Here is a 112,582-nt window from a genome sequence, read left to right as displayed (position 1 = left end):
ATGCTATCTTTCCCTGCGGTTACCTGGGTTAGCTCATGATACTTCTTTACGTCGCCGGCTGATTTCATTAGGGTATGATTTGTGACGCCAAAGCCTGGTGCTGCTCCTGGTGATAAGGAATATAAAATTGTCCCCTTTTTTAATACCATATTGGTATAAGTATCTACAAAAGCGTAAGGATTGTTTGGGTATGTTGCTGTTCCTTGAGTTGCCCTTGCTTCGGATGCAGGATCCTTCCCAGCGCAAGGGTCGCAAGGTGTATTTTTTTGGCATCCAGCAGACAAACCCAGTGGATCGATCCATTGGGTTGGTGATTGAACATAAGTATATCCGTTCAGCCCTCCTAATAATCCTATCGGATCCTGCGTCAAGTACCTTGCAATTCCAGCGTCATAGTAGCGATATCGGTTATAAAACAGTCCAGTCTCTTGATCCTCATACTGCCCCTGAAACCGCAGCGGCTGCTCGATTTCCCCTTCCACATGCAGCAAGCGCCCCCAGGCTTTGTAGCGCCCGCTCCAGACTACCTTCCCTTGCGCATCCGTCAGCTCGCGTGGCGTGCCCAGGTGGTCGCAGTGGTAGTGGGTGATGCGGTCGTGTGCTGCCGCGTCGTCAGCTGCTGCCTGGATACCTTGCCATGTCGATACATGATGCGCTTCAATGTCCTCCTGTTCTTGCGCAATGGCTGCCTGCAGTTCGGCGTCGTGCAGGGTGGCGGGTAAATCCCACTGTGCGATGCGCGGCAGGTAGACCGCACTTGCCTGGCGGCAGGTTGGCGAACTGATCCTGGCCAGCGGAACGAAGCTGTGCGGCTCGTACAAATATGTGACAGTCTCGTCGTGCCCAAGTTCCTGCGCCAGCGTGTCACCGTCCCAGACGAAGAATGTGGTGGCGGCGCTAGTGCGTGCGGGCTGGTCTTTGGTGATGTCCTGCCGATTGCTCCAGCGTGCTTCTTCTACCTGCTTGGCGATGCGGCGGCTGAAAGCGTCATAAAAATAGCGGGCGCGGTGGCGCGACTGGCGTTCCGTCCTAGTGGCGTGGCGGAGGCGGTTTTCGGCGTCGTATTCAAGCGCCAGGTCGCTCCACGTCGATTCCCTGCCCGGTGGATGGAAGCGCTTGCCGGTGGCATTGCCTTGCTCGTCGTAGTCGTATTCCGTATCGCCGTAGCGTTGCAGGACGTTGCCGGTAGCGGCCGCAGTGTCGACCAGATTGCCGGCCGGGTCGAAGGCGAAGTGTTCGGCCAGGCTCGCTTGCACGGCGGACAGCAACTGTCCGACGGGGTCATAGGCGTAGCTGAGTTTGCCGAGCGGGCCGGCAGCCGTGGAACCCGTTTGGAAAATAGTGGTCAGGTTGCCTTGCGCATCGTAGTCGAAGCGGCGTTCGCGCACAGGGGCGGGCGCATCGGCGCCGCGTGCCAGGGTCAGCTGGGTGAGCCGCGATTGCGGGTCGTACTGGCGCGTGGCCAGCAAGCCGCTGCTGCCCAGCTGCCGCTGCTTTTCCCGGTGCAGCTTGTCGCGCTCCACGTCAACCACGGCCTTGCCTTGCCACAGTACGCCATGCCAGTGGCCGGAACCGTAGCGCAAGGTATCGATGCGGCGACCGTTCGGCAAGACCGTCTGGATGCGGTTGCCCAGTTCGTCATAGGCATGCGTCATGACAAAGCTGGCGTCCGGTACGCGCGGGGCGTTCGGCAACCGTGCCGTCTCTGGCAAGTCTTGCAGGAAACAGGCGCTGCGCTCCTCGATCAGCTGGCCCAGCGCGTCGTGGACAAAGCGCTGTTCGGCTTGCAGGGCGGACACGGCCGTCAGGCGGCCCAGCGCATCGTAGGCGTAGCGCACCACGCCATCCGCCGTGGCCTTGACTTGCAACAAACCAAGCGCGTCGCGCAGCAACTGCGTGCGCAGGCTGCCGCACTCGGTGGCCGTCAGGTTGCCGGCCTGGTCGTAACTGTATTCGGTGCGCTTGCCGTCGAAGCCTGTTTCCGACGTCAGCCAGCCTTCCGCGTGATACGCGAGCCGGTAGCTTTCGCCCTTGGCATTGATCAATTCCGTCAGTTGCAGCGCGCCATCGTAGCGATACTGCAAAGTCTGGCCGATGGCGTCCGTGCGTTCGACGGGCAAGCCCTGGCCGTTGTAGCGGTAGCGCGTTTGCTGACCGGCCGCATCCACGTGCAGGAGCAGATTGCCGTCCTCATCGTAGGCGTATTGCTCCCGGGTTTGATCGGGCGCCGTGAGTCGGATCAGCCGGCCCAGCGCGTCATATTCATAGCGGGTGGCATGGCCCAGCGCATCGCGGGCCGCTACCAGCCGTCCCAGCGCATCGTAGCGGTATTCGCTGGTATGGCCGGAGCAATCCGTGTAGCTGGTCAGCGAACCCTGGCGGTTGTACTGAAAATGCTTGCTGCCGCCCCTGGCGTCGATCAGTTCCACCAGTTGGCCGCGCTCGTCGTAGCGGTAGCGCGTGACGTGGCCCAGTGCATCCGTGATGCTGACGGGACGGCCTGCCGCGTCGTATGCGCGCAAGGTGGTGTTGCCCAGCGCATCCGTGAAGGCGATAGGTTGATTTCCGGCATCGTAGTCGATGCTGCTGCCGTGTCCCTTGGCATCGGTGCTGCGGGTCAGGTTGCCGGCTGCATCGTAGGCATAGCGCATGGCGGCGCCGTTGGCGTCGATATCGGCCAGCAGCATGCCATCGCGGTCCCATTCGCGCCGGCCCAGCGAGGCAGCCTTGCCATCGATGACGCGGCGCACTTCGGTGACCAGCCAGTTGGCGTCGAATGTGTATTCGAGGACGCCGCCGTTTTCCGTGACGCGGCTGGTGTCGTTGTCCACGTAATCGATGCGCGTGTGCTCGCTGCCGTCCTGGGCGCGCGTGGCGATGGCGCGCGCCTGGTAGCTGTTGGCCAAGGAGACGGGGAAACGTTCGGCCAGCTCCGGTTCGCTCAATGGAGGACCGCTCCAGCGGGCGCGCAGCGCGTCCAGGCTGATCCAATCGAGTTCGTAGGCAAAGCCTGTGTAGCTGCTGCACGACGTGAGCAAATGGTGACGGTAGGCATAGCTGCGCGTGTCGCCCAGCGCATTCGACTGGCTGACCAGGTTGTGGCGTGGCGGGACGGGCGGCAGCGCATCGTTCGTCTCGATGGCATAGGCGTAGCGGACGTGGCAGAGGCGGCTGCCGTCTGGCAACACCTCGTCGACTCTTCCGATGTGGATGGCCTTTTCCGACTCCCCGCGCATGGCTTCGAGCACGCCGCCATCGTCGCTGCGCAGGCGCAGCAGCACTGCGCCCGGTTTTGCATCCATGAAGCGGTCGATGCTGATGCCGCGTCCATCGCGCCCTTCGCTACGCACGAGTGCAAAGCGTTGCGTGGCGACGGGAGCGGTCGGGGCCAGCATGGCGTTGACGCCGTCGTAGCCGTGTGGCAGCCAGCCGCCTTCAGCGCGCGCATAACGGTCGATGCTGCCGTCGCGCCACAGCACGGTAAAGGTGTCGGCGCCGTCGTGCGTGAGCGTAAATCCTTCCTTGCGGCTGTCGTGCCGCTGGCCCGGTTCCAAACCAGGCAGGCGCAGGGCGCGGCCGCTGTCGTCGTGGTAGACGATGCCTGCCTCGCACAGCGACAGGCTGGTGCTGTAGGGCGTGGACCAGCGCGCACCCAGCAAGCCCCCGTCTTCGCATTCGGCGCCGGAACGGTAGCAGCGCGTCCAGGCGATGGGGATGCTGCGTTCGAGCGTGAAATCCGTCTGGTACAGGATTTCCTGGCCCGTGCCGAAATGCACGGGCTTGCGGCCCTTGACGGGTTTTTTCGCGGGGCCGCTATCCTTGGGGCAGCAGTCGGACGGCGGCTCCGATTTCGGTTCTTTCTTGCCACGGCTCTTGCCGTCGTCGCCGCCGTTTTTCGGGGGAGGTTTGTCGAGTTTTGGCGGTGGCTTGTCCGGCTTTTTGCCGACCAGCTTGTCCTTCACCTTGTTGATGGTCGGCGCCGCTTTTTTACCGAGGAACTTGCTCAGTATTTTTCCACCGGGAATCTTGCTGAAGAGCGCCGTTTGCAGTAATGTGCCTGCCGCATTCGTGACGATGTCCGAGGCCGTATTGAGTAAATCAGGGGTCTTGCCTGTCAATATGTAATCGGCCGCCTGGTCGAGCACCGTGGCCGACGCTTCCATGGCCGTGCCTGTCACAACGGTCGCCGTGCCGGTAACCGCGCCAGTTGCTGCCGCTGTTTCCATCGCGGCAGCTGCCGGCAGGCCAACGCCGGTTGCCGCAGCGCCCAGTCCGGCGACACCCAGCACGGCACTGCCTGTCAGCACGGTGCCGCCCACGTCTACCAGATCTTCGGCGGCGCCATGCATTTTCTTGGAGCCATGATCCTTGTAGTCTTGTGCCGCTTCCCGTATCGCCGCTCCCAGTTCCTTGAGCACGGGCTTGGCCGCCTCCCCACCCCGTTCATAAATCTTGCCCACGGTATTGCGCGAATTCATCCACACTTCGCGCCCCATCTGCACCAGGCTGGCGCCGTTGGCGCGGTGGATGGGACTGGCGACCTTGGTGTCGACCTGCTTGCCGACGGTGCCGCTCTTGACGCCGCCCGCCTTGCCGGCCGCGTCGCCTTTGACGGTGGGAATGGTGCTGCGCTGGTGCAGGATGACGGGCTCGCTGTGCGACTTGACGTTGGGCGAGGCGTTCTGTGCTTCCGAGAATTCACCGATGATGTTGTAGGGAATAGGGGGCGTGCTGGAGCCGACGGGCGTCTTGCAAATGTCGGGGCTGAGGCTGACACAATAGAAGCGCGAGGCCTTGGTGACGGTTTCATTCGTCATGGTTTCTTGCCTTGCCCGGCGGCTTCGCCTAGCGCTTCCTGCGCTTGCTCCAGCAGTTCGATGCGGGCGATTTGCGCCGGCTCCATCACGTGCAGCAGGCGCGACGCGACCTGGCCCGCGTCGGCCGGTACGATGGCGCGCCACACCAGTTCCACGGTGGCCGCCTCGGGATCGACCAGCACCGTATCGATGGCCAGGCGCCGGACGAGCAACTGGTCGTTCTTGTCCGCCAGCAGCAAACACAGCACCTGCCGAGGCAGGGAAAAGCGCAGCACCGTGTTGCCGCGCGGGTCGATGTGGGCCGAGCGATGGTCGTGACGGCACAGATTGGTCAAGGTGAATTGTTCCAGTCCCGCCAGATGCGGGCATTGCTGGTCGGGCGGCGTGCTGTTCCAGTAGGCGAAATCGAAGTCTTCCGGCAGGGCGGGGATGTCGTCGGCATCCCATTGATCCTTGACGACGATGTTGCCGGCCAGCGCGCGGCGCGGCAGCCAGCCACGGCCGATAACGGCCAGCCCCGCCGGTGGCGGCAGTTCCTTGCCGCCGGCGCCTTGCCAGAACTGGGCGGCCGTGCACGGCAGCGACGGCTGCGTGATACGGGGCGCGGGCACCTCATCGATATGTTTTCCATCCAGGTACCAGTGCCGCGCGAAACCGCGTCCCAGGGGATTGGCCTGGCAGGAGTCGTGCGCCGCCGCGTTGCAGTCATCGGCCTCGATGCGGCATTGCCCGCCGTACGCGTAGCTGTAGTGCAGCGGCAATTGCAGGAACGCTAACGGTGCAGATAGCTGCCACGGATTGGGCTGCAGCAAGCCCACGGTGGCGATGCGGGCGCAGCCTTGCACCAGGCGCGTGAGGACGGCTTTCTTGCGGAAGGCGCGTTCGCCGCACACTTGCAGGGTCTTGTCGATCAGGGTCTTCTTTTCCGACTGCACCTTCAGGTTGACGAGAAATTGCGGCATCGCCTGGCCGCGCGGCGCGTGCGCCACGCCATTGACGATCACGTCGCAGCGCGGTTTATAGGGCGCGAAGTCGCTTTCCTGCACGGTGCCCGCCTGCGTGTCGTCGTCCAGGTGCAGGTCTTGCGTGGCCAGCGGCGACTGGCGCACCATGGGCAGCAGGCTGGCCAGGCCGTCCGCGCCGCAGGGGCCAAGCGTGTAGCCTATGCGCGCCACCACCACATGGAAGGCCTCGCCAAACTGGTCGAGCATGTCGAACTGGCTGGCCGCGTGCGGCGTGCGGTTGTCGAACAGCAGGTTGGGAATATCGAAATGGGCTGTGCCGGCGTCGTTCATCGTCAGCCCGGATTGTTGTCGATGTCATCGCCATGGATCTGTACCTTCGATCTGCCGCGGATGATGATTTCATCGGCAACAAGTTCGATGCGACCCGGCGTGATGGTGATGCTGGATGTGCCCACCGTCATCGTGTGCGAGTCGGCGGCCGTGAGTGTGCTGTCGGCGCCGACGATGACACTTTTCGCCAGGCCGATCTGCTCGGCCTGCGCCAGCACCACGGTGGTGTTCATGGCGCCGATGACGGTGGTCTGGTAGGCGGCGCCGATGGTCAGCACCTTGGCCAGGCCGATGGTTTCGTCCTTGGCCAGGGTCACCCGTTCCGAGCGGTGGCCGTCGATCTGCACCTGCTCGTTGCCGCCCACGTGTTCGCGGCGGTTGTCGCCAATGTCGATGTGTTCGTCATGGCCGACGCGCTCACGGCGGTTGTTGTGCACGGTGATGTCTTCATCGTGGTCCACCGTTTCCGTGCGGTCGCGTTTCACGTGCACGGTTTCATCGCGGTCGACGGTTTTGCGCCGGTCATTGCCCACCCAGTGCGATTCGTCATGCTCGACTTCGATGCGCTGGTCTTTTTCCGCATGCAGCCACAGCTCTTCCGCATCCTTGCGGTCTTCGAAGCGCAAGGCGTTGGCGTGCGCGGTCGAACCTTTCTTTGAGGAACGGCTCAGCATGCCGCTCTGCGTCTTGTTTGCCGGCAGCTCCCACGGCGGCATGTTGCGCGCGTTGTAGACGCAGCCGATGATGAGGGGCATGGCGACGTTACCGTCGAGAAATTGCACGGCCACTTCCATGCCCACCCTGGGCAGGCTGATGTGGCCGAAATTCGGGCCGGCCCAGTTCGATATCACCCGTATCCACGGCGAACTCTTGTCGTCGAAGGTACCCAGGCGGTCCCAGTGGAATTGCACCTTCACGCGCCCGTAACCGTCCGTGTGGATTTCCTCGCCGGGCGGCCCGACGACGGTGGCCGTCTGCACGCCATAGATCTTCGGTTCGCGGCTGTGGAAATTGCGGCCGGGGCGCCAGGGGATGGTGCGGGCGATGCAGGTAAAGGTGTTGCTGTAGTGCGAAGTGGCGCCGTGTCCTTGCTGATAATTGTTGCTGGCGTAGTGGTGCACGGACAGGATCAGGTATTCGCTGGCTGCGTTGTCGAAATGCCCGCCCAGGGTGAACCAGCGCCCTGGTTGCGCCGTGCGATCGTTGCCTTGCGCCTCGAACAGCTGTCCCTGGGCGTCGCGCTCTTCCATGCGGCGCCGGGCCAGCTGTTCTCCATCGTCGATGTTTTTAAAACCGTAGCTGCCCGTGTTTTCATACACTTCCAGCGATGGCACGGCGCCCTGCCGATTCAGCGAGTCGCGGCTGGCGCGGGCGCTGCGCGGATTCTTGAAATTGAAGCTGGCTACCGTCATCTGGCTTGGCGCCATGCGCCGCACGGTGCTCCATTGATGTACGCCATCGTCTTCCAGGGAGCCGGCCTGGTGCTGGAAGGGGATTTCACTCAGCTCACCATCGATGGGCTTGCCGGATGTGCTGTCGTCCGACAGCCACAAGGTGTGGCCGTCAAGGCGGTGTTCGTAGCGGTAGTGCCAGCCCAGTTGTTCCCAGTGGCGGTGCAGCAGGTTGTGGTCGCTCTCGTTGTGCTGGCACGTGTAGGTGATGGCGGGATCCGGGCCGCCGGCGGCCAGCTTGTAGTCGCGCATCAGGTAATCATCGAAGACCTTGTCCGTCAGCGCCGCCACCGTCAAGCCGTGAAAGGCGACATTGTTTTGGCGCAAGTGCAGGTGCGACAGCCACGGTTCCAGCACCATTTCGTAAAACGCGAAACCGCCGTCCGTGCGCAGGAAGCGAAATTCAAATACGTAGCCATTGAAGTAGCGCAAGGTGCCGTCTTCGCGCACCAGGTCGACGGTCACCATCTTGCCCATCACTTTGTCGAGCGCGATGCTGGCATTTTCGGACAGCACTTCCACCACATAGGAAAAGTCGCGCGACAGGCTTTCGCTCGCGGCCAGGCTGTTGGCCAGGAACTGGATACCGGCGGGCCCATCGCCCTGCGGAAAGTGCAGGCGCAGCAGGCGCTGGCCCTGCATGTCGCCCGTTATTGCCGTCCATGCCGCCGTCGTATCGGGGAACTGGCTCATCGTGCATCGCTTCACGGTAGGGATCGTTGGCCGACTGTAGCAATAGCGAACACAAGCGTTTTTGCGCGGCCGCAACGATCAATCGTTAAATGAGGGCATCAATTGCATTTCGTAATGCATGTCATCGCGGTGGCGCGGCGCTGTTGTATCGCCGAGGAAACTGTTGCAACCGAGGCCGTCCTGAACGCCGGGACTCAGGGACAGGCCATGCACCTCGCTGGCGCGCAGCACCAGCACGATGTCGTAGCGCACGAGCGGCTGGCCGAACAGCATCAGCATGCGGCGCAGCGCCTGGCTGGCCGGGGCACGGGGCAGGAAACTGGCGTGCTGCTGCGCCGTGAGCGGGCCGAGACGCAGGCGCACGGCCAGGTCGGGACGGCGGCAGCGCGCGCCGACGAGAGCGCGCTGGCCCAGCACGGCGTTTTCCCTGCCCAGCGCCGTTTGTTCGCGCGGCGCCAGTACATCCATGGCGCCCGTCGCCTCGTCGATGTGGCAGGGCACGCCGAAATGGTCGCTGAGGATGCGCGCCATGACGATGGACGAGACGTCGTGCTGCTGGAGCAAGCCGCTGTACAGGCCGGCCGCCGCCTCGTCCTGGCCCGGGCGGCAAGCGGCCAGGGCCAGCAGGCGCGACAGGAAGTCCTTGGCATGGCCGGCTTGTTCGATGCGGTATTTTTGCCAGGCCTGGTAAAACAGGGCGACGGCGCGGCTGGAAAACAGGTCGAGAAAAGCGCGCGGGCCATTCTCGCGTTCGCTATGCTGGTGCGCGGCGATACGCTCCGAATAGTGGCTGGGCAAGCTGCCCTGGCAACCCAGCAGGCCCATGAAGGCGGGTGTGAGGTGGATGGGCTGGCCGTGACCGGACAGCAACGCTTGCAGCAGGGTATCGGCATCGGCTATGCCGCTGGTCGTGAGCGCCTCGACCTGGCTGGCGGGAAAGCGCAGCGAGACGCTATTGTCGAAGCGCACGAACTTTGCCAGCGCCGTGTGCTCGTCGACGCCGTGTGCGGCCAGCCACGCCAGCAGCAGGCGCAGCGCCTGGAAGCACTCGAAGCGCTGCGGCGCGTCGAGCAATTGCTGGATCACGCTGGCGTGGCGTCGGCGCTGCGTTCCGGGCATCGCAGGATTTCCTCGCCGCTGCGTTGGGACCGCAGCGTCAGTTGGCTAAAGCAGTTGAGCTGGCTGTTCAGGGCGAAATAGCGCTGCAGCACCTGGGCAAAAATATAGATGCTGCAGCCGACGAAAGCTTGCTCGTCGATGCCCAGGCGGATGGCGATGCCGGGCATCAGCGTGGGAAACGGTACGGTGGGCATCCACGCGCGCGTGGTGCCGTGCTCAAGCGTGAGGATGCCCTGGATCAAGCGCTGCGTGGCGGGCGAGCGGGGCAGGTCGTACAGACTGAGCATTTTCTGGAATTCGCCCAGGCCCGCTTGCGTCAGGCTCGAGTAATTGAGCGACAGGTGCGCAATCAGGCGCCAGTGCGTGTCTGCCAGGAAACGCACGCTGGGCGTGGGCTTGCGCAAGAAGCGCGCGGGGATGCCGTCGGGCACGTCTTCGGCCAGCAGGTCGCCGCCGGGCAAGCCGTAATGCAACTGCGTGGGCAAGTCGCGGTTGCTGCACAGCAGCTGCGTCGAGACGGTGGCGCTGGCCGGGCTGTCCGGGGAGAATTGCGGGTCGATCAGGCTCAGGCGCATTTCATGGCCGGGGCTGATGGCGGCCACGGCTTCGTCGCGGCGCGCCAGCCAGTATTGACCATATTCCTGGCCACGTTCCTGGTCATATTCGCCCTGGGCGCCTTGCAGTGAGGCATACAGGGGCAGGAAGGCGCTCAGGCGATCGCCGGCCTGATCCTTGCGCACCACGGTGACGGCTTCGATGCTGTGGATGTCGTAGGCAAACGCATGCGTGGCATCGGCCACCAGGGCGTAGTCGGGCTCGGTATGCGTGAGGCGGATCGGCACACCGGACTTGGCAAACAGGTTGACGACGGGCGTGCAGCCGAGCAGCAGGTTGTCGCGGCTGGCGCCGGACAAGAGCCGCGCTTCGTGGCTGTCGCTGCGCACGCCCTTGAGCGGCAGGTGCAAGGTAAACTGGCGGCACTGTTTCGGCAGCAGGGGTGCCAGCAGCGACCATCCGATATCGATGAAGTGAAATTTTTCCGGAAAGGCAAAGTATTCGGTCAGCAGGCGCAGGGCCGGGTGTGAACGGGCGGAAATGGGAATCAGCGCGTCGTCGTCCGCATAGCCGGCCGGCGCCAGCAAGGTGCCATTGACGGCTTGCCACGGCCCGTGTTCGTCCAGCGCCACGTAGGCACCCGCGCCGTGCAGGAACAGGGCGTCGAGCAGGGCCGCGCGCACGGACGGTTCGCCATCGGCAAACAGGCGCAGGCTGGAAAAGCCGGCCTGGTCCAGGTGGTACTGCTCGCTGCTGCTGGTGAACTGAATGCTCAGCAAGGCGCTGGCGCCGGCGGGCAGGCGCAGGCCGGGCGGCGCGTCGAGGAGCGGTGAAAAATGCAGGCGAGAAATGGTCAGCGGCGCCAGGGTCACGTCATACGCGCTGGTGAACTTGCAAGCCACGCCCTGCACCGGCTGCGAGCGCAGCACCGTGCCGCGCGCCACATGCGCAAGCTGGGCCAGCTGGCCGCCGCCCGGCGCTTCGTCGGCGGCGATGCGCACGATGGAGCACGAGGGAAACGGCCGCAGGTAGTGCGGATACAGGGTTTCGAGCAGGGAATGGGTAAATTGCGGATAGGCGTCGTCGAGGCGCTTGGCGACCCTGGCCGTGAGCAGGGCGACGGACTGGATCAGGCGCTCGATGTGCGGGTCTTCGCACGTCTCGCCAGCGATCAGCAGGCGCCCGGCCGCCTTCGGATAGCGGCTGGAAAACTCGCGCGTGTACTGGCGGAACAGACCCAGCTCACGCTCGTAATACGGCAATAGTTGTTCCACGGTCGCGCTCTCCGCCAGCAGGAAAGCTCCATGCTGGCATCAGGCGCGACCGTGTGTGTTGATGCGTAACAATGAATTTTAGAAATGGTACTCCGCGCGTATCATCGGCGTCTTCGCCGTCTGGCCCACGTTGCCCGTGGTGGCGGGCGAGTTGCCGAACTTGTTCTTCCAGTACTGATATTCCAGGCCCACGCGGAAGGTGTTCTTGGCGCTGCCCAGGGCCGCGCCCACGTCGAACATCACTTGCATGTCGATATTCGTTTCCACCGCCGTCTTACGCCCCACTTCATCGTTGCCTTTTGAATCGATGAGATTGAAGAAACCTTCGAACGAGAACAGCGGCGACAGGGGAATGCCCCAGGCGCCCGTCAGCATGGCGTGCGTTTTATACGTGTAGCGGCCCGTCACTTGCGAGATGGGCGGGAAGGCGCCGCTGGGGGCGTTGCTTTCGCGCAGCAACAGCAGGCTGGTGTTGAAGAAGCCGGGCACGTCCCACATCAGGGTGGGGCCGGCCACCAGCATGCGCTTGCGCGAGTTGTAGCCGACGTCATTTTTCGTGTTGACGTCGAAGCCCAGAGTGACGCCGACGCCGCGCACAGGGCCGAACTTGATGTCGCTGCCGCGCACCTTGCCGATGTCGATGGTGTTGCGGTAGACCAGGTACGCCTCTTGCGCGCCGGAGGTTTTACCGAGCGCGCCAGGGTCCTTGCTGTCGGACAGCAGGAAATCGAGGTTGACGAAGTTGCTGCCGTATTTGTAGCCGCTGGCGTGCGTGATGGCAAAGATGTTTTTCTTGATGTCGTCCGGATTGAACGGCTCGCGGTAGTCATTGCCGGCGCGCCAGCTCAGCGCGGTATCGCTCCATTCGGCAGCCTGGGCAGTCGCGCCCATGCCCAGGGTGGTAGTGAGGCAGAGCAACAGACACGGTATGGTTTTTGGCACTTTCGGCTCCTGATGGCGGTGTTGGAAAACGGGAAATGAAATAGCAGGGGGCGTAGCCCGCATGAAGCGCTGCGATGGGGCATATTGCGCGCCGTTCAATCCATGATGCGAGAAGCGCCGCGTCGGGCGATATGTCTTGGCTGCATACTTACTATCAGTTCTTGCATATAATCATCGCACCTTCTCGCCCTTGCGGGGCAAGGCGGCCGCTGTAAAGCTGATAATTTTTTTCAAAATTGTATACAGGTGTTGTTTTTTTGTGGAAATAGAAATGCGCGCCGCCGCGCCATCCCCCAAGCGCCGCGGATGCCGATACGATAGAGACAAGAGCTTGAATTTCTCCACCGGCGACGATGCCGGCGACCTTGCAGCGAGGCACGAAAAAAACAATGACGGCACGCCTGGAATTACTCGATATCAGCAAGCGCTATCCGGCCGTGGTGGCCAATGACGGCATCTGCCTCACCGTCGCGCCCGGACAGATCCACGCCGTGCTCGGCGAAAACGGCGCCGGCAAATCGACCTTGATGAAAATTATCTACGGCGCCGTGCAACCGGACGGCGGCCGCATCCTGTGGAATGGCCGTGAAGTGGAAATCGCCAACCCGTCGGCCGCGCGCGCGCTCGGTATCGCCATGGTGTTCCAGCACTTTTCCCTGTTCGACACTTTGACGGTGGCGGAAAACATCGCCCTCGGCTTGCCGGCCGGTACCAACATGGCGGAGCTGGCGCAGCGCATCGAAGCGACGGCGCGCCAGTACGGCCTGGACCTGGAACCGCAGCGCCACGTGCACACGCTTTCCGTGGGCGAATGCCAGCGCGTGGAAATCGTGCGCGCCCTGCTGGCCAAGCCGCAACTGCTGATCCTCGATGAACCGACGTCCGTGCTGACGCCGGGCGCCGTGGAAAAACTGTTTACCACCTTGCGCCAGCTGGCGGCCGAAGGCTGCAGCATCCTGTACATCAGCCACAAGCTCGACGAGATCCGCGCCCTGTGCCACACGTGTACGGTGGTGCGCGCCGGCAAGAACGCGGGCGTGTGCGACCCCTCGCAAGAGTCGGCGGCCAGCCTGTCGCGCATGATGATCGGCGCCGAGCCGCCCGCCGTCACGCGCGTGGCGCGCACGCCGGGCGCCGCCATGCTGAGCGTGCGGCATCTGGATTTGCCGAAGAGCCATCCGTTCGCCACGCAATTGACGGATATCAATTTCGACGTGCGCGCGGGAGAAATTGTCGGCATCGCGGGCGTGTCCGGCAATGGCCAGCAGGAATTGCTGGCCGCCCTGTCGGGCGAGGACATGCGCGCGGCCGCCGGCAGCATCGTGCTGAACGGCACGCCGGCGGGACGATTACCGCCGGGACGCCGGCGCGCCCTGGGCTTCGGCTTCGTGCCGGAGGAAAGGCTGGGACGGGGCGCCGTGCCCGACATGGGGCTGGCCGACAATGTGTTGTTGAGCTTGCAGACACCCGCCACCATCCGCCACGGCTTCCTGCGCCGTGACGCGATCGCGCAGCGGGCAGCCGCCATCATCGCCCGCTTCCAGGTGAAGGCGGGCGGGCCGCAGGCGCTGGCCCGCAGCTTGTCGGGCGGCAACTTGCAGAAATACATAGTCGGACGCGAAGTCATGCGCGAGCCCACCGTGCTGGTGGTGGCGCAGCCGACCTGGGGCGTGGACGTGGGCGCGGCCGCGCAAATCCGCGCCGAATTGCTGGCGCTGCGCGACGCGGGTTGCGCGCTGCTGGTCGTGTCGGAGGAACTCGATGAATTGTTCGACATCAGCGACCGCTTGCTGGTGATGGCAAAGGGAAAGATCTCGCCGTCGCTGGACGTGGGCGAAGCCAGCGTGGCGCAGGTGGGGCAATGGATGAGTGGGCTGTGGCCACAGGAGGCCATCCATGGCTAAGTTCGCCTTGCGGCTGGAAGCCCGTCCCACACCGTCGCGCCTGATGTCGTGGCTGTCGCCCGTGCTGGCCGTGCTGCTCACGGTGCTGTGCGGCGCGCTGTTGTTTCTTGCGCTGGGACACGATCCGCTGGCCGGTCTTGCCGTCTTCTTCGTCGAACCCTTGCGCGACGCGCACGGTTGGTCCGAGTTGGGCATCAAGGTGGCGCCCCTGCTCTTGATCGCCGTGGGCCTGGCCATCTGCTTTCGCGCCAACATCTACAACATCGGCGCGGAAGGGCAGCTGACCCTGGGCGCCATCTGCGGCGGCGCGGCCGCCCTGTACCTCGATGATGGCGTGGGCGGCGCGGCCATCATCGGCGTGTCCTTGCTGGCCGGCATGGCCGGCGGCATGGTGTGGGCTGGCCTGGTGGCCTGGCTGCGCGACCGCTACAACGCCAGCGAAATCCTCGTCTCGCTGATGCTGGTCTACATCGCCCAATTGCTGCTCAGCTATCTCGTGTATGGCGTGCTGCGCGACCCGGAAGGGTTTAATTTCCCCCAGTCGAAACTGCTGTCCGATGGCTTGCTGTTGCCGATGGTGATCAGCGATACGCGCTTGCACATCGGCATCGTGTTCGCCTTGCTGGCCTCCTTGGGCGGCTGGCTGTATCTGTCGCGCAGCATTTCGGGTTTCCGCCTGCGCGTGGGCGGCATGGCGCCGGCCGCCGCCCGCTATGCGGGTTTTTCCTCGCGCAAGACCTTGTGGTCATCGCTGCTGATCTGCGGCGCCCTGTCCGGCCTGGCGGGCGCCTGCGAAGTGCTGGGGCCGATGGGGCAGTTGACGCCCACGGTGTCGCCCGGCTACGGCTTTGCCGCCATCATCGTCGCCTTCGTGGGACGGCTGCATCCCGTGGGCGTGATTTTTTCCGGCTTCGTCATGGCCCTGTTTTATATCGGCGGCGAACTGGCGCAATCGCGCCTCGGCTTGCCCAGCGCGATCACGGGCGTGTTCCAGGGCATCTTGCTGTTCGCCTTGCTCGCATGCGACGTGCTGATCCAATACAAATTGCGCTGGAGGAAACATGGATAACCTGGCTTTCACCATCGCGCCCCTGATCGCCGCCAGCATCAATGCGGGCACGCCGCTGATGCTGGCCGCCCTCGGTTTATTGGTGAATGAAAAGGCGGGCGTGGTGAACCTGGGCGCGGAAGGCATGATGCTGGTCTCGGCCATCACGGGCTTTGCCGTGGCCGTCAATACAGGCAGTCCCACCCTGGGCTTTCTGGCCGGGGCAGGCGCCAGCATGGTGCTGTCGGGCTTCTTTGCCTGGCTGACCGTATGGCTGGGCACGAACCAGTATGCGACGGGCCTGGCTTTATCTTTGTTCGGCGCGGGCGCGTCCACGTACATCGGCTTGAAATATGTGGGCAACAGCTTGCAGAACGGTCGCTTCGGCATCCCTTACCTGGAAGACATTCCCGTGCTGGGACCGGCCCTGTTCCGCCAGCATGCCATGGTGTATCTGTCCTTGCTGTTGTGCGTGGCCATCGCCTGGTTCCTGTACCGCACGCGGGCGGGCCTCGTGCTGCGCGCCGTGGGCGAGTCGCCCGCTTCCGCGCATGCGCTCGGCTACCCCGTGCGGCGCATCCGCCTGGCGGCCGTGCTGTTCGGCGGCGCCTGCTGCGGCCTGGCCGGTGCTTTTTTGTCGCTCGTCTACACGCCCCTGTGGGTCGAGGGCATGGTGGCGGGGCGGGGCTGGATCGCGCTGGCGCTGACCACCTTTGCCACCTGGCGACCGGCGCGCGTGGTGGGCGGTGCCTACCTGTTCGGCGGCATCACGATATTGACCTTCCACGCGCAGGCGCTGGGCGTGCCCATCGCGTCGCAACTGCTGTCGATGCTGCCCTACCTGGCGGCCATCGTCGTGCTCGTGCTCATTTCCAGCAATGCCAATTACATCAAGCTCAACATGCCCGCTTCGTTGGGGAAAAATTTCAATCCCGGAAATTAATCACTCACCACAAGGAAAACCATGTCCAAGAAACTAGTATGCGCCGCCGTTTGCAGTGCTGTTTTGATGCCCGTCATGGCCGCCGCTCCCGCGACGGCGCCGCTGAATGTCGGCTTCGTGTATATCAGCCCCATCGGCGACGCGGGCTGGACCACCCAGCATGACCTGGCCCGCAAGGAAATGGAAAAGGCGCTGGGCAGCAAGATCACCACCAAGTATGTGGAAAACGTGCCGGAGAGCGCCGATGCGGAACGGGTGATCCGCGACCTGGCGCAAACGGGCAGCAAGCTCGTCATCACGACTTCGTTCGGCTACATGAATCCCACCTTGAAAGTGGCGAAGCAATTTCCTAATGTGAAGTTCATCCACCTGACTGGCTACAAGACCGCCGTCAACGTGGCCAACACGAATGCGCGTTTTTATGAAGGCCGCTACCTGGCAGGCGTGTTGGCGGGCAAGATGAGCAAGACCCATGTGGCCGGTTATGTGGCGGCGTTCCCGATTCCCGAAGTGTTGCAGGGAGTTAACGCTTTCACGCGCGGCATGCGCAGCGTCGACCCGAAGGCGGAAGTGAAAGTGGTGTGGGTGAATAGCTGGTTCGACCCGGGCAAGGAGCGCGACGCGGCCATCACCCTGATCGGCCAGGGTGCCGACGTGGTCACCCACCACACGGACTCGACCGCCGTGGTGCAGGCGGCGGAAGAGAAGGGCAAGTATGCGATCGCCTACCATTCGGACATGAAAAAGTACGGTCCGAAGGCGCAGCTGGCCGCCGTCACCCACCATTGGGGCGACTACTATACGAAGCAGGCGCAAGCCGTGCTGGACGGCACGTGGAAGTCCAGCAGCACCTGGGGCGGCATCAAGGATGGCATGGTCAAGCTGGAAGGCATCAACGCCGCCGTGCCCGCCGACGTGAAACAGTTTGTATTGGCGCGCGAGAAAGACTTGGTAGCTGGCAAGCTCAATCCTTTCAGCGCGCCGATCAAGGATAACGATGGCAAAGTGCGCCTGGACAAAGGCGTGCTGGACGATGCAGCGCTGACGAAGATGGATTATTTTGTCGAAGGCGTGGCAGGGAAAGTTTCCGGAAAGTAATAGGTTTGAGTATAAACTTGCTGTAATATTGCCGGAAACGGGAGCAGGGCCGGGGATACATGCGCGTTCCCGGCCCACCCACAGAGCAGAGCTTGAACAAGCCCGTACCGGAGATTGACCCATGGATAGACTGGAAGTATTCAAGATTATCGCGCTGCAAGCGAGCAAGGGCGAGCTGACGTTCCCCGCCAACGTCAAGGCCACCTTGAAGCTGCAGGAAGCGCTGGACGACCCCGATTGCCATATCGAAGCGGCCGCCCGCATGGTCATGGCCGAGCCGCTGTTGTCGGCCAGGGTCGTGGCCTTGGCCAACTCGGCTGCCTACAACCGTTCCGGCAATGAAATCGCCAACGTGCGCGCGGCTGTCTCGCGCCTGGGCTTTGCCACGTTAAAGTCGATGGTGGCGTCCGTCATCGTGCGCCAGCTGGGCAGCCAGATCACGGACCCGCAATTGCGCGCCAAGGCGGCCAAGCTGTGGGAACACACGGCCCACGTGGCCGCGCTGAGCCAGGTGATCGCGCGGAAAGTCACGCATGTCGATGTGGAAACGGCTATGTTCGCCGCCATCGTGCATGAAGTGGGCGGCTTTTATCTGCTGTCGCGCGCCGAGGAATATCCGGGTTTGCTGGACGACAATACCGAAGACTGGATCGAATACGGCGAAAAGCTGATCGGCCGCGGCGTGCTGCGCCAGCTGCAGGTGCCCGACATGGTCTTGCAGGCCGTGGAAGGCATGTGGCACGGCGGCAGCCCGTTCCCGCCCCGCACCCTGGGCGCGACCCTGGTGCTGGCCAACGATCTGTCGCCTGTCGGCTCGCCCCTGCATCCGCCGGAAAGCGCCGCGCGGCGCCAGGCGGCCGCGAAGATCGACTTCGGCATCGGTGGCAGCACCTTGCACACCATCCTCGACGAATCGGCGGAAGAGATCGAATCGCTGGCGGCCGCCTTGTTGGTCTGACGCAGCTTCCATCGCCCATCCCCGCCCTTGCCGCGGGGATTTTTTTCGTCCGCATTTTGATCCATCTTTCCCCATGGCATACAATCGCCGGCTCGGCCATCCGCCGGACCGCTTTCCTCCTCTTACCCAAAGGATATTATGCAGAAGCTGTTTTCTTCCCTCGCCTTGACTGCGCTGGCGTTTTCCGCCCAAGCCGCTACCGGTTTGCCCATCGTGCAGGAAGCGCCCCTGCGCGCCCACCTGGCCTTCCTGTCCAACGATTTATTGGAAGGCCGGGGCACGGGCCAGCGCGGCGCCGACCTGACGGTGGCTTACCTGGAAACCCAGGCGCAGATGGCCGGGTTGAAACCCGTGCGCGGCAACAGCTACCGCCAGAGCGTGCAAATTGCCGGCGTGAAATCCTTGCCGCAAGAGAGCAGCCTGCAAGCCGTGGCGGGCGGCAAGGCCGTGCCGCTGGCGTTCGGCCCGGACTGGGTCTGGGCCACGGGCGACTCCGTTGCCGCGCATACCTTCGATGCGCCGCTCGTGTTCGTCGGCTACGGCATCACGGCGCCGGAAGAAGGCTGGAACGATTTCAAGGGGGCCGATGTCAAAAACAAGATCGTCGTCATGATGGTCAACGACCCGCAGCCGACGCAAGCCGAGCCGAACCGTTTCGCCGGCAAGGCGCTGACCTATTACGGCCGCTGGACGTATAAATTCGAGGAAGCCAGGCGCCAGGGCGCCGCGGGCGTATTGCTGATCCACACGAAACCGTCGGCCTCGTATGACTGGAGCGTGGTGCAGAACAGCTGGAGCGGCAGCGAGCGCTTCCAATTGGCGGACCGCACTGCCGGCACGCCGCTGCAGGGCTGGATCGCGGAGGAAGCGGCGCGCCGTCTGTTTGCGGCAAGCGGGCAGGACCTGGACGCCTTGCGCGCGCAGGCGGAAAACAAGGACTTCAAGGCCGTCGCGCTGAACGCCAAACTGTCGGGCGAAATGAAATCGGCCGTGCGCAAGGTGGAGCAATTCAATATCGCCGGCATGGTGCCGGGCACGGACCCGAAACTGAAGGATGAAGCCGTCATCTACAGCGGCCACTGGGACCACCTGGGCAAGCAGGGCAAGGATGACGAAAAAGCGGGCGACACGATCTACAACGGCGCCGTCGACAATGCCTCCGGCACGGCCGGCTTGCTGGCCATGGCGCAGGAAGCCGTGAAACAGCCGGCGAAGCGCACGCAGATCTTCCTGTGGGTGGCGGCCGAGGAGCAAGGGTTATTGGGCAGCGCCGCCTACGCGGCCGACCCGCTGTGGCCTTTGAGCAAGACGGCGGCCGCGCTGAACCTGGACAGCTTGAATTTCGTGGGCGCCACGCGCGACATCGGTGCGCAGGGCAGCGAGCGCACGGAATTGGGCGCGATCGCCGCCACGGTGGCCAAAGCCATGGGCATGCACATCGCGCCAGCCCGTCCCGACCTGGCTGGCGGTTATTTCCGTAGCGACCATTTCAGTTTTGCCAAGGCGGGCGTGCCCGCGTTTTCCATCAATGGCGGACGCGAGTACATCAAGGATGTCGAGGCATCGAAAGCCAAGGCGGCCGCCTACGGTCCCCGCTACCATCAGGTCACCGATGAGTACGACGCCAGCTGGGATTTGTCCGGCATGACGCAGCAGGCGCAATTTACGCTGAACCTGGGGCAAGCCGTGGCAAATGGCGCGAAGATGCCGGCCTGGAAGGCGGGCGATGCGTTCGGCAAGGCGCGCGCGCCGGCGAAATAGGGACGTAAAAAAACCGCTCGGCCGAGCGGTTTTTTTTCGCGCTGGTTCAGGTGGCGCTTGCCCGTTCCAGCCTGCGCTGCGTGTGGCGATACTTGCTCCACACCAGCAGCATCAGCAGCGGCATGGCGCCGCCCACCATGCACAGGGCGGGCCAGCCGCCGGCGGCAAAGCTGGCGCTGGCCAGGGCCGAACCGGCCGAGGCGCCGATGAAGCCGCCCGCGATGAAGACGGTGGTGACCCTTGCCCGCGCGTGCGGCGCCAGTTTATAGATGATGGATTGGTGCGTTACCTGCAGGCCCATCACGCCCATGTCCAGCAGGACGATGCCGATCAACAACAGCACCAGCGAATGGGCGCCAAAGCCGATCAAGGCCCAGCCTGCGATCGATGCGACGGCCAGCAGCCAGGTGGCCTGGCGCGCATAGCCGCGGTCGGCCATGCGGCCCGCCGTGTTGGCCGCAAAGGCGCCCGTGGCGCCGGCCAGGCCGAACAGGCCGATCTGCATTTCCGAGTAGTGATACGGCGCGCCGCTGAGCAAGAAGGTCAGCCCTGTCCAGAACACGCTGAAGGTGCCCAGGCCCAGGCCCGAGAACAGGGCGCGCTGGCGCAGCAGCGGTTCCTGGCGGATGATGTCGGCCAGCGAGGCCATCAATTTTCCGTATTGCAGCTTGCCCCGTGGCGCCTCGTTTGGCAGGATGCGGCGCAGCATGACGAGCAGGGCGGCCACGACGATGGCGGCCAGCACGTAGACGGTGCGCCAGCCGCCGCTGATCTGCGACACCGTGCCGGACACGGTACGCGCCAGCAAGATGCCCAGCAACAAGCCCGTCATGACGGTGCCCACCATGCGGCCCCGGCTGTGATCCGGCGCATACGACGCCACCATGGCCGTGACGACCATCAATGCGCTGGACGTGATCCCCATCAAGACGCTGGCGATGGCAAAGACGATAATATTCTGGCTGGTAGCGGCCAACAGCAGGGCGCCGATCTTGGCGATCAGCATCCACGTCAGCAACTGGCGGCGGTTCAGCACGTCGCTGAGGGGTACGAGGAACACGATGCCCAGCACGTAGCCGATCTGCGTGGCCGTGACCAGGTAACCGGCTTGCGGCACACTGACGCCGAACGAAGCGGCCAGCATGGACGTGAGCGGCTGCACGTAATACAGGCTGGCGACGAGCACGCCGGCGGACAGGGCGAACAACAGGATGCGGGTGGAGCTCAGCAGGGTGCTGGCATCGACGGAGGAGCTTGCAGATTTCATGCGGTACAGCTTTCTTGGAATAATGCTTTTGGATGAGCATGATAGCGGGGCTGCACGTTTCCTGCCGGGCCGGGCCGATTTTGCGGCAGGGGGGCGACAAGACGGCAGGCAAAACGGCAGGGAAACACGCCAGGCAAAAAAATCCCGGCGATCGTTGCCGACGGCCGGGAAAAGGGTATAGGGGGATATACCGGAGGAGAGTTAGAACTTAACGAGCGCCCGCCAGCTCCGCATGCACCTGCGCCGTGATTTCATACGAGCGCAGCCGGTGCTGGTGGTCGAAGATCTGCGAAGTGATCATCAGCTCGTCGGCGCCCGTTTCGGCGATGAAGGCGGCCATCTTCGCCTTGACGGTGTCCGGCGCGCCGATGGCCGTGCACGACAGGACGGAATCGAGCATGGCGCGTTCCTGCGGACCCAATTGCTCCAGGTAACCGGGCACGGGCGGCTGCAGGCGCGACGGGCGGCCCGTGCGCAGGTTGACGAACGCTTGCTGCATCGACGTGGCGCGCAAGTGCGCTTGCTCATCCGTGTCGGCGGCAAACACGTTAAAGCCCAGCATCACGTATGGTTTCGCCAATTGTTTTGACGGCTTGAAGTGTTCGCGGTAATACGCCACGGCTTGCATCATCATCTGCGGCGCGAAGTGCGAGGCGAACGCATACGGCAAGCCCAGGTGGGCGGCCAGCTGGGCGCCGAACAGGCTGGACCCGAGTATCCACACGGGCACTTTCGCGCCCTTGCCGGGTACGGCCAGCACGCGCTGGCGCGGCTCGTCGGACATGTAGTCGATCAATTCCAGCACGTCTTGCGGGAACTGTTCCGCATCGGACTGCAGGTCGCGGCGCAGGGCGCGCGCCGTCGTCTGGTCGGAGCCGGGCGCGCGGCCCAGGCCCAGGTCGATGCGGCCCGGATGCAGCGCTTCCAGGGTGCCGAACTGTTCCGCGATGACCAGCGGCGAGTGGTTCGGCAGCATGACGCCGCCCGCGCCCACGCGGATAGTCTTCGTACCGGCCGCCACATGGGCGATCACGACGGCCGTGGCGGCGCTGGCGATGCCGGGCATGCCGTGGTGTTCGGCCAGCCAGTAGCGGTTGTAGCCCCAGCGTTCGCCGTGCTGCGCCAGGTCGAGCGTGTTCTTGAACGACTGGCTGGCGTCGCTGCCTTCGGCGATGGGGGCCAGGTCGAGTATGGAAAATGGAATCATGGTAGCGATATCGGGACGTGGTGGAAAATCACAATGGACGATTTGTCTATCCCCTGACCCCAGTAGGGTCGGCCTTGGAAGCGGCAGGGATGACAGGCTGTGCACATGATAATGCGAATCGGGAATTTGCGTACTGATCGGTAAAAAACTCGTATCGATTGGAAATCGGTGCGGGCGATGCTAGAGTTGGCCTCCCTACTTTATGCGCCCCGCCATGTTCAAGAAACCCATCCTGCTGACTTTGATGAGTCTGCTGCTGCAGCCCTCCGTTCACGCCGCGCCCGTCAGCCAGCAGGCGCAGGACACGGCCCGCTACGCGCTGGCCGCCTATCCGGAACCGCTGATCGCCAGCCTGGCGAAGATGATCAGCTACAACACGGTGGCCGACCCGGCCGTGCCCTTTGCCGACAATCCACAGCACACGGGCTTCAAGCGCTACCTGGCGGCCGAGGCGCAGCGCCTGGGATTCGATTTCCAGGATCACGGCCACGTGCTCATCATCGGCATGGGCAGCGGCAGCGAACGGGTGGGCGTGATCACGCATGGCGACGTGCAGCCTGTGAACCCCGCGAAATGGGCCCGTTCGCCGTTCGAGCTGGACCGCAGCAGCGAACCTGGCAAGCTGCTGGGACGGGGCACGGAAGACGACAAGGGGCCCATCGCGACGGCCCTGTATGCGATGAAAGCCATCCAGGACAAGCAGGTGCCGCTGAGCAAGCGCATCGAGCTGTACGTGTACATGGCCGAGGAATCGGACTGGGAACCGCTGAAACAATTCCTGAAAACCCATACGCCGCCGCAGGTCAACATCACCATCGATGCGGAATACCCGGTGGTGACGGCCGAGAAGGGCTACGGTTCCATCAAGCTGACCCTGCCGCCGCGCACGGCCTTGCCGGCCAAGGGCGGCCCCGTGCTGGCGAAGCTGGCGGGCGGCTTTTTCGGCAGCCAGATCCCGGAAGACGCACAAGCCGTGATCGACCACGCGCCAGCAGCGCTGGAAGCGGCCATCCGCGCCCGCGCGCAGGGCCAGCAGGGCGTGCGCTACAGCTACGCGCGCACTGGCGATACCTTGACGGTAACGGCGCTGGGCGTGTCGGCCCACTCGTCGAAGCCGGAAGACGGCGTCAACGCCATCAGCATGCTGGCCGACGCGCTGGCCGTGCAGCCGTGGCAGGGCACGCAGGCGGCCGACATGCTGTCGTTCCTGAATGAACTGGTGGGCACCGGCATCTACGGCGAGCGCTTCGGCCAGATCGCTTACCGCGACGGCTTCATGGGGCCGATGACGGTAGCGCCTACCGTGCTCAAGCAAGATGGCGGCGCGCTGGAACTGAACATCAACCTGCGCCGTCCGCAAGGCAAGACGGCGGCCGTGCTGCAGCAACAGGTGACGGCCGCCTTCGATGGCTGGAAGGCGCGGCGCCAGGTGCCCGCTACCCTGCAGGTGCAGATCGGCGAACCGTGGCTGCAGACGGACGCGCCGCAAATTCCCACCCTGCTGTCCGTGTTCGAGCACTACACGGGCATCGCGCATCCGCAACCGGTCGCCATCGGCGGCGGCACCAATTCGCGCCTGTTCCCGAACGCCGTCAGCTTCGGTCCGGCCATGCCGCACACCGTGTACACGGGGCATTCCGAACACGAGTTCATCACGGAAAAACAGCTGCTGCTGAATCTGCAGATGTACACGGCTGTCCTGATCGAGCTGGCGAAATAGCGGCTTGCAAAAACAGAGGGAAGTCATAGACTGCAAGCCTGAGACGCATCCGGGCACTGAACTTTTGATGGGGGCGCCGGTCTTACGTTTCCATGTAGGAAGGGAGCAGCTATGCATGCACAACAGGAGGCCCGGCTGGCGCCAGGCAGGGCAGGTGGCGTGGCGCCGCGCCGGCGCCCGCACGAGGGGCGGTCATGAACTGGCCGCTGGAACTGGAAGTGGCGCACAAGCTGGCGCAGATGCGGGGCTGGCTGGAAGACCAGCGTGCCGGCGCCGTGCGCCTGCGCGGCGGGGACTGGTTTGCGTGGGCCACGGCGGGCGCGTCGAACAGCCACTACCATACGGCCGAGTGCGGCTGCGCAGAAGTGCTGGTGACGCGCGACGCCGCCTATATCTTGACGGACGAAGCGGAAGCCATGCGCATGCGCGAGGAAGAAGTGCGCGGGCCATGGACGTGGCAAGTGTCGCCTTGGATGCAGCCGCAGCTGTATGAATTGCGCGAGCATTTCGTGCAGCATGCGGCCGGTGGCGCGCCGGTCCTGTCCGACCGGCCGGGCTTGCACGAACGCAGCCTGCCCGTGGCCTTGCGCGAAGAGCGTCTGGTGCTGCTGGAATCGGAACAGCTACGTTACCGGCAGGTGGGGCAGCTGGCTGCCCGCGCGGCCGCGGATGCGTTGCGCCAGGCCCGCCCCGACTGGAGCGAGCTGGAACTGGCTGCCGCCTGCGCGCGCGCGCTGTGGCTGCGGGGCTTGCAGGCCGTGCACGTGCTGGTCAGCGGGGCGGAGCGTCAACAGCGTTACCGGCGCGCACCGCCAGCCCAGGTGGAGCTGGGCCCGCAAGCCGTGCTGGCCCTGTGCGCGCGGCGTTTCGGCCTGTGCGCTAGCCTCAGCCGTCAACGGCGCTTCGGCCCGGCGCAGCATCGCGCCGATGGCGCGGCGGTGGTCATGGACGATGCCGATGCGGCCATGCTGGCGCTGGAAGCGGTGGCGCTCGACGCTTGCGAAACGGGTCATGCGCTGAGCATGGTGTATCACGCGCTCGACAGCGCCTACGCGTATGCAGGCCAGCCCGACACGGTGCGCACCAGCCGGCAGGGCGGCATCCACGGCTACCTGGCCCCCGAAGTGGCGGCCGGCGCGCACACGGAAATCATCCTCAAGCGGGGCATGGCGCTGGCCTTCCACCCCAGCCTGCCCGGCAGTACGGTGGAAGACACGTTTTTGCTCGACGGCAGCCAATTGCACAACCTGACGCATGACCCGGCCTGGCCTTCGGCCCTGGTGCAGGGGCGCAGCCGGCCGCTGACCCTGGCCTTGGCTTGAAAATGATAACTGCGTGGCAACTGCGTGCCAAATGCGTATCAAGTGCGCGCCAAGTACGTGCCAAATACGTGCCAAGTGGCGGCCAGGCGTGGAGGAAATCGGCCAGCGCCGGCCAGCGTTGATACCGATCAATATACCGATCAATAGCGCTGCATCACGCCTTTTTGCACGCTGACCCGGTCGCCGATCTGGAAGGCGGGCTGGGTGTTTTGCACAAAGGTGCGCGTCGTGCCGTCGTCCAGGCGCAAGGTGACGCGGTACAGCATGTTGCCCGCCGCCCCCGAAGTGCTGCCGGCCGTGCCCGACGTACCCGCCTGCATGTCGCCACTGCCCTGGTCCATGCTGCGCGGCACGGTTTCTATCGACTGCACCGTGGCCGAGCTGATGTTCATCGTGGACTGGTTCGCGTCGTTGCGCATGTCGTTGCTCATGCTGCTCTGGGCGTTGCTCGTATCGGCGGCCGTGCTGCTGGCGGTGCTGGCCGTGCTGCTTTGCGGCGTCGTGCCGGCCGGCGCGGCATAGGTTTCGCCGCTATTGCTGCGCGCCAGACTGGTTTTGTCCGTGGAATGGCAGGCTGCCAGCAAGGCGCATGTCAGGCCGGTCAGCAGCAGGGTGGTTTTTGATCTCATCTTGGTCTCCTCATGGTCGCACACTCAGGATCGGCACCCGCGGTGATGCGGATGGCGGCGATTGCTGCATGTAAGAGCATGGCGGAACAGGGATGTTCGGCGGCCGTCATTGTCGATTGAGCTAGATCAAGTGTCTAATTGCCGTGCTTGGTATAAACGATGCTGGCAATTACCACTTCGTGCGGCTGCACGTTTCCTCACTGTTCAATCGGGAGAAAAAATGTCATCTGGCCCTACAGCAAAACTGATCGATGAATTGGTGCTGGCCATCGGCGGCACTGCGCACGATGTCCGTGCGCGCCATGTGCTGGCCCAGGCCTTACATGGCCTGGTGCGGCTGGCGCGCTCGGAACAGTTGCTGGAGATGCAGCGCGATACGGCACGCGCCATGGGGGCCGGCAGCCGGCGCGAGACGCGAGCCCTGATGCGGCGCCTGGGCAAGCGGGGCCAGGGACAGTTACGGCTGGCATTGCAGGATAGCGAAGCGGACCGCGCCTGACAGGCGCGAGCCATCCCCCGTTCAGGCTTCGGGCAGCGGCGCGTCCTTGCCAAGGGCAGCGGCGACCATTTTCGGCCACAGGAAATACAGCGGCAGGCAGACCGCCGCCGCGGCCGTGACATCGACCACCCAGTCGCTGACGGCGCCATGGCGGTAGGGCAGGAAACTCTGGATGAATTCGTCCAGCGCGCCCATGGCCGCCACCATCAGCACCGACAGCAGCGCCCGGCGCGCCATGCCGCCGCCCGTGCCGCTGAACAGGATCAGGGCCAGCACGCCATAGCCGAAGGAATGCAGCACGCCGCCCGACGCATACTGGCCCACGTCCGCGCGCACGCCGGGAATATCGCCGATCAGGATCACCAGCACATATAGCACCAGCGCGGTGCGGTAGCGCAGGCGTTCGTAGCGGTCGGCAAAACACAGTTCGGGCAAGGGTGCAGGCATGAGGCGTCAGGACAGGTGGAAAGGACGCCACAATATCATGGGCAGGGCGGGCCACCGTGTTTTTGCGCAAGAGCTTGCTGGACAGGCAAAAAAAAGGCCCGCGGGGGCGCGGGCCAAAAACCCAAATGAAATGGGTCAAGAGTTGAGAGTTGCTCGGTACTTACCATGTCGCGCGCCTTGCGGGCGCCCGCCACGGTCATGAAAGGGGAGTGGTGTGCCATCGCGGCACACCTGTCTGTAGTCAGGCATATCGGTTGCCTGTACAGCAGATGAAGCAAGTATAGGGGGCGAACATGACGGCCTGATGACACGCCGCAACATTTTTTTGCGGCAGCGCAAATTGTCGGAAAGAGTGTGGAGCATGGCAAGAATAGCCATGTTTCAAGACTGATAGCGAAAAAAAAGCCCGCTGGTGAAAGCGGGCTTAAAACTATTTTCTTGGAGGAGAATAGTGGAGACAGGTGCATTATGCTGCGTTGCACGATATGTGTCTAATGATCTTTTCGGATAACCATTATTCTTTTTTGATATAACTTGCCGCGCCTGCCTTCATTCCTTCACTGCCACCGTGTAATTGAGCGCCATGCGCCCGCCATCGACATAGATGGTCTGGCCCGTCATGTAGGTGGCGTCGTCGCTGGCCAGGAAGGCGGCGATGCCGGCCACTTCTTCCGGTTCGCCGCAGCGGCCCAGCGGCGTGCGCGACAAAATCGTGTGGCGCGCTTCCGGGCTCGACAGCACCGCCTGCTTGGCCAGTTCCGTCAGGATGGTGCCCGGCCCGATGCCGTTGACGCGCACGCCGTGCGAGGCCAGGTTCAGGGCCATGACCTTGGTCAACTGGTTGATGGCGCCCTTCGACACCACGTACGGCACCTGGTTCGGAATGGCCAGTTCCGCATTCACGCTGGACATGTTGATGATGCAACCGCTGTTGCGCTTGACCATTTCGCGCGCCACGGCCTGGCCGCACAGGAACATCGATTTCAGGTTGATGCGCATGACCCGGTCGAAATCGTCTTCGCAGACGTCGAGGAAATCGGCCGCGTGCGTGACGCCCGCATTGTTGACAAGGATATCGATGTGGCCGAACTGCGCCAGGGTTTCCTTCAGCATGGCGTCCACGTCCGCCTTCTGGCTGACGTCGGCGCAAAAGAAGCGCGCCTGCGGGCCGAGGGCGGCGGCCGCTTGCGCGCCTTCTTCCTTGATGTCGACTAGCATCACTTGCGCCCCTTCGGCGATCAGGCGGGTGGCGCAAGCCAGGCCGATGCCTTGCGTGGCACCCGTGACGATGGCGGTTTTATTGACTAATTTCATGTGTGCTCCTCGGCGGGGTATCGGGGCCGCGCTGCCAGGAACACCAGCCCGCGCGGCAATGGGCAGATTTTAATCCCTGGGCAGGAATCAGAGGAGGATGGGCTCGTTCGGCAACTGGTTGTCGCGCGTGCCGTTGGCGGGGAAGTGGCTTTGCAGCAGGGTATTGAGCTGCGCCAGCGCTTCCAGGGTGCTGTCGTGGTAATTGCCATCCTTGAACCCTTTGGTCATGGTGCGGCACACGGCTTGCCACTGTTCCGGCGTGACGCGGCGGCCCACGTTGCGGTCGGCCACGATATCGACCTGGTGTTCGGCCAGGTTGATATAGATCAGCACGCCGACGTTGTCTTCCGTATCCCACACGCCATACTGGGCGAACAGTTCGCGCGCCCGCTCGCGGTTGCTCACGCCCTGGTACGCCATGCCCGGCGTCAGGGCCGCTTCGACGATCAGGCGCACTTCCGCCTGGTGCATCGCTTCACCGCCGGCGATGGCCGTCTCGATGGCTTTCAGGGTGCGTTCCGGAAAGGCGTGGCGCGCCGTCGCCGGCGTGCCCCGCAAATGTTTCAAGGCCCGTCCGCAGCGTTGTCCGAATGTCAGTTGTTTCGTCATTACCAATCTCCCGAGGCGCCGCCGCCGTCAAAACCGCCGCCGCCGCCACCGAAACCACCGCCGCCACTGCTGCCACCGCCAAAACCACCGCCGCCGCCGAAGCCGCCGCCGCGGTTGTTCAGCGCCTGGCTGAGGATGCTGCCCAGCACGACACCCGTGGCGCCGCTGGACCAGTTGCTGCCGCGCTGCAGCCGCGTGGGGCCGCCGCGCGAGCGGAACAGGGTCAGCACGACGAGGAAGCCGAAGAACAGCAGCGGCAGCCAAAAGGTCATGCCGCCCGCTTCCACGGTGGCTGGCGCCTTCTGCTGTGCCGCAGCGGGGAATTGCTCCTGGTTCAGCAGGGTGGCAATCGACCCCACGCCGGCCACCAGGCCACCGTAGTAATCGTTTTGCTTGAAATGGGGGGCGATCACGTCTTGCAGGATGCGTTTCGATTGCGCATCCGTCAGCACGCCCTGCACGCCGCGGCCCGCCTCGATGCGCAGGCGGCGCAGGGACGAGGGGTTGTCCTTCGCCACCATCAGCAGCACGCCGTCATCGACGCCCTTGCGGCCCAGCTTCCAGGCATCCGTCACGCGGATGCTGTATTGCTCGATGGCTTCCGGTTCCGTGCTCTTGACCAGCAGCACGGCGATCTGGCTGCCCGTCTTGGCTTCATAATCGGCCAGCACGCCTTCCAGCGCCGCCTTTTGCTTGGCGTCCAGCATGCCGGCGTTGTCCGTCACGCGCGCGGCCAGCGGCGGCACGGGCTGCAAGCCCTGTGCGCCGGCTGGCGGCATCGTCCACAGCAGCAGCGCCGTCGCCAGCGCCGCGAGATAGGACCAGGCTTTCATCTTATTTGCCAAAGTTGACGGTCGGTGCGGTCGAGATGGCTTTTTCATTTTCCACCGTGAACGATGGCTTGACCTTGTAGCCGAAGACCATGGCCGTCAGGTTGTTCGGGAAGCTGCGCGCATGCACATTGTAATCCTGCACGGCAACGATGTAACGCTGGCGCGCCACGGTGATGCGGTTTTCCGTGCCTTCCAGCTGCGACTGCAAGTCGCGGAAGCTGGTGTCGGCCTTCAAGTCCGGGTATTTCTCGGACACCACCATCAGGCGCGACAGGGCCGACGACAGCTGCCCCTGCACTTGCTGGAATTTCTCGAACGCGGCCGGGTCGTTCAGCACTTCGGGCGTGATCTGGAAACTGGTGGCGGCGGCGCGCGCCTTGGTCACCGCTTCCAGCGTTTCGCGCTCGTGCGTGGCATAGCCCTTGACGGTATTGACCAGGTTGGGGATCAGGTCGGCGCGGCGCTGGTACTGGTTGACCACTTCGCCCCAGGCGGCCTTGGTGGCTTCATCCTTGCTCTGGAAGTCGTTGTAGCCGCAGCCCGTCAGGATGCCGGCCAGGACGGTGACGCTCAGCGCCAGGCGCAGCCATTTGGTGAATTGATTGGTGATTTGCATGATGGGTTCCGTGCAGAGTAAGGGAGGTGAGGCAAATATACCTGAAACGGCCCGTAATGTCGGTTTAATAAGCGCCGGCCGCCGGCCCCGACCGCCTAGAGACGCCGTGGCAAGCCTGCGCCGCGTTACAATACGGGGTTTGCAACTGAATATAGAGAAGGTGTGCCGTGAATTTCATCAATAAATTATCCGCCGCGTGGACGGCCAATAATTCCCTGCTGTGCGTGGGCCTGGACCCCGACCTGGCGAAACTGCCGGCCGAACTGCGCGACCTGCCTGATGGAATCACCACCTTTTGCACGCGCATTATCGATGCCACGGCCGACCTGGCCTGCGCCTTCAAGCCGCAGATCGCGTATTTTGCCGCGCTGGGTGCGGAAAAGCAGCTGGAAGACATCTGCCGCTACGTGCGCGAGAACTATCCGCACATCCCGCTGATCCTCGACGCGAAACGGGGCGACATCGGCGCGACGGCCACGCAATATGCGCGCGAAGCGTTCGAGCGCTACGGCGCCGACGCCGTCACCGTGAATCCGTACATGGGCGAGGATTCGCTCGATCCCTACCTGGCGTGGAAAGACCGCGGCGTGATCATCCTGTGCCGCACGTCGAACCCGGGCGGCTCAGACCTGCAATTCCTGAATACGGACGGCGAACCGCTGTACCAGCGCGTGGCGCGCCTGGTGGCCGAAAAGTGGAATAAAAACGGCCAGTGCGCGCTTGTCGTCGGCGCCACCTTCCCTGAAGAACTGGCACAGGTGCGCGCCATCGTCGGCGACATGCCGCTGCTGGTACCGGGCATCGGCGCCCAGGGCGGCGACATCGCCGCCACCGTCGGCGCGGGCCAGACGGCGAACGGCATGGGCATGATGATCAGCTCCTCGCGCGCCATCATCTACGCCACGCCGCAAGCGGGCGAAGATTTCGCCGACGCGGCGCGCCGCGTGGCGATTGAAACGCGCGATGCCATCAACGCGCACCGCGCGTCTGATGGTGGCTGACATAAGCTACTGCGCGTCGCGATTTGCGGCCGGCGATGCTCACTGTGCTATAGCACAGTTGCGCTTCTCGGCCGCAACTCCCATCCGCTCGCTACGCTTCTGTCAGGCACCGTGATGACTGTTGTTTGTCATCCATAAAAAATGCCGGGCTAGCCCGGCATTTTGCATTTAGTCGCGTTGTGGTGCGACGATCTCCGCATAGTCGTACAGCTCGCCCAGAATTTCCTCGCCCCGCTCATCGACGGATTCCGACAGCACGTCGATTTCCGTAAACAGCATTTCGATGGTGCGGGCGCCGGCGTCGCCGTCGAACAGGCGGGCGGCGCGGTGCTGTTCCCAGCGCAGGCTTTCCGCTTCGCTCAGGGTTTGCGGGAAATTGCGGGCGCGGTAGCGGAACAGCAGTTCCTGCAGGCGTTCGTCGGCAAACGAAGGGCGGGCCGTGGCCAGCTTGGCCGGCGTGTCGCGGCGCAGCGATTCGAGCAGGCGGCGGTCATCGTTGCTGACGAAACCATTGTACAAATCTTCATCCACGTCCAGCGCGGCATTCGCGCCCGGGCGCTGGAACACTTCGGCCCAGACGGCATCCATGTTCGGCGCCGTGGCGGCGAATTGCGCGTTGACCCTCGCCGCGTCCAGATCGATGCCCCATTGCGCGGCCATGGCGGGCGACAAGGTCTTTAAATTGCCGACCAGCATGGGCGACTTGTTCAGGTGCACGCTTTTCACGGGCAGGCGCGTCATGCCTTCCGGCATGGCGTCCTTGCGCGTGAACAGGCGCGTGCGGATGGTGTCGGCGTCCAGGGTAAACAGTTCGCGCGGGTCGTAGGCGCAATCCCAGACGAGGATTTCATTTTTATTGCTCGGATGCGTGGCCAGCGGCCAGACGACGCCCAGGCAACCCCGTTCGGCGGGGAACATGCCCGACACGTGCAGGAAAGGCTGGCGCTCGCCGGCGGCCAGGTGCATGCCCATTTCGCTGGCGACCCTGTCCTTCTTGTGCAGGGCCAGGCAGAATTCGAACAGTTTCGGCTGTTTTTCCTTGATCAGGCGCGCCAGGGCGATGGTGGCGCGCACGTCGGACAGTGCATCATGCGCCGCTTCGTGGACCAGACCATTGGCCTTGCTCAAGTGTTCCAGTTTAAAACTGGTCTGGCCATCGTCGCGCTTCGGCCATTCGATGCCTTCCGGGCGCAGCGCGTGCGTCATGCGCACCACGTCGAGGATGTCCCAGCGGCCGCAATGGTTCTTCCATTCGCGCGCATACGGGTCGATCAGGTTGCGCCAGAACAGGAAACGCGTGACTTCATCGTCGAAACGGATGGTGTTGTAGCCCACGCCGATGGTGCCCGGCTCCGAAAAGGCCGCTTCGATGGTGGCGGCGAACTGGTGTTCGGGCACGCCCAGTTGCAGACACTGTTGCGGCGTGATGCCCGTGATCAGGCACGACTGCGGGTCGGGCAGGAAATCATTGGCAGGCTGACAATACAGCATGATGGGTTCGCCGATCTCGTTGAGGTCGGCATCCGTGCGGATGGCGGCGAACTGGGCCGGGCGGTCGCGGCGCGGCTGGGCGCCAAAGGTTTCGTAGTCGTGCCAAAGAAAGGTCTGGTTAGTCATTGATGGTCGTTGCTTGATTGGTTATCCGGGCCGCCAAAAGCGGCCGCTGCTACAGTTTTCTGAAAACCTGCCGATACTACACGAGAGGATGGTCATCATCGCGTTTCCCGCATGGTGGCATACATTGCCCGTTCAAGGAGGTCTATCGTGTCAATTCCCATCGCCGCAAGCGGCAATTCCACCCCTTCCGTGACTTCCGTCAGTACGGGCGTTGCCGGCAAGGACGATAAAGTCCAGCAAAAGGACGGCGTCAACGCTGAAATGAGCGTGAATGACCGCACCAAGCTGCAATTGAACGCTTCCATCATGCAGGCGTCGCTGAACGTGTCGATCGGTTCCGAGAACGAGCCGCTGGCGCTGCTGTACAAGACGGCCATCACCAACATCAATGAAGCGCTGAAGGGCCAGTACGGCGAGGACGCGATCCAGAACGCGGCTTCGCAGGATAACAGCCCCGAAGCGACGGCGAACCGCATTGTATCGCTGTCGACAGGGTTTTTTGATGCTTTCAAGAAACAAAATCCCGGCCTGGACGACGATACGGCCCTGACCAGGTTCATGGACACCATCAGCGGCGGCATGGAAAAAGGCTTCAAGGAAGCGCGCGACATCCTGGGCGGCTTGAAAGTGCTGAATGGCGACATCGCCGGCAATATCGACAAGACGTACGAGCTGGTGCAAAAGGGCTATGCCGACTTCATCGCCGCGCACAGCAGCAAGAAGGATGATGCTGCCAAGCCGGATGCTGGTAAGCCGGCCGACAGCAAGGCTGCCTGAACTACAGCATGACCCTGTTGCGGCCGCCAGCTTTCGCGCGGTAAAGGGCCGCGTCGGCCGCGGCGATCAGCGCATGGTCGTCCTGTTCGGCCGCCAGGCTGGCCACGCCGAAGGAACCCGTGATGTGCGGCAAGGCGCTGCGCATGTCGGCGAAGATGACGGCGAGCTGCATGCGCTCGCACAAGCGCTCGGCCACCCGCAAGGCCACGTGTTCGTTGGTATCGGGCAAGATCACCATCATTTCCTCACCACCGTAGCGCACGGCAAAATCCGTGGGCCGCAGGGCGGCGCCCAGCACTTGCGCGGCGATGCGCAGTGCCTGGTCGCCCGCCTGGTGGCCGTGCGTGTCGTTGAAGCGCTTGAAATGGTCGAGGTCTATCATCACCAGCGACAGCGGCGAGCCGCTGGCGTGGGCCGTGACGATCATGTTGGGCAGTAAATCCGTCAGCCAAGCGCGGTTGTACAAGCCCGTCAGGCTGTCGACCATCGACAGCTGGCGGTAGAATTCGCCCAGTTTCTGGCGCCGGCGCAGCAAGGCATTGGCGGCGCGGATGCGGAAGGACAGCAGCCGCAGCAGGTTGCGCGCCAGGCCGTTCGACTGTTCGATCAATTCCCAGACGATGGCCGCGTCGATCACCAGCAAATCGGTTTCTTCCAGGGCGGAAATGGCGGCCAGGTTGCTCGCTTCATCGAGCACCGATTGTTCGCCCACGCTTTCGCCGGGCAAGACCTTGCTGACGGTGCCGTCATCCATGCCCGTGTGGGTGTCGGCGGCCACGGCCAGCGAGCCGCGCAGGACGATGTACAGGCTGGCGCCTTGCGTGTCGGCAATGGCTTCGCCCGCTTCCAGGCGCATCACGGGGCAGGGCGCCAGCATGGCGGCCGTCTGGCTATCCGCCCCATCGCGAAATAGCTGTAAATCGCCGATGTTGCAGCCTGAAGCGCCGAAGTTGCCGATCTGTTCCACAATCACACTTTCAAAAAGCCGGCGCGCGAGCAGGGAGCCGGTAGCTTCATGATAGCGTAAAGCGGCCTTGGCTGTAACGCCAAAGGCTTGCTTGAGGTCACTTACTGTGAGAAATACGACAATTATTTCATTGCCGCGTCAATACGCAGGAATGCTTGCGGTTTTGTTATGGATGTTGCCGCGCGCGAAAGGCGGGCCGGATGTGCAAAGGCAGCCTTGAACGGCTGCCTTGGTCTCTGGAAATCCTGCGGGTGGGGATTACTCGGCGGTTTCTTCCGCTTCGGCCGTATCGATCACGGCATTCTTGCCGGTGGCGTGGCGCTTGCTGTCTTGCAGGCGGCCCAGGGCGCTATCGATGGCGCGTTTTAGTTTGTCGGTGGCGCCGGCAACGGATTGATGCACGGTGGCGTTCTGTTCGGTCACGGCGATCGGTTGATAGCCAGCAACGCGTGCTTCCATGACGCAGCGGATATCGTCGGCGCCGCCTTTCGGGCCATTCGTGTCGCTGATGTGGACTTCGATGCGGGTCAGGTTGTCGCGGAAGCGGTTCAGTGCGCTTTCAAGTACGGATTGCACATGTTCGTTCAGTCCAGCGGTGTTGGCGATGGTGCTGTCGGTATGAATATTGATTTGCATATGCTTACTCCTGTCAATTCAAAAAAAACCCATCTCAGGCGCCTTGCATGGCAGTGGTCAAACCCGCTGTCGGGGCGCGTCGGCGCCTGGTTCTTGCCTCATGCACTTGATCCCTGTGCATGACTTATCTTACTCCTCTTTCCAGGATTTCAAGAGGGTGCGCACGATTAAGATGAGCTTAACCCTTCAGCCAGGTCAAGTTTCCACTACGAAATTATTTACCCTCAACCATTGATGAGACCGGCCGCGATATTGATCGACAGCCCCAGCACGACCAGGTTGAAGAAAAAGCTCAGCACGGATTGTCCCAGCACGATTTGCCGCATCATGCGCGTCTGCACGGAAACGTCCGACGTTTGCACTGCGACGGCGATGGTGAAGGCGAAATACAGGAAATCCCAGTAGTCGGGGCTTTGCTCGTCGTCGGGAAACTTCAGGGGGCGCAGTGCGGGATCGGCCTGGTAGTACAGGTGGGCATAGTGAAAGCAGAACAGGGTGCCGACGAGGAACCAGGAGCCGACCAGGGTGAGGATCGTCAGGCCGTAATGCAGCGCGCGCTCGTCCGGCGCCATGTCTTTCATCGAGGACAGCTGCGAAACGATGGCTACCAGGCTCATCACGGATGCGACGGACAGGGCCGACAGGACGGTTGCCGCCCGCTCATCCTGGCGCGCCGCCATGGCTTTGACCTTGTGGTGGTTGGCGCGCATCATCATCCAGGCCATCGTCGCCAGGTAGAACCAGACGGCGACGTTCCACGCCGTCAGCAGGCGCGTCATCTGTTGCCAGGATGCGGGCAGCAGCAGGCCGGCCGCCACGCCGATGGCCGTGGCCATGCTCAGGTGGGGGCGGCTGCGGATGAAGCCGTGGAATGGAAGCGTGATTTTCATGGTGCGGGTTCGTCAGTGGGGATAGCGCATCTTAGACCTTATGCGCTTGTCGCGGTGGCCGTCCTGGCGGCCGCTTCCTTCTCGTGGTGGGGGAAGCGGTCCATGCGCGACAGCACGGGGAACAGCACGGCCCAGATACCCGTCACGGCCAGGGTGGCGGCGCCGCCGAAGAGCACGGCGCGCACGAGGCCGAACCAGCCGGCCGTCAAGCCCGATTCGAATTCGCCCAGCTCGTTCGAGGCGCCGATGAAGACGGCGTTCACGGCGCTGACCCGGCCGCGGATCTCGTCCGGCGTTTCGAACTGCACCAGCAAATGGCGGATGTAGACGCTGACCATGTCGCCTGCGCCCATCAGGAACAGCGCCGCCAGCGCCAGCGGGAAATAGCTGGTGCTGCCCAGCACCAGGGTGCCCAGGCCGAAGACGGCCACGCCGCCGAACATCCACGCGCCCACGCGGCGCGTGATGGGAAACATGGCCAGCGCGATCGAGCACAGGGCGGCGCCCGCGCCCGGCGCCGTGCGCAGCAAGCCCAGGCCGCTGGGTCCGGCATGCAGCACGTCATGCGCGAGCGCCGGCAGCAGGGCCGTGGCGCCGCCGAACAGCACGGCAAACAGGTCGAGCGAAATGGCGCCCAGCACGATGGGCTTCGACCAGACGAAACGCAAGCCTTCGAGCAGCGTATGCCAGCTGACGGGTTCGCGTTTCACCACTTGCGGCGCCGGCGTAGTGGCGCGCATCAGCAGGACGGACACGACCAGCAGCGCGGACGAGATCAGATACACGACCTTGGGGCCGAAGTAATACAGCAAGCCGCCCAAGGTGGGGCCCAGGATGATGGCCACGTGGGAACTGGACGAGCTGAGCGCGACGGCGCGGCTGAAGTGTTGCGTGGGCACCATGTTGACCAGCACGGCTTGCGTGGCCGGCATCATGAAGGCGCGCGCGCTGCCGAACAGCACCAGCACGGCAAACACGGGCCACACGATGGAAAGCCCGCTCAGGGTGAACGCCAGCAGGGCCAGCGCGCACGCCAGCTGCGCCGCCAGGCACCAGGCGATGATGTTGCGGCGGTTGTAGCGGTCGGCCACGTGGCCGGCCGGCAAGATGAGCACGAGGAAGGGCGCGAATTGCGCCAGGCCGATCAAGCCCAGGTCGAACAGGCTGCCCGTGATCTGGTACACCTGCCAGCCGATGGCCACGCTTTGCATCTGCACGGCCACCGTGCCCAGCACGCGGGCGGAAAGATAACAGGCGAAGTTGCGGTGACGCAGGATACTGAAGCCGTTGCCGGCAGAGGCGAGAGACATGAAATTTCCAGGAAACAGCGGGGTGGAGCGGCAGCGGATGCCGCGCCAGCAGCACCCCGCTGTCTGGATGCTTACTTGGCCAGGTCGGCTTCCGTGGTGAAGGCGTCCGCGTAAAACTCGTCGGCCGGCAATTGACACAATTGCACGAAATCGCGGTGGGCCGCATCGACCATCACGGGCGCGCCGCAGGCATACACCTGATACGCGGACATGTCCGGCAAGTCGGCGATGACGGCCTGGTGCACGAAGCCCGTGCGGCCTTGCCACGCGTCTTCCGGCAGGGCGTCCGACACGACGGGCACATAGGTGAACTGCGGCAAGTCGGCGGCCCACTGGCGGCACAGGGCGTCCATGTACAGGTCGTGCGGACGGCGGCCGCCCCAGTACAGGGTGATCGGGCGCGGCGACTGCTCGCTGATCATGTGCTCGACGATGGCTTTCAGCGGGGCAAAGCCCGTGCCCGAGGCCAGCAGTACGATGGGCTTGTCGGAATCTTCGCGCAGGAAGAAGGTGCCCATCGGGCCTTCGAAGCGCAGGATGTCGCGCTCCTTCATGCTGCCGAACACCTGGTCGGTGAACAGGCCGCCCGGCAGGTGGCGGATGTGCAGGGTCACGGGGCCGCCGTCGGCGGGCGCGCTGGCCATGCTGTAGCTGCGGCGTTTGTTGTCGCGCAACAGGATTTCGATATACTGTCCGGCGCGGTAGTTGAGGCGTTCGCTGGCCGGCAATTGCAGGGTCAGCACGACGACGTCGGGGGCGACTTTTTCGATGGTGGTCACGCGCGACGGCATTTTCTTGATCGGGTAGTCGCTGCTGCCCGCCACTTCGCGCGCTTCGATGACGAGGTCGGCGCCTGTGGTGGCGCAGCAGAACAGGGAAAAGCCGGCCGCTTCCTCTTCCGGCGTCAGGGCGCGCTGCTGGTGCGCCTTGTGCTGGACGGTGCCGCTGACTACTTTGCCCTTGCAGGAACCGCAGGCGCCATTTTTGCAGCCATACGGCAAGCCCACGCCGGCGCGTATCGCCGCCGCCAGCACGGTTTCGTCCGCTTCGCAGCTGAACTGGTGGCCGCTGGGCTGAACAGTAACTTGAAAAGTCATACAATCCTTGAGATGAAAAATATGTTAATGCACTCTTTGCGCAAGCCTTCAGGCTTGCCGCGCTTGCTGATCCTGGGCTGCGGCGACGTCGGCATGCGGTTGCTGCCCCTGCTGCGCGCGCGCTTTCGCGTCTTTGCCGTCACCAGCCAGCCGGCGCGCTGCGCGCAGTTGCGGGCGGCCGGTGCCGTGCCCATCGTGGCCAACCTCGACGAGCGCGCCAGCCTGAAACGGCTGGCGGGACTGGCGACGATGGTCGTGCACCTGGCGCCGCCCATGTCGTCTGGCTTGCTGGACCGGCGCACGCGCAATCTGGCCGCCATTTTACCCGAGCATGCACGCATGGTGTATGTGAGCACCAGCGGCGTGTATGGCGATTGCGCTGGCGCCTGGGTCGATGAGACGCGGCCGACGGCGCCGGCGAATGCGCGCGCGAAGCGGCGCGTGGACGCCGAACAGGTCTTGCGCGGCTGGGGCGCGCGCCGCGGCGCCAGCGTGGCCATCCTGCGCGTGCCGGGCATCTATGCGCAAGACCGCCTGCCGCTGAAGCGCTTGCGCGAAGGCACGCCAGCCCTGGAAGCCAGCGACGATGTGTACACCAACCATATCCATGCCGATGACCTGGCGCGCGTCATCGAGCGGGCTCTGTGGCGGGGCAAGCCGGGCCGCGTGTATCACGCCAGCGATGACAGCGAACTCAGGATGGCCGAGTATTTCGATGCCGTGGCCGATACGTTTGGCTTGCCGCGCCCGCCGCGCCTGCCGCGGGCCGAGCTGCGGCAAGTGGTCACGCCGATGCTGCTGTCGTTCATGTCCGAATCGCGCCGCCTGCACAATACCCGCCTCAAGCGCGAGCTGGGCGTGCGCCTGCGCTACGCGCGCGTGGCCGATGCCTTGCAGGCGATGGCAGCCGATGGCGCCGGCATCGGGTAAAATGGCCGGTTATCTGCGCACTTTGCTGGGCCGGCGCGCAGCGCGCCGTTCCCGCGCTGCGCCACTCACTTAAGGACTACAGCATGAGCACCCTCACTTACGAAGAATACCTGGACGAGGTCACCACCGTCCTGACGGAACTGTACGACCTCGACGACGAGGCCGCCATCAAGTTGGTCGTGGCGGCGCAGGACGCCGAATTTTTTGTCCCGCACGATGCGCATGAGGAAATGCGTACCGTCGAACAAGCCAAGAAAGATGCGGTCACCTTGTTCGAGCGCAAGCAGAATCGCCAGCAAACGCAGGAAAAGCAGCAGCAGCGCGTGCGCCAGCAAAAGAAATAAGAACGTGGGCCTGGCCGCCGGGGCCATGGCGCAGTACGGGTCTCGGCGCAACACCGGGGCCGTGACCTTTGACGCAGCGCAAACGCGTCATGGCGCGCTGGCGATATGGTGAGCAATGTCGTCACGCGTCTGGGCTCTTGTGGCGGGCTCTGCATAGCGTGACGCTGTTTCCCGTCAGCAGGAGCGAGCCATGCGAGCTACGAGTCACCCCAGCAAGGAACAGGTACGCGCTTACATGCGCCGTCGCGAACGTGCGCTGCAGCCGCCGCCGCCGCCCGATGAAATCCGCCGGCAACTGGCCTGGTGCCGCGTGGATGCCGTTCCGGGCACGTGCCCGCTTGCCACGCCGGCCGGCGTGGCCGCGCAAGGCTGGCATCTATCTGCCGAAATGGCGCGCCTGAGCACCCTCATGGCCATAGCTTGGCTCATGCATAGCGGTGTTGCTCATCGTAAAAATTGATGACTTGCAGCAAATTTTTCCAATTTGAGTTATCCTCTAGCACATTCCAAGTGCGTCAATTCTCTTCAATTATCACAATTTTGCGTTAAGTTACGCAAAAATCAACAATAGCGTGTATTATATTGTTTGCGGCGTAAAAGCCGCATAAGTGATGGCGCTTTTTAGTGTGTTTACCCTGAATTATTGCAGAAGAGACATTCGGTTTCTTTTTGCTCTAATACAACAAGTACGGATTTTCGATCATGTCTCTCAAACAAATTACCTCTTTGCCTACCTACAACCCGAATCGCGTCCTCGATGCGATCATCGACAAGCTGCAACTGAAAAACGATGCCGCCTTGTCGCGAGCCCTGGAAGTGGCGCCACCGGTCATCAGCAAGATTCGTCACAATACCTTGCCGATCGGCGCCACGATCCTCATCCGCATGCATGAAATCAGCGATTTCAGCATTCGTGAACTGCGCGAGTTGATGGCTGCCTAAGAGCGCCTGACAGACGGCAAACTGAGAGGTGCCGTCTGGGTACGTCAGGCTTGCCGCGTGCGGCAGCCACATCTGTTTTCCGCTTTTCTATTGCGGGTCGCGGTTCAGCACCGGACGATCGACATAGAAGCGCCCCATTTCCAGGCCAGTCGAGGACGACTTGACCACCGCTGCGGCCAGTGAGGCAGGGGCGCTGGAAAATGCGGTGTTGGCAGCCCCGGTCGCGCGGCCCGAATACGCCGTCGCCTGTACTGCCGCACTGGAAAACGCCGTTTGCACGGCCCGGCCCGAGTAAGCAGTCGCTTGCACCGCCGCACTGGAAAACGCCGTTTGCACGGCGCGGCCCGAGTAAGCCGTCTCCTGCACCGCACGTCCCGAATACGCTGCCTGTACGGCGCGCCCCGAATACGCCGTTTCAGCGCGGATATAATCTTCCCCGAACGTTTGTTCATACAACTGCTTCATGCGCTCGCCCACGCGATGGTGCGCCGCTTCGTCGTCCTCGCCGCGCAAGCCGATGTAGGGGAAGTGATGGAGGAAGTAGCCGAACACCTGTTCGCAGTCGGCCGCATATTTCAGGGTGTCGAGGATGTGGTAGTGCCAGAAGGTATCGACGTCCATCAGGGGCGCCGTCTCTTCTTGCGGAAACTGTTTCATCAGGATCAGGAAGCGGCGGTATTCGAATTCCACCGCGTTGGCCTTCTCCAGACTCCATCCTTCGCCTGACTCCCGGTGCATCAGTTTGACCTTGATCGCGTCCAAATTCAAATCGGCAATAGCCTTGAAACTGTCGTTCGTATCCATGAATGTCCTTTGGTAAAGAGCGTTGTGGGAAATACGGTGAAACAAGGGAAAGCGGCGGGTGTGTACTCCTGGCAAGTAGTCGAGGAATGCCTTGCCCATGGCGGGCAGGCGCTAAGTTGTTCTACATCAATATTGCATCTTATTACGAAATATGCAAGCTGAGCTTGATTCATGCGGGGGCGCGCCTGTCAGCCGCTGGCCCGGCTTTCTTCCTCGTAGGGAAACGCGGTGGCGTCCGCGCCCAGCGGCACGCTGACGTGCACGCTCATGCCGGCGCCGGGGCTGCTTTCGATGTAAAAAGTGCCACCCAGCAACTTGATGCGTTCCTCTATCCCCACCAGGCCAAACGAACCGAGCTTGTTGCGCCCGTCGATGGCCGCACCCACGCCGTTGTCGCTGACGCTCATCGACACCGTATCGCGGCACTTTTCCAGCTTGACTTGCACGCGGCTGGCATTCGCATGCTGGGAAATATTGCTGAGCGACTCTTGCAGGATGCGGAACAGGGCCGTCGCGCATTGGTCGCTGAGGCAAATGTCGTCATGGCTTTCGCTCACTTCGCAGGCGATGCCCGTGCGCTGGCGAAATTGCGCCACCTGCCATTCGACGGCCGCATTCACGCCCAGGTCCAGCACGGTAGGGCGCAAGTCGTTGATGATCTGCCGCACGCTCTTGATGGTGGCGTCGATCTGCTCCAGGGTCGAACGGGCGCGGGCATTCAGGCGCGGGTGGCGGCGCTGCGTGCGCGAGGCCAGCATGTCGGCGTCGATGCGCAGGACGAGCAGGTTCTGTCCCAGGTCGTCGTGAATTTCGCGCGCGATGCGCTTGCGCTCTTCTTCCTTGATCTGGTCGGCGTGCGCGGCCAGGCGGCGCAGTTTCTGGTGCGACAGCTGCAATCGGATCTGGCTGGCGCGCAACTCCTCCGTCATGCCCGTCGCCATCTGGATGGCGCGCCGGCGCGACGACGCCAGGGTGTGGAACAGCACGTACAGCAGCATGGTGCTGGCAAAGCCGATCAGCAGGGCCAGCCACGGCAGGAAGGCGTCGAAGCGCGAATACAGGTCGCTCTTGCGCACGCTGAACAGCGCTTGCCAGGCGCGGCCATTGTGCTCGATCAGCAGCGTGCTGCTCAGGTAGCGGCCCGAACTGCCGGGCTGCCACCATGGCGCATGCATGCCCGCCGCCGTGCTGTCGAAGATGGGGCGCATGTCGTGCGGCAATTGCAGCGGCACGTCCCGCTGTTGCAGCGCCTGCGGGCCGATATCGAACAGGGTCAGGCGGACGTTGCGTACCGGCATGTCGGCCAGCGCGCTGCGCATCATCGTCACCAGGTCGTAGCCGATGCCGACGGAGCCCTGGTAAGCGGCGCGCCTCTGCTCCACGGTATCGACGGGCATGCCGAAGCGGTACACGGGCAGGCGCATGGCCATGCCCGTCAGCTGGGGACGGCCGTCCATCGGCACGGGCACGCCGGAATTGCTGATGTGGCCGGAATCGCGCGACTGCGCCAGCGCTTCGGCGATTTGCGGGCGCGAGGCGATGTCGTAGCCATACTTTTCCGGGGCGCTGGCGATCGGCTCGATGTATACGAGCACGGAATACTGGGCGCGCGGGCCGGGCGGGTGGATGGCAAACGCCGGATAGCCGTCGCGCCCGGGCGGATAGTCGCGCCGCATGGCCGCTTCGTAAGCGGGGCGCTGCGTCTCGTCGAGTTCCTGGCTGTAATTGAGATTCATCACGCCCGGGTAGTTCTGTTGCAGGGCGATGTTAGCCACGTAGCGGTGGAATTGCTCGCGGCTCACGTGGTCGTTGGCCTGGAACAGGCTGGCCGTGCCGCGCAGCAGGTTGGCATACGACTTGGTGCGCGATTCGATGTTTTTCTGGGTGTTGCGCGCCAGATTGTTGAATTGTTCGCTGGCATCGCTTTCGATCGACAGCGAAGCGGCCATGTAGAACAGCAGGCCCACCATCGTCGACACGACAAAGCCGAACAGCCACAGCGGTCTTTTTTCAGCAGCTAAGGGGTGTTCGCCGGCAGTAGAAGACATCGCCATCCGCATCAGGAAGAGGAATCGGGTGCCGCCTGTGTGGTGGTGGCTGTACTCAGTTGCACAAGGACTATCGAAATTGCAAATTGCTCAATAGCTGCCTAATATACAAAACTATCGTGAATATAGTCAACAGGCAATATTTCTCTTTGAAACGAAAAAAAACCGCCGCAGCGGTTTTTTTCGTGTGCCGTCGAGCCCTTATTTGGCGGGCTGCCAGCTGTCTTTCAGGGTGACGATGCGGTTGAAGACGGGCTTGCCAGGCTGGCTGTCTACCCGGTCGGCCGCAAAATAGCCGTGACGCTCGAACTGGAAGCGCTGTTCCGGCTGGGCCAGTTCCGCGCCCGGTTCCAGCCACGCTTGCACGACTTCCTTGGCCAGCGGATTCAAGGCCAGCTTGAAGTCCTTGCCGCCCGCGTCCGGCTGCGGGTCCGTAAACAGGCGGTCGTACAGGCGCACTTCGGCGGGAATGGCCGTCGGCGCGCTGACCCAGTGCATATTGCCCTTGACCTTGTAATTGGCGCTGCCTTCCGTGCCCGACTTGCTGTCCGGGAAGTAGGTGCAATGCACGGCGATGACCTTGCCGTCCGCATCCTTGTCGTAGCCCGTGCACTCGATCACGTAGCCGTAGCGCAAACGCACCTTGCTGCCCGGCTTGTCGTCGATCGGCGGATACAGGCGGAAATAGCCCTTGTTCGGCACTTCCATGAAGTCGTCTTCCTCGATCCACAGCTCGCGCGAGATGGGGAAGGTGCGCAAGCCGCGCTCCGGGAAGTGCGGGTGCACGGGCGCCGTGCATTCCACGCTGTCGTTTTCAGGGAAATTGTCGATGATCAGTTTCAACGGACGCAGCACGGCCACCGAACGGGGCGCCTTCGGATCCAGGTCTTCGCGCAAACAGCCTTCGAGCACGCTGTAGTCGATCCAGCCGTCGGATTTCGTCACGCCCGTGCGTTCGCACATCAGTTGAATCGCTTCCGGCGTGTAGCCGCGGCGGCGCATGCCCACCAGGGTCGGCATGCGCGGGTCGTCCCAGCCGTCGACGATTTTTTCTTCCACCAGTTGGCGCAGCTTGCGCTTGCTGGTGACGATGTAGGTCAGGTTCAGGCGCGAGAATTCGAACTGGTGCGGCACCGGTTGCCGGAAGAAGCCGCCGGCCGACAGGGTTTCCAGCAGCCAGTCGTAGAATGGGCGGTGGTCCTGGAATTCCAGGGTGCAGATCGAATGCGTGATGTTTTCCAGCGCGTCCGAGATCGGGTGCGTGTAGTCGTACATCGGATAGATGCACCAGGCGTCGCCCGTGCGGTGGTGGTGCGCATGGCGGATGCGGTAGATGGCCGGGTCGCGCAAGTTCATGTTCGGCGAACTCATGGCATCTTCGCTCATCTTCGCGCGCAGAATGTGTTCGCCATCCTTGAACTGGCCCGCCTTCATGGCGCGGAACAGGGCCAGCGATTCGTCGCGCGGACGGTCGCGGAACGGCGAATTCTTGCCGGCCTGGCCGAAATTGCCCCGGTTGGCGGCCATGTCTTCGGCGCTCTGGCTGTCGACATAGGCAAAGCCGGCCGTGATCAGGTATTCGGCCATCGCGTACAGCTGGTCGAAATAGTCGCTCGCGTAGTGCAGGTGGCTCTGGCCATCGGCATGCTTCGGTTCCCAGTCAAAGCCCAGCCATTTCACGCTGTCCATGATGGTGTCGACGTATTCCTGCTCTTCCTTTGCCGGGTTGGTGTCGTCGAAACGCAGGTTGCACTGGCCGGCGTAATCGCGCGCCAGGCCGAAGTTGACGCAGATCGACTTGGCGTGGCCCACGTGCAGGTAGCCGTTCGGCTCCGGCGGGAAACGCGTGATCACCTGGGGCAGGCCGGGACGCACATGGGCGCCGGCAGCCAGGTCGGCTTCGATGATGTTACGCAAGAAATTGGGCGCCAGCGCCGGCGCGGCGTTATTCGGTTTATCGTTGCTCATTGATCAATGCGGAAGAGTGACAGTAAAAAGCATTTTACCGTACCGCAAGCGCTTTATAAGCACGTATTTGCCCCCATTTCCCAGCATGCAAGCGACGCGGGCGCCGTTCTATAGGATAATTCGCCTTTAATTAGTAGAAAAACGTGACCCCGGAGCCTTTTATGGAAAATTTATATAACGTCCTCGGTGTCGCGCCCAATGCCAGCGACGATGAAATCAAGAAGGTTTACCGTTCGCTGGCCATGCGCTTCCACCCCGACCGCAACCAGGCCCCCGGCGCCGAGGCGCGCTTCAAGAGCGTCACCAAGGCGTATGAGATCCTGGCCGACCCGGCCAAGCGCGCCGAATACGACCAGAGCGTGAACCACCGCATCATCATCGATCCGGAAGCGGAAGCCTATGCCCTGTGGTGCGGCGTGTTCCGCCTCCACGGTACAGTATTACCTGCCGATTAACTCGATGCGGCCCGCATCAGCCGGCCAGAATTACTTGAAAAACAACAACAACGGCGCTGTTAATCCAGCGCCGCGCATTACATTGGAAAGCACAGCATGAGAAGAGTACACCCTGAATTCGCGTATCAGTCGCGCGAGCTGGAAGGCCAGATCGAAGGCATCCTCGGCGACCCGCCGAACCGCAAGAACTACAAGAGCATGGTCGACGCGCTGGTGGGCGAATACGCGAGCGGCGGCGGCATCGAAGACGTGAACATGCTGGCCTTCGCGCTGGTCGACCACATCACCTTCAGCGACCCGAAAGGCTTGCTGGCCGAAAGCGAAGACTACGAATTCGGCGATACGGCCCGCGTGTTTTCCATGGCCGCGTGCGCCGCGCCGGAAGCGGCCAAGATGTACGCCGCCATCGAGGAAAGCTTCCCCGACCTGGCGCGCCAGGCCATCATCACGGCCTTCCTGCACAAGAATCCCCGCCTGTGGGACGACGACGACCAGTCGCTGGACCAGCTGGCCGCCAATGACGACGGCGACGACGAGCACGATGAAGACGAAGCGACCGACGATTTCGCCCAGATGTTTGACCAGGATGGAGATGACCATGGCAGATAATGACAAGCAAAATGCGGATCAAAAGAGCAATCTTCCCGCGCTGACGAAACAAGTCACGGAATTGGTGCTGTCCGGTTCGCTGGGCCACGCCGAGCAGGCGTTTGCCGACGCGGCCGACCAGTACGGCGATCTTGCCGTGGTGGAAGTGCTGAATGCCATCCCGCCGCAAGTGACGGCCCTGCACCTGGCCGGCTTCGACGGGGGCAAGATGTCGCTGGCGACCTTGCTGGTACCGCCGAAAGCCTGGGCCGACAGCCTGGCCTTCATCGCCGCCACCTGGAGCGACGACCAGATCGAGGATGATCCGGAACGCATCGCCGAAGCCCTGTTCGCGCACATCCACGGCGTCGTGTTTTCCACCGACGACGCCGAGCGCCGCCGCGAGCTGCTGCTCGAAGCGTCCGCCACCGACTGGGGCGCCACGGCGTTCGCCATCCTGTTCTCGATGGCGCCGAAGGAAATCCTCGAAGTGGCGGGCGAGATCGTCATCAAGGGACCGTATGTGACGGGCGTGACGTCGTCCGACAACGACGTCGTGCCGCTGGCCATTGAGCTGGCGCAAGCGAATGAAGACGGCTGGGACCGTTCGCTGTTCGAACTGTTCCCCGACTTCCGCCACAGCGCCGACCTGGCCGACGCGGAATACTCGGACGACCCGGATGAAGAGCCGACCATGTTGCAGCGCAGTACCAAGGAATTGCTGTACCGCCTGCGCAAGCAAGTGCCGAGCACGCGCAGCGCGCCGCGTTCCAGCACGCGCCGCAGCCTGGGCACGGGCATTTTCTCTTGATGAAAGCAGGGAACGTCTAATGCTGCCAGCAATTGTTGTAGAGAATCTTCCGCGCCTGGTGCGCGCCATCAAACTGTTGCCGGGCGACCCGCGCGAAGACGCGGCCCTGAACCTGGCCGATGAATTGACGGGCATCACGGCCATGGTGGCCGAGAAGTTCACGAATGAACGCACGGCCGACGGCATCCAGAAAGCGCTGTATTTGACGGTGGGCGGCGTGTCCTTGGGCCTGGAACAGGCCGTCTCGCATGAAGGCGACCAGGCCGCGCTCGATTTCCTCGTCGAGCACGGCGCCGAACACGCGTTCCAGGTGGGCTTTCGCCTGATCAAGGAATTGTCGCAGCTGCCGGAAGACGCCCTCGTGGGCGAGTACGACCAGGACCCCGTCTACCTGCAGCGGCGCCTGCGCGAGCTGTTCATCGATATTTGCCAGGCCGACCCGAACCAGAACTGGGCCGGCTATGAAAAGTATGCGTTGCAGTTGCAACAGCGCAAGGAAGTGCAAGCCGTCGTGCGCCTGGCCGGCTGGCTGCGCCGCCACCACGACAATGGCCCCGTCAGCGACAGCGACTTGAATGCCGAGGGCGTCATCGCCCTGGCCATCATCTTCGCCATCGAAGGCGGCGGGCGCGTCATCGCGCGCACGGGGCAGAAGGAGTTCGAGCGCTTCGTGCGTTCCGTGCGCAAGAACAAGCCCGACTTCGAGGAAGGCTGGGCCGCCCTGGTGGCCAAGGTGCCCGTGCAGCACCATCCGGTGTTGCTCGACCGCATCGCTTCGTACCGCCGCAGCTGCACCGTCGTGCATAAGATTCTCACGCGGGCCAGCATGAAGAGCCTGTTCGAGGACCTGGAAAACTACGCGGGTTCGGAGCTGGACGCCGACTACTCGTAATGCAGTACGTGGGCCGGCGCTTGCCGGCCTACGCTCCCCCTTCCAGCGCCGCTTCCTCGGCCAGTTTCACGAACGCCGCCACCAGCGGCGACGTTTCTTCTTCCCTTTGCGCCAGTAACAGACTGGTCGTCGCCTGCGGGTCGTCGATCGGGCGGTAGCACACGCCATCCATGCGGATGCGGTCGAACGAGGCGGGCAGGACGGAAATGCCGCAGCCGGCCGCCACCAGGCCGATGATGGTCGACGCCTCGCCCGCTTCCTGCGCCACCTGGGGCACGAAGCCGGCCGCCTTGCACAGGCGGAAGATCTGCGGATAAATCCCCGTGCCCGCATCCTTGGGGTACATGACAAAACCTTCGCCCGCCATGTCGGCAATGGCAATCGCCTCCTTGGCCGCCAGCGCATGGGCGACGGGCAGCACGAGGAACAGCGGGTCCTGGCGCAGTTGCGTCAGCTTGATATCGGAGGGATACGTCGTTTCCGGCGGGCGCACGAAACCCAGGTCCATGGTCCTGCCACTGATCGCTTCCAGCTGATGCAATGTCGCCATTTCGTGCAGGGTCAATGTGACGTGCGGAAAGAGCTGGCGGTAGCGGTTGATGACGGTGGCGAAATACGGCGTAAACGGCGTGGAAAAGGTAAAACCGATGCGCAATTCGCCCGCTTCGCCCCGCTGGGCCCGGCGCGCCGTCACGGCCGCCTGCTCCGACAGGGCCAGGATGCGCCGCGCATCGTCGAGGAACAGCGTGCCCGCCTGCGTCAGCCGCACGGAGCGCTTGTTGCGCTCGAACAACTGGGCGCCCAATTCCGCCTCCAGCGCCTGGATTTGCTGGCTTAGCGGCGGCTGGCCGATGTGCAGGCGCTCGGCCGCGCGCGTGAAGTGCAACTCCTCGGCGACGGCGACAAAATAACGCAGGTGGCGCAGTTCCATATTCGTCCAGTAATCGTTTTAAAGTATGAGTTGGGCCTTAAATATATATTGGACGATATGAGTTGGCAATCCTAAGATGAAGACTCGCTTCTTTCACGAACACGGCCATGTCTGATTCATCGCTTGCTTATGCCTCCGCCGCCACTCCGGCGCTTTCGCCTGCCGCTCCCGCTCCCCGCACGGCCATCGCCAAGGGTTCCATCGAATTCAAGCGCAGCAACCGCGCGCTGTTCTTTGGCGGCTTTTCCACTTTCAGCTTGCTGTATTGCATCCAGCCCCTGTTCCCGCTGCTGTCGCACCAGTTTCATCTGACGCCGGCGCAAAGCAGCTGGTCCCTGTCCGTGTCGAGCGGCTTGCTGGCCATCTCGCTGGTGCTGCTGAGCGCGGTGTCGGACCGGGTGGGCCGCAAGCCGCTGATGGTGGCGTCGATGTTTTCCGCCGCAATATTGACCATTTTGTCCGCGTTCGCGCAGGATTATGCGCAGTTGCTGGCGATCCGCGCCGCGCTGGGCGTGGCCCTGGGCGGCATGCCGGCCGTGGCCATGGCGTATCTGGGCGAGGAAATCGAAGGGCCGTCGCTGGGCCTGTCGATGGGACTGTATATCGCCGGCAGCGCGTTTGGCGGCATGTCGGGGCGGCTGGTGGCATCCATGCTTAGCGATTTCCTGTCGTGGCGCTGGGCCCTGGGCGTGCTGGGCGTGGCCGGCGTGCTAGCAGCGGCGGAATTCTGGCGCAGCCTGCCCGCGTCGAAGAACTTCGTGCCCAGCACAAAGGGCTGGAATGCCTTGCCGCACGCGATCAGGCAGCATTTTTCGGATAAGGGCTTGCCGTGGCTGTTCTGCCTGGCGTTCGTGCTGATGGGCTGCTTCGTCAGCCTGTATAACTACATCGGCTACCGTCTGCTGGCCGCTCCCTTCGGCTTGCGCCAGAGTACGGTCGGCTTGCTGGCCTTTTTGTACCTGATCGGCATCTTCAGTTCCGTCTGGGCGGGCCGCCTGGTGGACCGCCTGGGGCGCCGGGGCGTGCTGTGGATCATGCTGTCGGTGATGCTGTCCGGCATTGTATTGACCCTGTTCGATTCGCTGCCGCTGATCGTCATCGGCATGGCGCTGGCCACCTTCGGCTTCTTTGCCTCGCACTCGATCGCCAGCAGCTGGGTCAGCCGCCGCGCCCGCGCGCCGCAGGCGCTGGCCTCGGCCTTTTATTTGCTGTTCTATTACCTGGGTTCCAGCCTGATCGGGTCCGCCTCGGGCATGATGTGGGGCTTCGACGGCTGGACGGGCGTGGTCGTCATGCTGGGCGTGTGCCTGGGCGGCGGCGTGCTGATCGCCTTGCGCCTGCGCCATTTGCAGCCGCTGGGGGCGCGCGAAGCGGTAGGCTGAGGCAGCTATTTGGGACACATGCCGATCATCGTTTCCCCCTGCTTGCCCGCGCGCGTGGTCACGCACAAGGTACCCAGCGCGCTGGTGATTTTATAGGTGCGGCTGCCCTTGGCCTCGTTCGCGCCGATCTCCTCGATCCTTGACGCTTCATACCATTTCGGCGGCACGGCCGCGTAGGCCTCGGCAAATCCCTGCTGCATGCGCTTGAAGCCCGTGTCGTCGAATTTCTCCCCACCCCGTTGCGGGAATTCCTTGCGTAGCTCCTTGTCGATCTTACCCACGTCGCGCTTGGCTTGCGCCAGGATGTCGGCCGCGCTGGGCGGCGCGGCGAGCGTGATCGCTTCCGGCATTGCCGGCGCCGGCGCCTGTTCGGCGGCGGGAACGGGCAAGGGGCGGCTGACGGGCGCCGGCATGGGCAGGTGCGGCGGGCGTGCGGCGGCCGGTTTTGCGTCGGGCAACGGTACGGGGACCGGCTTGGGCGGCGCCGGGAGCGTGTGGCGCAGCCAGGCGATGGCCGGACCCTGCGGCAAGTGTTCATCCATGACGGCGCGGGGCCGCGACTGCAAGACGATGTACGCAAAGCCAAGGTGCAGCAGGACGATCAGCAGCAGGCTGGGAGCGCGGCGGGGCAGGGTAGTAGGCGAGGTCATGGATGACATGGTGGTTCAGGTACGCCAATGTATCTGAAGGATTTGATAATTATCTAAAATGTCACCAGTGCTTACAAAAAAGTGCCAGGTGGAAATTTCGATGCCATGGCGGCTGGCGGGGAACCCTGCGCCAGTCTGGTGATCCAACCCGGACACCACGCGAACAGGAGATCATCATGATGCAAGTAAAGGAAGTGGCACGGCGCTTTGGCGCCATTGAACATGCGATCGGCCAGGCGGCCCAGCTGTGCGGCAAGCAGCAGGGCATGCCGATGGACTTGAAGGATTGCATCAACCAGCTGGACCAGCAAAAGAACGCCGTGCGGCAAGCCATCGACACGCAGGACGATGCGCGCATCCGGCAAGCCGTCGACCAGATGGAATCGCTGGGCGACCGCGCCAAGCGGGCATGCGGCACGGCGGCCAGCGTGACGCCGGAAATGAAGAGTGCCGTGCTCAAGGTGCATGATGAATTATCGGACCTGAAGCATCAGCTGCACTAACGGTTTTACATCTGGCGGAACAAATGGGCATATAAAGGGCTGACGCGCAGTTGCGCCGGATGCTGGCGCAGGGTCAGCGACAGCTTGCCGGCCTCGTCGCGCACGGCCGTGGCGATGGCGCTGGCGTTGACGATGGTGCCCCGGTGGATTTGCCAGAATTGTTGCGGGTCCAGCTGGGGCAGCAACTCTTTCAGGCTCGTGCGTATCAGCGCTTCGCTGTCCTGGCACACGACGTTGATGTATTTGTCCAGCGCTTCGAAATACACGACATCGGCCAGGGCGATCATGCGCACGCTGTTGCCGACGGCGGCACGTATCATTTGCAGGCGCGGCGCGGGCGGCAGCATGGCTTGCAACTGGCTCAGCAGGCGGGCCATGTTGCCGTCGCTGGCGGACTCGGCTGCCGACGCTGCCGTGGCGGCTGGCGCGGTCGCTGGCGTTGGGCTTGCTGTAGCCGTAGCTGTAGCTGTACCGTTGCCGCCGGCGCTGTCGCGCAAGCGTTGCTGCAGGCGTTCCACCGTCTTGCCCAGGCGCGCATCGTTGACGGGTTTTAAGACGTAATCGGCGGCCGCGTGTTCGAAGGCCGCCAGCGCGTATTCGTCGTAGGCGGTGACAAACACGATGTGGGGGAAAGGCACGCCGTCCGGCCACTGCTCCGCCAGCTCTTCGGCCGCTTCCAGGCCCGTCTTGCCCGGCATCTTGATGTCGAGAAATAATATGTCGGGTTGCAGCGCCAGGCCTTGCCGCAAGGCTTCCACGCCGTTGGGGCAAGTGGCAACGATGTCGAGCTCCGGCCACAGCCGTTGCAAGGCGTGCGCGAGGGCGGCGGCGAGGATGGGTTCGTCTTCGGCGATCAGGGCGCGCGGCGCGCGTGGGATATGTGGGCTCATGCGAGGTGGCTCGTGATGGTGGGTGGAAGGGGAAGTGTCAGGCGGGCGGTCGCGCCTGCCGGATGGTTGGCGGTCAGCGACAGGCTGGCGGCATCGCCATGCATGCCGTGCAGGCGTTCGCGGATATTCGCCACGCCCAGGTGGGTACCCTTGGTCTGGCCCGGATGGTCGAGGCCCAGGCCATCGTCGCTGACGGTGAGCAGCAGCACGCCAGCGTCCGTGGATGCCTGCACGTGGATGTGTCCGCCTTCTATCTTCGGTTCCAGGCCGTGCTGGATGGCGTTTTCCACCAGCGGTTGCAGAAGCATGGGAGGCACCTTGATCTGGCGCAAAGTGTCGGGCAAGTCCAGCGTAAAGCGCAGGCGCGCACCCATGCGTATCGACATCAGGCCCAGGTAGGCTTGCATCAGGGAAAATTCCTGCTCCAGGGTGGTGGACCCGGCGCGCGAGGAAGAGAGGGTGGCGCGCAGATACTGGATCAGCTGGTCGAGCAGCAACTGGGCGCGCTCCGGGTCAAAGCTGATCAGGCCTTGCAGGTTGGCCAGGGTGTTGAACAGCATGTGCGGCTCGATCTGCGCCTGCAGCAGCTGCAGCTGGGCTTGCATAGCCTGGCGCGCCACGGATTCGGCGCGGGCTTTTTCCTGGGCGGCTTCCATTTGCAGGCGGGCAATTTTTTCGCGGCTGGAGAAGAACAGCACGGCGCCGCCCGTGGCCAGCAGGGTGAATACGAGCGTGCTGATCATCTGGGTAGGCAGCAGGCTTTCGAAGCCGCCCACGTCCACGCCTGTCAGCCAGCTGAACAGGGTCAGGCCCAGCATTTGCGCCACGGGCACGGAAATGAGGATGATGAGCATGAAGGGCAGGAATTTCGGCCGCTGGCCTTCGCCCCACAGGGTCAGGCGCATGCCGTCGATCAGCAAGAAGGCGATCGTGCCGATGCACATCGAGGCGATCAAGTTTTGCCCGAAATGGCTGCCCGGATTGAGGATGAAGGTAATGACCAGCGCGCAAATCACGTTCAGCGCCAGCGCATAGCGCGCGTCGGGCAGCATGCGGTAGTACGGAGACCTGGCCTTGGCTGCTGGCGCTGCGGCGGATGTTGCGTCGGTTTTCATGGTGGTGTCTGCTGGTAGCGATGGGGCATTGTGTGCCAGCGCAAGCCTGGGCGCAACCGGGCTGCGACGAAACGGGGCTGGCGCGCCGCCATTCGCGGCGGAGGATCGCCAAACGGGGCCGCTTTACTTTTCAGGGCAGGCACGCAATAGTATGGCAAGACAGTCCATATCCATGGAATTGCTATAAAGGAAGCATCATGTGGCCTTATCCACGCACCCTGGCGCACCGCGGCGGCGGCACCCTGGCGCCTGAAAATACCCTGGCCGCCCTGCGCTGCGGCCTGGCCTACGGCTACCGCGCCGTGGAATTCGACGTCATGCTGGCGTCCGACGGCGTGCCCGTCGTCGTGCACGACCCCGAACTGGGCCGCACCGTGGCCGGCAGCGGCCTTGTCAACGATTACACGGCCGCGCAGCTGGGAGCGATGGAGGCGGGCGCCTGGTTCGGCCCCGCTTTCGCGGGCGAAGGCGTGCCCACCTTCGCCGCCGTCGTGAACTATTGCAAGGCGCAGCGCATCTGGATGAATATCGAAATCAAGCCGGCGCCCGGCTTCGACGTGCCCACGGGCAAGACCGTGGCGCTGGCCACGCGCGATCATTTTGCGCAGGAAATCGCTGCAGGTGAATTATTGCCGCTGCTATCGTCGTTCAGCATTGCGGCGCTGGAGGCGGCGCGCCAGGCGGCCCCGGAACTGGCGCGCGGCTGGCTGGTCGAACAGATACCGGATGGCTGGGCGCGGACGGCCCGCGAACTGGGCGTGGTGGCGCTCCATTGCGACCACCAGCAGCTGACGCGCGCGCAGGCGCTGGCAGTCAAGGAAGAGGGATTGGGATTGTTTTGCTACACCGTCAACACCCCCGAGCGGGCCAGCGAGCTGCTGGCCTGGGGTGTGGACGGGTTTTGTACGGACAGGATCGATCTGATCAAGGCAAGCTGACAACATTCAGCTCAACAGCGCCTGACAGAAGCGTAGCGAGCGGAAGTGAGATATGGCCGAGAAGCGCAGCTGTGCTACAGCACAGTGAGCATCGCAGGCCGTATATCACGACGCGTAGTAGCTTATGTCAGGTGCGACTAGAACGTCACGCGCACGCCTGCTGCAATATTGCGCCCCGTCAAAGGCGCCGCATTCTTGATGAACGAGGTGTGGCTGTACGCCAGTTCATTCGTCAGGTTGTTCGCCTTGATGTAGAACTGGGCTGGCATCGTGCCGATGCGCGTGTCGTAGTTGGCGGACAGGTTCAGCATGTTGTAGCCCGGCGTGGCCGTTTCGAACGCTGCCACTTTATCCTGCTTGCCCACGCGGTAGAACTCGGCCACGCCGCTCCATGCCTGCCAGTTGGCGTCGACCTTCACGCCGACGCGCTGGGCCGGGATGCGCGGCAGGTTGCCTCCGCCGTCGGCCAGCTTGGCCCGCACGTAGTCGCCGAACACGCTGGCGCCGAACATGGGGTTCAATTGCTGGCGGATCTGGCCTTCCACGCCCGTGAAGGTTGCGTCGCGCTGCGCGTACTGGATCAGCTGGAAGCCTTCGTGGCTGTCCAGGGTGGAGCCGAAGATGTAATTGTCCACCTTGTTGCGGTAGGCGCTGGCCGAGAAGGTCGTGGCGCCCGCGTATTTGCGCAAGGTCAAATCGATATTGTTCGACGTTTCCTTGCCCAGGTTTTGATTGCCCAGCTCATACGTGGCCGTGGCCATGTGCACGCCGTGCGCATACAGTTCTTCGGCGCTGGGCAGGCGGTGCGTGCGGGAAATGGTCGAACCGAGCGAGTACTGGGGCGCGAATTTCCACACGGCGCCCAGCGAGATCGACGTACCCTTGGCGCTGCGGTCTTGCAAGGTGGCGCTGTCGACCGTGATGTCTTGCCATTCGTGGCGCAAGCCCGCTTCGAAGCGCCATTGGTCGAGCTTGTATTCCTCGACCAGGAAGGCCGCGTGCTTCTTCGTTACCGTCGGCGCCACGTACGCTTCTTCGCCCAGGGCGGAGAAATCGCGCTTCGACGTTTGCAGGCCCACCACGCCGCGCCAGCCGAAGACGGGATGGTGTTCCATTTCCAGGCGCGCATCGTGGCCCTTGTTCTTGAAGGTGGTGGCGATTTCCGTGCCTTCGATTTCATCGTGCTTGTAATCGGTAAACGAAGCACGCAGGCGCAGCTTGGCGAAGCCGGGAACCGGATCGCGCAATTCGCCGCGCACGTCCCAGCGCTCGCTCTTCAGCTTCACGTACGGCACGCTTTCATGCTCGTGATCGTGGTCGTGTTCCTCTTCATCGCCATGGCCGTGGCCTTCGTGGCCGCCGCAGTGCAGATGCGTGCCGTGCGGGTGGCAGCTTTCGAATTCGTGGTTGTGGCCAGGCAAGCCGTATTCCGCATGCTGGCTCGTGAAGGCCAGGCCCAGGAATCCGCGCGCTCCCACCCACGACACGCCCACGCTGCCCGTGTCCGTCTTGTTGTAGCTGCCGGCCACTTTCGAACCGCCTTCCCAGCCGCTGCCGACCTTGTATTCCTTCGCGTCGCGCTTGACGCCTTCCGCGTGGAAGGCGATGTTGCCGGAGCCGCCAGTGACTTCAAAGGCGCCCGCCTTTTCGCGCGCGGCCGAGTTGGCGCGCACTTCCGCGCTGCCTTCAAAACCTTTCGCCGGCACGCGCGTGGGGATTTTCTTGTCGATCACATTGACCACGCCGCCGACGGCGCCGCCGCCGTAGGCCAGCGCGGACGGGCCGCGCAAGACTTCGATCTGTTCCGACAGCATCGGTTCGGCCGCGACGGCATGATCGGGGCTGATGGTCGACGCGTCCTGCACTTCCGCGCCGTCGGACAGTACTTTCACGCGCGGGCCATCCATGCCGCGGATGATGGGACGGCTGGCGCCGGCGCCGAAATGGCTGGACGTGATGCCCGGCTGGCCGGCCAGGGTTTCGCCCAGGGTCGCTTCGCGGGCGCGCACCAGTTCCTCGCCTTCGAGCACGGTGACGGGCGTGCTCATGTCGTCGCTGCCCAGGGCCAGGGCGCTGGCCGAGACGGTCACGGCGGGCAAGGTTGTCGCTTGCTGCGCCACGGCGCTGGCAGGGGCGGCAAAGGCCAGCATGATGGCCAGCGCGAGGGGAGTGGGTTGGTGAGGACGGACGGACATGGGCAAGAATTCCTTTATCGGCGATCGGTTTGACGGGTCGGGGCAGGCCATTGCCGGATGGGGTGGCTGCCAGAAGATGATAATGATAACCCATTATCATTACTGTGTGACAGTTTTTCCGGGCAGGGGAGTCAGGCGGATGGTGTATTCTGTCGGCTATGGAACGCACAACACGTCAAAAAACCGCTATTCAAGCCGCCATCGAGTCGGCCCAGCGCCCCTTGTCGGCGCAGGAAATCCTCGAACAAGCCAGCTTGCAGGTGACGCAGCTGGGCATCGCCACCGTTTACCGCAACTTGAAATCGCTGGTGCTGGAAGAAAAGGTGCACGTGGTGACCTTGCCGGGTGAAAACCCGCGCTATGAGTCGAACACGGCCGCCAATCACCACCACCACCATTTCCAGTGCACCACGTGCCAGCGCGTGTTCGACGTGCATGATTGCCCGGGCGACTTGAAGCGCATGGCGCCGCAAGGCTTTGTCGTCGAGCGCCACGAACTGACCCTGTACGGCCGCTGCGCCGACTGCAATGCGGCCGCCGGCCCTACGCCATCCGCTGCGGCGGCCAAGGCCGCGCCTGCACCGCACGCCTGCGCCAGCCACCACGACCCGGCCTGAGCGGGCAGGTTGTCGATGTTGGCACGGGCGCAACAATGCCCTGGCCCGCCGTCATTGCCGCACCCCATATCACGTATAATCTTCCCTTTAAAGCTGCCGCCACTCTTTGCCAAAAAAACATGAAATCAACTGAAATCCGCGACAAGTTCCTCAAATTTTTCGAGTCCAAGGGCCATTCCATCGTCCGTTCCAGCTCCCTGGTGCCAGGCAACGATCCGACCTTGCTGTTGACGAACAGCGGCATGGTGCAATTCAAGGATGTGTTTACGGGCACGGACAGCCGTCCGTACACGCGTGCCACTTCCGTGCAGCGCTGCGTGCGCGCCGGCGGCAAGCACAACGACCTGGAAAACGTCGGCTACACGGCGCGCCACCACACCTTCTTTGAAATGCTGGGCAACTTCAGCTTCGGCGACTATTTCAAGCGCGACGCGATTCAATACGCGTGGGAATTGCTGACCAAGGTATATGGCTTGCCGGCCGATAAGCTGACCGTCACCGTCTACATCGAAGATGACGAAGCGTACGATATCTGGGCGAAAGAAATTGGCGTGCCAACCGAGCGCATCATCCGCATCGGCGACAACAAGGGCTCGCGCTACGCGTCGGACAATTTCTGGCAGATGGCGGACACGGGCCCATGCGGTCCATGCACGGAAATCTTCTACGACCACGGCGCCGACATTCCTGGCGGCCCGCCGGGCTCGCCTGACGAAGACGGCGACCGCTTCATTGAAATCTGGAACCTGGTGTTCATGCAGTTCAACCGCGATGAAGCGGGCGTCATGCACAAGTTGCCGAAGCCATGCGTGGACACGGGCATGGGCATGGAGCGCCTGGCCGCCGTGCTGCAGCACGTGCATTCGAACTATGAAATCGACCTGTTCCAGCACCTGATCAAGGCTGCCGCGCGCGAAACGGGCGCCACCGACCTGGAAAACAAGTCGCTGCGCGTGATCGCCGACCACATCCGCGCCGCCGCCTTCATGATCGTCGACGGCATCATCCCGGGCAGCGAAGGCCGCGCGTATGTGTTGCGCCGCATCATCCGCCGCGCCTTGCGCCATGGCCACAAGCTGGGCCAGACGAAACCATTCTTCTACAAGCTGGTGGCCGACCTGGCCATCGAGATGGGCGGCGCCTATCCCGAGCTGGAAGAAGCGAAAGACAACGTCGCCAACATGCTGAAGGCCGAGGAAGAGCGTTTCGGCGAAACCCTGGAAACGGGCATGAAAGTGCTGGAAGCGCAGCTGGCCAAGGATGCCACGGGCATCGACGGCGCCACCGCCTTCACCCTGTACGAAACCTACGGCTTCCCGCCGGACCTGACGGCCGACATCTGCCGCGAACGCGACATCACGTTCGACCAGGCCGGCTACGACGCGGCCCTGAAGGAAAGCCAGGAACTGTCGCGCAAGGGCGGCAAGACGCACAAGGACAGCAAGGTCGAGTACACGGGCGAGAAAAACACCTTCGTCGGCTACGATCAATTGACGTTCAGCAGCAAGGTCGTCGCGCTGTACGCGGCCGGCACGCAGGTAGCTGAACTGAAAGCCGGTGAAGCGGGCATCGTCGTGCTCGACACGACGCCGTTCTACGCGGAATCGGGCGGCCAGGTGGGCGACCAGGGCGTGATTTCCTCGGGCGCGGGCAGCTTTGCCGTCAGCGACACCCTGAAAATCCAGGCCGACGTCTTCGGCCACCACGGCGTGCTGGAATCGGGCGCGCTGAAGGTGGGCGACGCCGTCTCGGCGCAAGTCGATACGGCCAAGCGCGCGCGCACCATCCGCAACCACTCGGCCACGCACTTGATGCACAAGGCCTTGCGTGAAGTGCTGGGCAGCCACGTGGCGCAAAAGGGTTCGCTGGTCGACCCCGATAAAACCCGTTTCGACTTCAGCCACAATGCACCGATGACGGCAGAGCAAATCGCCGCCGTGGAAACCATTGTCAATAAAGAGATCCTGGAAAACCGCGCCACGCAAGCGCACCTGATGTCGTTTGACGATGCTGTCAAGCATGGCGCGATGGCCCTGTTCGGCGAGAAATACGGCGACGAAGTGCGCGTGCTCGACATCGGCAGCTCGAAAGAGCTGTGCGGCGGTGTCCACGTGCAGCGCACGGGCGATATCGGCTTGTTCAAGATCATCGCCGAAAGCGGCGTGGCCGCCGGCATCCGCCGCGTGGAAGCCGTGACGGGCGAGGGCGCGCTGACGCTGGTGCAAACCATCAACCGCCGCCTGGTCGAGGCAGCCAATGCCCTGAAGGCGCAGCCGGAAGAGCTCACTGCCCGCATCGGCCAGGTGCAGGACCACGTGAAGGCGCTGGAGAAGGAACTGGCCGCGCTGAAATCGAAACTGGCGTCGGGCCAGGGCGATGAACTGGTCACGCAAGCCGTCGATGTCAACGGCATCAAGGTGCTCGCAGCCGTGCTGGACGGCGCCGACGTGGCCCGCTTGCGCGAAACCATGGACAAGCTGAAGGACAAGCTGAAAACGGCCGCCATCGTGCTGGCCAGCGTGGCCGACGGCAAGGTCAGCCTGATCGCCGGCGTCACGGCCGACGCGACTGGCAAGGTCAAAGCGGGCGAGCTGGTGAACTTCGTTGCACAGCAAGTGGGCGGAAAAGGCGGCGGACGCCCCGATATGGCGCAAGCGGGCGGCACCGATCCGAGCGGCTTGGCGAACGCCCTGGCCGGCGTGCCGGCCTGGGTCGGCGAACGCGCGAAATAAGGCGTAAGCTAGGCTCCATGCGGGGTTTTCGCCCCACAGCCCCTTGAAAACGGCCCGCAGACGGTGTTTGCGGGCCGTTTTGCCGTGTGGAATCTCGTTGTGACACCACAACAGCCGATGAACTATTTTGGTGCAGCGCGTCAATGCCCCTGATTTAGAGTAGTATGTCGAAAATCAGTACAACAAAAATGGCGGGATATTGATGATGAGCGACACACTACTTGATACCGAGATTATGGAATTTCATAAAGAACTCGACGCGCGGGGCTTGAATTGCCCCTTGCCGATTCTGAAGGCGAAAAAGGCTTTGTCAGAGCTGCAGAGCGGGGAAGTGCTGCGCATCATGGCAACCGATCCTGGTTCCGTGCGCGACTTCCAGGCTTTTGCCAAGCAAACGGGCAATGCCCTGCTGTCGCATGTGCAGACGGGTACCGAATTCGTCTTCCTGATGCAACGCAAATAATTCTGCCAGCCGGGGCCGCCGTGGCGCGGCCTGGTGAATACCCTGCCGTGTGCGTCACTTCCGTGCCCTTTTGCTGCCTTGCAGCGTAGCGGCGGACTCCCCTGAAATCCTCAAAGCTGGACAGTTTAGATGGATTGCTCTAACAAAAAATCGCACGATCGTGCTTAAATTCGGTTCAAGATTCAAATTTCTCTTATAATCGAACGCACAATCAGCACTTGATCCGTCATTTTTATAATTTCCCAAAGGCATAGCTATGAAAGTCTTGGTACCCGTCAAACGCGTGGTCGACTATAACGTCAAAGTCCGCGTCAAGAGTGACGGCACTGGCGTCGATACCGCCAACGTCAAAATGTCGATGAACCCTTTCGATGAGATCGCGCTGGAAGAAGCGATGCGCCTGAAAGAAGCCGGCAAGGTCACTGAAGTGGTCGCCATCTCCTGCGGCGTGACGCAGTGCCAGGAAACCCTGCGCACGGCCATGGCCATCGGCGCCGACCGCGGCATCCTGGTGGAAACGACGACTGAACTGGAACCGCTGGCCGTGGCCAAGCTGGTCAAGTCCCTGGCCGAGAAAGAGCAGCCGCAACTGATCATCCTGGGCAAGCAAGCCATCGATGACGACAGCAACCAGACCGGCCAGATGCTGGCAGCCCTGCTGGGTTGGCCGCAAGCCACGTTCGCCTCGAAAGTCGTGCTGGAAGACGGTAAAGTCACCGTCACGCGCGAAGTCGACGGCGGCCTGGAAACCCTGGCATTGACCTTGCCAGCGATCATCACCACCGACCTGCGCCTGAACGAGCCACGCTATGTGACCTTGCCGAACATCATGAAGGCCAAGAAAAAGCCGCTCGAGACCGTCAAGCCGGAAGACCTGGGCGTCGATGTTGCGCCACGCCTGAAGACCCTGAAAGTCGTCGAGCCAGCCAAGCGCTCGGCCGGCATCAAGGTCCCGGACGTCGCTACCCTGGTCGCCAAGCTGCGTACCGAAGCCAAAGTCATCTAAGCGGCTTTGCCGTCTACCCAGAACAATTACAGGACATATCATGGTCGCATTAGTTATTGCTGAACACGACAACGCTACCTTAAAGGGCAGCACCCACCACACCGTGACCGCGGCTGCCCAGTGCGGCGGCGACGTGCACGTGCTCGTCGCAGGCTCGAACGCATCGGCTGCCGCCGCTGCCGCCGCGCAAATCGCCGGCGTGACGAAAGTCATCGTCGCCGACGCGCCATATTTTGCCGACGGCCTGGCCGAAAACGTGGCCGAGCAAGTGCTGGCCATCGCCGGCAACTACAGCCACATCCTGGCGCCAGCCACCGCCTACGGCAAGAACATCCTGCCGCGCGTGGCCGCCAAGCTGGACGTCGCGCAAATCTCGGAAATCACCAAGGTCGATTCCCCGGACACCTTCGAGCGCCCGATCTACGCCGGTAACGCCATTGCCACCGTGCAATCTGGCGACAAGGTCAAGGTCATCACCGTGCGCACCACCGGTTTCGACGCCGCTGCCGCCACCGGCGGTTCGGCTGCCACGGAAACCGTTGCCGCCGTCGCCGACGCGGGCAAGTCCGCCTTCGTGGGCCGCGAACTGGCCAAGTCCGACCGTCCTGAACTGACCGCCGCGAAAATCATCGTGTCGGGCGGCCGTGGCATGGGTTCGGCGGAAAACTTCCACATCCTGGAACCGCTGGCCGACAAGCTGGGCGCCGCCATGGGTGCTTCGCGCGCCGCCGTCGACGCCGGCTTCGTGCCGAACGACTGGCAAGTGGGGCAGACGGGCAAGATCGTCGCGCCATCGCTGTACATCGCCGTCGGTATCTCGGGCGCGATCCAGCATCTGGCCGGCATGAAAGATTCGAAGACCATCGTCGCCATCAACAAGGATCCGGAAGCGCCGATCTTTGCCGTGGCCGACTACGGCATCGTGGGCGATCTGTTCGAGATCGTGCCGCAACTGGTCAAAGAACTGGGTTAAGTCACACCCCTTCCGGTTTTGTTACTGACAAAGCCACGCCGGCCCGCCCCACACGGCGAGCCGCGCGTGGCTTTTTTCTTGGAGAAAAGAAGATGAGCTATCAAGCCCCGCTGAAAGACATGTTGTTCGTGATGAACGAACTGGCCGGCCTGGCCGAAATCCACACTTTACCCGGCTGCGAAGACGCCACGCCCGACACGGCCGAAGCCGTGCTGGAAGAGAACGCCAAGTTCTGCGGCGGCGTGGTGGCCCCCTTGAACGGCCCCAGCGACAAGGAACCGAGTTTCTGGCACGACGGGCAAGTCACGACGTCGAAAGGCTTCAAGGAAGCGTTCAAGGCGTATGGCGAAGCGGGCTGGCAGGGCGTGCAGCATCCGACGGAATTCGGCGGCCAGGGCTTGCCCAAGCTGCTGGCCACGCCGTGCATCGAAATGCTCAACTCGGCCAGCATCTCGTTCGCCCTGGTGGCCCTGCTGTCGGACGGCGCCATCGAAGCGCTGCTGACGGCCGGCAGCGACGAGCAAAAGGCGGTGTACCTGGAAAACCTGGTGTCGGGCAAGTGGACAGGCACCATGAACCTGACGGAGCCGCAAGCGGGATCCGACCTGGCCGCCGTGCGCACGCGCGCCGTGCCGCAGGACGATGGCACGTATAAAGTCTTCGGCACAAAGATTTTCATCACGTATGGCGAACACGACATGGCGGAAAACATCGTCCACCTGGTGCTGGCCCGCACGCCGGACGCGCCCGCCGGCGTGAAAGGCATTTCCCTGTTCATCGTGCCGAAATTCCTCGTCAACGCCGATGGCAGCCTGGGCGCGCGCAACGACGCCCATTGCGTGTCCATCGAGCACAAGCTGGGCATCAAGGCCAGCCCGACGGCCGTATTGCAATTCGGCGACCACGGCGGCGCCATCGGCACCCTGGTGGGCGAGGAAAACCGCGGCCTCGAATACATGTTCATCATGATGAACGCGGCCCGCTTCGGCGTGGGCTTGCAAGGCATCGGCCTGGCCGAGCGTGCCTACCAGCAAGCGGTGGCGTTCGCCAAGGACCGCGTGCAGTCGCGCGACCTGGCCGGCTCGCCGAGCCCCGTCTCCATCATCCACCACCCGGACGTGCGCCGCATGCTGATGTCGATGCGCTCGCAAACGGAGGCGGCGCGCGCGCTGGCCTACGTGGGCGCGGCCATCAGCGACGTGGCGCACCACCATCCGGACGCGGAAGTGCGCGCGGAAAGCCTGGCGACGTATGAATACCTGGTGCCCGTCATCAAGGGCTGGGCCACGGAAATGTCGCAAGACGTCACGCGCGACGGCGTGCAAGTGCATGGCGGCATGGGTTTCATCGAAGAAACAGGCGCCGCCCAGCATTACCGCGATGCCAAGATTCTCACCATCTACGAAGGCACGACGGCCATCCAGGCGAACGACCTCGTGGGCCGCAAGACGGTGCGCGACGGCGGCGCCGTGGCGAAAGCCATCATCGCCCAGGTGCGCGCCACGGAAGCCCAGCTGGGCGAACTGTCCGGCGCCGACTTCCAGGCCATGCAGCGCCACCTGGCCGAAGGCAGCGCGGCCCTCGAAGCGGTAGTCGAGTATGTGGTGGCGAACATGAAGACGGACATCAAGGCCGTGTTCGCGGGCAGCGTGCCGTATTTGAAACTGGCCGGCATCGTGCTGGGCGGCTGGCAAATGGCCCGTGCGGCCGTGGTGGCGCAGCAAAAGCTGGGTGAGGGCAGCGGTGACGCTTCGTTCTACAAGGCGAAAATCGCCACGGCGCGCTTCTTTGCCGACCACATCCTGTCACAGGCGCCAGGCTTGCGCGCCACCATCATCGACGGCAGCGCCGGCGTGATGGCCTTGTCGGAAGAGCAGTTTTAAGTTGAAACTTGGCCGGCGCAAGCTGGCTGAATGCAAAAAAGCGCTGGAGATCACTCTCCAGCGCTTTTTTTACTCTTTCAAAAGCTTATCTTCTGGCAATGCCGTTGCCCGAGTTGCGTACGAGGTCGCCAGCGGCCAGGCCAGGGTCCTGGTCAAACGCGAAGTCGGCCTTGGCGCCCGTTTCGTACTGCACGGTAACGGTCCACACCTTGCTGTTTTTCATGTGGCCTTCGACTTGCTTGCCCGCGAAAGCGCCGCCGGCGGCGCCGGCCAGGGTGGCCAGGTCCTTGCCGCGTCCGCCGCCGACCTGGCGGCCCAGCAGGGCGCCGGCCACGCCGCCGCCGATCATGCCCAGTGCGCCACCTTCGCCCGCTTTTTCAGCGACGTTGACTGCCAGCACCTTGCCGCACTCGGCGCAGATCTGCTGCTGGGCTGGTTTGCTGTTCTGGCCCGCATACGAATTGCCCGCCTTTTGCGCGGCCTTGGCATTGATGATGGCCTGGTCGTATTCGCCCTTGGCGTCGCGCAGGCATTGCATGCGGGCTTTCGAGCTGGTTTCTTCTGCGCACAGTTTCTTGTCGTCCGCATAGCGCGTGTTGGCTTGCTTGGTGTCGTACGCGTATTGCGCTTTCGGCGACAGGTTTTGCGCGAAGGCGGAGGTGCTGAACAGGGCCGTGACGGCGACTGCGAGGATGAGTGGGCGACGAATCATGATCTTCTCCTAGGGGGTGTTGAATGTGCCAGTAATGTCGGCATTGTGAATGCAGTATAGAGGAAAATCATGATTGCTTACCAACACTTACATGTGCGTGCGGCAGGCGCGATCCGATGCTATTTCCGGGTGGAAATTAACCGTAGGCGCCGCCTGTGTACAGCAAGTCGAACAGGCGCGCCATGGTGGCGATCAGCACGCCTGCGCCTAGCATCAAGGTAGCGACCAGCACCACGGCCAGGGGCCAGCCCGTGTCCGACTGGCGGCTGGAGGAGGCGTTGTAGCGCGCATCCCACTTGTCGTCCGGCATCAGGCCCAGCACCAGCGCTTCCAGGAAACCGCCCAGGGCGGACAGGGTCAGCGGCAATATCTGGTAAAACCAGTCCGCTTCGGGAAACAGCTGGCGCAGCAGTAGCGAGGCAGGCAGGGCGGCCAGGTGTAGCCAGCCCCAGCGGTCCTTGGCGCCGTGCAGGTAGAAGCGGTGGGCGCCCAGCATGCCCAGCAGGAAGGCCAGCAGGGTCGTGAAGGCCTTGTTCTTGTGCGATTGTTGCAAAATGGTAGCGGTGGTCATGGGACTCCAGAGTTGCTCATCGGTAAAGATTGCCAGTATCGGTCATTGCTTGCCGCAACGATAGCACTTTCAGGCGGCGTTCAGGCGATGCTGTCGTGCAATATCATCGCCTGGACGTGGCATGGCAGGCACGATAGACGCACGCGCCTATTGCGTCTTCGGCCATGACTGGTCATAATGTTTGATTAGCCCAAATTACACGCCCGTCATCATAACGCTTGCTGCCTGGCGGTAAAGCGCGCTATAATTTGCGGCTTTTTCCGCCTCAGCACACTTTTTGGAAATATTATGGTCGTTATTCGTTTAGCTCGTGGAGGCGCCAAGAAGCGCCCGTTCTTCAACATCGTCGCTACTGACTCGCGCAATCGCCGCGATGGTCGCTTCATTGAGCGTATCGGTTTTTACAACCCGATGGCGCAAGGTGGCGAAGTTCCACTGCGTATCACCGCAGACCGTCTGGCCTACTGGCAAGGCGTTGGCGCACAATTGTCGCCAACCGTTGCTCGCCTGGTAGCTAGCAACAACAAAGCAGCAGCTTAATTAGATCACTGGTTTGACGGTCAAGACTGCATCCGGGGTGAAAGTCCCCGATGACCTGGTACAGGTAGGCTATGTCTCCGGTGCTTATGGCATTGCTGGCGGGGTCAGGATCACTCCTTTCTCCGACGACGCGGATGCATTATTAAGCGTCAAAACCTGGTGGTTTGATAAACCGACCTTGCATGATGTTCAAGTCAGGCAAGCGAAGTTACACGGCGGCGACGTCGTGGCCCAGCTGGTGGGTGTGGTCGGGCGGGATGCCGCAGAAGCGCTGAAAGGCGTGTCTGTGCAAATTCCGCGTAGCCATTTCCCGACGCTGTCGGCCGATGAATTTTATTGGTCCGATCTGATCGGACTGACAGTCGAGAATTTGCAAGGCGAGTGCCTCGGCACAGTGCACGACATGATGAGCAATGGTCCGCAGTCGATCTTGCGCGTTACGCCCGTCGCCACTGCCGATGAGACCGTTGAAAAGGCGCCTGAGCGCCTGATCCCGTTTGTTGGCCAGTTTGTCATTAGCGTTGACAAGCCTGCCAGCAAGATCACGGTCGACTGGGGCCTCGATTATTAAACCGCCTGCGCTTAACTTTGCGCCGGGCAAACTTTGCAGGATGGTGAACGATGCAATTTGATGTCGTGACCCTGTTCCCGGAAATGTTTGCCGCGCTGACGCAGTCGGGTGTGACCCGGCGCGCCTTCGAGCAGGGGAAATGTGGCTTGTCGCTGTGGAATCCCCGTGATTTCACCACCGACAATCACCGTACCGTGGATGACCGCCCGTATGGCGGCGGCCCCGGCATGGTGATGATGGCCCGTCCCCTCGAAGCGACAATTAATGCCGCGAAGCAACGTCAGACCGATCTCGGCCTGGCGGCGCCCCGCGTGGTGTTCATGTCGCCGCAAGGCCGTCCGCTGACGCACGAGCGCGTCACGCAGTTGAAAGCCGAACCCGGTTTGGTGATCCTGTGCGGCCGCTATGAAGCCGTGGACCAGCGTTTGCTGGACCGTTGCGTCGACGAAGAAATCAGCGTCGGCGACTTCGTCCTGTCGGGCGGCGAGCTGCCCGCCATGGCGCTGATGGATGCGGTGATCCGCCTGTTGCCGGGTGTCTTGAACACCGAGGCATCGGCCATCGAGGACAGCTTCGTCAATGGCTTGCTCGATTCGCCGCACTACACGCGGCCGGAAACATATGAAGGTATGGCCGTGCCGCCCGTCTTGATGGGTGGCAATCATGCCGAGATCGTCAAGTGGCGCCGCCAGCGCATGCTGGAAGCGACCGCGACAAAGCGGCCTGACCTGCTGGTCAGTGCGCGCGCCGCCGGCTTGCTCAGCAAGACCGACGAAAAATTCCTGGCCAGCCTGTAAGCCGTTCTCGGACGGCCGGCAGGGTGGCTTTGCAGTGCCGGGCATGTTGCCCAAATTGGTAATACCCATCCTCTACCGGGCGGATAGCACGCTATCCACAGTGCGCCGGCATGATGGTTTTCGGAGTTATAAAAATGGACTTGATTCAACAATTAGAGCAAGAAGAGATCGCCCGTCTGGGTAAATCGATTCCTGACTTCGCACCAGGCGATACCGTTATCGTCAGCGTCAACGTAGTCGAAGGTACGCGCAAGCGCGCCCAGGCTTACGAAGGCGTCGTTATCTCCCGTCGTAACCGTGGCCTGAACTCGAACTTCATCGTTCGCAAGATCTCGTCCGGCGAAGGCGTTGAGCGTACGTTCCAACTGTACTCGCCGCTGATCGCTTCGATCGAAGTGAAACGCCGTGGTGATGTTCGCCGCGCCAAGCTGTACTATCTGCGTGAGCGTTCGGGTAAATCGGCGCGTATCAAAGAAAAATTGCCAAATCGCCGCGTTGTGGCGAAAGCAAGCGCGTAATATCAGCGTCTGCGTTGGGAAAAGGGGTGCCTCTCGGCGCCCCTTTTTTATTCTGAATTGCTATTGAGGCAAGCTGCCATGGCCACCGTCGCATTTGATCCCAAACAACTCGCCATCGATTCGATCGCCGGCGAGGCGGCGCTGGACGCCGAACGCCTGACGCCGGACTGGCTGCGCCGGCGCTTGGCCGAACAACCCGACTGGCAGCCCGAGATTACCCAGGATTTCCTGTCCGCCCGCGCCGTGCCCGTGCGCGCCGCCGTGCTCATTCCGCTGGTGCAACGGCCACAGGGCTTGACCATCTTGCTGACCATGCGCACGGACCACCTGAGCAGCCATGCGGGCCAGGTCAGCTTTCCCGGCGGGCGCAGCGAACCGTTCGACGGTTCGCCCGTGGCCACGGCCCTGCGCGAAACGGAAGAAGAAGTGGGCCTGGCGCGCGAACACATTGAAGTGCTGGGCTGCCTGCCCGACTACCTGACGGGCACCGGCTACCAGGTCACGCCCGTGGTGGGCCTGGTGACGCCGCCGTTCGAGTCGCGCGCCGACCCGTCGGAAGTGGCGGAAATCTTTGAAGTGCCGCTGGCCTTCCTCATGGATGGCCTCAACCACCAGCGCCTGTCGGTGGAATTGCCCGGCGGACGGCGCTCGTTCTACGCCATGCCCTACGAGCGCTTCTACATTTGGGGCGCCACCGCCGGCATGCTGCGCAATCTGTTTCACCTCTTGCGCGCGTAAAATGGCACCCCGCACGTAATAAGTTTGATTCCAGCACTGCACTGCGCTATCGTAGCGGGCATTGCGGTATTGCTGAAAAAGACAAAAAGGACCATTGATGACATTTCTCTCCATACTTTGCGCATTGCTGATCGAGCAGCTCAAACCTTTGCGCGCGGACAATCCGATCTACGCCGAAATCAAGAGCCTGGCAATGCGCATGGAGACCTGGTTCAATGCCGGCCACGCCAACCACGGCCGCATGGGCTGGTTCCTCATGATCGGCGTGCTGATGGTGCCGACGGCCGGCGTGTACTGGCTCTTGCGGCATTACCAGCTGACCCCCCTGGCCTTCGTCTGGAATGTCCTCATCGTCTACCTGACCCTGGGTTTTCGCCATTACAGCCATTACTTCACGTCGATCCAGCTGGCCCTGAGCGCCGGCGACGAGGCGTCCGCGCGGACCTTGCTGGCCGAGTGGACCAAGCTCGACACGGTGGGCATGGAAGCGAGCGAAATCGCCCGCATCGCCGTGGAAAAAGCCCTGATCACCACGCATCGCAATGTGTTTGGCGTGTTCTTCTGGTTCCTCATGCCGCTGGGCCCTGCCTGCGCCGTGATGTACCGCGTGGCCGAATACCTGGCGCGCGCCTGGAACGAGCCCGAGCACATGCGCAATGAAGCGTTCGGCCAGTTCGCCGCGCGCGCCTTTTACCTGATCGACTGGATTCCCGTGCGCCTGACGGCCGTGGCGTTTGCCGTGGTCGGCAATTTCGAGGATGCCATCTACGCCTGGCGCAATTTCGCCCAGCGCTGGCAGGACGAGGCCATCGGCATCATCCTGACGGCCGGCGGCGGCGCCATGGGCGTGCGCCTGGGCACGCCGGCGGAAACGGCGGCCCGCGTGGTCGTCACGCCCGACATGGCCGTCGACGACAGCGACAGCGAAAGCGATATCCTGCCGGGCGAAGAGCCGGGCGCGCGCGCCTTGCAGAGCACGGTGGGCCTGGTCTGGCGCGCCTTGCTGCTGTGGATGCTGCTGCTGTTGTTGATGTCGGGCGCCGTTTTCCTCGGCTGACGCGGGCGCACACGCGCCATCCATGCGCCCGGCGCGTGGAACAAGGTTAAAATAGGGGCTGGCGCGTTACGCGTGCCGGCCCCTGTTTGCATCGTCAGGGCAGATCGAGGTAGAACCCAAGTCTTCTATAAGATATAATACTGGCTTACCGCAGCAAACGTAGTTGAATTACCAGCCCGGCTTACCCGCCGGGGCCATTCACGCAATCCAGTCCCGACAAGCCACATGGCCGAGTTATCTCAAAAAACAGGGGAACTCTCAGACGAGTTCTTCATCCTTGGTCTCACCAGCAATGGCAAGCAATTCCGACCCAGCGATTGGGCCGAGCGCCTTTGCGGAGTGATGTCCTGTTTCAATCCCGAAGGCGGCGGGCGCAATGCGCACCTCCAGTATTCGCCCTACGTGCGTCCGACCGTCGTCAACGGCGTCAAGTCGGTGGTCGTCAACACGAAGTTGCGCGAAATCGAGCCGATGGCGTTTCACTTCGTGCGCGAGTTCGCCAAGGATAACGACCTGCAGATCGTCGAAGCCTGCTTCCTGCCGCCTCCCGAAGAAAAGTAAGTACCGCTCCATTGATTTGCCTCAAGCCCGCCACGGTGGGCTGGCGTAGCGTGGACACTCTGCCTCAAACGGAGTGGCGACATGCGCATCGGCGACATCTGTACCCTGCACACCATCCATTGCCTGCGTGACACCAGCGTGCAAGACGCGGCGCTGCTGATGCGCCAGCACCACGTGGGTGACCTGATCGTGGCCGAACAGCCGAACGGCGAGCGCGTCCCCATCGGCATCCTCACCGACCGCGACATCGTCATTTCCGTCATCGCCCTGGGCCTCGACCCCGCCAGCCTGCTGGTGGGCGACATCATGAGCGCGCAACTGCTCACGGCCAGCGAAGACGAAGACGTCTACGATATCATCGAACGCATGCGCGTCAACGGCATCCGCCGCTTGCCCGTGGTCAACAGCCTGGGCGCGCTTTCCGGCGTCGTCAGCATCGACGACTTGCTCGCCTTCCTGGCCCAGGAAATGGCCGAACTGGCGCGCATCAGCAGCGGCCAGCTGGTTTACGAAAAGCGCACGCGCAAATAAGCCCGCATTGCGCAATTTCAGTCAAATCCTCGTGATCTGAAAATGCTACAGTCGCAGCTCGTTCAACGGGAAGCGTCCATGCACTATCTGGCCAAGGCACTCTGGTATATCGAATCGCATTATGCGGAGAATATCTCGCTCGGCGATATCGCCCACGTGGGCGGCGCCTCGCCGTGTCACCTGACGCGCGCGTTTGGCCTGGCCACGGGCCATTCCGTGATGCGCTATGTGCGGGCGCGCCGGCTCAGCGAGGCGGCGCGCGTACTGGCGCAGGGCGCGCAAGACATCCTCGCCGTCGCCCTGCAGGCTGGCTACAGTTCCCACGAGGCGTTTACGCGGGCCTTCCGTGAGCAGTTCCAGCGCACGCCGGAAATGGTGCGGGCCCAGCGCCATGTTGCCAACCTCGCGCTGGTGGAGGCCATCAAACTGGATGTGGCGCCTGGCGTGGCGCTGGAAGCACCCCGTTTCGAGCAGGGCCCCGCCTTGCTGGTGGCGGGCCTCGTCGAACGTTATCGCGCAGAAACGGCTGCCGGCATCCCCGCCCTGTGGCAGCGTTTCCTGCCCCATGCGGCGCCCGGCCAGCTCGTGTATGGCGTGTGCTGCAACAATGACGATGCGGGCAATTTCGATTACCTGTGCGCCATGCCCGTGAACGACTTTTCCCAGGCCCCCGACGGCTGGACGCGGCTGCGCATCGCCCCGCGGCGCTATGCCGTGTTTCATCACCGCGGTCACATTTCCACGATCCGCGCCACCTGGCACACGGTGTGGAACGAGTGGTTGCCCCGGTCCGGCCTGGAAGTGGCCGACGCGCCCGATTTTGAACGCTACGACCAGCATTTCGATCCCGTCAGCGGCAGCGGCGGCGTGGAAATCTGGCTCCCCTTGAAGGCATGACCATGCTCCATACCTTGTCTGCGCCGGCTGCCGGCGGCACCGCGCTGCGCCAGCGCTTGTTGCAAACTGCCGCCGCGCTGGCGGCGGGCCTGCCCCTGTACTGGGTGCTGGGGCCGCAGCCGCTGGGCTGGCTGGCCTGGTGCGCGCCGCTGCCCGTGCTGTGGCTGGCCCTGCGCTCGTCGCGCCGCGATGCGGCCTGGATGACGTTTTTGGCCGCCTTGCTGGGCCTGTCATCGAACGTTGCCTATTTTCGCCTGCTCATGCCCTTGCCGGCCGTGCTGGCCGTGATGCTCGTCAAGGCACTGCTGTGGCTGCTGGTGGTGCTGGCCACGCGGCGTCTCGTGCTGCGCTACCGCTCCGGCTGGACGGTGCTGGCGTATCCCGTGCTGTGGGTGGCCATCGATACGCTGATGGCGGCTTTGCTGCCGGACGGTAACTGGGGCAGCCTCGCGTATTCGCAGGCGGATAACCTTGCCGTGCTGCAGGTGGCGGCCCTGGCGGGCGTGCCTGGCCTGCTGTTCTTGCTGTGCCTGGCGCCATCCGCGCTGGCCTTGCTGCTGGCGGGCGGCCGCGCATATGCGCCAGCGGCTGGCGCGGCCGCGCTGCTGCTGGCGGCCGCATTCGCCGGCGGCGCCTGGCGCGTGCAGGGCGCGCCGGCCTTGGCGCCGGCAGGGCCGCTGGCGGGGCTGGTGGCCATCGATGACTTTATCGGCCCGGCCACGCCGCCCGCGCGCGCGCAAGCCGTCTGGGACCAGTACGCGCGCCATGTCGGGCAACTGGCCGGGCAGGGCGCCACGCTGGTGCTGTTGCCGGAAAAGATAGCCGTGCTGGCCCCTGCGCAGGCGGACGCCGTGCGGCAGCGTTTCCAGGCGCTGGCGCGCAGCACGGGCGCGTGGATTATCCTCGGTATCGGCGTGCAGGACGCTGCCGGCCGGCGCAACCTGGCCTGGCTGTTCGCGCCCGATGGCACCGCGCCGGTCAGCTATCAGAAGCATCATCTGGCGCCGCCCGAGCGCGAGTTTCTTGCTGGCAGCGCGTATGCCGTGCAGCCGGTGGCGGGGCAGGCCATGGGGCTGGCCATTTGCAAGGACATGCATTTTGCGCCCCTGGGGCGGGCATATGGCGTGGCCGGCGCGCAAACGATGCTGGTACCGGCCTGGGATTTCCAGCTGGACGCCTGGATGGGCGCACGCATGACCGTGGTGCGCGGCGTGGAAAACGGTTATGCGGTGCTGCGCGCGGCGCGCGAGGGCGTGCTGACGGTCAGCGATGCGTATGGGAACGTGCTGGCGGAGCGGGCCAGCAGCGCCATGCCGGGCAGCACCTTGCTGGCGCCGCTGCCGGCAGCGAGGCCCGTGGCCACGTGGGCCGGTTGGCTGGGGCCGCTGTTCGGCTGGCTGTGCGTGGCGCTAAGCGTGATCCTGCTGTGCGCGGGCCGCCGCGCCGCGCCCGCCGTTTGACGTATAACGCCACGTTTTGTTGCAATGCGCAAAACCGTATTGCACAGCTTTCTTTTATATTCTGCGCGGGCGGCCACATAATCGCCGTTGATTATTGCACCATTGCCGTGCATATATAGGCGCGATGCCGGCATATATATTGCACTGCAATAAGTGGTGTTATCTGGTATTGAGAAATTCGCGCATCCGGTATTAATTGGTACTTAATTCAGCCACGAAGTCATACATATCGCCGCGGAAGTAGGAGCGGCAAAATTCCACGGCGCGGCCATCGCGCAAAAAGCCCAGCCTTTCCACCGACAAGCCCGCGTCGCCTTCCTCCGCCTGCAACAGGCTGGCCTGCTCCCCCGTCAACAACAAGGCGCTGAGGCGCTGCAAGGCGCGCACGGGCCGGTTGCCCGCCTGTTCCAGCGCGTCATACATGGACACGTCGACGGCGTCGAGGTTCGGCAGGCAGCTGGCGACGATGGTCGCGTATTCCAGGCACATCGGCACCTCGTCCGCATAGCGGATGCGGTGGAAGCGGTACACGGGCGCGCCCGGCGACAGCCGCAGGCGCAAGGCTTCTTCCGGCGTGACGGTGCCTTCTGCGCGCTTGAGCCACACGCTGCGGGGCGTGCGTCCGCGCGCGCGCATGTCCTCGGAAAACGAGGTCAGCTTGGCGAAGTTTTTCTCGATGCGCGTATTGATGAAATTGCCCGAGCCGGGGCGCCGCACCAGCAAGCCCTCGTTGACGAGGCCATCGATGGCCTTGCGCACGGTGATGCGCGAGACGGACAGGTCGCTGGCCAGCTGGCGCTCGGCCGGCAAGGCTTCCTCGGGGCCGAGGATGCGCTTGTCGATCGCTTCGCGCAGCGCGCGCTGCAGTTGCTGGTACAGGGGCAGGCTACTCGTCTGCCCCAGGCCTTGCATGATGTGAGCGAGGGTTGTCATACGCTGAGGATCTCCGTTACGGCGCGTTGCAGACGCGCTCTGTATCTGTTTTGTGTCGCTGGATAATACCAAAAAAGGCCGTTATAAAACCAATTTGAATTATCAGGCCAACAATTTATGCCTGGCTTCCCCCGTATTTAAGCCGCTCATACGGGCTACGGATTGATTTAGATAAAGTGGTCTGTGTGATTCAAACAACGTTATAAAAAAAAAGTTGCAACTGGTAGTGTTCTGGTATTGGATAGTAGTATATTGGCGTTGAATTGGTTTTGTAAGTGGTTGTGCCGAAGGGTCTGCAGCATGCCGGCGAGAGTGGGCGGGCTGGAAAGAAGACCTACGTTAAAAATGAAAAGGTTCCAATCCTGGAGCCTAAATCAAGGGGGAGTACATGAAACGCAATTTGACAGCTAGCGGTGTAACGCGCCTGACGCCTATCGCGGCAGCCGTGGGGTTGATGGTACTGGGTGCGAGTTTTACCGCCCAGGCGCAGGAAGCAGTGCAACCGGATTCAAGTGTCGTAGTGGTGACCGGCGTGCGCGCCGCAATGGCCCAGTCGCTCAATCAAAAGCGTAATTCCGACTCCCTGGTCGAAGTCGTCACGGCCGAAGACGTGGGCAAGATGCCGGACAAGAGCGTTGCCGACTCGCTGCAGCGTATTCCCGGCGTGTCCGTCGCCACGGCGGGCGGCTCCGAAGGCGGCTTTGGCGACAATGACCGCGTCAGCCTGAAAGGCACGCCATCGAACCTGACCTTGACCACCCTTAACGGTCACACCGTGTCGAGCGGCGACTGGTATATCTCGAATATCACGGGCGGCGGCCGCAGCGTCAGCTACTCCATGTTCCCGTCCGAGCTGATCGGCCGCGTGACTGTTCACAAGAGCTCGCAAGCTGACCTGATCGAAGGCGGCGCCGCCGGCAATGTCAATATCGAAACCCGCAAGCCCTTGAGCTTCAAGAAGAATCTGACCCTGATGGGTTCGATTGAAGGTGCTTACACGGAATCGGCCAAGAAAACCGATGTGCAAGTCAGCGGCTTGATCAACTGGAAAAACGAAGCCAACGACCTGGGTATCTTGCTGCAGGTGTTTGACGAGAAACGCACCTTGCGCCGCCAGGGCCAGGAATTCCTGTGGTGGGAAAAGCTTGACAACTCGAATGCCAAAGCCTGGATTGCCGCCAATCCTGCCATCGAGGGCAAGTACCTGTCCTTCCTCACGGGCTCGTCGCTGTTCGAGCAAAAGCGCGAGCGCAAGGGCGGCTCGCTGGATATCGAATACAAGGTGTCGAACGACCTGAGCTTCAACGTCAACGGCTTCTACACCCGCCTCGATGCGGACAACGTCAATACCAACTTCATGCTGGCGCCGTATCAAGTCCTGTCGAATAACTGGACCAACGTGGGTGGCGCCATCCCGTCGTCGTATACGCTCAAGGGCAATACGATCACGTCGATCGCCTTCCCGTCGAAGTGCCCGGTCGCCGACTGTTCGGCCATGGGCGCCTCGGTGCAGGACATCATTGCCCGTCCAGGTTCCTACAGCGATTCGAAATTTGTCGACTTTAACTTCAAGTATCGCGCCAACGCCAACCTGAAGTTTACGGGCCAGGTCGGTACCACGCGCGGCACGGGCCACGCCCGCGACTACGCGTATGAAGGCTGGCTGGCCTATTCGGGCAGCAGCCTGACCGTGCATGGCATCGATGCGCCGGCCAATATGGTCATCGACAATGCCGGGACCTTGAATCCGCGCACCGGCGCCCCATTTTTCACCGGTTGGGCAACGGACGTCACCACGCGTGACAAGGAAAACTATGGCCAGGTCGACGGTACCTACAGCACGGTGTGGGATGCCGTGCCGACCATCCGTTTTGGCGCGCGCACAGCCAAGCATGACCGTTCCCTGACCTGGCTCGAAGGCAGTTATCCAGCCGCCGCCGGCCTGCTGGAAAATGCGCCGAAAGGCTTGACGCGTTATCCGACCAGTCCCTTGTCCAACGTGCTGCAGAATCCCTGGACCTTCAGCGGTCCTTCGATGAAGGAGTGGGGCGAAAAGTACGCGACGTATAACAAGCATGCTTACCAGAGCGAATTCCAGATGACGGAAAAGGCCAATGCCGCCTACGTCATGGGTGACCTGAACTTTGCCGACGTGCAAGGTAACTTCGGTGTGCGTTATGTCAAGACCCAGATCGACGTGGCCAATGCATCGCCGAACGACGTGTGGAAGCCGACTCTCAGCTCGAATACCTACAATAACTTCCTGCCGAGCGTGAATCTGCGTACGGACCTGGCGAAGAATGTCGTGTTGCGCGGCGCGGCCAGCCGCACCATGGCGCGTCCTGACTTTGGCGCTCTGGGTGCCTTGAGCCTGAACGACTTGACGATGTCCGGTTCCGGCGGCAATCCGAACCTGAAGCCGATCATGTCGAACAACGTCGATGCGGGCGTGGAATGGTACTTCATGCCGAAGTCGCTGATCGCGGTGAACCTGTATCAGATGAAACTGGCTTCGTATGTCACCTACGGTTCGTCGGTGGCCCAGTTCTACAACGCGACTCTTGGCCGTGTAACGGACTACAACATGAGCGCCGCCATCAATACCAAGGCGCGCGTGCGTGGCGTGGAACTGCAGTACACCCAGGACCTGAGCAATGGTTTCGGCTTCAGCGCCAACTACACCTATGCCGACGGCAAGGAAACGCAAGCGGCGCCAAAATCGGCTTGCGCCGATGAAGGCAACTGCGACATGGTCGGCACATCGAAGAACTCGTACAATCTGTCGGGCTTCTTTGAAAACGCCAAGTGGAGCGCGCGTCTGAACTACAGCTTCCGTTCCGCCTTCCTGAATGGCTTGGATCGCAAGAGCGCCATTTACCAGGATGACGTCGGCACCGTTTCCGCTTCCATCAACTACAACATCAACGAGTTCCTGACCCTGTCGCTGGAAGGCAAGGACTTGAACGATCCGCTGTTGAAGTCGTATGCATCGACCAAAGACCAGCCGCGCGCGTTCTACAAGAACGGCCGCCAGGTATTCTTCGGCCTGCGTGGCAAGATGTAAGACGTTTTACTTGGTTAATGCCGCCCGGCGGACACCCGGGATGGCATGACAATGGCGGAGCGCAGCTGGCTCCGCCATTTTTTTATTGCAAGATGGTTTTTTTATATGGTGGGATACATCCGATGACATTACACGCAATGCTGGCTTGCTTCGCCTGCGCGCTGCCGTTGGCAGCCACCGCCGTCCCCGCAGCGCCTCCCCTGGCGCCGGAAGTGGTGGCCTATTATCCCGGCTGGAAATCGGCCGATTTTCCCGTTAACGCGCACAATATTCGCGCCGGCAATGTCAGCCTGATCCAGTACGCGTTCGCCGACATCTGCTGGGATGGCGAACATGGCAATCCCGCGCCCGATGGCGGCGGCGTGAGCGCCTGCCTGGATGCGGACGGCAAGCCGTCCCGGCCGGCCAATGGCAGCATCGTGCTGCCGGCACCGCAAGCCGATGCCGAGAATTTGCGCAAGCTCAATGCGCTCAAGCAAAGTCATTCGCGGCTGCGCGTCCTGCTGTCGGTGGGCGGCTGGATCTGGTCGAACCGCTTTTCGGACGTGGCCGCCACGCCGGCCGCGCGCCAGGCGTTTATCGCTTCCGCGCTGGACTTGGTGCGTCGGCATGGCCTCGATGGCGTCGATATCGACTGGGAACATCCGGCCACGGGGGGGATTCCCTGTATCGAAGGCAAGGTCTGCCACCGCGGCGACGACAAGGAAAACTATGTGCACCTGGCTGGCGAACTGCGCAGCGCCTTCGACCAGGCTGGCAAGCAGGCAGGCGGCCGCCATTACCTGATCACCATCGCCGCCGGCGCGCATGCCAGCCTGACCGACGACAGCGACGCCGCGCCTGGCTGGATCGTCCGCCTGGCGGCGCAGCTGGACTGGATCAACCTGATGACGTATGACTACCGCGGCGTGTGGGATGCCGAAAGCGGCCAGCTGGCGCCCCTGTATGCTGATCCGGCCGACCCGCAGCGCGACAAGCACCTGTATGCGGACGCCACCGTGACGCGCTTCCTGCGTGCTGGCGTGCCGGCTGCCAAGCTGGTGCTGGGCGTACCCTTCTACGGCTATGGCTGGAAGCAGTGCGCCGCCGGTCCCCGCGGCGATGGCCTGTACCAGCCTTGCCAGGGGGCGGCCAGCGGCAATGACGGTACGCCGACATTTACTTACCGGCACTTGCTCGAGCAGGGCTACCTGGCCGAGGGCAAGGGTGCGCGCGGCTTCCAGCGCCATTGGAATGCCGCGTCGCAAGTGCCGTATCTTTACAACCGCGACAGCGGCGTCTTCATCAGTTATGAAGATGCGCAATCGGTGGCCCATAAAGTGCGCTATATCCGCGACAAGGGCTTGCGCGGTGGCATGTTCTGGGAATTGAGCGGCGATGCGCAGCAGGTGCTGGGCACGGCCATGGTACGCATCCTGAAGGGGACGCAGCCATGAACCAGCGCTACCTCGCCCTCGACGTCCTGCGCGGCCTGACCGTGGCCGTGATGATCGTCGTCAATACGCCCGGCGACTGGGGCAGCGTGTACGCCCCGTTCCTGCATGCCGAATGGCATGGTTTTACCCTGACGGATCTGGTCTTTCCCAGCTTTTTGTTTGTCGTCGGCAATGCCTTGGCCTTTGCGCTGGGCAAGTATGAAAACCTGGGCCATGGCGCCGTGCTGGCCAAGCTGTGCAAGCGCAGCGCGCTGATCTTTTTACTGGGCTTCCTGCTGTACTGGTTCCCCTTCTTCAAGATCGACGACGCGGGCCAGTTCGCCTGGTCGCCCCTGTCGCACACGCGCATCCCCGGCGTGCTGCAGCGCATCGCCGTATGCTACCTGGCCGCCGCGCTGATCCTGCATTACTGGAAGACGCGGGGCGCGCTGGCCTTCAGCGCCTGCGCCTTGCTCGGCTACTGGGCCATCCTGGCATGCTTTGGCGACTACAGCTTGCACGGCAACGCGCCGGCCAAGCTGGATCTGATCCTGCTGGGCGACAGCCATTTGTACCACGGCGAAGGCATCGCCTTCGATCCGGAAGGCATCCTCGGCACCTTGCCGGCTATCGTCAACGTGATCGCCGGCTACCTGGCGGGCAGTTTCCTGCGCCAGACGCCGCCGGCGCGGCTGCGCGCCAGCTTGTATCAGCTGGCCGTGGCCGGCGCCATTTGCGTGGCGGTGGCTTTGTGTTGGAACGAGGTGTTTCCGATTAATAAGAAGCTGTGGACCAGCTCTTACGTGATGCTGGGCATCGGCCTGGACTTGCTGCTGCTGGCGCTGCTGATGTTCATCATTGATGTACGTCAAATGACGGGCTGGACCTACTTCTTTGAAGTCTTCGGCAAGAACACCCTGTTCATCTACCTGGTGTCGGAAGTGCTCGTGATTATCGCGTTTACCGTGCGCATCGGCAGCGGCAACCTGTACCAGTGGCTGTACCAGCAGTGGTTTACGGGCTGGGCGCCGGCGCGCGTGGGGTCCATGCTGTTTGCCGTCAGCTTCATGTTGCTGTGCTGGCTGATCGCCTACGGCATGGACAAGCGCAAGATCTATATCAAGGTCTAAAACTTCAGCTTCAGGCCGTAACGCGTGGCCAGGGCGGTGAACAGCAGCATCAGGGCGGTGACGGCGCCGGCATTCCACAGGCCGGCCGCGCCGCCCGTCTCCAGGTAGGGCCACCAGAAGCGCGGCAGGTGCAGCACGGCCGCCAGTTGCTGCCACAGGTCGGGCACGATGTAGGCGAACAGGGCATTGGTGCCGGCAGGCAACAGCACCACCGCCCAGGCGCGCCAGCGCCATACGTCGATGACGACATAAAACACGAGGAACAGGGCCAGGATGAGGGCGCTGCACACAAGCGTGTAGGATTCCGTCGCCGCGATCTTGTTGATGTGGTGATATGGCCGCAGCAGCAGGCCGGCCGCCAGCAGGCCCAGCGCAAACCACGCCATGAAACGTATCCTCTGGACATGGTTCAGGGCCGCGCCGCGCAGGAATAGCCGGCCCACCAGCGTACCGGCCAGCACATTGGCCGCCGTCGAACCCAGCACCTGCGGCACGTTGACGAAGGCGTTCACGCCTGCCGGCAGGAAATCCAGACTGCCCGCCATGCCGCCCATGTACAGCACGATCAGCAAGGCAAGCGTACCCATCAGCGCCGTGCCGCTGCCCTGGCACGCCAGGTACAGCAAGCTGCACAGCAGATAAGACCAGCCGATCATGCCGAGGATGCCCCACCATGACGGTTGCAGCCAGGTGCTGGAAAATTCCGCATTCAATTCGCCGCGGAACGTCGCCAGCAGGAACAGCATCAGGGCGCCGCCTGCGGCCAGCTCGAACCGGCCCGCGCCCTGGCGCCACAGCAGGATCATGGCCGCATAAAACAGCAAGAAATAGACGGCGTGCGGCAGCAGCGCCGCCTGCGCATCGTAGCGGTAGGCATTCGCCAGCACGACGCCGGCCAGCATCAGGCTGGCGGAGCGCCACAGCAGGCGTCCCAGCAAGGCTGGCGTGACGTGGCCGCAATGGCGCTGCAAGGCCAGCGGAATGGCCATGCCCACCATGAACAGAAATCCGGGAAAGACCAGGTCGGGCACGGTGATGCCGTCGGCGCGGGGACCCGCATGTTCGAGCCACCAGGCAATGCCGGGCATGCCGGCCAGGTAGTTGACCCAGATCATGGTGACGATCACGAAGCCGCGAAAGGCGTCCAGGCTGATCAGGCGTTCGGTGGCGGAGGCGGTGGCTGGCGGCATGGAAGGATGAAAGAAGGTCGAAAAAAAAGCAGCCCCGGCCTGAGCCGGGAACTGCCTTGCGTCTGCTTGAGGGCGCAGGAATTACTGTGCCGCTGCTGCCGGTGCCGCCGCTGCCGTGGCAGGACGGTTCAGCCACAGGATCCAGTAGCGGGCCAGGTCGCCCACGCCGTCGCCGCCCTTGACCGTTTCCAGGACCTTGATGGCGTCGTCTTTCTTGCCGGCCATGGCATAGGAGTAGCCGAGGCGCAGCTTGGCGTCTTCAGCACGTTTCAGGCCGCCCTTGGCGATGCCTTTCTGGATCAGGTCGATACCTTTGTCGAACTGGTCCATCGTCACGAAAGCGTAGCCGAGGTTGATCAAGCCCGTGCCATCCTTGCTCTTCATGGCCGACGCTTCGCCGCTGGCGATGTTTTTCGCATCGTCGGCGGCAGCCTTGTTGGCCTGGTCGCGCAGTTTCTTGTGCTTGGCAGCATTTGCGCCCGTGCCCAGCACGCCTTTGGCAAAGCCGGCGTCGAGGACTTTTTTCGCTTCCGTCGGGAAAGCGTTCTGCAAGGCGATTTCAGCCATGTCGCTGTAATCTTGCGGCGACATGGTGCCGACGGCCTTGAATTGCAGGCGCAGCACGTCCAGCGCGAAGCGGTCGGAGTAGCCTGCCTTGCCTTGCAGACGGCCCAGCAGGTCGGTCCAGTAGTCATCCGACGGGTAGTAGCGCACCAGGTTTTCCATGGCGATCAGGTAGGTGGCCGGATCCTTGCTTTTCGAACCCGTGTTGGCCAGCAATTGCAGTTCTTCGATGGTCGGCGTCTTGCCCGCTTGCTGCTTGGCCGTCACGTCGGCCAGCAGTTCCTGTTTGGCGCGCGCGAAATCATTGCTGAAGTAATACGCGCGGATGATGTAGGGGCGCACGCCAGCGATGTCACCTGTTTCCGTCTGGTAACGGGTGAACCATTTGATGGCGTTCGGATAATCCTTGGCGTTGTAGTGGTAGTTGGCCAGCGCCTGGATGAAGTCGCCCTGGGCTTTCTTGTCCAGCTTGCCCGATTCGATCACCGCTTCCAGCGCCGTCATGGCCATCGGTGCATTGTTGGTGGTCGACGCCAGCGCCACGCGCAGGCGGTTCAGTACGAACAATTCATAGGGCGTCAGGGCGGGAATGGCGGCAGTCTGGTCGATGCGGCTTTGCACGTCGGCGTAGTTTTTCGCATCCATCGAGGCTTTCACGGCGGCAGGATCGAGCAGCTTGAACACTTCAGGACGTACCGTGTCGGCGGGCACGGCGGCGGGCGCACCCGCAGCGGCGGCTGGCTTGGCATCCTGCGCGTGCGACAGGGATGGCAGGACATTCAGGCCGATTGCGGCCAGGAGCAGGCTAAGACGGGCAAGACGGAATTGGGACATGGGTTATCCTTCAATCAATAACAAAAATACGCACCTGCACTGGCAGCCGCAACATCGTGCAGTGGCATTGCCAGAGGGGCAAGGAAGCTCGAAAAAACACATTTCTGCCGTTCTGCCTGCATAAGTCAAACAGAAGCGGCATGATACGAAGCGGCTATTGTCACATAAACGGCTGAGCGGGTGCGGCAAACGTGCGCGCCAGGGCTTGCCCTGCGGCATCGAACAGCAGGCAGCGCTGCGCCGGCAGATGCAGGCGCATGGCGTCGCCCGCCTGGCGCAAGCCTTCCTCGGCCGGCAGCTTGACGGCCAGCATCTCGGTCACGCCCGGCATGCTGGCGTAAACGATGGCTACGTCGCCCAGGTATTCGACATGGCTGACGGCCGCGTCGATGACGTTCTCGCCTGCAGCGTCCCCGTCCTGCAGGACGACGTGCTCGGCGCGCACGCCCAGGGTCAGCTGGTCGCCCGGCGCCACGCTCCCGCCCTGCGCTTCGACGTCGATCACGGCGCCGCCGGGCAGGCGCACGGCCACCGAACCGGGGCCGCTGGCGACGGCTGCGCAAGCGATGAAGTTCATCTTCGGCGCGCCGAGGAAGCCGGCCACGAACAGGTTGCCGGGATTGTTATACAGCGCGTGCGGACTGCCCACCTGTTCGATGCGCCCGCCGTTGAAGACGACGATGCGTTCGCCCAGGGTCATCGCCTCGACCTGGTCGTGCGTGACGTAGATCATGGTCGTCTTCAATTCCTGGTGCAGGCGCGAGATTTCCACGCGCATCTGCACGCGCAGCGAGGCGTCGAGGTTCGACAGCGGTTCGTCGAACAGGAATACCTGCGGCTTGCGCACGATGGCGCGGCCGATGGCGACGCGCTGGCGCTGGCCGCCCGACAGGTCCTTCGGCTTGCGTTTCAACAGTGGCGTGATCTGCAGGATCTCGGCCGCGCGCTCGACGGCGGCGCGCACCTCGGCCTTCTTGTGCCCCGCCAGCGAGAGGGCGAAGGCCATGTTTTCGAATACCGTCATGTGCGGGTACAGGGCGTAGCTCTGGAAAACCATGGCAAGGCCCCGCTCGGCCGGCGCGATATCGTTGGCCAGCTTGCCGCCGATATGCAGCTCGCCGTCCGTGATGTCTTCCAGCCCCGCGATCATGCGCAGCAGGGTTGATTTACCGCAACCGGACGGCCCCACGAAGACGACGAATTCGCCGTCGCGGATATCGAGGTCGATGCCGTGGATGACCGGGTGCTTGTCGTCGTACAGCTTGACGATGTTCTTTAACGCGATATGTGCCATGAAGTGGTTCTATCCTAGCTGGCGCTGGCTGGCGCGGACGTGGCGCCCGTGTCAGTCTGGCCGGAGGCATCCTTCGGTCCGATGCGCATGAAGCGCGACAGGATCAATACGGGCACGGCCGACACCAGCACCCACAGGAAAAAAGTCTTGTAGCCGAGAGCCGTCTGGATGTCGCCGCTGATCATCTTGAACAGCACGAAGCCCAGCTGCATCACGCCGGTGGCGAACGCATAGTGGGCCGTCTGGTACTTGCCGACGGAGACCACCTGCATCATGAACAGGATCAGGCCGACGAAGCCGAAGCCATAGCCGAACATCTCCACGCTGAGCGCGGCCGTGATCAGGGTCAAATCGGTGGGCATGCTGTGGCTCAGGTAATAAAACACCAGGTTCGGCAAATTCATGGCCAGGATCAGGAAGAACATGGCGCGCTTCAGGCCCAGCCACGAGGTGAAGTAGCCGCCGCCGATGCTGCCCAGCAGGAATGCGACGGTGCCGGCCGTGCCGTACACGGCGCCCACTTCCGTCGTCGACAGGCCCAGTCCCCCCAGTTCGCGCGCTTCGCGCAGGAACAGCGGGCCGATGGTCTGCACTTGCGCCTCGCCCGCGCGGAACAGGATGATGAAGGCGATCATGCCCCAGATGCCGGGTTTTTTCAGGAAGTCCACCAGCACGTCCCACAGGGTGCGGCTGATGCCGGCCACGCTCTTGTCGGCCACGGCCGCGTTGCGCACCTGCGGCAGCGCCCACAGGTGGTACGCGGCCAGCGACAGCATCATGGCGCCGATGATCAGGAAGATCACCGACCATGCGGGCTTGATGCCGATTTTTTTCTCCAGGTAGCCGGCCAGGATCACCAGGCCGCCCAGCGAGATGAATTTGCCCGCGTTGAAGAAGGCGCCTTGCCAGCCCGCGTAAGCCGCCTGCTGCTTGTCCGACAGGCTGGCGATATACAGGCCGTCGCAGACGATGTCGTGCGTGGACGAGGCCAGCGCGGCGACGAACAGCACGGCGATACAGGCGGCAAACCACAGCGGCGTTTGCAGGGCCAGCGCGATCAGGCCCAGGCTCAGGCCACCGGCGAACTGGAACAGCACCACCATGGTCTTCTTGCTCGACGCCAGTTCCAGGAAGGGACTCCACAGCGATTTGAAGACCCAGGCAAAGCCGATCAGGCCCGTCCAGCGGGCGATCTGGTCGTTCGGCACGCCCATGCTCTTGAACATCAGGCCGGCCACCAGGGCCACGGCGTAGAACGGCAGGCCCTGGGCGAAGTACAAGGTCGGCACCCAGGAAATCGGGCTGCGTTTGCCAATGTTGGTGCGCTTGTCGTGCATGGAGGCTTCCTTATCGAGAGACGTTTTCATTTGACTGCGCCGTCCATGCCGCGCATGAAGAAGCGTTGGGTAAACAGGAAGGCGAGCAGGGTCGGCACGATGGTGATCAGGGTGCCGGCCGCGATCACGCGCGTGCTGCTGCCGAAGGTGCCGCGCAAGTACAGCACGCCCACCGACAGGGGGAATTCATCGGGTTTGCTCATGACGATCGACGGCCAGATGTATTCATTCCACGATTCGACGGCCGTCAGGATGCCGACGGTAGCCAGCCACGGCGTGATCAAAGGCAGCATGATGCGGCTGAAGATCACCCATTCGGAGGCGCCATCGACCCTGGCCGCGTCGATCAGGTCTTGCGGCACTTCCTCGAACGCCTGCTTGAGCAGCAGGATGGCCACGGCCGTCACCACGTTGGGCAGGATCACGCCCGTGTAGGTGTCGACCAGGCTCATTTGCGTGATGGTGATGAAGTTGACGAGGAAATTCACTTCCGACGGCAGCACCAGCGTGGCGAGAATCAGGCCGAATACCAGTTTGCGGCCGCGGAATTTCAGGCGCGCCAGCGGATACGCGGCCAGTGAGCACAGCAGCAGTTTCCAGAACACGGTGAACACGGCGATCAGCACGGAGTTCCTGAAGAACGACCAGATCGGGATCGCATTGAACACTTCGATGAAGTTGTCGAAGGACGGCGCCTTCGGCCAGAACGTGGGCGGGAAGGCGAAGATATTGCCCTCCGTGGAAATGGCCGTCACCAGGGTCCACCAGAAGGGGAAGACGCAGACGACGGCGATCGCGCACAGCACGGCATAGTGGCCCAGTATTTGCAGGCGGGTTTTCAGGGGGCGGGAACGTTTTTGCATGGTCATTCCCGATCAACGGTGCTTGGGTTTGAGGTAGCGCAGGCACAGCAGGGCGATGCCGATGCAAAATAGGGACACGACGAAGCTGGCAGCCAGCGCGCGCGGCAGTTTCAAGTGCTTGAGGCCCTGGTCGTACGCGTAGTACAGCGCCGTGAAGGTGGAATTCATCGGGCCGCCCTGGGTCAGCACGTCGACTTCCTGGTACGCCTTCAGGGCCGCCAGCACGGACAGGATGGAGCACAGCATGATGGTGGGGCGCAGCATGGGCACGGTGATCTTCCAGAAGCGCTGCCAGCGGTTGGCGCCGTCGAGCATGGCCGCTTCCTGCATGTCCGACGGAATCGATTGCAGCGCCGCCAGGTACATCACCATGTACCAGCCCAGGCCGCGCCACAGGGTGACGAACATGACGGCAAACAGGGCCAGGCTGTCGTTCGACAGCCAGCCCACGGGCGCGTTCACCAGTTTTAACGTCATCATCACGTAGTTCAGCGCGCCCTGCTCGTGGAACATGAAGCCCCACATGATGCCGACCACGGACACGGTCGTCACCACGGGCACGTAGAAGGCGGCGCGGAACAGACGGATGCCGGGCAGGCGGTTGTTCACCAAGACCGCCAGGGTGATGGCGCCCACCTGCACGAAGGGCACCATCAGCAGGAACATCAGTGAATTCTTCAGGCCCGAGACGAACATCTCGTTATTGAAGATGTAGCGGAAGTTATCCAGGCCGACGAAGCGCGTCTCGCGTATCAGGCTGTAGTCGGTGAAGGCCAGCACGGAGCCGTAGCCGACGGGCCAGAAGGAAAAGGCGGCCAGCAGCAGCAGGGCGGGGGTCAGGAACAGCCAGGCTTGCAGAGTGTGGCGGTGGGAGAATGTCATGGTGTCCTCAGTGGCGCGGCAGGGTGGCCAGCTTGCGGTTCCAGATGGCGACGGCCTGGTCCAGCGCCTGCTTCACATCCTGCTTGCCCGTCACACCTGCCTCGACGGCTTTCACCAGCGAGCGGCGCAGCTCGTCGTAGTCGTCGATGCCGGCCACGTACAGGGTGCGCGAGTGGCCCATCGACAGGGCGCCGGCGGCGACCGCCTTTTCGGCCGCGCCCGCGTTGGTCGGCGTGGCGAGGAAAAACGGATCGGCCGCCGCTTTCACCGTGGTGGGGAAGACGCTGGCCTGGCGCGCGAACGCCAGCTGGTTCTCGTCGTTCGTCAGGAAGCGCGCGAACTTGCCGACCGATGGCAACTGGCGCGCCGGCACGCCTTTCGGAATGGCGAAGTGCACCAGCCAGCCGCCGTCGGCGATGCCGGTGGGGCCCAGCGGCGCGGGCGCCACGTCGGTGATGGCGTAGATGTCTTTCGCGTCGCCGCGGATGCGCTGCATGGCCGTCGGCGGCGCCAGCAGCATGCCCAGGCGGCCGCCCTTGTAGGCGTCGATCACGGCGGGGAAGTTATCTTCGGCGAACAGGCTTTCCTTCAGCAGGCCGCCCACCTTGTAGGTGTCGGCCAGCTTCTGCACCAGCGCCACGTGCTGCGGCGAATTGAAGACGGCCCGGTTGTCGGTGATCACGGCCAGACCCTGCTGCATGAACAGGCCATCGATTTTCGACAGGGCAGGGGCGATGCCGGCCTTGCCCGTGCGTTGCGCGATCTGGCGCGCGAACGCCAGCTGTTCATCGAGGCTGGCGGGGCCGCGCGCGAGGCCCGCCTGCTTGAAAATGGCGGTATTGAAGGCGATCACCGCGACATTGCTGTACATGGGAAAACCGTAGGTGCCGCCCTTGAAGCGCAAGTCCGCCAGGGCGCTGGGAATGTAGCTGGCGCGCGCCTCTGCGATCAGGCCATCGACGGGCGTGAGCAAGCCGTCGCGCGCGAATTCGTCGGCCCAGGGCACGTTCAGGCTGACCAGCGCGGGCGGCGTGCCGGCCACGATGCGCGTGACCAGCTTGGTCTGGATGACGTCCCACGGGAAGTCGATCCATTCGATCTTGACGCCGGGATTCTGCGCCTCATAGCGCGCCACCACCGCATTGAAATACGGCGTGAACTTGGGCTTCATGCTGAAGGTCCAGAATTCGATTTTCTCGGCAGCCCATGCCTGCGGCGCGAGCAGGCCCGCGCAGGCAACAACCGCCAACAGTCTCTTGATCGTCATTTTTATCCTGGAGCGCGAGGCTCCAATGTCCATGAGTCCGCGGCGCGGGTACATGCCCTTGCCGTCGCTTATATTCGGGTGCTACGGACGGCAGCCGCGCCCCGTGCCGGGGGCGCAGCTGCCGCTTGCTGCTTAATTGGTTTTGGTGACCTTGCTCAGATGACGCGGCGCATCCGGGTCCATGCCGCGCGCGGCCGACAGTTTGGCCGCCATCACGTAGAAGGACTGGATGGCGACGATCGGGTCGAGGTCCGGCGTGGCCGCCACGGGCAGGGTCAGGTCGCGTTCGGCCACGTCGGCGGGGGCCGCCAGCAAGACCTTGGCGCCGCGGCCGCGCATCTCGGTTGCCAGCTGCAGCAGGCCGGCCTGGGTCGGGCCGCGCGTGGCGAAAATGAGCAGCGGGTAGCCGTCTTCGATCAGGGCCATCGGGCCGTGCTTGATTTCGGCGCCGCTGAAGGCTTCTGCCTGCAGGGCCGAGGTTTCCTTGAATTTCAGCGCCGCTTCCAGCGCAACGGGGAAGCTGATGCCGCGGCCGACGACCATGATGTTGCGGACCGGCGCCAGTACGTCGATGGCGGGCGACCAGTCGACGCGGGTCGCTTCGAGCAGCGCTTCGGGCAGCGCTTCCAGGCCCGCCTGCAGCTCGGGGTCGTTCTGCCACTGGGCCACCATGCGCGCGCCGGCGACCAGGCTGGTGATGAAGCTCTTGGTGGCGGCGACGCTTTGTTCCTTGCCCGCGCGCAGGGGCATTGCCCACTCGGCGGCGTGCGCCAAAGGCGAATCGATGTCGTTGACGAGGGCCACGGTGGTGGCGCCGCCGTCGCGGAAGTAGCGGATCGGCTCGACCACGTCAGGGCTCTGGCCCGATTGCGAGATCGAGATGGCCAGCGTATCGCGCGTCACCAGCGGCGACTTGTTCAGGGTCACCAGCGACATCGGCAGGGACGCGACGACGCGGCCCAGGCGCGCCATGATCAGGTAGGCGACGTAGTTGCAGGCGTGGTCCGAGCTGCCGCGCGCGATGGTCAGCGCGGTCGAGAACGAGGTGCTCCTCAATTTGCGGCCCAGTTCCGCGTAGCGTTCCGTGTCGCTGGCCAGTTGCAGGGCGACGCATTCGGCGGCGGAAATGGCTTCTTTAAGCATCATTGAGGTCACAGATTTCTCCTTCTATATACACAGCTTTGAGTTTGAGATCGCGATCGAGTACCACCAGATCGGCGTAAGTACCGGGGGCCAGCCGGCCGCGTTCTTCCAGGCCCAGGTAATCGGCGGCGTTGGTCGACACGCGCTTGGACGCGTCGGCCAGGTCCAGTCCCAGTCCCACCAGGTTGCGCAGCGCCTGGTCCAGGGTCAGGGTGCTGCCCGCCAGGGTGCCGTCGGGCAGGCGCACGCCGCCCATGCATTTCTGCACGGCGTGGCGGCCCAGCATGTATTCGCCGTCCGGCATGCCGGTGGCGGCGGTGGAATCGGTGACGCAGTACAGGCGCGGGATGGCGCGCAGGGCCACCTTGATGGCGCCCGGATGCACATGCAGCAGGTCGGGGATCAGTTCGGCGTATTCGGCGTGCGCCAGGGCGGCGCCGACCATGCCCGGCTCGCGGTGATGCAGGCCGCTCATGGCGTTGAACAAATGCGTGAAACCCATGGCGCCGTGTTCCAGCGCGGCCACGCCGTCTTCGTACGAACCGAGCGTGTGGCCGATCTGCACGCGCACGCCGGCGTCGGCCAGGGCGCGCACCAGGTCCAGGTGGCCGGCGATTTCCGGCGCCACGGTGATGACGCGCAGCTTGGCCAGGGTTTGCAGGCGCTCGATTTCAGCCAGATTGGCGGCGCGCGCGTAGTTCGGCTGCGCCCCCAGCTTGCCGGAATTGATGTACGGGCCTTCCAGGTGGGCGCCCAGCACGCGCGCCGTGTTCGGGCGGCGGTGGTTGGCGGCGATGCCGATGGCCGTCAGGGCCATGTCGATGTCTTCCGGCGGCGCCGTCATGGTGGTGGCCAGCAGGCTGGTGGTGCCGTGGCGCGCATGGATGCCCGCGATGGTATAGACGGCTTCGCCGCCTTCCATGATGTCCTTGCCTGCGCCGCCATGCACGTGCAGGTCGATAAAGCCGGGCAGGATGTAATCGTCGCTGTTGCCCGACGGGTGGAGCGAATCGCCCGTGATGCTGTCGACCCGCTCGCCGAAGGCGATGGCGCCGTGGATCCAGCCGCCGGGGGTAAGGATATTGCCTTTGATAGTGCTGCTCATCTGCGCGACTCCGCTACGAATTCATAATAATCACTGCGGCAATACGAGTGGGTCAGTTCCACCGCTGCGCCGTTGTCGAGATAACTGACACGGGTGATGTGCAGCATGGCTTCACCCGTCTTGATATTGGCCAGCTTGGCCTGTTCCGCCGTGGCGTTGACGGCGCGGATATGCTGCAGCGCGCGCATCGGGATGGTGCCGCGCGACTCCAGGTAGCCGTACAGCGAATCGGTGACCTGCTGCGGGTCCGGCATGTACAGGGCGGGGATGGTGGTCGTTTCGATCGCCATCACCACTTCGTCGGCCGTGCGCAGGCGGCGCAAACGCGCCACCGGCATGTGCGGCGACAGTCCCAGCGACAGCAGTTCCAGCGGCGCGGCCGCGCCGATGTCGCGCTGCAGCCAGCGCGAGCCGGCCGTGAAGCCCCGCTGGCGCAATTCTTCCGAAAAGCTCGTCAGGCGCGACAGCGGTTGCTCCAGCTTGGGCGTGATGTAGGTGCCCGAGCCGCGCTTGCGCGTCAGCATGCCCCGGTCGCACAGCATGTCGATGGCCTTGCGCGCCGTGACGCGCGAGATTTCCAGGATGTCCGACAGCACGCGCTCGGAAGGCAAGGCCTGGTTGGCGCGCCAGTCGCCGCTGGCGATGCCGTCCGACAGCATGTTCGCCAGCTGCATGTAGAGCGGCGTGTCGCTGGCCGGATTGGGTTTGAAGGCGGACAGTTTGGCCAGCATGGTCATTGCTCCTGCAAGTGCTTGCGTATCAGGCGCAGGCCGCCTGCGGCCGAGTCGCCCTGTGCCGGCACGACCAGTTGCAACAGTGCCGCCGGCAGGTAGCCCGACAAGGGCGCCGCCAGGCCGCCGCACAGGGCCACGGGCAGGGCGCCGGCCGGGTCGAGGGCCCTGGCGATGAGGGCGATCTGCTGGCCCGCGTCCACCAGGATGGCGCGCGCCACCGCATTGGTGGCCGCGTGTTCGAGCACCAGGCGCGCCAGTTGCGCGAAATTGGTCTGGCTGGCGGCCGCCAGCCACACCTGCATGGCGTCGCGCTGGCCGCCGCAGGCATCGATGATGGCCGTGGCAAAGGCGCTGCCGGGCACGCGGCCGTCGGCCACCTGCTGCGCATGGTTGATGGCGCGCATGCCGATCCAGGCGCCGCCCGCTTCGTCGCCGGAGGGGAAGCCCCAGCCGCCCACTTCATGGCGGCTGCCGTCCGCGTGCAGCACTTCGCCCACGCTGCCCGTGCCGATGGCCACGATGGCGCCCGGCTGGCCCGCATGCGCGCCCAGCAGGGTGGTCAGGGCGTCCGATTCGAGCGCGACGGCGGCATAGCCGGGATTGTGTTCGATGAAGCTGGCGGCCCACTGCTTGTTGTGCACGCCGGCCAGGCCCAGGCCGATGGCCATGCGCTGCAGCGGCGGCTGTTCCAGTGCGGCGGCGCGGAAGGCCAGGGTGACGGCATGCGCCACGGACGTCCAGGCCCGTTCGATGCCCAGTCCCAGGCCGGATGGGCCGCTTTGTCCCTGCGCCAGTTCCTGGCCGTCGAGGCGCGCCAGGCGTACGCGGGTTCCGCTGCCCCCGCCGTCGACGCCGATTATGTATTCGATCATGTTGTGCAGTCCCGCGTTTGGTTGATTGCGCCTGTCTCGGTTCTTTTATTTGTCGGGCGGCGAAAAAGCTGAAGGCACTATATTGTCGCCCCGATGGCTTGTCAACAGGTATTTAAGTGGTATTAACAAATGCGTTGCGCGCTGTCGCCGCATGCCCGAGGGCGTGATTGCAAGTGATTGTTAATAAAGGGATTTTTATACTTGCCGAATGGTATTGAAATTGGCCTTGTTTAATGCCAATTTTTTCAGACTGGTCTGCGCCGCGCGCGGTAGTGTTGCTTCCGCGCATGCTTGGCAAGGGACGCCATGAAGAGTAAAGTCCGCCTTTTACACCTGAGTTGGAAGAGCATGATGAACGACAAGGCAGCAAAGAGCGATTACTGGGACGACTGGCAGCAAGAGGCGCTGGCCGCTGGCGTGTCGGCGCCGCTGGCTGCGCTGGGCATGGAAATGATGCGCACGCACCGCAAGAACCGCTGGCCGAAGGATTTCCTGGGCCGCGAAAGCGATGGCCCGGTCATGATCGAAATGTGCCTGGAAGACGAAGCGGAAACGGAATTGTTCTTCATCGAGAACCTGTATCCCTACGATGCGGCGCTGATCGAAAAGACGCGCCGCCGCCTGTGCCTGCACTGATGGTGCGCTGACGCGCGACTGGAACGGCCGCCTTGTGCGGCCGTTTTGCTTTTCGGGTGGCATTTTCATGGGGGAGTGTCATAATGGCCCAGGCATTTCCGCCCAGGTATGGAGTAGATAATGAGCAAGGCACAGGACAGCAAGAAGGAAGCCAAGAAGGAACCGGCCAAGACCATGAAGGAAAAGAAGGAAGCCAAGAAGGTCAAGAAAGAAGAGCGCAAGCGCTGATCATGCGCCTGCGTCGCTTACTGTCGCGCCCGTGGCGTGCACCGGCCCTGCTGGCGGCGTTCGCCCTGCTGGCCGTGGGCACGCCCGTGTCCGGCGTGCTGGCGCAGCAAAAGCCGCCGCCATCCACGTTCGGGCAAGTGGTGGGCAACGCCGTGCTGTGCATCGACCAGATCGACAACAAGGCCTTTTATGCGTATCTGCTGACGGCCTTCGGCCCCGCCTACAAGCATGAAGGGGGCGCTTACTGGTTCCGCACGGACGCCACCTTGTGGGGCGCGCCGATTACCGACGTGATCGTCAGCGACGACACCAGTCCCCTCGTCTTCATGGGCGTGGTGGCGGACGCGACGCCGGAAAAGCTGGAACCGGCCATTCGCGGCGTCTCGGGCCTGCGCTTCAATAAGCTCGACAATTCCGCCTTTCCCGTCCGTGGTTCCGTGCCTGGCAGTAAAATCGTCTACTTCCGCAGCAAGGCGAAAGTGTATTGCGCCAAATACAAGCCGTTGCCGCCCGCCCGCACCCGATGAGGGGTTCGGCTTGCCGCCGCGCATTTTGATCGTTTCATCCGCAGGGTCTCCATGTACACGCATTATTTCCAGCTCAAGCAATCGCCGTTTTCGATCGCCCCCGATCCGCGCTACCTGTTCATGAGCGAACGCCACCGCGAAGCGCTGGCGCACCTGCTGTATGGCGTGGGCAGCGGCGGCGGCTTCGTGCTGCTGACGGGAGAAATCGGCGCCGGCAAGACCACCGTGTGCCGCTGCTTCATGGAACAGATTCCGGAAAATTGCCAGCTCGCCTACATCTTCAATCCGAAACTGTCCGTCGAGGAATTGCTGCTGTCGATCTGCGAGGAATTCCGCATCGCCCTGGCGCCCGGCGTGGCCAGCGTGAAAGGCTATGTCGACGCCATCAATGCGCACTTGCTGGCCAGCCATGCGCAAGGCAAGAATAATGTGCTGATCATTGACGAAGCGCAAAACCTGTCCGCCGCCGTGCTGGAGCAGCTGCGCTTGCTGACCAACCTGGAGACGAGCGAGCGCAAGTTGCTGCAGATCATACTGATCGGCCAGCCGGAATTGCGCGCCATGCTGGCCCGGCCGGAACTCGAACAGCTGGCGCAGCGCGTGATCGCCCGCTATCACCTGGGTTCGTTGACGGCGGACGAGACGGCCAGCTATATCCGCCACCGCCTGGCCGTGGCGGGCAGCACGGCGCAGACGCCGTTCGCGCCGCGCTTGATGGCGCAGATCCATGCCTTGAGCAAGGGAGTGCCGCGCCGCATCAACCTGCTGTGCGACCGCGCGTTGCTGGGCGCCTACGTGGAAAACCAGCCGCAGGTGACGCGCCAGATACTGCGCCGCGCCGCCGAGGAAGTGTTTGCGGAAGAGGGGAAGTCGGCTGCCGGACGGGGCCTGCGCTGGCCGCACGTGGCCGGTGGCGTGCTGGCCGGCGCCGTGGTCACGGCCGCGCTGGCCTGGCATTTCATGCCGCGCCCGTCCGTTGTGCCCCCTGTGCCTGCCGTGGCCGCCTCTGTGCCGGCCGCCTCCGTCGTGGCGGTTGCCGCCGCATCTGCCCCCGCACCGGCCAGCGTGCCGGACCGCAACGCCGTGCTGCGCCAGTTGGCCAGTCTGTGGGGCGAGCAGTTGCCGGCCGGTGACGCTTGCCAGGCGGGCGCCCGCGCCGGCCTGCGCTGCCTGCACAGCCGGGGCGGCATCGCCGAGTTGCGCGTGCTGGACCGTCCCGCCGTGCTGGCCTTGCGCGACGGGGAGGGTGTGGAGCAGCTGGCGCTGCTGACGCGCGTGCAGGACGAGAACGCCACCGTGCTGCTCGATGGCAAACCACAAAGCGTGCCGCTGGCCCAGCTGGCGCAGCGCAGCGATGGCAGTTTCACCACCTTCTGGCGCGCCCCGCGCAGCTGGCGCGACGAAGTGCCGCTGGGCGCCCGCGGCGCCGACGTGGACTGGCTGGCGCAGCGTCTGGCACAGCAGCAGGGTTTGCCTGCGCCGGCCGCCAATCTGCCGCTCGATGCCGAAATGCAAGGTCTGCTGCGCGCTTTCCAGCAGCGCCAGAACTTGCGGGCCGATGGCTTGGCGGGCCCGAAAACATTCATACGCCTGATGCAGCTGGGTGACAACTCGGAGCCGCGCCTGAGCAGCGCGGCTCCTGCCGTGGCAGCGCCCGCTGCGACGGCGATGGTGGCGGGGAAATAAGATGTCCTACATACTTGAAGCACTGAAAAAATCGCAAGCCGAGCGCCAATTGGGCGAGTTGCCGTCGATCCACGCACCGCAAGTGCAGCTGCACGATGCCGCCGCATCCGGCGCCGCGCGGCGCGCGCCCGTGTGGCTGGCGCTGGGCGGCGTGACGGTGGCAGTGGCTGCCGCGCTGCTGCTGTGGCAGCAGTGGCAAGCGGGCGCGGCAGCACCTGCGGCCGTCGCCCCTGCCGTGCTTGCCCAGGCCGTGCCCGCGCCGGTGCCGGCAGCGCCGCCGCCGGCTGTCCCCGCGCCCGCGCCTGTGGCTGTGCCCGTACCCGTGCCACCGGCGGCCACCGCCGCGCCCGTGCACCACGCGAGGCCAGTGCCGGAACCGAAGCAGGAGACGCCAGGCCAGGCCGCTCCGCCTGTCCCCGCTCCCGCTCCCGCTCCGGCCATGCCCGCGCCCGCGCCGTCAGCCGAAGAGACCGTGCCCGGCATGCGCGACTTGCCCGAGCCGATACAGCGGCAAATCCCCGCCATCGCCATCGGCGGCTATATCTATTCGAAGAATCCGGCCGACCGCCTGTTGCTGATCGACAAGGTCTTGCGCCACGAGGGTGAAGAATTGGCGCCCGGCCTGGTGCTGGAAAAGTTGCAGCCGAAGGCGGCCATCTTCAGTTTCAAGGGTTACCGCTACCGCGTGCCATATTGAGTTGTTGTGCATCAAGGCCGGGCCGCCATAGCTGAACCATACTGGCGGGGCCTGGTCGAACCAGGGGCGCTGCGACCGTGTGCGCGGCCGGGGAGGTCCGATGATTGCTGCCGCAACTGCTGGCGAGGGTGTGCTTGATGCGCAGGGCCTGGGAAACCTGGCGCGCATCGACCATATCGTCGTGCTGATGATGGAAAACCGCTCGTTCGACCACATGCTTGGCTACCTGAGCCTGGAAGGCGGGCGCACCGATATCGATGGCTTGCAGGCAAGTCATGCCAACGTGCATGCGGGCGTGCGCTACCCCGTGCACCATTTGCGGCGCACGGCCTTTGGCCCGCAGCAAGACCCGTCGCATACGGGCATGTCGGTGGCGCAGCAATTGCAAAACAATAACGGTGGCTTCGTTGACGATTATGCGCAAACGCATCCGGGCGACCCCGACATCGACCTGGTCATGGGCTACTACAATGGGGCCGACTTGCCCATGTACGATTTCCTGGCGCAGCAATTCTGCGTCTGCGACCGCTGCTACAGTTCCGTGCCGGGCGCCACCTGGCCCAACCGCCTGTATGCGGTCAGCGGCAAGGCGGCCGGCAGCAAGGACAGCAAGCGCGTGCCCCTGTATGCGAACAAATCCTTCGTGCGCCACCTCGAGCGGGCCCAGGTCAGCTGGAAGTTTTATTCCGCCTGGAAACCCTGGAGTCTGGCGCTGACGGACGACCATTACCGCTCGTCCGACATGTACGAACCGTTCGGCTCCAGCGCCCGCCGCTATGGCTTCATCGGCGATGCGCTGGCGGGCGCCTTGCCCTCGGTCAGCTGGATCGATCCCCATTTCTTCGACAATGACGACCACCCGCCGGCCGATATCCGCGCCGGCCAGGCGCTGGTGGCGCAGGTCTACCAGGCCCTGTCGCGCGGTCCTGCCTGGGCGCGCACCTTGCTCATCCTCAGCTATGACGAACACGGCGGTTTTTTCGACCATGTGCCGCCACCCGTCGCCGTGGACGACGACCCCGCGTTTCGCCGCTACGGCGTGCGCGTGCCCATGCTGCTCGTGTCGCCGCTGATCGCGCCAGGCAGCGTCAGCCACGAGGTTTACGATCACGCGTCGATTATCAAAACCATCCTGCAGCGCTTTTGCCGCGCCGCCGATGGCGCCTTGCCCCAGATGGGCGCGCGCGTGGCGGCCGCCAGCGGCCTGGGCGCCGTGCTGACCCTGGCGCAGCCGCGCGCTGCGCCTGCCGTGCCCGCAGCCGTGCAGGCGCAGCGCGCCGCCTGGGAAGCGGATGTGCGGGCGCAGGATTTCGCCCCGCCGGCGCTTGCCTCCCCGCCGGATGGCGCGCTGGCCGCCGCTGCCGCCGTTCCCTTCCAGTCCGATGCGGAGGCGGGCGCGATCGCCGCCCACCGGCAATTGGCGCGCAGGGCGAGGAATGCGCAGGCGGTGGATGGTAAAACGGCGAGTAAAATGGTGAGTCAAACGGCAAGTCAAACGGCGGGAACGGCAGCGCCGAAGCCGGTGGGCAGGCGCCGGCGGCAGGGCGGCAAGCCGGGGCCCGCCGGTGCACGGAATGGCGGAAAACCCGGAGTGGCTTGACCTGGGCGATGGGCTGGGCAATGCGCAGTGCCTGCGCAGGACGGTGGCGCCGGTGGGCTGCGTATAATCATTCCTTCTCAATCAAGGAGTGACCATGCACGATGCGATGCCCGCACACCCGGTACTCGGTGTGATCGGCCGTTCCGGTAGCGGCAAGACGACCCTGCTGGAATTTGTGGTGAAGGAAATGGCGGCGCGCGGCTTGCGCGTCAACCTGGTCAAGCACAGCCACCATGACCTGGCGCTGGAACCGCCGCAAAAGGACAGCGCCCGCCTGCGTCTGGCCGGCGCGGCGGAAGTGCTGGTGGCGTCGCCGTACCGTTTTGCCATCGTGCATGAACTGCGCGGCGCGCCGGAACCGAGCCTGGCGCAGCAATTGGCCCGCATGGGGCCGGCAGACCTGACCCTGGTCGAAGGCTTCAAGACGGACCCGATTCCCAAGCTGGAAGTATTCCGTCCGGAAGTGGGGCAGGCGCCCCTGTATCCGCATGACCCGCATGTGATCGCCGTCGCGTCGGACAGCCCGGCGCCGGCCGATTTGCGCGAGGGCGTGCAATGGCTGGACTTGAATGCGCGCGAACACGTGCTGGCCTGGCTGCTGCTGCAGTTGGAAAATAAGCTGGAAAAATAAGCTAAAGGTTTGCCGGCGGCATCCGTTAACAAGGGTAGAACCTCATTGGAGAAACGTATGGACGTCGGAAGCATTGCTCAACTGTCAACCACGATGGCGGAGACAGGCACGCGGCAAGCCGTCGGCTTGACTGTCCTGAAAAAAGCCCAGGATATCCAAAGCTCGACCGCCACGGCCTTGCTGGCAGCGTTGCCACCGGTACAGTCGGCGCCAAGTCTGCCGGCTCACCTCGGCAACCGCATCAACACGACCGCCTGAGCGCAGTCCCGCGGCGCCCGTCTGGCGCTCGCATTACTTACGCCCACACCACCGTCATCGACGGTGGCGCGTGGGCGTTTTTGTCTGTCTTCCTGCCTTCCTTCCGTTTTCTCCCCGCCTCTGTCAAGTTGATTAATTGACCATGGTTCGCCATGGCACGGCCGATTCAGTAGAATGGCGTCCATCACCTCGCGTTGCCCATCGGCGCAGCCCGGGGCGTGCCATTACTTTGACCCATGCAAGAGGATTTCCCATGAACAAACGTCAAGCTCTCATCGCCGCCGCCCTCGCGGGCATCTGTGCCGGCACCACCCTCAACGCGGCCGCGCACGATGGTCCCGCCCCTGGCGACAAGGAAAAGTGTTATGGCGTGGCCAAGGCCGGGCAGAACGATTGCGCCTCGTCCGACGGCGCGCATTCCTGCGCGGGCCAGGCGGAGGCGGACAATCTGCCGACCGAATGGACGTATGTTGCCAAGGGCACGTGCGAACAGGCGGGCGGTTCCGTCAAGCCCATCAAGGCCGGCAAGGCGGCAAAGCCGGCCGCGCAGCCGTAAGCATCCGCCGCCTGCCCATGCCGCCGCCAGTTCAAGCGCTTGCCGGCGTCGGCTTGCGCGCCGCGCACTACCGCGACTTCCTGGCGCGCCGCCCCAGGGTGGGCTGGCTGGAAGTACACACCGAAAATTATCTGCAGCCGTCGGGCTGGGATAGCCATGTATTAGACACCTTGCGCCAGGATTACCCCATCAGCCTGCATGGCGTGGGCCTGGGGCTGGGATCCGCGCGCGGTTTTTCCGAGAGTCACTTGCAGCGCGTGCGCGCCGTGGTCGAGCGCATCGAGCCGGTCCTCGTGTCGGAACACCTGAGCTGGGGCGCCGTGGCGCAGCAGCAACTCAATGATCTGTTGCCGCTGGCCTTGAATGGCGCCGCCCTCGATTTGCTCTGCGCCAGGGTGGGGCGCGTGCAGGATGTGCTGAAAAGGCCGATCTTGCTGGAGAATGTCTCCACTTACCTGCGTTTTGCCGACGATGCCATGAGCGAGGCGCAATTCCTGGCGGAGCTGGCGCGGCGCAGCGGTTGCGGGCTGCTGCTCGATATCAATAATCTATATGTGAATCAGTGCAACCACGGCGAAGACGCTATGACGGCCATGCAGTCCATCGCGCCGGGCAGCGTGGGCGAGCTGCACCTGGGCGGCCATCTGGTAACGCCGCATGCCGTGATCGACCACCACGGCGCCGCCGTGGCCGATCCCGTCTGGGACTTGTATGCGGCCGCCTTGCAGCATTTCGGCGCCGTGCCCACGCTCGTCGAATGGGATACGGACTTGCCCGCCATCGATGTCTTGCTGGGCGAGGCGGACAAGGCGCAAGCCATGCTGGCGCGCCATGCGCCGCCAACGCCATGGCAGGGAGTCACGCTGCCGTCCCCGCCGCCGCCCGCGTCGCTTGATGTGCTGGTTGCCGGCCAGCAAGCGTTTGCCACGGCCTTGCTGGATGTTGAGGCAAACTTGCCATCGTTCGCGGGCGAGCAGGTGCCGCAGCGTTTCGCACTTTACCGCGGCAATATGAGCGCCACCTGGCGCCGCACCCTGGCGCACGCCTATCCCGTCGTGCTGGCGCTGGTGGGCGAGGAATTCCTGGGCGGCCTGGCGCGCGCGTATGGGCGGCAGATGCCATCCGATAGCGCTGATTTGAACCAGTTTGGCGCCCGTTTCGCCGATTTTCTGGCCACTTTCCCGCATGTCGCCGACTTGCCCTATCTGCCGGACATGGCGCGCCTGGAATGGGCCGTGCACCTGGCCCATTACGCGGACGATGCGCAGGGCCTGGCGCCCGAGTCGCTGGCCGCCTTGCATCCCGATCAGCTGGAAGCGCGGCGCTTCAGCTTGCATCCCGCCTGCGCCTTGCTGGCATCGGATTGGCAAGTGGCGGCCCTGTGGCAGGCGCATCAGGAGGGGGAAGGGCAGGGGATGTTTCCGCAGGATATGCAGGTGGCGAGCTGCGCGTTCGTATGCCGGACGCGCTGGAAGGCGCAGGTGCTGCTACTGGATGCGGCTGCGCATGCCGCCTTGCTGGCGTTAAGGCAGGGGCAGACGTTTGGCGCCGCGCTCGATGCGGCGTTCGAGCTGGACCCGGCATTCGACCTGGCCGCGCACTTGCGCCAGTGGCTGGCGCATGCGGTGTTGACGGCGTGAGGGGTTATTCGAAGGCCCGCAGCAGGCGCGCTTCGCCCGTCTGATCGCGGTACAGGGCATTCGCGGCCAGGGTGGCGTCCATCATGCGCGTGACTTGCTCTTCTTCAAAGCGGGCGAGCTCGGCCGTGGCCGCGACGAGGGCCAGTTCCAGCCTGGCGCGCGCGCTCTGGTACAGGCTGCTGGTGTATTTGTCTGTGTTACGCAGCAATTCTTCCGCGTTTTCTATTACCTGGCGCAAGTCGCCGATCAGGCGTTCCTGGCTGCGCGTACCTTGTTCGGGATGGTCCATGGCGCTTCCCTTCTGCAATCGATATTTATCTGACAATAACGACGTGTTTGCAGCTTGATCCAGGCAGCCGGCTGGCAGGGCGCCGGCTGGACGCATGGGGCTGCTTTCGCGCCCCATGCCGGGGTCAGACGGGAGCGACGACCGTGATACGGATATCGCCCACGCTGACGACCTGGCCGGCGCGGATCTTGGCGGTCTTGCGCAATTCCTTCTTGCCATCGACCTTCACCACGCCGCTATCGACCATGACCTTGCCTGCGCCACCGCTGTCGCACAGGCCGACCAGCTTCAGCAGCTGGTTCAGCTCGACGAACTCGGATGTTAAATCAAAGCTTACTTTTTGCATTGTATCCCTTATTGCAACGATGTGTTTTAAACACTTAATGACGGTGTCAACTAAGGTCATAGTTTACATGAAGCCAGGAGGAATGCAGGCTGAGCCTTAACTTTTGTTGGGCCGCGTCATGTCCAGGGGCACGATCCACGCACCGAATTGCTCTTCCGTCACAAAGCCCAGGGCCAGCGCCGCTTCCTTCAGGGTCGTGCCTTCATGCTGGGCCTGCTTGGCGATTTGCGCCGCCTTGTCGTAGCCGATGTGCGGCGCCAGCGCCGTGACCAGCATCAGGGAGCGCTCCATCAGTTCGGCGATGCGCTCGCGGTTCGGCGCGATGCCGTGCGCGCAATGCTCGTCGAAACTGCGCATGCCGTCGCCCAGCAGGCGCGCGCTTTGCAGGAAGTTGTGCGCAATCAAGGGCTTGAAGACGTTCAGCTCGAAATTGCCCGAGGCGCCGCCCACCGTGATGGCGACATCGTTGCCGAATACCTGGCAGCACAGCATGGTCAGCGCTTCGCACTGCGTGGGGTTGACCTTGCCCGGCATGATGGAGCTGCCCGGCTCGTTTTCGGGGATGGTGATTTCACCGAGGCCGGAACGGGGGCCGGACGCCATCCAGCGCACGTCGTTGGCGATTTTCATGAGGGCCGTGGCCAGGGTTTTCAGCGCGCCATGGGCGGCCACCAAGGCGTCGTGGGCCGCCAGCGCGGCAAACTTGTTGCTGGCCGTCTCGAACGGCTGGCCCGTCAGGCGCGCCAGTTCCGTCGCGATGCGGCCGGCAAATTCCACGTGGGCATTCAATCCCGTGCCCACGGCCGTACCGCCGGCGGCCAGCTGCAGCAGCGGCGGCAACGATGCCGTGATGATGTGCTCGGCAAAGTCCAGCTGCGCCACGTAGCCGGAAAATTCCTGGCCCAGGGTCAGCGGCGTCGCATCCTGCAAGTGGGTGCGGCCGATCTTGACGATGTCGGCAAATTCCGTGGCCTTCGCGTCCAGCGTGGCGCGCAGCTGGCGCAGCGGCGGCAAGACGGTGTTGGCGACGGCCAGGGCGGCGGCCACGTGGATGGCGGTGGGGAAGATGTCGTTCGAGGACTGGCCCAGGTTGACGTCGTCGTTCGGGTGCAGCAGGCGCCCCTCGCCCCGCAAGCCGCCGATCAGCTCGGAGCCGCGGTTGGCCAGCACCTCGTTCATGTTCATATTGCTTTGCGTGCCAGAACCCGTCTGCCAGACGGCCAGCGGGAATTCCGCGGCATGCTTGCCGGCCAGTACTTCGTCGGCCGCCTGCGTGATGGCGATGGCTTTCTTGCCATCCAATAGACCCAGGTCCAGGTTGACGTGGGCGGCCGCGCGCTTGACGGTGGCCAGGGCGGCGATCAGTTCGGGCGGCATCTTTTCCGTGGAGATATGGAAGTGCTCGAGCGAGCGCTGCGTTTGCGCTCCCCACAGCCGGTCGGCGGGTACGTCGATCGGGCCGAAACTGTCGCGTTCGATTCTGCTACTCATGGCATCCCTTTCATCGATGGAGGTGGATCGAGTGTACTCCAGGCGTCAAAAAAGCACAGGATGATGCTGTATTGCATCATTTTTGCCCTGACCCATCTATATTTTTGCGATTTCCTGCCGTTAAAGACAGGCGAGTTCCCCTTCCTATCCTGTTATCAAAGCGATCAGTCCATGCAGAGCAGCATCTTTCCCCGTTGGTCCCTGATCGCGTGCGCTGCCGCCAGCCTGGCCTTGCCGCCTGTCATGGCGGCCGAGCTGGGTGACATGGCCGTGCTGTCGCACGTGGGTCAGCCCTTGCTGGCCGAGATCGAACTGACGGCCCTGGCGCCCGAGGAAGCCAACGGCGTGGCCGTGCGCCTGGCTTCGCCCGATGTGTACCGCGGCGGCGGCATCGGCATGGATCCGGCCCTGCAAACCTTGACCATCAGCCCGCTGGAGCGCGGTGGGCGCCATTATGTGCGCGTGACAACGCGACAAGCGATCCAGGCAGGCCACGTGCATTTGTATTTATTGCTGGGCAGTGGCAATGGCGCCGTCGTGCGCCTGGGCACCTTGTGGCTGACGCCGGCCCCGCCCGCCGCCGCCGTCGCCCCTGTCAGCGCGCCAGCCAGGCCCGCCGTTCCGGCGCCCGCGCCTGTGCCCGTGCCGCAACCGTTGCCATTGCCGCGCGCCGCGTCCGCCGCGCCGTCGCCCGATGCCGCCGCGCTGGCGGCCCGCGCGCGCGCCGAGGGCCTGGTGCGCCCGGCGCGCGTGTTCGTGCCGCCGCCCGCCGCGCCCGCGCCGGCCGCTGCCGCGCTGCGTCCGTCGCCGTTGCGCCGCGCCACGGCGCCCGTCGCCGCTTGCGCGCCGCAAGCCAATATTGAGCAGGCGCAAGCGTGCGTGGCGCTGGATGAGAAAAACGCGGCCCTGAATGACAAGCTCGGCGAATTGGAAGGCAAGATCGGCGCCTTGCAGCAGGCGCTGGCTCAGCCTGCCGCCGCTGCTGCCGCCGCTGCGCCGGCTGCCGCGCCGGCCGAGGCGCAGGCGCCGCATGCCAAGCCCAAACCCCTGCACGCGGCACCCGCAGCCGAGAAGAAGGCGGGCGGCAACGGTTTGCTGTGGCTGGGTATCGGCACCCTGGCCTTCCTGTTGCTGACGGCCCTCATCGTGTATGTCGTGCGCAAGCGCAGGCAGGCGGCGGGGCCTAGTGCGCCGTCGAAATACTGGGTCTTGCTGCGCAAGCCATTCGGCCGCAAGAAGAAGGAGGCGCCCGTGCTGACGGAGGCGGTGGAAGAGGGGGCGGCGGACGAGCCGGAGCCGGAGCCGTTCTCGCGTTGATGATGTTGCAATGGCTGCGACAAGGCGGCGCCGGAATTTGATATAAAAAAAGATATTGAAAAAAGACAGAAAAATGCTTGTATCGCGTGTTGCCTGTTTCTTAAATATGGTGATATGATTAATTCAGTGGACTTGCTCTACGACAAAACAGCCCCAGCCTGGCGCAGTCACCAACGATAGTGTGGCGCGGCAAACAGGTGTAGCGTTGCATAAACGCCTGGGTCTGGAAGCGGTTCGCGATGCCGACGATGTGCTCGCGAACGCCGGATGCAACCGGCAGCGAGGCGACGCCAGGAGATACCTGGGGCTCGCCTTCCAAATTCCCCTCCTTGTTTCCCGAGCGCACGCAGATGGCGTGCTCTCCGGCAAGGCGGCAGACGTAAAAAAAAGCACCCGCGGGTGCTTTTGTCGTTTCTGGCGCTGCAATATGACTTACATGCGGGCGCGCGAACCTTGCATGGCGTTCGGCAGCTGCGTCATCCACGGTTCCGTGATGGTGCGGATTTCGCGGTCGTTGGCCAGGATTTGCTTGAGCAAGTCGATCTTGCGCAGGCGTGAGGCGCCGGCCTGGGCGGGCACCTTGCCCGTCATGACCGTGCTGGCGGCGCTGGCGCACTGGTTTTCCAGGGCATCCAAGTCATTCCAGTCGCTCGAACGTGCGGCCACGACCATTTTATTGGTCATTCCTGCAATATTTTCATACATCGAGAGAACGTCGTTGGAGGTCATGAGCACACCCGTAACTAGTGAATGGATTACCGCTTGTCTAGATTAACGGCGTGCTTAACGGGAACTTGAGGGTGTTTTTGAAAAAAAAGTGAAAATAATTTGGATAATTTTGGCGATCCGCCGGAATCACCCGTAAACCCGCATGGATGCAGGGTCGGCGATGCCGGCAGTGGGGGATTTATTTGACGAGTTCTTCCAATCCCGCGCTCAGTTCGGCTGGCGGCGGCATCTTGTCGACCAGTACCGAGGGCGGTAAACCCAGCGCTTCGGCCACGTTGCCGGGGTAGCAGGCGATGATTTCTTCATTGCTCAGGGCGTTTTCATCGATGCGGGCGCGCCAGGCTGCCAGGTGGATGATGGCGGCCAGGCGGTTCAGGGGCGCCTTGGCCAGCGGGTCGGGAAAGGCGGCGATGGCGTCGACAAAGGCGCCGGGGAATTTCCAGCGGCGCGCCAGTTCGGCACCCACCTGCGCATAGTCATAGCCCAGCGAGACCCGCTCCGCGTCGAGCCGGCGCGCATCGAGAGGTGGCGCGATCTTGTCGAGCTGCATGGCTTGCTCGGGCATGGCGGCATGGATCACCAGTTGTCCGATCGCATGCATCATGCCGATGGTGAACGCCAGGTCCTGGTTGTCGCCCGTCTGCCTGGCGATCCAGCGGGCCGACACGGCGCTGTGCAGGCTGTAGCGCCAGAATTGCGGCAGGTTCAGGCCGGGCACGGCCTTGAAGCCGCTGACCAGGCCCGAGCTGATGACGAGGGTGCGCACGGTAACAAAACCGAGCATGAGCACGGCGTCTTCCACCGTGCCGATGCTGCGCGAGACGTGGTAATAGGCTGAATTGGCCAGCCGCAGCAGCTTGGCGCTCAAGGCCGGGTCCGCTCCCAGCTGGCGCGCGATGTCTTCGGTGGCGATGGCGGGGTTGTCGAAACTGCGCACCAGTTCATCGACGATCTTCGGGGCGGCAGGCAGGGCGTGGGGTTGCTGGAACAGCGCTTCCAGTTGCATGGCAATCTCCTTGGCGTACACGCGGCACGGGGTCGTAAAACTATAGGCCGATTTTTTGTCCGCATGCAAAAAAGTTCCGGGATGCTTTTTGCATGGGAAACAGGCTATGATTTTGACTATTCCATCGAAAGGATCGCCATGCACGGTTTGCGTTTTTCCTGGTCCCGGACGCCAGTCCAGGCCGCCATCGTCCTCGCCCTGGCCGGCGTTTCGCTGACGGGCTTGCCCGCCCGGGCGCACGGCCAGCCGGCCGCCGCCGATGTCGCTGGCGCCGCCGTCCCCGCTGCCTTGCCCGGCGACGACTTCTATGACTACGTGAATGGCGACTGGCTGCGCGGCACGGAGATTCCCGCCGACCGCAGCAGCTGGGGTTCGTTCGCCATCCTCGCCAATGCCACCAACGAGCGCATCATCGCCCTCGTCGAAGGCCTGGCGGCGGCGCCGCAGGCCGATGCCTCCGCGCGCCAGGTCAGCGATTTTTACCGTTCCTGGATGGACGAATCGGCTATCGAAGCGAAAGGCTGGGCCCCGATCAAGCCCTTGTTGAGCAAGATCAATGGCATACGCGACCAGGCAGGGCTGGCCCGGGCGTTGGGCGAGAGCTTGCGCGCCGATGTCGACCCGCTCAATTCCACCAATTTTTATACGGAAAACCTGTTCGGCCTGTGGGTGGCGCAAGACTTGAACGACACCACGCGCAATGTCGCCTACCTGCTGCAGGGCGGACTGGGCTTGCCCGACCGTGCCTTTTACCAGGACGACAGCGCCCGCATGCAGGGCTTGCGCGCCGGTTATCAGGCGCATATCGCCGCCATGCTCAAGCAGGCCGGCTACGGCGATGCGCCGGCCCGCGCCGCGCGCGTGTTTGCGCTGGAACAGCAAATTGCCGCCAGCCACGCCAGCCGCGAGGATTCGGCCGATGTCGCCAAGGGCAATAACGCGTGGCGCGCCGCCGACTTCGCCAGCAAGGCGCCGGGCCTGGACTGGCAAGCCTTCTTCCAGGCGGCGGGCCTGGGCAAGCAGACGGATTTCATCGTCTGGCATCCGTCGGCCATGACGGGCAGCGCCGCGCTGGTGGCGAGTGTGCCGCTGGCCACGTGGAAGGATTTCCTGGCCTTCCACGCCATCAACCATTTCAGCACCACCTTGCCGAAGGCGGCCGCCGACCAGCGCTTCGCCTTCTATGGCAGCGCCCTGAGCGGTACGCCGCAGCAGTCGCCGCGCAGCAAGCGCGCGCTGGCCGCGACGAATGCGGCCCTCAGCGACGCCGTCGGCAAGCTGTACGTGGAACGCTATTTCCCGCCGGAATCGAAAGCCCGCGTGCAGGAGATGGTGACGAATATCGTCGCCGCCTTCTCGCGCCGCATCGACAAGCTGGACTGGATGGCGCCGGCCACCAAGGCGCAGGCGCAGGAAAAACTGCAAACCCTGTACGTGGGCGTGGGCTATCCGGAACGCTGGGACAGTTATGCTGGCTTGCGCGTGGTGCGCGGCGATGCGCTGGGCAATGTGCAGCGGGCGGAACAGTTCCACTATCGCCAGGAACTGGCCAAGCTGGGCCAGTCGCCCGACCGCAAGGCCTGGGCCATGCCGGCGCAGCTGGTCAACGCCGTCAACCTGCCGCTGCAAAATGCGTTGAACTTCCCGGCCGCCATCCTGCAGCCGCCATTCTTCGACCCGCAGGCATCCGACGCGGCCAATTATGGCGGCATCGGCGCCACCATCGGCCACGAGATCAGCCACAGCTTCGATGACCAGGGCGCCCAGTTCGACGCCCAGGGCAAGCTGCGCGACTGGTGGACGCCGGCCGACCTGGCGCATTTCCAGACGGCATCCAAGCAATTGGTGGCGCAGTTCGCGGCCTACAAACCGTTCCCCGACCTGGCCGTGAATGGCCAGCTGACCCTGAGCGAAAACCTGGCCGACCTGGCCGGCGTGGCGGCAGCGCATGATGCGTTCACCCTGTCGCAGCAGGGCAAGCCGCTGCAGGCGGGCGCCGACCGCGATTTCTTCACGGGCTATGGCGTCAGTTGGCGCAGCAAGGCGCGCGAAGCGGCGGCGCGCCAGCAGATACTCACGGATGGCCACGCGCCGGCGCAATACCGCGCCGCCACCGTGCGCAACCTCGACGCCTGGTACCCGGCCTTCGACGTCCAGCCGGGCCAGCAGCTGTACCTGGCGCCGGAGCAGCGCGTGCGCGTCTGGTAAGAGTGCTGACGCTGCCGGCCGGGGAACTGGTCGGCAGCGTAAAATGGCGGAACATATCGACAGGACCGCCATGCAGCCAAGCCCACCGCAAGACCCCATCCACGCCATCACGGGGCGCACCCTGGCCCATTACGACGCCAGCGCCGAGCAGTTTTTCGAAGGCACGCGCGACCACGACGTCAGCCAGAACATCGCCGCGCTGCTGGACGCCATCGGCAAGCCGGCGCCGCTGGCCATCCTCGACCTCGGTTGCGGCCCTGGCCGCGACCTGAAGGCGTTCACGGCCATGGGGCATCACGCCACGGGCGTCGATGGCTGCCCCCGCTTCGTCGAGATGGCGCGCGCCTACAGCGGCTGCACCGTGTGGCAGCAGGATTTCGTCGACCTCGATTTGCCGGCCGCGCACTTCGACGGCGTGTTTGCCAATGCCGTGCTGTTCCACGTGCCCAGCGCCGTCTTGCCCGGCGTGCTGCGCGCCTTGCACGCTTGCCTGAAGCCCGGTGGCGTGCTGTTCAGCTCGAATCCGCGCGGGCAGAACCAGGAAGGCTGGAATGGCGCCCGCTACGGCAGCTATCACGACGAGGAAACGTGGGCCGCCTACGTGCAGGCGGCCGGTTTCAGCCTGCTCGACCAGTACTACCGCCCGCCGGGCTTGCCGCGCGACCAGCAGCCGTGGCTGGCCACCGTGTGGCGCAAGCCCGCGTGATCGCCGATATTGGCGCAAATTGAGCATGTGTTAGGAACCGTACAGAGCTTTGATCCCCCGCCCCGTAGTATGGACACATCGACACGCAGCAAGCAGTTTGCAACAGCGTGTGAGCCGCAGCACCGGCCCTTCGGGGCCGGACAACAGATGTACCAACTACAGTGAGGATCCATCATGAACAAAGATCAAGTCGAAGGTAAACTGAAGGAAGTCGGCGGTAAAATCCAGGAAGCCGCTGGCAAGATCGTCGGCAGCGAAGAACAGCAAGCCAAGGGCCTGGCAAACCAGGTCGAAGGCAAAGTGCAGAAGAAAGTCGGCGACGTCAAGGACGCGGTGGAAACCGTTACCCGTAAGCCGTAATCTGGCGCACGCATAAAAAAACCGCCGCCTGTCGCGAGACAGGCGGCGGTTTTTTATTTGATGCCGGTCAAACTTATTTCACTGGATTGGCCAGGTTCTGCTTGAAGAACATCTCGATTTTCTTGTACACGTGGCGCTGGCCCGCGCGCGACGAGATGCCGTGCTTGGCGCCAGGATACGTCATCAGGTCGAACTGCACGCCGCGGTTCACCAGCGCGTCGATCAGGCGCGTGCTGTTGCTGAACAAGACGTTATCGTCGGCCATGCCGTGCACCAGCAGCAGCGGCGACTTCAGGCCGTCCAGGTGGGCGAACACGGTGCTGGCCTTGTAGCCATCGACGTTTTCCTTCGGCATGCCGAGGAATTGCTCCGTGTAGTGGGTGTCGTACAGCGACCAGTCGGTCACGGGCGCCACCGAAACGCCCATGGCGATCTTGTCGGACGCGGCCGACAGCAAGCGCAGGGTCATGAAGCCGCCGTAGCTCCAGCCGAACACGCCGATGCGTTTTGCATCGACGAAGCTTTGCTTGGCCAGCCAGTCGATGCCGACCAGCTGGTCCGCCACTTCCGCCGCGCCCAGGTTGTGATAGATGGCGTCCGTGAACGCGCGCTCGCGGCGCGACGAGCCGCGGTTATCGAGGCGGAAGACGACAAAGCCCTGCTGCGCCATGTACTGGTCGAAGTTGTTGCCCCAGCGGCGAGTCACGTGCTGCGAGTGCGGGCCGCCATACGTCGACAGGTAGACGGGATAGCGCTTGCCCGCGTCGAAGTTCGACGGCTTGACGATCGAATAGTGCAAGGTCTGGCCATCGTTGGCCTTCAGGGTGCCGTATTCGGTCGGCAGGTGGTCCGCCTTGTACTTGGCGTACGGGTGGCTTGCGTTCAGCGCGTTTTCTTCCAGCCAGCCTACCATGGCGCCGTCCGGGCGGCGGATGCTCACTTGCGGCGGCGTGGCCGGGTCCGAGTACGTGTCGACGAAGACTTCGCCATTGCGCGAGAACGTCGTGTCGTGCCAGCCATCGGCCTTGGTGACGCGCTGCGGCTTGTCGGCCGTGCTGCCGTCCAGCGCCAGGGCGTAGGTCTGCTTGTCGATGACGGCGTCGCGGTTCGACGATACATACACCTTGCCCGTCTTCTGGTTCACGGCCAGCACGCTGTCGATGCCCCACTCGCCGGAAGTGACCGGGTGCAGCAGCTTGCCGCCCATGTCGTACAGGTACAGGTGGTTGCGGCCCGTGCGCTCGGACGACCACAGGAACTGGCCGTTCGGCAGGAAGCGCAGGTCGTCATGGATGCTGACCCAGGTCTTTGACGTTTCCGTCAGCAAGGTGCGCTGCGCCAGGGTGGCCGCATCGACGGCGACCAGGTCGAGGGTCTTCTGGTCGCGCGACTGGCGCTGGTACACGAGCGACTTGCCGTCCGCGCTCCAGTCGGCGCGCACCAGGTAGATGTCCGGGTTCGTGCCCAGGTCCACCTGGCGCTGCGCGCCCGTTTCCGGCGAGACGATCAGCAGCTGCACCAGCACGTTCGGGTCGCCCGCGGCCGGGTAGCGCTGCTCGACGACGTCGGTGCGGTCGGCGAAGATTTCGAAGCGGCGCACGACGGGCACGGGCGCTTCGTCATAGCGTTTATAGGCGATGGCGGAATCGTCGGGAGCCCAGTAGTAGCCGGTGCGCTGGCCCATTTCTTCCTGCGCCACGAATTCGGCTTCGCCGTTGCGGATGGTGCCCTTGCCATCGGTGGTCAGCTGGCGTTCCTTGTTCGTCTTGAGGTCGATCACATAGATGTTTTGATCGCGCACAAACGATACGTAGCGGCCTTTCGGCGAGATTTTCGGATCGAGTACATTGCCCTTGGCGACCAGGCGCGCCTTGTCCGGGTGGGCCGCGTCGACCAGGTACAGATTGCCGGCCAGCGGCACCAGCAGCTGCTTGCCGTCCGGCGACCAGCTGTAGCTGAGAATGCCGTTCAGGCTGGCCGTGCGCTCGCGTTCGCGGCGCGCCTGCTCTTCGGGCGAAATCGTTTCATTCGGCACCAGCGCCTTCGAGTCGACTAGGCGGTGCGTGCTCTTGTCCTTCAGCTTGAATTCCCACAGGTCGAGCTGGAACTGGTTGTCCGCGCGGCCGCGCAGGAACGTGACGCGCTCGCCGTCGGGCGAGACCTTCAGGTTGCGCACGCCGGGGCCGGCCAGCGCCGGATCGGCGTGGATGCGTTCCAGGGTCAGCTTTTCAGCCGATGCGGGAACGCTGGCCATCGCGGCCAGAAAACAAAGAATAAAACGCATGGATGTCTCGGTGATTGTAAAGGGATGTCAAGAAGATGCTTGACAGCAAACGATACCAGAGCACGGCGTTTAATGCGATAGGGCCAGCCACGGAATAATCCGGAAATTGCCTTCTTTACTTTGGCGGAAAGAGTGCGGCGCTGGGGCTTTGTATGGCGAAGCAGGGAGGGCGGCACGCATAAATTGCGCGCCGCCCTGTGTTCCATGCATTGTTTCAATGCGCCGCGCGCAGGCGCTGCAGCGACAGCCGGTTCAAGTACCAGGTCAGCAGCACGGCGGCGACCGTCAAGCCCGTGACGAGGCCGATCCAGAAACCGGCGGCGCCCATCGGCTCGGCCGGCGACCAGGGGAAGCCGGCTGGCGCGAGGCCCAGCACGTAGCCGATCGGCAGCGAGAAGCCCCAGAAGGCCAGCAGCTGGATCAGCATCGGCTGGCGCGTCACCTTGTAGCCGCGGATGGCGCAGGACGTGGCCACCTGCGTCGCGTCGGACAGCTGGAACAGGGCGGCGAACAGCAGCAGCTGCGCGCACAGGGCCTGCACTTGCGGGTCGGACGTGTAGGCTTGCGCGATCTGGTGGCGGAACACGGTGATGACGGTGGCCGAGACGATGGCCGCCGTCAGCGACATGGCCACGCCCACCCACGAAATGAAGCGCGCGCGGCGCAGATTGGCTTCGCCCACGGCATGGCCCACGCGCGTGACCAGCGCGATGCCGAACGTGAGCGGCACCATGAAGACGACGGACGAGAAATTCAGGGCGATCTGGTGCGCGGACACCTGGATCACGCCGAAGCGCGCCACCAGCAGGCTGATGACGCCAAACGCGCTCACTTCGGCAAAGTAGGTCACGCCGATGGGTAGGCCCAGGCGCAGCATGGGGCCGATGGACGACAACTGCGGCCCTTCCCAGTGCGTGAACGGGTACGTGGCGCGGTAGGCGGGCGCGATCTTGATCCAGGCCAGCATGGCCAGCAACATCATCCACACGCAGCAGGTGGTGGCCACGGCGCAGCCCACGCCGCCCATCTTCGGCATGCCCCAGTGGCCGTAGATCAGCAGGTAGTTGACGAGGATATTGAGGCCCAGCGCGGCCAGCGCGATGACCATCACGGGCTTGGTCTGGTTGATGC

103 protein-coding genes (2 of these 103 only partly in view) are annotated in these 112,582 nt (G+C 63.5%); 54 read left to right on the top strand and 49 right to left on the bottom strand.

Annotation, left to right across the window (positions count from 1 at the left end; translation table 11 throughout):
- From OX459_RS19975 to OX459_RS19950, 6 genes are all read right to left on the bottom strand, one after another.
- Nucleotides 1-4,817, bottom strand: the 5' portion of a protein-coding gene (locus tag OX459_RS19975; protein ID WP_289906298.1) for a PAAR-like domain-containing protein. It extends 178 nt beyond the left edge of the window; the window shows 4,817 of its 4,995 coding nt (coding positions 1-4,817); the start codon lies at nucleotides 4,815-4,817; its stop codon lies beyond the left edge, outside the window.
- Nucleotides 4,814-6,112 (bottom strand): DUF2169 domain-containing protein, encoded by a 1,299-nt coding sequence (locus OX459_RS19970; RefSeq protein WP_289906297.1) that lies wholly within the window; start codon nucleotides 6,110-6,112, stop codon nucleotides 4,814-4,816. Before OX459_RS19970 ends, OX459_RS19975 begins: the two co-directional genes overlap by 4 nt.
- A gap of 2 nt (nucleotides 6,113-6,114) precedes the next feature.
- The gene (gene tssI, locus OX459_RS19965) at nucleotides 6,115-8,256 is read right to left on the bottom strand and encodes a type VI secretion system tip protein TssI/VgrG (RefSeq protein ID WP_289906296.1); all 2,142 of its coding nucleotides are present in this window, start codon (nucleotides 8,254-8,256) and stop codon (nucleotides 6,115-6,117) included.
- 78 nt (nucleotides 8,257-8,334) lie between these two features.
- Nucleotides 8,335-9,375 (bottom strand): type VI secretion system baseplate subunit TssG, encoded by a 1,041-nt coding sequence (gene tssG, locus OX459_RS19960; protein ID WP_289906295.1) that lies wholly within the window; start codon nucleotides 9,373-9,375, stop codon nucleotides 8,335-8,337.
- Nucleotides 9,339-11,204: a type VI secretion system baseplate subunit TssF gene (tssF, locus tag OX459_RS19955; protein ID WP_289906294.1), complete on the bottom strand. Its 1,866-nt coding sequence runs from the start codon at nucleotides 11,202-11,204 to the stop codon at nucleotides 9,339-9,341. Before tssF ends, tssG begins: the two co-directional genes overlap by 37 nt.
- A 78-nt stretch (nucleotides 11,205-11,282) precedes the next feature.
- A complete protein-coding gene (locus tag OX459_RS19950; protein ID WP_289906425.1) occupies nucleotides 11,283-12,095 on the bottom strand; it encodes an outer envelope protein in 813 nt (270 codons plus the stop codon).
- A gap of 440 nt (nucleotides 12,096-12,535) precedes the next feature.
- On the opposite strand from OX459_RS19950, the gene OX459_RS19945 reads away from it, so the two are divergent.
- The 6 genes from OX459_RS19945 to OX459_RS19920 all read left to right on the top strand — a co-directional run bounded on the left by OX459_RS19945 (nucleotide 12,536) and on the right by OX459_RS19920 (nucleotide 19,858).
- Nucleotides 12,536-14,050, top strand: a complete 1,515-nt coding sequence (locus OX459_RS19945; RefSeq protein ID WP_289906293.1) for an ABC transporter ATP-binding protein — start codon at nucleotides 12,536-12,538, stop codon at nucleotides 14,048-14,050.
- Nucleotides 14,043-15,119 carry an ABC transporter permease gene (locus tag OX459_RS19940; protein ID WP_289906292.1) on the top strand — a complete coding sequence of 359 codons (1,077 nt, stop codon included), beginning with the start codon at nucleotides 14,043-14,045 and terminating at the stop codon, nucleotides 15,117-15,119. The genes OX459_RS19945 and OX459_RS19940 overlap by 8 nt, the downstream gene beginning before the upstream one ends.
- The gene (locus OX459_RS19935; RefSeq protein ID WP_289906291.1) at nucleotides 15,112-16,041 is read left to right on the top strand and encodes an ABC transporter permease; all 930 of its coding nucleotides are present in this window, start codon (nucleotides 15,112-15,114) and stop codon (nucleotides 16,039-16,041) included. The genes OX459_RS19940 and OX459_RS19935 overlap by 8 nt, the downstream gene beginning before the upstream one ends.
- A gap of 21 nt (nucleotides 16,042-16,062) precedes the next feature.
- Nucleotides 16,063-17,139 carry a BMP family ABC transporter substrate-binding protein gene (locus OX459_RS19930; RefSeq protein ID WP_099665240.1) on the top strand — a complete coding sequence of 359 codons (1,077 nt, stop codon included), beginning with the start codon at nucleotides 16,063-16,065 and terminating at the stop codon, nucleotides 17,137-17,139.
- Between the two features lie 121 nt (nucleotides 17,140-17,260).
- The gene (locus OX459_RS19925) at nucleotides 17,261-18,097 is read left to right on the top strand and encodes an HDOD domain-containing protein (RefSeq protein WP_077400451.1); all 837 of its coding nucleotides are present in this window, start codon (nucleotides 17,261-17,263) and stop codon (nucleotides 18,095-18,097) included.
- Nucleotides 18,098-18,235: 138 nt separating this feature from the next.
- Nucleotides 18,236-19,858, top strand: a complete 1,623-nt coding sequence (locus tag OX459_RS19920; protein WP_289906290.1) for a M28 family peptidase — start codon at nucleotides 18,236-18,238, stop codon at nucleotides 19,856-19,858.
- Nucleotides 19,859-19,904: 46 nt separating this feature from the next.
- Here OX459_RS19920 and OX459_RS19915 read toward each other — a convergent pair whose 3' ends face one another.
- The gene (locus OX459_RS19915; protein WP_251349868.1) at nucleotides 19,905-21,125 is read right to left on the bottom strand and encodes an MFS transporter; all 1,221 of its coding nucleotides are present in this window, start codon (nucleotides 21,123-21,125) and stop codon (nucleotides 19,905-19,907) included.
- Nucleotides 21,126-21,333: 208 nt separating this feature from the next.
- A complete protein-coding gene (locus OX459_RS19910; protein ID WP_289906289.1) occupies nucleotides 21,334-22,332 on the bottom strand; it encodes an LLM class flavin-dependent oxidoreductase in 999 nt (332 codons plus the stop codon).
- 214 nt (nucleotides 22,333-22,546) lie between these two features.
- On the opposite strand from OX459_RS19910, the gene OX459_RS19905 reads away from it, so the two are divergent.
- Together OX459_RS19905 and OX459_RS19900 are read left to right on the top strand one after the other, a co-directional pair.
- Nucleotides 22,547-24,052, top strand: a complete 1,506-nt coding sequence (locus tag OX459_RS19905) for a dipeptidase (RefSeq protein WP_289906288.1) — start codon at nucleotides 22,547-22,549, stop codon at nucleotides 24,050-24,052.
- Nucleotides 24,053-24,246: 194 nt separating this feature from the next.
- Nucleotides 24,247-25,374, top strand: a complete 1,128-nt coding sequence (locus tag OX459_RS19900) for a M24 family metallopeptidase (RefSeq protein ID WP_099665235.1) — start codon at nucleotides 24,247-24,249, stop codon at nucleotides 25,372-25,374.
- 140 nt (nucleotides 25,375-25,514) lie between these two features.
- On the opposite strand, the gene OX459_RS19895 is transcribed toward OX459_RS19900, so the two are convergent.
- Nucleotides 25,515-26,003, bottom strand: a complete 489-nt coding sequence (locus OX459_RS19895; RefSeq protein ID WP_289906287.1) for a hypothetical protein — start codon at nucleotides 26,001-26,003, stop codon at nucleotides 25,515-25,517.
- A 220-nt stretch (nucleotides 26,004-26,223) separates the two neighbouring features.
- On the opposite strand from OX459_RS19895, the gene OX459_RS19890 reads away from it, so the two are divergent.
- Nucleotides 26,224-26,502, top strand: coding sequence for a hypothetical protein (locus tag OX459_RS19890; protein ID WP_143451371.1), 279 nt, complete (start codon nucleotides 26,224-26,226; stop codon nucleotides 26,500-26,502).
- A gap of 21 nt (nucleotides 26,503-26,523) precedes the next feature.
- Here OX459_RS19890 and OX459_RS19885 read toward each other — a convergent pair whose 3' ends face one another.
- From OX459_RS19885 to OX459_RS19865, 5 genes are all read right to left on the bottom strand, one after another.
- Nucleotides 26,524-26,949, bottom strand: a complete 426-nt coding sequence (locus tag OX459_RS19885) for a VanZ family protein (RefSeq protein WP_251349872.1) — start codon at nucleotides 26,947-26,949, stop codon at nucleotides 26,524-26,526.
- A gap of 549 nt (nucleotides 26,950-27,498) precedes the next feature.
- Complete coding sequence (locus tag OX459_RS19880) at nucleotides 27,499-28,263, bottom strand: SDR family oxidoreductase (protein ID WP_099665232.1); 765 nt, start codon at nucleotides 28,261-28,263, stop codon at nucleotides 27,499-27,501.
- A gap of 87 nt (nucleotides 28,264-28,350) precedes the next feature.
- Nucleotides 28,351-28,872 carry a TPM domain-containing protein gene (locus OX459_RS19875; protein ID WP_289906286.1) on the bottom strand — a complete coding sequence of 174 codons (522 nt, stop codon included), beginning with the start codon at nucleotides 28,870-28,872 and terminating at the stop codon, nucleotides 28,351-28,353.
- Entirely contained in the window at nucleotides 28,872-29,705 is an 834-nt protein-coding gene (locus OX459_RS19870; protein WP_289906285.1) for a TPM domain-containing protein, read from the bottom strand. Before OX459_RS19870 ends, OX459_RS19875 begins: the two co-directional genes overlap by 1 nt.
- A 1-nt stretch (nucleotide 29,706) precedes the next feature.
- Nucleotides 29,707-30,321, bottom strand: a complete 615-nt coding sequence (locus tag OX459_RS19865; RefSeq protein WP_034759964.1) for a LemA family protein — start codon at nucleotides 30,319-30,321, stop codon at nucleotides 29,707-29,709.
- A 167-nt stretch (nucleotides 30,322-30,488) separates the two neighbouring features.
- Between OX459_RS19865 and pyrF the strand changes: the two genes are divergently transcribed.
- Nucleotides 30,489-31,322: an orotidine-5'-phosphate decarboxylase gene (gene pyrF / locus OX459_RS19860; protein ID WP_289899918.1), complete on the top strand. Its 834-nt coding sequence runs from the start codon at nucleotides 30,489-30,491 to the stop codon at nucleotides 31,320-31,322.
- 168 nt (nucleotides 31,323-31,490) lie between these two features.
- Here the strand turns inward: pyrF and sbcB are convergent, their stop codons facing one another.
- On the bottom strand, nucleotides 31,491-32,939 hold the full coding sequence (gene sbcB / locus OX459_RS19855) for an exodeoxyribonuclease I (protein ID WP_289906284.1): 1,449 nt from the start codon (nucleotides 32,937-32,939) through the stop codon (nucleotides 31,491-31,493).
- A gap of 147 nt (nucleotides 32,940-33,086) precedes the next feature.
- Between sbcB and OX459_RS19850 the strand changes: the two genes are divergently transcribed.
- Nucleotides 33,087-33,716, top strand: a complete 630-nt coding sequence (locus tag OX459_RS19850) for a DUF5610 domain-containing protein (RefSeq protein WP_289906283.1) — start codon at nucleotides 33,087-33,089, stop codon at nucleotides 33,714-33,716.
- Between the two features lies 1 nt (nucleotide 33,717).
- On the opposite strand, the gene OX459_RS19845 is transcribed toward OX459_RS19850, so the two are convergent.
- From OX459_RS19845 to OX459_RS19825, 5 genes are all read right to left on the bottom strand, one after another.
- Nucleotides 33,718-34,683 (bottom strand): GGDEF domain-containing protein, encoded by a 966-nt coding sequence (locus OX459_RS19845; RefSeq protein ID WP_070257586.1) that lies wholly within the window; start codon nucleotides 34,681-34,683, stop codon nucleotides 33,718-33,720.
- Between the two features lie 258 nt (nucleotides 34,684-34,941).
- Nucleotides 34,942-35,319 (bottom strand): HPF/RaiA family ribosome-associated protein, encoded by a 378-nt coding sequence (locus tag OX459_RS19840; RefSeq protein ID WP_034781728.1) that lies wholly within the window; start codon nucleotides 35,317-35,319, stop codon nucleotides 34,942-34,944.
- 224 nt (nucleotides 35,320-35,543) lie between these two features.
- The gene (locus OX459_RS19835) at nucleotides 35,544-36,209 is read right to left on the bottom strand and encodes a DUF1345 domain-containing protein (RefSeq protein WP_099665226.1); all 666 of its coding nucleotides are present in this window, start codon (nucleotides 36,207-36,209) and stop codon (nucleotides 35,544-35,546) included.
- A 38-nt stretch (nucleotides 36,210-36,247) separates the two neighbouring features.
- Nucleotides 36,248-37,519 (bottom strand): MFS transporter, encoded by a 1,272-nt coding sequence (locus tag OX459_RS19830; RefSeq protein ID WP_289906282.1) that lies wholly within the window; start codon nucleotides 37,517-37,519, stop codon nucleotides 36,248-36,250.
- A gap of 71 nt (nucleotides 37,520-37,590) precedes the next feature.
- Nucleotides 37,591-38,616, bottom strand: coding sequence for a CDP-6-deoxy-delta-3,4-glucoseen reductase (locus OX459_RS19825; protein WP_289906281.1), 1,026 nt, complete (start codon nucleotides 38,614-38,616; stop codon nucleotides 37,591-37,593).
- A gap of 12 nt (nucleotides 38,617-38,628) precedes the next feature.
- Here OX459_RS19825 and OX459_RS19820 point away from each other — a divergent pair, with 12 nt between their 5' ends.
- The 4 genes from OX459_RS19820 (at nucleotide 38,629) to OX459_RS19805 (ending at nucleotide 40,832) form a co-directional block, all read left to right on the top strand.
- Nucleotides 38,629-39,546: an SDR family oxidoreductase gene (locus OX459_RS19820; protein WP_289906280.1), complete on the top strand. Its 918-nt coding sequence runs from the start codon at nucleotides 38,629-38,631 to the stop codon at nucleotides 39,544-39,546.
- An 83-nt stretch (nucleotides 39,547-39,629) separates the two neighbouring features.
- Entirely contained in the window at nucleotides 39,630-39,890 is a 261-nt protein-coding gene (locus OX459_RS19815; RefSeq protein ID WP_034759943.1) for a hypothetical protein, read from the top strand.
- A gap of 235 nt (nucleotides 39,891-40,125) precedes the next feature.
- Nucleotides 40,126-40,350, top strand: coding sequence for a hypothetical protein (locus tag OX459_RS19810; RefSeq protein WP_289906279.1), 225 nt, complete (start codon nucleotides 40,126-40,128; stop codon nucleotides 40,348-40,350).
- A gap of 242 nt (nucleotides 40,351-40,592) precedes the next feature.
- A complete protein-coding gene (locus tag OX459_RS19805; protein ID WP_029496207.1) occupies nucleotides 40,593-40,832 on the top strand; it encodes a hypothetical protein in 240 nt (79 codons plus the stop codon).
- A gap of 87 nt (nucleotides 40,833-40,919) precedes the next feature.
- On the opposite strand, the gene OX459_RS19800 is transcribed toward OX459_RS19805, so the two are convergent.
- The 3 genes from OX459_RS19800 to OX459_RS19790 all read right to left on the bottom strand — a co-directional run bounded on the left by OX459_RS19800 (nucleotide 40,920) and on the right by OX459_RS19790 (nucleotide 45,652).
- Nucleotides 40,920-41,636: a hypothetical protein gene (locus OX459_RS19800; protein ID WP_099665221.1), complete on the bottom strand. Its 717-nt coding sequence runs from the start codon at nucleotides 41,634-41,636 to the stop codon at nucleotides 40,920-40,922.
- Nucleotides 41,637-41,824: 188 nt separating this feature from the next.
- Complete coding sequence (locus OX459_RS19795; protein ID WP_289906278.1) at nucleotides 41,825-43,684, bottom strand: CHASE domain-containing protein; 1,860 nt, start codon at nucleotides 43,682-43,684, stop codon at nucleotides 41,825-41,827.
- 201 nt (nucleotides 43,685-43,885) lie between these two features.
- Nucleotides 43,886-45,652, bottom strand: coding sequence for a glutamine--tRNA ligase/YqeY domain fusion protein (locus OX459_RS19790; RefSeq protein WP_289906277.1), 1,767 nt, complete (start codon nucleotides 45,650-45,652; stop codon nucleotides 43,886-43,888).
- A 161-nt stretch (nucleotides 45,653-45,813) separates the two neighbouring features.
- Between OX459_RS19790 and OX459_RS19785 the strand changes: the two genes are divergently transcribed.
- From OX459_RS19785 to OX459_RS19770, 4 genes are all read left to right on the top strand, one after another.
- Nucleotides 45,814-46,107: a DnaJ domain-containing protein gene (locus OX459_RS19785; protein WP_010395442.1), complete on the top strand. Its 294-nt coding sequence runs from the start codon at nucleotides 45,814-45,816 to the stop codon at nucleotides 46,105-46,107.
- A 96-nt stretch (nucleotides 46,108-46,203) separates the two neighbouring features.
- A complete protein-coding gene (locus tag OX459_RS19780) occupies nucleotides 46,204-46,716 on the top strand; it encodes a hypothetical protein (protein WP_034781751.1) in 513 nt (170 codons plus the stop codon).
- The gene (locus tag OX459_RS19775; RefSeq protein WP_034781755.1) at nucleotides 46,706-47,506 is read left to right on the top strand and encodes a hypothetical protein; all 801 of its coding nucleotides are present in this window, start codon (nucleotides 46,706-46,708) and stop codon (nucleotides 47,504-47,506) included. The genes OX459_RS19780 and OX459_RS19775 overlap by 11 nt, the downstream gene beginning before the upstream one ends.
- Nucleotides 47,507-47,525: 19 nt before the next feature.
- On the top strand, nucleotides 47,526-48,398 hold the full coding sequence (locus OX459_RS19770; protein ID WP_289906276.1) for a hypothetical protein: 873 nt from the start codon (nucleotides 47,526-47,528) through the stop codon (nucleotides 48,396-48,398).
- 28 nt (nucleotides 48,399-48,426) lie between these two features.
- Here OX459_RS19770 and OX459_RS19765 read toward each other — a convergent pair whose 3' ends face one another.
- The gene (locus OX459_RS19765) at nucleotides 48,427-49,329 is read right to left on the bottom strand and encodes a LysR family transcriptional regulator (RefSeq protein WP_077400521.1); all 903 of its coding nucleotides are present in this window, start codon (nucleotides 49,327-49,329) and stop codon (nucleotides 48,427-48,429) included.
- Nucleotides 49,330-49,436: 107 nt separating this feature from the next.
- On the opposite strand from OX459_RS19765, the gene OX459_RS19760 reads away from it, so the two are divergent.
- Entirely contained in the window at nucleotides 49,437-50,711 is a 1,275-nt protein-coding gene (locus tag OX459_RS19760; RefSeq protein ID WP_289906275.1) for an MFS transporter, read from the top strand.
- 5 nt (nucleotides 50,712-50,716) lie between these two features.
- Here OX459_RS19760 and OX459_RS19755 read toward each other — a convergent pair whose 3' ends face one another.
- Nucleotides 50,717-51,361, bottom strand: a complete 645-nt coding sequence (locus OX459_RS19755; protein WP_289906274.1) for a hypothetical protein — start codon at nucleotides 51,359-51,361, stop codon at nucleotides 50,717-50,719.
- Nucleotides 51,362-51,537: 176 nt separating this feature from the next.
- On the opposite strand from OX459_RS19755, the gene OX459_RS19750 reads away from it, so the two are divergent.
- Entirely contained in the window at nucleotides 51,538-51,864 is a 327-nt protein-coding gene (locus OX459_RS19750; RefSeq protein WP_070257487.1) for a hypothetical protein, read from the top strand.
- Nucleotides 51,865-51,869: 5 nt separating this feature from the next.
- Here OX459_RS19750 and OX459_RS19745 read toward each other — a convergent pair whose 3' ends face one another.
- Both OX459_RS19745 and OX459_RS19740 read right to left on the bottom strand, forming a co-directional pair.
- Complete coding sequence (locus OX459_RS19745) at nucleotides 51,870-52,754, bottom strand: LytTR family DNA-binding domain-containing protein (protein WP_289906273.1); 885 nt, start codon at nucleotides 52,752-52,754, stop codon at nucleotides 51,870-51,872.
- Complete coding sequence (locus tag OX459_RS19740) at nucleotides 52,751-53,869, bottom strand: histidine kinase (RefSeq protein ID WP_289906272.1); 1,119 nt, start codon at nucleotides 53,867-53,869, stop codon at nucleotides 52,751-52,753. The genes OX459_RS19745 and OX459_RS19740 overlap by 4 nt, the downstream gene beginning before the upstream one ends.
- Before the next feature lie 197 nt (nucleotides 53,870-54,066).
- On the opposite strand from OX459_RS19740, the gene ugpQ reads away from it, so the two are divergent.
- On the top strand, nucleotides 54,067-54,807 hold the full coding sequence (gene ugpQ, locus OX459_RS19735; RefSeq protein WP_289906271.1) for a glycerophosphodiester phosphodiesterase: 741 nt from the start codon (nucleotides 54,067-54,069) through the stop codon (nucleotides 54,805-54,807).
- 137 nt (nucleotides 54,808-54,944) lie between these two features.
- Here the strand turns inward: ugpQ and OX459_RS19730 are convergent, their stop codons facing one another.
- The gene (locus OX459_RS19730; RefSeq protein WP_289906270.1) at nucleotides 54,945-57,002 is read right to left on the bottom strand and encodes a TonB-dependent receptor; all 2,058 of its coding nucleotides are present in this window, start codon (nucleotides 57,000-57,002) and stop codon (nucleotides 54,945-54,947) included.
- 158 nt (nucleotides 57,003-57,160) lie between these two features.
- Here OX459_RS19730 and OX459_RS19725 point away from each other — a divergent pair, with 158 nt between their 5' ends.
- From OX459_RS19725 to OX459_RS19700, 6 genes are all read left to right on the top strand, one after another.
- Nucleotides 57,161-57,619, top strand: a complete 459-nt coding sequence (locus OX459_RS19725) for a transcriptional repressor (RefSeq protein WP_289906269.1) — start codon at nucleotides 57,161-57,163, stop codon at nucleotides 57,617-57,619.
- A 119-nt stretch (nucleotides 57,620-57,738) separates the two neighbouring features.
- Nucleotides 57,739-60,351 (top strand): alanine--tRNA ligase, encoded by a 2,613-nt coding sequence (gene alaS, locus OX459_RS19720; protein ID WP_289906268.1) that lies wholly within the window; start codon nucleotides 57,739-57,741, stop codon nucleotides 60,349-60,351.
- Between the two features lie 235 nt (nucleotides 60,352-60,586).
- Nucleotides 60,587-60,814 carry a sulfurtransferase TusA family protein gene (locus tag OX459_RS19715; RefSeq protein WP_010395510.1) on the top strand — a complete coding sequence of 76 codons (228 nt, stop codon included), beginning with the start codon at nucleotides 60,587-60,589 and terminating at the stop codon, nucleotides 60,812-60,814.
- Nucleotides 60,815-61,070: 256 nt separating this feature from the next.
- Nucleotides 61,071-61,820, top strand: coding sequence for an electron transfer flavoprotein subunit beta/FixA family protein (locus tag OX459_RS19710; RefSeq protein WP_034759884.1), 750 nt, complete (start codon nucleotides 61,071-61,073; stop codon nucleotides 61,818-61,820).
- 40 nt (nucleotides 61,821-61,860) lie between these two features.
- The gene (locus OX459_RS19705; RefSeq protein WP_077400542.1) at nucleotides 61,861-62,793 is read left to right on the top strand and encodes an FAD-binding protein; all 933 of its coding nucleotides are present in this window, start codon (nucleotides 61,861-61,863) and stop codon (nucleotides 62,791-62,793) included.
- 92 nt (nucleotides 62,794-62,885) lie between these two features.
- Complete coding sequence (locus OX459_RS19700; protein ID WP_289906267.1) at nucleotides 62,886-64,676, top strand: acyl-CoA dehydrogenase; 1,791 nt, start codon at nucleotides 62,886-62,888, stop codon at nucleotides 64,674-64,676.
- Between the two features lie 85 nt (nucleotides 64,677-64,761).
- Here the strand turns inward: OX459_RS19700 and OX459_RS19695 are convergent, their stop codons facing one another.
- A complete protein-coding gene (locus OX459_RS19695) occupies nucleotides 64,762-65,388 on the bottom strand; it encodes a glycine zipper 2TM domain-containing protein (protein ID WP_099665213.1) in 627 nt (208 codons plus the stop codon).
- Between the two features lie 136 nt (nucleotides 65,389-65,524).
- Entirely contained in the window at nucleotides 65,525-65,959 is a 435-nt protein-coding gene (locus tag OX459_RS19690) for an NINE protein (RefSeq protein ID WP_099665212.1), read from the bottom strand.
- Nucleotides 65,960-66,247: 288 nt separating this feature from the next.
- Here OX459_RS19690 and rpsP point away from each other — a divergent pair, with 288 nt between their 5' ends.
- The 10 genes from rpsP to OX459_RS19640 all read left to right on the top strand — a co-directional run bounded on the left by rpsP (nucleotide 66,248) and on the right by OX459_RS19640 (nucleotide 73,629).
- A complete protein-coding gene (rpsP, locus tag OX459_RS19685) occupies nucleotides 66,248-66,499 on the top strand; it encodes a 30S ribosomal protein S16 (protein ID WP_010395524.1) in 252 nt (83 codons plus the stop codon).
- Nucleotides 66,500-66,512: 13 nt separating this feature from the next.
- On the top strand, nucleotides 66,513-67,070 hold the full coding sequence (rimM, locus tag OX459_RS19680) for a ribosome maturation factor RimM (protein WP_289906266.1): 558 nt from the start codon (nucleotides 66,513-66,515) through the stop codon (nucleotides 67,068-67,070).
- 50 nt (nucleotides 67,071-67,120) lie between these two features.
- Nucleotides 67,121-67,867 carry a tRNA (guanosine(37)-N1)-methyltransferase TrmD gene (gene trmD / locus OX459_RS19675; protein ID WP_289906265.1) on the top strand — a complete coding sequence of 249 codons (747 nt, stop codon included), beginning with the start codon at nucleotides 67,121-67,123 and terminating at the stop codon, nucleotides 67,865-67,867.
- Between the two features lie 134 nt (nucleotides 67,868-68,001).
- Nucleotides 68,002-68,385, top strand: a complete 384-nt coding sequence (gene rplS / locus OX459_RS19670; RefSeq protein ID WP_035825414.1) for a 50S ribosomal protein L19 — start codon at nucleotides 68,002-68,004, stop codon at nucleotides 68,383-68,385.
- A 78-nt stretch (nucleotides 68,386-68,463) separates the two neighbouring features.
- Nucleotides 68,464-69,123 carry a CoA pyrophosphatase gene (locus OX459_RS19665; RefSeq protein ID WP_289906264.1) on the top strand — a complete coding sequence of 220 codons (660 nt, stop codon included), beginning with the start codon at nucleotides 68,464-68,466 and terminating at the stop codon, nucleotides 69,121-69,123.
- Between the two features lie 97 nt (nucleotides 69,124-69,220).
- The gene (locus OX459_RS19660; RefSeq protein WP_099665209.1) at nucleotides 69,221-70,180 is read left to right on the top strand and encodes a CobD/CbiB family protein; all 960 of its coding nucleotides are present in this window, start codon (nucleotides 69,221-69,223) and stop codon (nucleotides 70,178-70,180) included.
- 225 nt (nucleotides 70,181-70,405) lie between these two features.
- Nucleotides 70,406-70,741: a DUF3579 domain-containing protein gene (locus OX459_RS19655; RefSeq protein WP_029496213.1), complete on the top strand. Its 336-nt coding sequence runs from the start codon at nucleotides 70,406-70,408 to the stop codon at nucleotides 70,739-70,741.
- Nucleotides 70,742-70,822: 81 nt separating this feature from the next.
- Complete coding sequence (locus tag OX459_RS19650; protein ID WP_289906263.1) at nucleotides 70,823-71,272, top strand: CBS domain-containing protein; 450 nt, start codon at nucleotides 70,823-70,825, stop codon at nucleotides 71,270-71,272.
- Nucleotides 71,273-71,350: 78 nt separating this feature from the next.
- Nucleotides 71,351-72,169, top strand: coding sequence for an AraC family transcriptional regulator (locus OX459_RS19645; protein ID WP_289906262.1), 819 nt, complete (start codon nucleotides 71,351-71,353; stop codon nucleotides 72,167-72,169).
- Nucleotides 72,166-73,629 carry a carbon-nitrogen hydrolase family protein gene (locus OX459_RS19640; protein WP_289906261.1) on the top strand — a complete coding sequence of 488 codons (1,464 nt, stop codon included), beginning with the start codon at nucleotides 72,166-72,168 and terminating at the stop codon, nucleotides 73,627-73,629. The genes OX459_RS19645 and OX459_RS19640 overlap by 4 nt, the downstream gene beginning before the upstream one ends.
- A gap of 192 nt (nucleotides 73,630-73,821) precedes the next feature.
- Here OX459_RS19640 and OX459_RS19635 read toward each other — a convergent pair whose 3' ends face one another.
- Entirely contained in the window at nucleotides 73,822-74,562 is a 741-nt protein-coding gene (locus OX459_RS19635) for a GntR family transcriptional regulator (protein ID WP_099665206.1), read from the bottom strand.
- Between the two features lie 388 nt (nucleotides 74,563-74,950).
- Here OX459_RS19635 and OX459_RS19630 point away from each other — a divergent pair, with 388 nt between their 5' ends.
- The 3 genes from OX459_RS19630 to OX459_RS19620 all read left to right on the top strand — a co-directional run bounded on the left by OX459_RS19630 (nucleotide 74,951) and on the right by OX459_RS19620 (nucleotide 80,171).
- Nucleotides 74,951-77,626, top strand: a complete 2,676-nt coding sequence (locus OX459_RS19630; RefSeq protein WP_289906260.1) for a TonB-dependent receptor — start codon at nucleotides 74,951-74,953, stop codon at nucleotides 77,624-77,626.
- A gap of 122 nt (nucleotides 77,627-77,748) precedes the next feature.
- The gene (locus tag OX459_RS19625) at nucleotides 77,749-79,062 is read left to right on the top strand and encodes a glycoside hydrolase family 18 protein (protein WP_289906259.1); all 1,314 of its coding nucleotides are present in this window, start codon (nucleotides 77,749-77,751) and stop codon (nucleotides 79,060-79,062) included.
- Nucleotides 79,059-80,171: a heparan-alpha-glucosaminide N-acetyltransferase domain-containing protein gene (locus OX459_RS19620; protein ID WP_289906258.1), complete on the top strand. Its 1,113-nt coding sequence runs from the start codon at nucleotides 79,059-79,061 to the stop codon at nucleotides 80,169-80,171. The genes OX459_RS19625 and OX459_RS19620 overlap by 4 nt, the downstream gene beginning before the upstream one ends.
- Here the strand turns inward: OX459_RS19620 and OX459_RS19615 are convergent.
- The 11 genes from OX459_RS19615 to OX459_RS19565 form a co-directional block, all read right to left on the bottom strand.
- Nucleotides 80,168-81,361, bottom strand: coding sequence for a DUF5009 domain-containing protein (locus OX459_RS19615; protein ID WP_289906257.1), 1,194 nt, complete (start codon nucleotides 81,359-81,361; stop codon nucleotides 80,168-80,170). The genes OX459_RS19620 and OX459_RS19615 overlap by 4 nt on opposite strands.
- An 81-nt stretch (nucleotides 81,362-81,442) precedes the next feature.
- Nucleotides 81,443-82,759: a hypothetical protein gene (locus OX459_RS19610; RefSeq protein WP_289906256.1), complete on the bottom strand. Its 1,317-nt coding sequence runs from the start codon at nucleotides 82,757-82,759 to the stop codon at nucleotides 81,443-81,445.
- A 160-nt stretch (nucleotides 82,760-82,919) separates the two neighbouring features.
- Nucleotides 82,920-84,053, bottom strand: a complete 1,134-nt coding sequence (ugpC, locus tag OX459_RS19605; protein ID WP_289906255.1) for a sn-glycerol-3-phosphate ABC transporter ATP-binding protein UgpC — start codon at nucleotides 84,051-84,053, stop codon at nucleotides 82,920-82,922.
- Nucleotides 84,054-84,067: 14 nt separating this feature from the next.
- Complete coding sequence (locus OX459_RS19600) at nucleotides 84,068-85,390, bottom strand: MFS transporter (RefSeq protein ID WP_077400590.1); 1,323 nt, start codon at nucleotides 85,388-85,390, stop codon at nucleotides 84,068-84,070.
- Between the two features lie 26 nt (nucleotides 85,391-85,416).
- Nucleotides 85,417-86,253: a carbohydrate ABC transporter permease gene (locus OX459_RS19595; RefSeq protein ID WP_289899941.1), complete on the bottom strand. Its 837-nt coding sequence runs from the start codon at nucleotides 86,251-86,253 to the stop codon at nucleotides 85,417-85,419.
- 12 nt (nucleotides 86,254-86,265) lie between these two features.
- Nucleotides 86,266-87,135: a sugar ABC transporter permease gene (locus OX459_RS19590; RefSeq protein WP_289906254.1), complete on the bottom strand. Its 870-nt coding sequence runs from the start codon at nucleotides 87,133-87,135 to the stop codon at nucleotides 86,266-86,268.
- Nucleotides 87,136-87,142: 7 nt separating this feature from the next.
- Entirely contained in the window at nucleotides 87,143-88,402 is a 1,260-nt protein-coding gene (locus tag OX459_RS19585) for an extracellular solute-binding protein (protein ID WP_289899943.1), read from the bottom strand.
- A 132-nt stretch (nucleotides 88,403-88,534) separates the two neighbouring features.
- Entirely contained in the window at nucleotides 88,535-89,548 is a 1,014-nt protein-coding gene (locus OX459_RS19580) for an SIS domain-containing protein (RefSeq protein WP_289906253.1), read from the bottom strand.
- A complete protein-coding gene (gene nagA, locus OX459_RS19575) occupies nucleotides 89,538-90,650 on the bottom strand; it encodes an N-acetylglucosamine-6-phosphate deacetylase (protein WP_099665200.1) in 1,113 nt (370 codons plus the stop codon). The genes OX459_RS19580 and nagA overlap by 11 nt, the downstream gene beginning before the upstream one ends.
- Complete coding sequence (locus OX459_RS19570; protein WP_070282815.1) at nucleotides 90,647-91,381, bottom strand: GntR family transcriptional regulator; 735 nt, start codon at nucleotides 91,379-91,381, stop codon at nucleotides 90,647-90,649. The genes nagA and OX459_RS19570 overlap by 4 nt, the downstream gene beginning before the upstream one ends.
- Nucleotides 91,382-91,383: 2 nt before the next feature.
- A complete protein-coding gene (locus tag OX459_RS19565) occupies nucleotides 91,384-92,256 on the bottom strand; it encodes a BadF/BadG/BcrA/BcrD ATPase family protein (RefSeq protein WP_289906252.1) in 873 nt (290 codons plus the stop codon).
- A gap of 348 nt (nucleotides 92,257-92,604) precedes the next feature.
- Here OX459_RS19565 and OX459_RS19560 point away from each other — a divergent pair, with 348 nt between their 5' ends.
- From OX459_RS19560 to OX459_RS19520, 9 genes are all read left to right on the top strand, one after another.
- Nucleotides 92,605-92,892, top strand: a complete 288-nt coding sequence (locus OX459_RS19560; RefSeq protein ID WP_029496217.1) for a hypothetical protein — start codon at nucleotides 92,605-92,607, stop codon at nucleotides 92,890-92,892.
- Between the two features lie 230 nt (nucleotides 92,893-93,122).
- The gene (locus OX459_RS19555) at nucleotides 93,123-93,647 is read left to right on the top strand and encodes a hypothetical protein (RefSeq protein ID WP_099665198.1); all 525 of its coding nucleotides are present in this window, start codon (nucleotides 93,123-93,125) and stop codon (nucleotides 93,645-93,647) included.
- A gap of 51 nt (nucleotides 93,648-93,698) precedes the next feature.
- A complete protein-coding gene (locus tag OX459_RS19550; protein WP_289906251.1) occupies nucleotides 93,699-95,333 on the top strand; it encodes an AAA family ATPase in 1,635 nt (544 codons plus the stop codon).
- A 1-nt stretch (nucleotide 95,334) separates the two neighbouring features.
- Complete coding sequence (locus OX459_RS19545; RefSeq protein WP_289906250.1) at nucleotides 95,335-96,030, top strand: general secretion pathway protein GspB; 696 nt, start codon at nucleotides 95,335-95,337, stop codon at nucleotides 96,028-96,030.
- Nucleotides 96,031-96,130: 100 nt separating this feature from the next.
- Nucleotides 96,131-97,630, top strand: coding sequence for an alkaline phosphatase family protein (locus OX459_RS19540; RefSeq protein ID WP_289906249.1), 1,500 nt, complete (start codon nucleotides 96,131-96,133; stop codon nucleotides 97,628-97,630).
- 94 nt (nucleotides 97,631-97,724) lie between these two features.
- Complete coding sequence (mobB, locus tag OX459_RS19535; protein ID WP_077400616.1) at nucleotides 97,725-98,261, top strand: molybdopterin-guanine dinucleotide biosynthesis protein B; 537 nt, start codon at nucleotides 97,725-97,727, stop codon at nucleotides 98,259-98,261.
- Between the two features lie 57 nt (nucleotides 98,262-98,318).
- Nucleotides 98,319-98,519 carry a YjfB family protein gene (locus OX459_RS19530; RefSeq protein ID WP_034781856.1) on the top strand — a complete coding sequence of 67 codons (201 nt, stop codon included), beginning with the start codon at nucleotides 98,319-98,321 and terminating at the stop codon, nucleotides 98,517-98,519.
- A 253-nt stretch (nucleotides 98,520-98,772) separates the two neighbouring features.
- On the top strand, nucleotides 98,773-99,075 hold the full coding sequence (locus OX459_RS19525) for a DUF2282 domain-containing protein (protein ID WP_289906248.1): 303 nt from the start codon (nucleotides 98,773-98,775) through the stop codon (nucleotides 99,073-99,075).
- 17 nt (nucleotides 99,076-99,092) lie between these two features.
- Nucleotides 99,093-100,715, top strand: a complete 1,623-nt coding sequence (locus OX459_RS19520) for a DUF692 family multinuclear iron-containing protein (protein ID WP_289906247.1) — start codon at nucleotides 99,093-99,095, stop codon at nucleotides 100,713-100,715.
- Nucleotides 100,716-100,719: 4 nt separating this feature from the next.
- On the opposite strand, the gene OX459_RS19515 is transcribed toward OX459_RS19520, so the two are convergent.
- The 3 genes from OX459_RS19515 to fumC all read right to left on the bottom strand — a co-directional run bounded on the left by OX459_RS19515 (nucleotide 100,720) and on the right by fumC (nucleotide 102,841).
- Entirely contained in the window at nucleotides 100,720-101,004 is a 285-nt protein-coding gene (locus OX459_RS19515; RefSeq protein WP_034759786.1) for a hypothetical protein, read from the bottom strand.
- Nucleotides 101,005-101,128: 124 nt separating this feature from the next.
- The gene (locus OX459_RS19510) at nucleotides 101,129-101,350 is read right to left on the bottom strand and encodes an RNA-binding S4 domain-containing protein (protein WP_035825476.1); all 222 of its coding nucleotides are present in this window, start codon (nucleotides 101,348-101,350) and stop codon (nucleotides 101,129-101,131) included.
- Nucleotides 101,351-101,446: 96 nt separating this feature from the next.
- Nucleotides 101,447-102,841 carry a class II fumarate hydratase gene (fumC, locus tag OX459_RS19505; protein ID WP_289906246.1) on the bottom strand — a complete coding sequence of 465 codons (1,395 nt, stop codon included), beginning with the start codon at nucleotides 102,839-102,841 and terminating at the stop codon, nucleotides 101,447-101,449.
- A gap of 171 nt (nucleotides 102,842-103,012) precedes the next feature.
- On the opposite strand from fumC, the gene OX459_RS19500 reads away from it, so the two are divergent.
- Nucleotides 103,013-104,158: a hypothetical protein gene (locus OX459_RS19500; protein ID WP_289906245.1), complete on the top strand. Its 1,146-nt coding sequence runs from the start codon at nucleotides 103,013-103,015 to the stop codon at nucleotides 104,156-104,158.
- Between the two features lie 432 nt (nucleotides 104,159-104,590).
- Here OX459_RS19500 and OX459_RS19495 read toward each other — a convergent pair whose 3' ends face one another.
- Together OX459_RS19495 and OX459_RS19490 are read right to left on the bottom strand one after the other, a co-directional pair.
- The gene (locus OX459_RS19495) at nucleotides 104,591-104,842 is read right to left on the bottom strand and encodes a flagellar protein FliT (protein WP_257218715.1); all 252 of its coding nucleotides are present in this window, start codon (nucleotides 104,840-104,842) and stop codon (nucleotides 104,591-104,593) included.
- Nucleotides 104,843-105,065: 223 nt separating this feature from the next.
- Nucleotides 105,066-105,893 (bottom strand): HDOD domain-containing protein, encoded by an 828-nt coding sequence (locus OX459_RS19490; RefSeq protein WP_289906244.1) that lies wholly within the window; start codon nucleotides 105,891-105,893, stop codon nucleotides 105,066-105,068.
- 138 nt (nucleotides 105,894-106,031) lie between these two features.
- Between OX459_RS19490 and OX459_RS19485 the strand changes: the two genes are divergently transcribed.
- The 3 genes from OX459_RS19485 to OX459_RS19475 all read left to right on the top strand — a co-directional run bounded on the left by OX459_RS19485 (nucleotide 106,032) and on the right by OX459_RS19475 (nucleotide 109,167).
- Nucleotides 106,032-108,101, top strand: coding sequence for a M13 family metallopeptidase (locus OX459_RS19485; RefSeq protein ID WP_289899954.1), 2,070 nt, complete (start codon nucleotides 106,032-106,034; stop codon nucleotides 108,099-108,101).
- Nucleotides 108,102-108,171: 70 nt separating this feature from the next.
- On the top strand, nucleotides 108,172-108,807 hold the full coding sequence (locus tag OX459_RS19480) for a class I SAM-dependent methyltransferase (protein WP_289906243.1): 636 nt from the start codon (nucleotides 108,172-108,174) through the stop codon (nucleotides 108,805-108,807).
- Nucleotides 108,808-108,981: 174 nt separating this feature from the next.
- On the top strand, nucleotides 108,982-109,167 hold the full coding sequence (locus OX459_RS19475; protein WP_077400637.1) for a CsbD family protein: 186 nt from the start codon (nucleotides 108,982-108,984) through the stop codon (nucleotides 109,165-109,167).
- A 73-nt stretch (nucleotides 109,168-109,240) separates the two neighbouring features.
- On the opposite strand, the gene OX459_RS19470 is transcribed toward OX459_RS19475, so the two are convergent.
- Nucleotides 109,241-111,451 (bottom strand): alpha/beta fold hydrolase, encoded by a 2,211-nt coding sequence (locus tag OX459_RS19470; RefSeq protein WP_289906242.1) that lies wholly within the window; start codon nucleotides 111,449-111,451, stop codon nucleotides 109,241-109,243.
- A gap of 214 nt (nucleotides 111,452-111,665) precedes the next feature.
- Nucleotides 111,666-112,582, bottom strand: the 3' portion of a protein-coding gene (locus OX459_RS19465; protein WP_289906241.1) for an MATE family efflux transporter. Its footprint extends 478 nt past the window's final position; 917 of the gene's 1,395 nt are visible here — the last part of the coding sequence; its start codon lies beyond the right edge, outside the window — the gene reads right to left on this strand; its stop codon occupies nucleotides 111,666-111,668.

The sequence above is a fragment of the Janthinobacterium sp. SUN026 genome, assembly GCF_030397625.1.
Lineage (GTDB): Bacteria > Pseudomonadota > Gammaproteobacteria > Burkholderiales > Burkholderiaceae_D > Janthinobacterium > Janthinobacterium kumbetense.
Note: the sequence above shows the minus strand (reverse complement) of the source record. Positions and strands in the feature narration are given on the sequence as shown.

Excerpts from the sequence above, each read along its gene's own strand:
- OX459_RS19570 (WP_070282815.1), bottom strand. The coding sequence starts at position 91,381 with ATGCTGGCCAAACTGTCCGCCTTCAAACCCAATCCGGCCAGCGACACG.
- rpsP (WP_010395524.1), top strand. The coding sequence starts at position 66,248 with ATGGTCGTTATTCGTTTAGCTCGTGGAGGCGCCAAGAAGCGCCCGTTC.
- OX459_RS19715 (WP_010395510.1), top strand. The coding sequence starts at position 60,587 with ATGGAATTTCATAAAGAACTCGACGCGCGGGGCTTGAATTGCCCCTTG.
- OX459_RS19950 (WP_289906425.1), bottom strand. The coding sequence starts at position 12,095 with ATGGGCGCGACTGCCCAGGCTGCCGAATGGAGCGATACCGCGCTGAGC.
- OX459_RS19970 (WP_289906297.1), bottom strand. The coding sequence starts at position 6,112 with ATGAACGACGCCGGCACAGCCCATTTCGATATTCCCAACCTGCTGTTC.
- OX459_RS19635 (WP_099665206.1), bottom strand. The coding sequence starts at position 74,562 with ATGACAACCCTCGCTCACATCATGCAAGGCCTGGGGCAGACGAGTAGC.
- alaS (WP_289906268.1), top strand. The coding sequence starts at position 57,739 with ATGAAATCAACTGAAATCCGCGACAAGTTCCTCAAATTTTTCGAGTCC.
- OX459_RS19600 (WP_077400590.1), bottom strand. The coding sequence starts at position 85,390 with ATGCACGACAAGCGCACCAACATTGGCAAACGCAGCCCGATTTCCTGG.
- ugpC (WP_289906255.1), bottom strand. The coding sequence starts at position 84,053 with ATGGCACATATCGCGTTAAAGAACATCGTCAAGCTGTACGACGACAAG.
- OX459_RS19705 (WP_077400542.1), top strand. The coding sequence starts at position 61,861 with ATGGTCGCATTAGTTATTGCTGAACACGACAACGCTACCTTAAAGGGC.
- sbcB (WP_289906284.1), bottom strand. The coding sequence starts at position 32,939 with ATGACTAACCAGACCTTTCTTTGGCACGACTACGAAACCTTTGGCGCC.
- OX459_RS19520 (WP_289906247.1), top strand. The coding sequence starts at position 99,093 with ATGCCGCCGCCAGTTCAAGCGCTTGCCGGCGTCGGCTTGCGCGCCGCG.
- OX459_RS19550 (WP_289906251.1), top strand. The coding sequence starts at position 93,699 with ATGTACACGCATTATTTCCAGCTCAAGCAATCGCCGTTTTCGATCGCC.
- OX459_RS19760 (WP_289906275.1), top strand. The coding sequence starts at position 49,437 with ATGTCTGATTCATCGCTTGCTTATGCCTCCGCCGCCACTCCGGCGCTT.
- ugpQ (WP_289906271.1), top strand. The coding sequence starts at position 54,067 with ATGTGGCCTTATCCACGCACCCTGGCGCACCGCGGCGGCGGCACCCTG.
- OX459_RS19580 (WP_289906253.1), bottom strand. The coding sequence starts at position 89,548 with ATGATGCTTAAAGAAGCCATTTCCGCCGCCGAATGCGTCGCCCTGCAA.
- OX459_RS19770 (WP_289906276.1), top strand. The coding sequence starts at position 47,526 with ATGCTGCCAGCAATTGTTGTAGAGAATCTTCCGCGCCTGGTGCGCGCC.
- OX459_RS19795 (WP_289906278.1), bottom strand. The coding sequence starts at position 43,684 with ATGTCTTCTACTGCCGGCGAACACCCCTTAGCTGCTGAAAAAAGACCG.
- OX459_RS19945 (WP_289906293.1), top strand. The coding sequence starts at position 12,536 with ATGACGGCACGCCTGGAATTACTCGATATCAGCAAGCGCTATCCGGCC.
- OX459_RS19590 (WP_289906254.1), bottom strand. The coding sequence starts at position 87,135 with ATGACATTCTCCCACCGCCACACTCTGCAAGCCTGGCTGTTCCTGACC.
- OX459_RS19865 (WP_034759964.1), bottom strand. The coding sequence starts at position 30,321 with ATGCAAATCACCAATCAATTCACCAAATGGCTGCGCCTGGCGCTGAGC.
- OX459_RS19540 (WP_289906249.1), top strand. The coding sequence starts at position 96,131 with ATGATTGCTGCCGCAACTGCTGGCGAGGGTGTGCTTGATGCGCAGGGC.
- OX459_RS19800 (WP_099665221.1), bottom strand. The coding sequence starts at position 41,636 with ATGGATACGAACGACAGTTTCAAGGCTATTGCCGATTTGAATTTGGAC.
- OX459_RS19645 (WP_289906262.1), top strand. The coding sequence starts at position 71,351 with ATGCACTATCTGGCCAAGGCACTCTGGTATATCGAATCGCATTATGCG.
- OX459_RS19750 (WP_070257487.1), top strand. The coding sequence starts at position 51,538 with ATGATGCAAGTAAAGGAAGTGGCACGGCGCTTTGGCGCCATTGAACAT.
- tssI (WP_289906296.1), bottom strand. The coding sequence starts at position 8,256 with ATGAGCCAGTTCCCCGATACGACGGCGGCATGGACGGCAATAACGGGC.
- OX459_RS19555 (WP_099665198.1), top strand. The coding sequence starts at position 93,123 with ATGCGCCTGCGTCGCTTACTGTCGCGCCCGTGGCGTGCACCGGCCCTG.
- OX459_RS19470 (WP_289906242.1), bottom strand. The coding sequence starts at position 111,451 with ATGCGTTTTATTCTTTGTTTTCTGGCCGCGATGGCCAGCGTTCCCGCA.
- rplS (WP_035825414.1), top strand. The coding sequence starts at position 68,002 with ATGGACTTGATTCAACAATTAGAGCAAGAAGAGATCGCCCGTCTGGGT.
- OX459_RS19660 (WP_099665209.1), top strand. The coding sequence starts at position 69,221 with ATGACATTTCTCTCCATACTTTGCGCATTGCTGATCGAGCAGCTCAAA.
- OX459_RS19790 (WP_289906277.1), bottom strand. The coding sequence starts at position 45,652 with ATGAGCAACGATAAACCGAATAACGCCGCGCCGGCGCTGGCGCCCAAT.
- OX459_RS19480 (WP_289906243.1), top strand. The coding sequence starts at position 108,172 with ATGCAGCCAAGCCCACCGCAAGACCCCATCCACGCCATCACGGGGCGC.
- OX459_RS19875 (WP_289906286.1), bottom strand. The coding sequence starts at position 28,872 with ATGACGAAACAACTGACATTCGGACAACGCTGCGGACGGGCCTTGAAA.
- OX459_RS19870 (WP_289906285.1), bottom strand. The coding sequence starts at position 29,705 with ATGAAAGCCTGGTCCTATCTCGCGGCGCTGGCGACGGCGCTGCTGCTG.
- OX459_RS19920 (WP_289906290.1), top strand. The coding sequence starts at position 18,236 with ATGCAGAAGCTGTTTTCTTCCCTCGCCTTGACTGCGCTGGCGTTTTCC.
- OX459_RS19615 (WP_289906257.1), bottom strand. The coding sequence starts at position 81,361 with ATGCCGCCAGCCACCGCCTCCGCCACCGAACGCCTGATCAGCCTGGAC.
- OX459_RS19625 (WP_289906259.1), top strand. The coding sequence starts at position 77,749 with ATGACATTACACGCAATGCTGGCTTGCTTCGCCTGCGCGCTGCCGTTG.
- OX459_RS19745 (WP_289906273.1), bottom strand. The coding sequence starts at position 52,754 with ATGAGCCCACATATCCCACGCGCGCCGCGCGCCCTGATCGCCGAAGAC.
- OX459_RS19840 (WP_034781728.1), bottom strand. The coding sequence starts at position 35,319 with ATGCAAATCAATATTCATACCGACAGCACCATCGCCAACACCGCTGGA.
- OX459_RS19530 (WP_034781856.1), top strand. The coding sequence starts at position 98,319 with ATGGACGTCGGAAGCATTGCTCAACTGTCAACCACGATGGCGGAGACA.
- OX459_RS19640 (WP_289906261.1), top strand. The coding sequence starts at position 72,166 with ATGACCATGCTCCATACCTTGTCTGCGCCGGCTGCCGGCGGCACCGCG.
- OX459_RS19595 (WP_289899941.1), bottom strand. The coding sequence starts at position 86,253 with ATGCAAAAACGTTCCCGCCCCCTGAAAACCCGCCTGCAAATACTGGGC.
- OX459_RS19650 (WP_289906263.1), top strand. The coding sequence starts at position 70,823 with ATGCGCATCGGCGACATCTGTACCCTGCACACCATCCATTGCCTGCGT.
- trmD (WP_289906265.1), top strand. The coding sequence starts at position 67,121 with ATGCAATTTGATGTCGTGACCCTGTTCCCGGAAATGTTTGCCGCGCTG.
- OX459_RS19895 (WP_289906287.1), bottom strand. The coding sequence starts at position 26,003 with ATGAGATCAAAAACCACCCTGCTGCTGACCGGCCTGACATGCGCCTTG.
- OX459_RS19610 (WP_289906256.1), bottom strand. The coding sequence starts at position 82,759 with ATGTCCCAATTCCGTCTTGCCCGTCTTAGCCTGCTCCTGGCCGCAATC.
- OX459_RS19730 (WP_289906270.1), bottom strand. The coding sequence starts at position 57,002 with ATGTCCGTCCGTCCTCACCAACCCACTCCCCTCGCGCTGGCCATCATG.
- OX459_RS19630 (WP_289906260.1), top strand. The coding sequence starts at position 74,951 with ATGAAACGCAATTTGACAGCTAGCGGTGTAACGCGCCTGACGCCTATC.
- OX459_RS19725 (WP_289906269.1), top strand. The coding sequence starts at position 57,161 with ATGGAACGCACAACACGTCAAAAAACCGCTATTCAAGCCGCCATCGAG.
- OX459_RS19925 (WP_077400451.1), top strand. The coding sequence starts at position 17,261 with ATGGATAGACTGGAAGTATTCAAGATTATCGCGCTGCAAGCGAGCAAG.
- OX459_RS19525 (WP_289906248.1), top strand. The coding sequence starts at position 98,773 with ATGAACAAACGTCAAGCTCTCATCGCCGCCGCCCTCGCGGGCATCTGT.
- OX459_RS19585 (WP_289899943.1), bottom strand. The coding sequence starts at position 88,402 with ATGACGATCAAGAGACTGTTGGCGGTTGTTGCCTGCGCGGGCCTGCTC.
- fumC (WP_289906246.1), bottom strand. The coding sequence starts at position 102,841 with ATGAGTAGCAGAATCGAACGCGACAGTTTCGGCCCGATCGACGTACCC.
- OX459_RS19900 (WP_099665235.1), top strand. The coding sequence starts at position 24,247 with ATGAACTGGCCGCTGGAACTGGAAGTGGCGCACAAGCTGGCGCAGATG.
- OX459_RS19810 (WP_289906279.1), top strand. The coding sequence starts at position 40,126 with ATGCGCCGTCGCGAACGTGCGCTGCAGCCGCCGCCGCCGCCCGATGAA.
- OX459_RS19820 (WP_289906280.1), top strand. The coding sequence starts at position 38,629 with ATGAAAAATATGTTAATGCACTCTTTGCGCAAGCCTTCAGGCTTGCCG.
- OX459_RS19690 (WP_099665212.1), bottom strand. The coding sequence starts at position 65,959 with ATGACCACCGCTACCATTTTGCAACAATCGCACAAGAACAAGGCCTTC.
- OX459_RS19815 (WP_034759943.1), top strand. The coding sequence starts at position 39,630 with ATGAGCACCCTCACTTACGAAGAATACCTGGACGAGGTCACCACCGTC.
- nagA (WP_099665200.1), bottom strand. The coding sequence starts at position 90,650 with ATGAGCAGCACTATCAAAGGCAATATCCTTACCCCCGGCGGCTGGATC.
- OX459_RS19475 (WP_077400637.1), top strand. The coding sequence starts at position 108,982 with ATGAACAAAGATCAAGTCGAAGGTAAACTGAAGGAAGTCGGCGGTAAA.
- OX459_RS19835 (WP_099665226.1), bottom strand. The coding sequence starts at position 36,209 with ATGAAAATCACGCTTCCATTCCACGGCTTCATCCGCAGCCGCCCCCAC.
- OX459_RS19665 (WP_289906264.1), top strand. The coding sequence starts at position 68,464 with ATGGCCACCGTCGCATTTGATCCCAAACAACTCGCCATCGATTCGATC.
- OX459_RS19485 (WP_289899954.1), top strand. The coding sequence starts at position 106,032 with ATGCACGGTTTGCGTTTTTCCTGGTCCCGGACGCCAGTCCAGGCCGCC.
- OX459_RS19700 (WP_289906267.1), top strand. The coding sequence starts at position 62,886 with ATGAGCTATCAAGCCCCGCTGAAAGACATGTTGTTCGTGATGAACGAA.
- OX459_RS19905 (WP_289906288.1), top strand. The coding sequence starts at position 22,547 with ATGTTCAAGAAACCCATCCTGCTGACTTTGATGAGTCTGCTGCTGCAG.
- OX459_RS19940 (WP_289906292.1), top strand. The coding sequence starts at position 14,043 with ATGGCTAAGTTCGCCTTGCGGCTGGAAGCCCGTCCCACACCGTCGCGC.
- OX459_RS19655 (WP_029496213.1), top strand. The coding sequence starts at position 70,406 with ATGGCCGAGTTATCTCAAAAAACAGGGGAACTCTCAGACGAGTTCTTC.
- OX459_RS19785 (WP_010395442.1), top strand. The coding sequence starts at position 45,814 with ATGGAAAATTTATATAACGTCCTCGGTGTCGCGCCCAATGCCAGCGAC.
- OX459_RS19510 (WP_035825476.1), bottom strand. The coding sequence starts at position 101,350 with ATGCAAAAAGTAAGCTTTGATTTAACATCCGAGTTCGTCGAGCTGAAC.
- OX459_RS19765 (WP_077400521.1), bottom strand. The coding sequence starts at position 49,329 with ATGGAACTGCGCCACCTGCGTTATTTTGTCGCCGTCGCCGAGGAGTTG.
- OX459_RS19935 (WP_289906291.1), top strand. The coding sequence starts at position 15,112 with ATGGATAACCTGGCTTTCACCATCGCGCCCCTGATCGCCGCCAGCATC.
- OX459_RS19930 (WP_099665240.1), top strand. The coding sequence starts at position 16,063 with ATGTCCAAGAAACTAGTATGCGCCGCCGTTTGCAGTGCTGTTTTGATG.
- OX459_RS19830 (WP_289906282.1), bottom strand. The coding sequence starts at position 37,519 with ATGTCTCTCGCCTCTGCCGGCAACGGCTTCAGTATCCTGCGTCACCGC.
- OX459_RS19495 (WP_257218715.1), bottom strand. The coding sequence starts at position 104,842 with ATGACCAATAAAATGGTCGTGGCCGCACGTTCGAGCGACTGGAATGAC.
- OX459_RS19825 (WP_289906281.1), bottom strand. The coding sequence starts at position 38,616 with ATGACTTTTCAAGTTACTGTTCAGCCCAGCGGCCACCAGTTCAGCTGC.
- OX459_RS19880 (WP_099665232.1), bottom strand. The coding sequence starts at position 28,263 with ATGAAATTAGTCAATAAAACCGCCATCGTCACGGGTGCCACGCAAGGC.
- OX459_RS19890 (WP_143451371.1), top strand. The coding sequence starts at position 26,224 with ATGTCATCTGGCCCTACAGCAAAACTGATCGATGAATTGGTGCTGGCC.
- OX459_RS19710 (WP_034759884.1), top strand. The coding sequence starts at position 61,071 with ATGAAAGTCTTGGTACCCGTCAAACGCGTGGTCGACTATAACGTCAAA.
- OX459_RS19695 (WP_099665213.1), bottom strand. The coding sequence starts at position 65,388 with ATGATTCGTCGCCCACTCATCCTCGCAGTCGCCGTCACGGCCCTGTTC.
- OX459_RS19560 (WP_029496217.1), top strand. The coding sequence starts at position 92,605 with ATGATGAACGACAAGGCAGCAAAGAGCGATTACTGGGACGACTGGCAG.
- OX459_RS19620 (WP_289906258.1), top strand. The coding sequence starts at position 79,059 with ATGAACCAGCGCTACCTCGCCCTCGACGTCCTGCGCGGCCTGACCGTG.
- OX459_RS19805 (WP_029496207.1), top strand. The coding sequence starts at position 40,593 with ATGTCTCTCAAACAAATTACCTCTTTGCCTACCTACAACCCGAATCGC.
- OX459_RS19780 (WP_034781751.1), top strand. The coding sequence starts at position 46,204 with ATGAGAAGAGTACACCCTGAATTCGCGTATCAGTCGCGCGAGCTGGAA.
- OX459_RS19915 (WP_251349868.1), bottom strand. The coding sequence starts at position 21,125 with ATGAAATCTGCAAGCTCCTCCGTCGATGCCAGCACCCTGCTGAGCTCC.
- OX459_RS19755 (WP_289906274.1), bottom strand. The coding sequence starts at position 51,361 with ATGACCTCGCCTACTACCCTGCCCCGCCGCGCTCCCAGCCTGCTGCTG.
- tssG (WP_289906295.1), bottom strand. The coding sequence starts at position 9,375 with ATGCCCGGAACGCAGCGCCGACGCCACGCCAGCGTGATCCAGCAATTG.
- OX459_RS19885 (WP_251349872.1), bottom strand. The coding sequence starts at position 26,949 with ATGCCTGCACCCTTGCCCGAACTGTGTTTTGCCGACCGCTACGAACGC.
- OX459_RS19775 (WP_034781755.1), top strand. The coding sequence starts at position 46,706 with ATGGCAGATAATGACAAGCAAAATGCGGATCAAAAGAGCAATCTTCCC.
- OX459_RS19500 (WP_289906245.1), top strand. The coding sequence starts at position 103,013 with ATGCAGAGCAGCATCTTTCCCCGTTGGTCCCTGATCGCGTGCGCTGCC.
- OX459_RS19740 (WP_289906272.1), bottom strand. The coding sequence starts at position 53,869 with ATGAAAACCGACGCAACATCCGCCGCAGCGCCAGCAGCCAAGGCCAGG.
- OX459_RS19515 (WP_034759786.1), bottom strand. The coding sequence starts at position 101,004 with ATGGACCATCCCGAACAAGGTACGCGCAGCCAGGAACGCCTGATCGGC.
- OX459_RS19565 (WP_289906252.1), bottom strand. The coding sequence starts at position 92,256 with ATGATCGAATACATAATCGGCGTCGACGGCGGGGGCAGCGGAACCCGC.
- OX459_RS19910 (WP_289906289.1), bottom strand. The coding sequence starts at position 22,332 with ATGATTCCATTTTCCATACTCGACCTGGCCCCCATCGCCGAAGGCAGC.
- mobB (WP_077400616.1), top strand. The coding sequence starts at position 97,725 with ATGCACGATGCGATGCCCGCACACCCGGTACTCGGTGTGATCGGCCGT.
- OX459_RS19545 (WP_289906250.1), top strand. The coding sequence starts at position 95,335 with ATGTCCTACATACTTGAAGCACTGAAAAAATCGCAAGCCGAGCGCCAA.
- OX459_RS19490 (WP_289906244.1), bottom strand. The coding sequence starts at position 105,893 with ATGCAACTGGAAGCGCTGTTCCAGCAACCCCACGCCCTGCCTGCCGCC.